General features: G+C 56.9%; 102 protein-coding genes and 3 tRNA genes (2 of these 105 cut by a window edge). 49 read left to right on the top strand and 56 right to left on the bottom strand.

What is annotated here, in order from left to right; genetic code table 11:
- A protein-coding gene (locus tag KHU29_RS02305) for a GGDEF domain-containing response regulator (RefSeq protein WP_211451054.1) crosses the window boundary here: on the top strand, positions 1-766 show its 3' portion. 245 nt of this gene lie to the left of the window's left edge; only the last 766 of its 1,011 coding nucleotides appear in the window; the start codon falls outside the window, past its left edge; the stop codon is at positions 764-766.
- Positions 767-805: 39 nt separating this feature from the next.
- On the opposite strand, the gene KHU29_RS02300 is transcribed toward KHU29_RS02305, so the two are convergent.
- The 3 genes from KHU29_RS02300 to KHU29_RS02290 form a co-directional block, all read right to left on the bottom strand.
- The gene (locus tag KHU29_RS02300; protein ID WP_246541354.1) at positions 806-2,080 is read right to left on the bottom strand and encodes a PepSY-associated TM helix domain-containing protein; all 1,275 of its coding nucleotides are present in this window, start codon (positions 2,078-2,080) and stop codon (positions 806-808) included.
- 8 nt (positions 2,081-2,088) lie between these two features.
- Positions 2,089-4,194, bottom strand: a complete 2,106-nt coding sequence (locus KHU29_RS02295) for a TonB-dependent siderophore receptor (RefSeq protein ID WP_246541352.1) — start codon at positions 4,192-4,194, stop codon at positions 2,089-2,091.
- Positions 4,195-4,558: 364 nt separating this feature from the next.
- Positions 4,559-5,488 (bottom strand): cation diffusion facilitator family transporter, encoded by a 930-nt coding sequence (locus KHU29_RS02290; RefSeq protein WP_211451052.1) that lies wholly within the window; start codon positions 5,486-5,488, stop codon positions 4,559-4,561.
- A gap of 192 nt (positions 5,489-5,680) precedes the next feature.
- On the opposite strand from KHU29_RS02290, the gene KHU29_RS02285 reads away from it, so the two are divergent.
- The 3 genes from KHU29_RS02285 to KHU29_RS02275 all read left to right on the top strand — a co-directional run bounded on the left by KHU29_RS02285 (position 5,681) and on the right by KHU29_RS02275 (position 7,977).
- Positions 5,681-6,124, top strand: coding sequence for a CHRD domain-containing protein (locus tag KHU29_RS02285; RefSeq protein WP_211451051.1), 444 nt, complete (start codon positions 5,681-5,683; stop codon positions 6,122-6,124).
- Positions 6,125-6,212: 88 nt separating this feature from the next.
- On the top strand, positions 6,213-6,845 hold the full coding sequence (locus KHU29_RS02280) for a hypothetical protein (protein ID WP_211451050.1): 633 nt from the start codon (positions 6,213-6,215) through the stop codon (positions 6,843-6,845).
- Positions 6,846-6,861: 16 nt separating this feature from the next.
- Positions 6,862-7,977 (top strand): patatin-like phospholipase family protein, encoded by a 1,116-nt coding sequence (locus KHU29_RS02275; protein ID WP_211451049.1) that lies wholly within the window; start codon positions 6,862-6,864, stop codon positions 7,975-7,977.
- Between the two features lie 11 nt (positions 7,978-7,988).
- On the opposite strand, the gene aroQ is transcribed toward KHU29_RS02275, so the two are convergent.
- A complete protein-coding gene (gene aroQ, locus KHU29_RS02270; RefSeq protein ID WP_211451048.1) occupies positions 7,989-8,582 on the bottom strand; it encodes a gamma subclass chorismate mutase AroQ in 594 nt (197 codons plus the stop codon).
- A gap of 106 nt (positions 8,583-8,688) precedes the next feature.
- Here aroQ and KHU29_RS02265 point away from each other — a divergent pair, with 106 nt between their 5' ends.
- Together KHU29_RS02265 and cls are read left to right on the top strand one after the other, a co-directional pair.
- A complete protein-coding gene (locus KHU29_RS02265) occupies positions 8,689-10,821 on the top strand; it encodes a site-specific recombinase (protein ID WP_211451047.1) in 2,133 nt (710 codons plus the stop codon).
- Positions 10,822-10,894: 73 nt separating this feature from the next.
- Positions 10,895-12,250: a cardiolipin synthase gene (gene cls, locus KHU29_RS02260; RefSeq protein ID WP_246541350.1), complete on the top strand. Its 1,356-nt coding sequence runs from the start codon at positions 10,895-10,897 to the stop codon at positions 12,248-12,250.
- Positions 12,251-12,285: 35 nt separating this feature from the next.
- Here cls and hutG read toward each other — a convergent pair whose 3' ends face one another.
- The 6 genes from hutG to hutU all read right to left on the bottom strand — a co-directional run bounded on the left by hutG (position 12,286) and on the right by hutU (position 19,842).
- Complete coding sequence (gene hutG / locus KHU29_RS02255; RefSeq protein WP_211451143.1) at positions 12,286-13,107, bottom strand: N-formylglutamate deformylase; 822 nt, start codon at positions 13,105-13,107, stop codon at positions 12,286-12,288.
- 36 nt (positions 13,108-13,143) lie between these two features.
- Complete coding sequence (locus tag KHU29_RS02250) at positions 13,144-14,547, bottom strand: formimidoylglutamate deiminase (RefSeq protein WP_211451045.1); 1,404 nt, start codon at positions 14,545-14,547, stop codon at positions 13,144-13,146.
- Position 14,548: 1 nt separating this feature from the next.
- Positions 14,549-15,811 (bottom strand): imidazolonepropionase, encoded by a 1,263-nt coding sequence (hutI, locus tag KHU29_RS02245; protein ID WP_211451142.1) that lies wholly within the window; start codon positions 15,809-15,811, stop codon positions 14,549-14,551.
- Positions 15,812-15,848: 37 nt separating this feature from the next.
- Positions 15,849-16,418: a HutD/Ves family protein gene (locus tag KHU29_RS02240; RefSeq protein WP_211451044.1), complete on the bottom strand. Its 570-nt coding sequence runs from the start codon at positions 16,416-16,418 to the stop codon at positions 15,849-15,851.
- 1 nt (position 16,419) lies between these two features.
- The gene (hutH, locus tag KHU29_RS02235) at positions 16,420-17,967 is read right to left on the bottom strand and encodes a histidine ammonia-lyase (RefSeq protein WP_211451043.1); all 1,548 of its coding nucleotides are present in this window, start codon (positions 17,965-17,967) and stop codon (positions 16,420-16,422) included.
- 168 nt (positions 17,968-18,135) lie between these two features.
- Positions 18,136-19,842, bottom strand: coding sequence for a urocanate hydratase (hutU, locus tag KHU29_RS02230; protein ID WP_211451042.1), 1,707 nt, complete (start codon positions 19,840-19,842; stop codon positions 18,136-18,138).
- A gap of 247 nt (positions 19,843-20,089) precedes the next feature.
- Between hutU and hutC the strand changes: the two genes are divergently transcribed.
- The 3 genes from hutC (at position 20,090) to KHU29_RS02215 (ending at position 23,238) form a co-directional block, all read left to right on the top strand.
- A complete protein-coding gene (hutC, locus tag KHU29_RS02225; RefSeq protein ID WP_211451041.1) occupies positions 20,090-20,800 on the top strand; it encodes a histidine utilization transcriptional repressor HutC in 711 nt (236 codons plus the stop codon).
- A gap of 147 nt (positions 20,801-20,947) precedes the next feature.
- Positions 20,948-22,438: an MFS transporter gene (locus tag KHU29_RS02220; RefSeq protein ID WP_211451040.1), complete on the top strand. Its 1,491-nt coding sequence runs from the start codon at positions 20,948-20,950 to the stop codon at positions 22,436-22,438.
- Positions 22,435-23,238, top strand: a complete 804-nt coding sequence (locus tag KHU29_RS02215; protein WP_211451039.1) for a ferredoxin--NADP reductase — start codon at positions 22,435-22,437, stop codon at positions 23,236-23,238. The genes KHU29_RS02220 and KHU29_RS02215 overlap by 4 nt, the downstream gene beginning before the upstream one ends.
- 6 nt (positions 23,239-23,244) lie before the next feature.
- Here the strand turns inward: KHU29_RS02215 and pstS are convergent, their stop codons facing one another.
- A complete protein-coding gene (pstS, locus tag KHU29_RS02210; RefSeq protein WP_211451038.1) occupies positions 23,245-24,288 on the bottom strand; it encodes a phosphate ABC transporter substrate-binding protein PstS in 1,044 nt (347 codons plus the stop codon).
- A gap of 284 nt (positions 24,289-24,572) precedes the next feature.
- Between pstS and KHU29_RS02205 the strand changes: the two genes are divergently transcribed.
- Together KHU29_RS02205 and KHU29_RS02200 are read left to right on the top strand one after the other, a co-directional pair.
- Positions 24,573-25,967 carry a nucleobase:cation symporter-2 family protein gene (locus tag KHU29_RS02205; protein WP_211451037.1) on the top strand — a complete coding sequence of 465 codons (1,395 nt, stop codon included), beginning with the start codon at positions 24,573-24,575 and terminating at the stop codon, positions 25,965-25,967.
- Positions 25,968-26,223: 256 nt separating this feature from the next.
- Positions 26,224-27,006: an outer envelope protein gene (locus KHU29_RS02200; protein WP_211451141.1), complete on the top strand. Its 783-nt coding sequence runs from the start codon at positions 26,224-26,226 to the stop codon at positions 27,004-27,006.
- A 238-nt stretch (positions 27,007-27,244) separates the two neighbouring features.
- Here KHU29_RS02200 and KHU29_RS02195 read toward each other — a convergent pair whose 3' ends face one another.
- Genes KHU29_RS02195 through KHU29_RS02180 form a run of 4 tightly spaced genes read right to left on the bottom strand, consistent with a single transcriptional unit; the run spans position 27,245 to position 30,772 of the window.
- Positions 27,245-27,937: an ABC transporter ATP-binding protein gene (locus tag KHU29_RS02195; protein ID WP_211451036.1), complete on the bottom strand. Its 693-nt coding sequence runs from the start codon at positions 27,935-27,937 to the stop codon at positions 27,245-27,247.
- A complete protein-coding gene (locus KHU29_RS02190; RefSeq protein WP_246541348.1) occupies positions 27,934-28,710 on the bottom strand; it encodes an ABC transporter ATP-binding protein in 777 nt (258 codons plus the stop codon). Before KHU29_RS02190 ends, KHU29_RS02195 begins: the two co-directional genes overlap by 4 nt.
- Positions 28,707-29,810 (bottom strand): branched-chain amino acid ABC transporter permease, encoded by a 1,104-nt coding sequence (locus KHU29_RS02185; protein WP_246541404.1) that lies wholly within the window; start codon positions 29,808-29,810, stop codon positions 28,707-28,709. Before KHU29_RS02185 ends, KHU29_RS02190 begins: the two co-directional genes overlap by 4 nt.
- Positions 29,811-29,827: 17 nt before the next feature.
- Positions 29,828-30,772 (bottom strand): branched-chain amino acid ABC transporter permease, encoded by a 945-nt coding sequence (locus tag KHU29_RS02180; protein ID WP_211451035.1) that lies wholly within the window; start codon positions 30,770-30,772, stop codon positions 29,828-29,830.
- A gap of 170 nt (positions 30,773-30,942) precedes the next feature.
- Here KHU29_RS02180 and KHU29_RS02175 point away from each other — a divergent pair, with 170 nt between their 5' ends.
- From KHU29_RS02175 to KHU29_RS02150, 6 genes are all read left to right on the top strand, one after another.
- Entirely contained in the window at positions 30,943-31,557 is a 615-nt protein-coding gene (locus KHU29_RS02175) for a DUF2239 family protein (RefSeq protein WP_211451034.1), read from the top strand.
- 114 nt (positions 31,558-31,671) lie between these two features.
- Positions 31,672-33,183 carry a protein adenylyltransferase SelO gene (locus KHU29_RS02170; RefSeq protein ID WP_211451033.1) on the top strand — a complete coding sequence of 504 codons (1,512 nt, stop codon included), beginning with the start codon at positions 31,672-31,674 and terminating at the stop codon, positions 33,181-33,183.
- Between the two features lie 15 nt (positions 33,184-33,198).
- Positions 33,199-33,600, top strand: a complete 402-nt coding sequence (msrB, locus tag KHU29_RS02165) for a peptide-methionine (R)-S-oxide reductase MsrB (RefSeq protein ID WP_211451032.1) — start codon at positions 33,199-33,201, stop codon at positions 33,598-33,600.
- Between the two features lie 94 nt (positions 33,601-33,694).
- Positions 33,695-34,315 (top strand): septation protein A, encoded by a 621-nt coding sequence (locus KHU29_RS02160; protein WP_211451031.1) that lies wholly within the window; start codon positions 33,695-33,697, stop codon positions 34,313-34,315.
- Positions 34,312-34,590, top strand: coding sequence for a BolA family protein (locus KHU29_RS02155; protein WP_211451030.1), 279 nt, complete (start codon positions 34,312-34,314; stop codon positions 34,588-34,590). The genes KHU29_RS02160 and KHU29_RS02155 overlap by 4 nt, the downstream gene beginning before the upstream one ends.
- A gap of 109 nt (positions 34,591-34,699) precedes the next feature.
- Complete coding sequence (locus KHU29_RS02150; RefSeq protein ID WP_211451029.1) at positions 34,700-35,479, top strand: peptidylprolyl isomerase; 780 nt, start codon at positions 34,700-34,702, stop codon at positions 35,477-35,479.
- Positions 35,480-35,663: 184 nt separating this feature from the next.
- Here KHU29_RS02150 and purL read toward each other — a convergent pair whose 3' ends face one another.
- Positions 35,664-39,677: a phosphoribosylformylglycinamidine synthase gene (gene purL / locus KHU29_RS02145; RefSeq protein ID WP_211451028.1), complete on the bottom strand. Its 4,014-nt coding sequence runs from the start codon at positions 39,675-39,677 to the stop codon at positions 35,664-35,666.
- Positions 39,678-39,863: 186 nt separating this feature from the next.
- Positions 39,864-40,889: a zinc-binding alcohol dehydrogenase family protein gene (locus tag KHU29_RS02140; RefSeq protein WP_211451027.1), complete on the bottom strand. Its 1,026-nt coding sequence runs from the start codon at positions 40,887-40,889 to the stop codon at positions 39,864-39,866.
- A gap of 125 nt (positions 40,890-41,014) precedes the next feature.
- Between KHU29_RS02140 and KHU29_RS02135 the strand changes: the two genes are divergently transcribed.
- Positions 41,015-41,914 (top strand): LysR family transcriptional regulator, encoded by a 900-nt coding sequence (locus KHU29_RS02135; protein WP_211451026.1) that lies wholly within the window; start codon positions 41,015-41,017, stop codon positions 41,912-41,914.
- On the opposite strand, the gene KHU29_RS02130 is transcribed toward KHU29_RS02135, so the two are convergent.
- A complete protein-coding gene (locus KHU29_RS02130) occupies positions 41,898-42,821 on the bottom strand; it encodes a LysR family transcriptional regulator (protein ID WP_211451025.1) in 924 nt (307 codons plus the stop codon). The two genes, KHU29_RS02135 and KHU29_RS02130, sit on opposite strands and share 17 nt — an antisense overlap.
- Positions 42,822-42,953: 132 nt before the next feature.
- Between KHU29_RS02130 and KHU29_RS02125 the strand changes: the two genes are divergently transcribed.
- From KHU29_RS02125 to KHU29_RS02110, 4 genes are all read left to right on the top strand, one after another.
- Positions 42,954-43,553 (top strand): short chain dehydrogenase, encoded by a 600-nt coding sequence (locus KHU29_RS02125; protein ID WP_211451024.1) that lies wholly within the window; start codon positions 42,954-42,956, stop codon positions 43,551-43,553.
- Between the two features lie 149 nt (positions 43,554-43,702).
- The gene (locus KHU29_RS02120; protein ID WP_211451023.1) at positions 43,703-44,905 is read left to right on the top strand and encodes a DUF2252 domain-containing protein; all 1,203 of its coding nucleotides are present in this window, start codon (positions 43,703-43,705) and stop codon (positions 44,903-44,905) included.
- Between the two features lie 126 nt (positions 44,906-45,031).
- A complete protein-coding gene (locus KHU29_RS02115; protein WP_211451022.1) occupies positions 45,032-46,309 on the top strand; it encodes a D-amino acid dehydrogenase in 1,278 nt (425 codons plus the stop codon).
- A gap of 135 nt (positions 46,310-46,444) precedes the next feature.
- Positions 46,445-47,968 carry an NAD(P)H-hydrate dehydratase gene (locus KHU29_RS02110; RefSeq protein WP_211451021.1) on the top strand — a complete coding sequence of 508 codons (1,524 nt, stop codon included), beginning with the start codon at positions 46,445-46,447 and terminating at the stop codon, positions 47,966-47,968.
- Here KHU29_RS02110 and KHU29_RS02105 read toward each other — a convergent pair.
- From KHU29_RS02105 to aceB, 5 genes are all read right to left on the bottom strand, one after another.
- Positions 47,965-48,531, bottom strand: a complete 567-nt coding sequence (locus KHU29_RS02105; RefSeq protein WP_211451020.1) for an NnrU family protein — start codon at positions 48,529-48,531, stop codon at positions 47,965-47,967. The two genes, KHU29_RS02110 and KHU29_RS02105, sit on opposite strands and share 4 nt — an antisense overlap.
- A 179-nt stretch (positions 48,532-48,710) precedes the next feature.
- On the bottom strand, positions 48,711-50,768 hold the full coding sequence (locus KHU29_RS02100; RefSeq protein WP_246541346.1) for a S46 family peptidase: 2,058 nt from the start codon (positions 50,766-50,768) through the stop codon (positions 48,711-48,713).
- Between the two features lie 112 nt (positions 50,769-50,880).
- A complete protein-coding gene (gene hmpA, locus KHU29_RS02095) occupies positions 50,881-52,116 on the bottom strand; it encodes an NO-inducible flavohemoprotein (protein WP_211451018.1) in 1,236 nt (411 codons plus the stop codon).
- A 94-nt stretch (positions 52,117-52,210) separates the two neighbouring features.
- Positions 52,211-52,657 (bottom strand): RrF2 family transcriptional regulator, encoded by a 447-nt coding sequence (locus KHU29_RS02090; protein ID WP_211451017.1) that lies wholly within the window; start codon positions 52,655-52,657, stop codon positions 52,211-52,213.
- Between the two features lie 167 nt (positions 52,658-52,824).
- Positions 52,825-54,411 (bottom strand): malate synthase A, encoded by a 1,587-nt coding sequence (aceB, locus tag KHU29_RS02085; RefSeq protein ID WP_211451016.1) that lies wholly within the window; start codon positions 54,409-54,411, stop codon positions 52,825-52,827.
- Positions 54,412-54,659: 248 nt separating this feature from the next.
- Between aceB and KHU29_RS02080 the strand changes: the two genes are divergently transcribed.
- From KHU29_RS02080 to KHU29_RS02060, 5 genes are all read left to right on the top strand, one after another.
- A complete protein-coding gene (locus KHU29_RS02080) occupies positions 54,660-55,565 on the top strand; it encodes a LysR family transcriptional regulator (protein ID WP_211451015.1) in 906 nt (301 codons plus the stop codon).
- Positions 55,566-55,917: 352 nt separating this feature from the next.
- Positions 55,918-56,646, top strand: a complete 729-nt coding sequence (locus tag KHU29_RS02075) for a TerC family protein (protein WP_425514436.1) — start codon at positions 55,918-55,920, stop codon at positions 56,644-56,646.
- Positions 56,647-56,840: 194 nt separating this feature from the next.
- Positions 56,841-57,164: an ArsR/SmtB family transcription factor gene (locus KHU29_RS02070; protein WP_211451014.1), complete on the top strand. Its 324-nt coding sequence runs from the start codon at positions 56,841-56,843 to the stop codon at positions 57,162-57,164.
- A complete protein-coding gene (locus KHU29_RS02065) occupies positions 57,161-57,571 on the top strand; it encodes an SRPBCC family protein (RefSeq protein ID WP_211451013.1) in 411 nt (136 codons plus the stop codon). The genes KHU29_RS02070 and KHU29_RS02065 overlap by 4 nt, the downstream gene beginning before the upstream one ends.
- 116 nt (positions 57,572-57,687) lie before the next feature.
- Positions 57,688-58,074: a DUF1801 domain-containing protein gene (locus tag KHU29_RS02060; RefSeq protein WP_211451012.1), complete on the top strand. Its 387-nt coding sequence runs from the start codon at positions 57,688-57,690 to the stop codon at positions 58,072-58,074.
- A gap of 50 nt (positions 58,075-58,124) precedes the next feature.
- On the opposite strand, the gene fghA is transcribed toward KHU29_RS02060, so the two are convergent.
- The 4 genes from fghA to alr form a co-directional block, all read right to left on the bottom strand.
- Positions 58,125-58,982 carry an S-formylglutathione hydrolase gene (gene fghA / locus KHU29_RS02055; protein ID WP_281416056.1) on the bottom strand — a complete coding sequence of 286 codons (858 nt, stop codon included), beginning with the start codon at positions 58,980-58,982 and terminating at the stop codon, positions 58,125-58,127.
- The gene (locus KHU29_RS02050) at positions 58,979-60,085 is read right to left on the bottom strand and encodes an S-(hydroxymethyl)glutathione dehydrogenase/class III alcohol dehydrogenase (protein WP_211451010.1); all 1,107 of its coding nucleotides are present in this window, start codon (positions 60,083-60,085) and stop codon (positions 58,979-58,981) included. The genes fghA and KHU29_RS02050 overlap by 4 nt, the downstream gene beginning before the upstream one ends.
- A gap of 70 nt (positions 60,086-60,155) precedes the next feature.
- Positions 60,156-61,526, bottom strand: coding sequence for a DNA repair protein RadA (gene radA, locus KHU29_RS02045; protein WP_211451009.1), 1,371 nt, complete (start codon positions 61,524-61,526; stop codon positions 60,156-60,158).
- 72 nt (positions 61,527-61,598) lie between these two features.
- Positions 61,599-62,675, bottom strand: coding sequence for an alanine racemase (alr, locus tag KHU29_RS02040; RefSeq protein WP_211451008.1), 1,077 nt, complete (start codon positions 62,673-62,675; stop codon positions 61,599-61,601).
- 203 nt (positions 62,676-62,878) lie between these two features.
- Between alr and lplT the strand changes: the two genes are divergently transcribed.
- Entirely contained in the window at positions 62,879-64,141 is a 1,263-nt protein-coding gene (lplT, locus tag KHU29_RS02035; RefSeq protein ID WP_211451007.1) for a lysophospholipid transporter LplT, read from the top strand.
- An 86-nt stretch (positions 64,142-64,227) separates the two neighbouring features.
- On the opposite strand, the gene KHU29_RS02030 is transcribed toward lplT, so the two are convergent.
- From KHU29_RS02030 to tsaB, 4 genes are read right to left on the bottom strand one after another with little or no spacing between them, the layout of a single operon-like run.
- The gene (locus KHU29_RS02030; RefSeq protein ID WP_246541344.1) at positions 64,228-65,208 is read right to left on the bottom strand and encodes a DUF1853 family protein; all 981 of its coding nucleotides are present in this window, start codon (positions 65,206-65,208) and stop codon (positions 64,228-64,230) included.
- Complete coding sequence (locus tag KHU29_RS02025) at positions 65,201-66,088, bottom strand: uracil-DNA glycosylase (protein WP_211451005.1); 888 nt, start codon at positions 66,086-66,088, stop codon at positions 65,201-65,203. Before KHU29_RS02025 ends, KHU29_RS02030 begins: the two co-directional genes overlap by 8 nt.
- Positions 66,085-66,570 carry a ribosomal protein S18-alanine N-acetyltransferase gene (gene rimI / locus KHU29_RS02020; protein ID WP_211451004.1) on the bottom strand — a complete coding sequence of 162 codons (486 nt, stop codon included), beginning with the start codon at positions 66,568-66,570 and terminating at the stop codon, positions 66,085-66,087. The genes KHU29_RS02025 and rimI overlap by 4 nt, the downstream gene beginning before the upstream one ends.
- A complete protein-coding gene (tsaB, locus tag KHU29_RS02015) occupies positions 66,567-67,271 on the bottom strand; it encodes a tRNA (adenosine(37)-N6)-threonylcarbamoyltransferase complex dimerization subunit type 1 TsaB (RefSeq protein WP_211451003.1) in 705 nt (234 codons plus the stop codon). Before tsaB ends, rimI begins: the two co-directional genes overlap by 4 nt.
- A 187-nt stretch (positions 67,272-67,458) precedes the next feature.
- Here tsaB and KHU29_RS02010 point away from each other — a divergent pair, with 187 nt between their 5' ends.
- Positions 67,459-67,881, top strand: coding sequence for a thioredoxin family protein (locus tag KHU29_RS02010; protein ID WP_211451002.1), 423 nt, complete (start codon positions 67,459-67,461; stop codon positions 67,879-67,881).
- Between the two features lie 95 nt (positions 67,882-67,976).
- Here KHU29_RS02010 and KHU29_RS02005 read toward each other — a convergent pair whose 3' ends face one another.
- From KHU29_RS02005 to KHU29_RS01995, 3 genes are read right to left on the bottom strand one after another with little or no spacing between them, the layout of a single operon-like run.
- Positions 67,977-68,891: a LysR family transcriptional regulator gene (locus tag KHU29_RS02005; protein ID WP_211451001.1), complete on the bottom strand. Its 915-nt coding sequence runs from the start codon at positions 68,889-68,891 to the stop codon at positions 67,977-67,979.
- A 24-nt stretch (positions 68,892-68,915) separates the two neighbouring features.
- Positions 68,916-69,254: a chemotaxis protein gene (locus KHU29_RS02000; RefSeq protein ID WP_211451000.1), complete on the bottom strand. Its 339-nt coding sequence runs from the start codon at positions 69,252-69,254 to the stop codon at positions 68,916-68,918.
- 29 nt (positions 69,255-69,283) lie between these two features.
- Positions 69,284-70,033: an ABC transporter ATP-binding protein gene (locus tag KHU29_RS01995; protein WP_211450999.1), complete on the bottom strand. Its 750-nt coding sequence runs from the start codon at positions 70,031-70,033 to the stop codon at positions 69,284-69,286.
- Between KHU29_RS01995 and KHU29_RS01990 the strand changes: the two genes are divergently transcribed.
- Together KHU29_RS01990 and KHU29_RS01985 are read left to right on the top strand one after the other, a co-directional pair.
- Positions 70,032-70,724, top strand: coding sequence for an arylesterase (locus KHU29_RS01990; protein ID WP_211450998.1), 693 nt, complete (start codon positions 70,032-70,034; stop codon positions 70,722-70,724). The genes KHU29_RS01995 and KHU29_RS01990 overlap by 2 nt on opposite strands.
- A gap of 208 nt (positions 70,725-70,932) precedes the next feature.
- Positions 70,933-71,355: a VOC family protein gene (locus tag KHU29_RS01985; protein WP_211450997.1), complete on the top strand. Its 423-nt coding sequence runs from the start codon at positions 70,933-70,935 to the stop codon at positions 71,353-71,355.
- A gap of 108 nt (positions 71,356-71,463) precedes the next feature.
- Here the strand turns inward: KHU29_RS01985 and KHU29_RS01980 are convergent, their stop codons facing one another.
- The 12 genes from KHU29_RS01980 to KHU29_RS01925 form a co-directional block, all read right to left on the bottom strand.
- Entirely contained in the window at positions 71,464-73,395 is a 1,932-nt protein-coding gene (locus KHU29_RS01980; RefSeq protein WP_211450996.1) for a SurA N-terminal domain-containing protein, read from the bottom strand.
- An 89-nt stretch (positions 73,396-73,484) separates the two neighbouring features.
- Positions 73,485-73,561 (bottom strand) — tRNA-Asp (locus tag KHU29_RS01975).
- Positions 73,562-73,615: 54 nt separating this feature from the next.
- A tRNA-Val gene (locus tag KHU29_RS01970) sits at positions 73,616-73,691 on the bottom strand.
- 101 nt (positions 73,692-73,792) lie between these two features.
- Positions 73,793-74,065 (bottom strand): HU family DNA-binding protein, encoded by a 273-nt coding sequence (locus KHU29_RS01965; protein ID WP_211450995.1) that lies wholly within the window; start codon positions 74,063-74,065, stop codon positions 73,793-73,795.
- Between the two features lie 330 nt (positions 74,066-74,395).
- Positions 74,396-76,807 carry an endopeptidase La gene (gene lon / locus KHU29_RS01960; protein ID WP_211450994.1) on the bottom strand — a complete coding sequence of 804 codons (2,412 nt, stop codon included), beginning with the start codon at positions 76,805-76,807 and terminating at the stop codon, positions 74,396-74,398.
- Between the two features lie 373 nt (positions 76,808-77,180).
- Positions 77,181-78,449, bottom strand: a complete 1,269-nt coding sequence (clpX, locus tag KHU29_RS01955) for an ATP-dependent Clp protease ATP-binding subunit ClpX (protein ID WP_092351637.1) — start codon at positions 78,447-78,449, stop codon at positions 77,181-77,183.
- 210 nt (positions 78,450-78,659) lie between these two features.
- Positions 78,660-79,286: an ATP-dependent Clp endopeptidase proteolytic subunit ClpP gene (clpP, locus tag KHU29_RS01950; protein ID WP_092412075.1), complete on the bottom strand. Its 627-nt coding sequence runs from the start codon at positions 79,284-79,286 to the stop codon at positions 78,660-78,662.
- A 110-nt stretch (positions 79,287-79,396) separates the two neighbouring features.
- Complete coding sequence (gene tig, locus KHU29_RS01945; protein ID WP_211450993.1) at positions 79,397-80,749, bottom strand: trigger factor; 1,353 nt, start codon at positions 80,747-80,749, stop codon at positions 79,397-79,399.
- 216 nt (positions 80,750-80,965) lie between these two features.
- Entirely contained in the window at positions 80,966-81,463 is a 498-nt protein-coding gene (locus KHU29_RS01940; protein ID WP_211450992.1) for a CreA family protein, read from the bottom strand.
- A 165-nt stretch (positions 81,464-81,628) separates the two neighbouring features.
- Positions 81,629-81,715, bottom strand: a tRNA-Leu gene (locus KHU29_RS01935).
- 125 nt (positions 81,716-81,840) lie between these two features.
- Entirely contained in the window at positions 81,841-84,936 is a 3,096-nt protein-coding gene (locus KHU29_RS01930) for an efflux RND transporter permease subunit (RefSeq protein ID WP_211450991.1), read from the bottom strand.
- Positions 84,933-86,117 (bottom strand): efflux RND transporter periplasmic adaptor subunit, encoded by a 1,185-nt coding sequence (locus KHU29_RS01925; protein ID WP_246541342.1) that lies wholly within the window; start codon positions 86,115-86,117, stop codon positions 84,933-84,935. The genes KHU29_RS01930 and KHU29_RS01925 overlap by 4 nt, the downstream gene beginning before the upstream one ends.
- Positions 86,118-86,372: 255 nt before the next feature.
- Here KHU29_RS01925 and hpnC point away from each other — a divergent pair, with 255 nt between their 5' ends.
- The 4 genes from hpnC (at position 86,373) to KHU29_RS01905 (ending at position 91,047) form a co-directional block, all read left to right on the top strand.
- Positions 86,373-87,185, top strand: a complete 813-nt coding sequence (gene hpnC / locus KHU29_RS01920) for a squalene synthase HpnC (RefSeq protein WP_211450989.1) — start codon at positions 86,373-86,375, stop codon at positions 87,183-87,185.
- Positions 87,186-87,383: 198 nt separating this feature from the next.
- The gene (gene hpnD, locus KHU29_RS01915) at positions 87,384-88,217 is read left to right on the top strand and encodes a presqualene diphosphate synthase HpnD (protein WP_211450988.1); all 834 of its coding nucleotides are present in this window, start codon (positions 87,384-87,386) and stop codon (positions 88,215-88,217) included.
- A gap of 204 nt (positions 88,218-88,421) precedes the next feature.
- A complete protein-coding gene (hpnE, locus tag KHU29_RS01910) occupies positions 88,422-89,780 on the top strand; it encodes a hydroxysqualene dehydroxylase HpnE (RefSeq protein ID WP_211450987.1) in 1,359 nt (452 codons plus the stop codon).
- Positions 89,781-89,916: 136 nt separating this feature from the next.
- Positions 89,917-91,047: an alpha-hydroxy acid oxidase gene (locus KHU29_RS01905; protein WP_211450986.1), complete on the top strand. Its 1,131-nt coding sequence runs from the start codon at positions 89,917-89,919 to the stop codon at positions 91,045-91,047.
- Between the two features lie 4 nt (positions 91,048-91,051).
- Here the strand turns inward: KHU29_RS01905 and KHU29_RS01900 are convergent, their stop codons facing one another.
- From KHU29_RS01900 to KHU29_RS01880, 5 genes are all read right to left on the bottom strand, one after another.
- Entirely contained in the window at positions 91,052-91,768 is a 717-nt protein-coding gene (locus tag KHU29_RS01900) for an ankyrin repeat domain-containing protein (protein WP_246541340.1), read from the bottom strand.
- The gene (locus KHU29_RS01895) at positions 91,761-92,555 is read right to left on the bottom strand and encodes a TatD family hydrolase (RefSeq protein ID WP_211450985.1); all 795 of its coding nucleotides are present in this window, start codon (positions 92,553-92,555) and stop codon (positions 91,761-91,763) included. Before KHU29_RS01895 ends, KHU29_RS01900 begins: the two co-directional genes overlap by 8 nt.
- Positions 92,556-92,635: 80 nt before the next feature.
- The gene (gene rph, locus KHU29_RS01890; protein ID WP_246541338.1) at positions 92,636-93,370 is read right to left on the bottom strand and encodes a ribonuclease PH; all 735 of its coding nucleotides are present in this window, start codon (positions 93,368-93,370) and stop codon (positions 92,636-92,638) included.
- Between the two features lie 9 nt (positions 93,371-93,379).
- A complete protein-coding gene (locus KHU29_RS01885) occupies positions 93,380-94,294 on the bottom strand; it encodes a PP2C family protein-serine/threonine phosphatase (protein WP_211450984.1) in 915 nt (304 codons plus the stop codon).
- A gap of 96 nt (positions 94,295-94,390) precedes the next feature.
- Complete coding sequence (locus KHU29_RS01880) at positions 94,391-95,407, bottom strand: serine/threonine protein kinase (protein WP_211450983.1); 1,017 nt, start codon at positions 95,405-95,407, stop codon at positions 94,391-94,393.
- A 95-nt stretch (positions 95,408-95,502) separates the two neighbouring features.
- Here KHU29_RS01880 and KHU29_RS01875 point away from each other — a divergent pair, with 95 nt between their 5' ends.
- Positions 95,503-96,411 carry a YicC/YloC family endoribonuclease gene (locus tag KHU29_RS01875; protein ID WP_246541336.1) on the top strand — a complete coding sequence of 303 codons (909 nt, stop codon included), beginning with the start codon at positions 95,503-95,505 and terminating at the stop codon, positions 96,409-96,411.
- Between the two features lie 164 nt (positions 96,412-96,575).
- Here the strand turns inward: KHU29_RS01875 and KHU29_RS01870 are convergent, their stop codons facing one another.
- Together KHU29_RS01870 and KHU29_RS01865 are read right to left on the bottom strand one after the other, a co-directional pair.
- Positions 96,576-97,886, bottom strand: coding sequence for a homoserine dehydrogenase (locus KHU29_RS01870; RefSeq protein WP_211450982.1), 1,311 nt, complete (start codon positions 97,884-97,886; stop codon positions 96,576-96,578).
- A 167-nt stretch (positions 97,887-98,053) separates the two neighbouring features.
- On the bottom strand, positions 98,054-99,283 hold the full coding sequence (locus tag KHU29_RS01865) for a pyridoxal phosphate-dependent aminotransferase (protein ID WP_211450981.1): 1,230 nt from the start codon (positions 99,281-99,283) through the stop codon (positions 98,054-98,056).
- 371 nt (positions 99,284-99,654) lie between these two features.
- Here KHU29_RS01865 and KHU29_RS01860 point away from each other — a divergent pair, with 371 nt between their 5' ends.
- The 11 genes from KHU29_RS01860 to KHU29_RS01810 all read left to right on the top strand — a co-directional run bounded on the left by KHU29_RS01860 (position 99,655) and on the right by KHU29_RS01810 (position 110,843).
- Positions 99,655-100,053, top strand: a complete 399-nt coding sequence (locus tag KHU29_RS01860) for an Mth938-like domain-containing protein (RefSeq protein ID WP_211450980.1) — start codon at positions 99,655-99,657, stop codon at positions 100,051-100,053.
- Positions 100,046-101,830: an ArnT family glycosyltransferase gene (locus KHU29_RS01855; protein ID WP_211450979.1), complete on the top strand. Its 1,785-nt coding sequence runs from the start codon at positions 100,046-100,048 to the stop codon at positions 101,828-101,830. The genes KHU29_RS01860 and KHU29_RS01855 overlap by 8 nt, the downstream gene beginning before the upstream one ends.
- Before the next feature lie 12 nt (positions 101,831-101,842).
- On the top strand, positions 101,843-102,214 hold the full coding sequence (locus KHU29_RS01850) for an EamA family transporter (RefSeq protein ID WP_211450978.1): 372 nt from the start codon (positions 101,843-101,845) through the stop codon (positions 102,212-102,214).
- Between the two features lie 98 nt (positions 102,215-102,312).
- Positions 102,313-103,458: a DegT/DnrJ/EryC1/StrS family aminotransferase gene (locus tag KHU29_RS01845; RefSeq protein WP_211450977.1), complete on the top strand. Its 1,146-nt coding sequence runs from the start codon at positions 102,313-102,315 to the stop codon at positions 103,456-103,458.
- 7 nt (positions 103,459-103,465) lie between these two features.
- Positions 103,466-104,422 carry a glycosyltransferase gene (locus KHU29_RS01840; protein ID WP_211450976.1) on the top strand — a complete coding sequence of 319 codons (957 nt, stop codon included), beginning with the start codon at positions 103,466-103,468 and terminating at the stop codon, positions 104,420-104,422.
- Positions 104,419-105,324: a formyltransferase gene (locus tag KHU29_RS01835; RefSeq protein ID WP_211450975.1), complete on the top strand. Its 906-nt coding sequence runs from the start codon at positions 104,419-104,421 to the stop codon at positions 105,322-105,324. Before KHU29_RS01840 ends, KHU29_RS01835 begins: the two co-directional genes overlap by 4 nt.
- A gap of 142 nt (positions 105,325-105,466) precedes the next feature.
- On the top strand, positions 105,467-106,522 hold the full coding sequence (locus KHU29_RS01830; RefSeq protein WP_092412124.1) for a bifunctional UDP-4-keto-pentose/UDP-xylose synthase: 1,056 nt from the start codon (positions 105,467-105,469) through the stop codon (positions 106,520-106,522).
- 6 nt (positions 106,523-106,528) lie between these two features.
- A complete protein-coding gene (locus KHU29_RS01825) occupies positions 106,529-107,482 on the top strand; it encodes a polysaccharide deacetylase family protein (RefSeq protein WP_211450974.1) in 954 nt (317 codons plus the stop codon).
- Between the two features lie 108 nt (positions 107,483-107,590).
- Positions 107,591-108,034, top strand: coding sequence for a peroxiredoxin (locus KHU29_RS01820; protein ID WP_211451134.1), 444 nt, complete (start codon positions 107,591-107,593; stop codon positions 108,032-108,034).
- Positions 108,035-108,253: 219 nt separating this feature from the next.
- The gene (locus KHU29_RS01815; RefSeq protein WP_211450973.1) at positions 108,254-109,942 is read left to right on the top strand and encodes a PhoH family protein; all 1,689 of its coding nucleotides are present in this window, start codon (positions 108,254-108,256) and stop codon (positions 109,940-109,942) included.
- 166 nt (positions 109,943-110,108) lie between these two features.
- A complete protein-coding gene (locus KHU29_RS01810; RefSeq protein WP_211451133.1) occupies positions 110,109-110,843 on the top strand; it encodes a metallophosphoesterase family protein in 735 nt (244 codons plus the stop codon).
- Positions 110,844-110,936: 93 nt separating this feature from the next.
- On the opposite strand, the gene KHU29_RS01805 is transcribed toward KHU29_RS01810, so the two are convergent.
- The 3 genes from KHU29_RS01805 to KHU29_RS01795 form a co-directional block, all read right to left on the bottom strand.
- Complete coding sequence (locus KHU29_RS01805; protein ID WP_211450972.1) at positions 110,937-111,791, bottom strand: ABC transporter permease; 855 nt, start codon at positions 111,789-111,791, stop codon at positions 110,937-110,939.
- 92 nt (positions 111,792-111,883) lie between these two features.
- Positions 111,884-112,720 carry an ABC transporter ATP-binding protein gene (locus tag KHU29_RS01800; protein ID WP_211450971.1) on the bottom strand — a complete coding sequence of 279 codons (837 nt, stop codon included), beginning with the start codon at positions 112,718-112,720 and terminating at the stop codon, positions 111,884-111,886.
- Between the two features lie 153 nt (positions 112,721-112,873).
- Positions 112,874-113,890 (bottom strand): ABC transporter substrate-binding protein, encoded by a 1,017-nt coding sequence (locus KHU29_RS01795; RefSeq protein WP_211450970.1) that lies wholly within the window; start codon positions 113,888-113,890, stop codon positions 112,874-112,876.
- A 182-nt stretch (positions 113,891-114,072) separates the two neighbouring features.
- Here KHU29_RS01795 and KHU29_RS01790 point away from each other — a divergent pair, with 182 nt between their 5' ends.
- Positions 114,073-114,747, top strand: coding sequence for a response regulator transcription factor (locus KHU29_RS01790; protein ID WP_211450969.1), 675 nt, complete (start codon positions 114,073-114,075; stop codon positions 114,745-114,747).
- Positions 114,744-115,343: the 5' portion of a sensor histidine kinase gene (locus KHU29_RS01785; protein WP_211450968.1), read on the top strand. 810 nt of this gene lie beyond the right edge of the window; only the first 600 of its 1,410 coding nucleotides appear in the window; the start codon lies at positions 114,744-114,746; the stop codon falls past the right edge of the window. Before KHU29_RS01790 ends, KHU29_RS01785 begins: the two co-directional genes overlap by 4 nt.

Genomic DNA, 115,343 nt, shown 5'->3' with positions numbered 1-115,343 from the left:
CCAGTACCGCGCCAACCCAGCCACCCGCAATGTCCCTATTATCGTGCTGTCTACCCGCGAAGATGCGGCGGTCAAGAGCGCTGCTTTTACCGCTGGCGCCAACGACTACCTGGTCAAGCTGCCCGATACGATAGAGCTGGTGGCGCGGATCCGCTATCACTCACGCTCTTATGTGAACCTGTTACAGCGTGACGAAGCCTATCGCGCACTGCGGCAAAGCCAGCAGCAACTGCTGGAAACCAATCTGGAACTGCAGCGCCTGACCAACTCGGATGGTTTGACAGGTCTCGCCAACCGCCGTTATTTCGACGAATATTTCAGCGTCGAATGGACGCGTGCAGAACGCGAGCAAAGTTCATTATCGCTGCTGATGATCGATGTCGACGATTTCAAGTTGTATAACGACACCTATGGTCACCTGGCCGGCGATACCGCGCTCAAGCAAGTGGCAGAAGGTATCGGTCATTTTGCACGGCGCCCGACCGATCTGGCGGCACGCATAGGCGGCGAGGAGTTTGTATTGGTGCTGCCATCCATGTCACGCGAACATATGGAAGTTCAGGCAGACAAGCTGCAGGCGGCAGTACATGCGCTGAACGTCGCCCACGCCTCTTCCAGCAACGACGCCAGGGTCACCGTCAGCATCGGCGGCGCCAGCATGGTGCCGCGGCGCGGCGGCTCCCAGGAAAAACTGATGGAATTGGCCGATCAGGCGCTGTATCGCGCCAAACGCGGTGGCAAGAACCGGGTCGAGATCGCGCAGTAAGCAGTCTTTCCCTGACCTGCATGGTGATTGGACCGGAAGCTATTTGGCGATCGCTGGCCGTGGGCCGTTCGCTTCAGCCAAATTCCTGGTCTTTGCCTGGCGCGCAGCCAGCAAGCGCGCGCGCCGCTTGCGGGCCCAGATGATCACGCCGGTAACGCTCAGCAACGCCACGGCAACGCCCATCAAGGAAATCAGGATGCGTCCGGTCAGGCCGAGAATGCGCCCTGAATGAAGAGGAAACTGCGCTTGCATGAAGATATCGCCGGCGCTGCCCGTGCCGGGAATTTTTGCGCCGGCGGCATGGCCGTCGCCAGCGTCGTAATACAGCCAGCTGTTGCCCAGGCCGACATCGCCATGGTCATTGCCGGCTTCGAAAAACCCGACGCCGTACAAACCGAAAGCGGAAGAATAGAATACCCCGCCGACCGGTGTCGTCCAACCGCGGCGTTGCCCGTCCTGGCTGGCTAGGTGCGCCACCTGTTCTCGGCTGACGCCGGGTTCGACCTTGGCGGCCAGCGCCGGGAGCATCGGTTTGCGGCCATCAAACGGGTCCGGCGTCAGCGTCGAGAAGGTTTGCACGACAGGCCGCATGACCGGGTTGTATAGATTCATGGACACCGAGGTTACCGCCAGGACCAGCAGCAGCATCCAAAGCCAGACGCCGCCAGAGCGATGCAGGTCGAAATTGAGTTTATGTCCGCCCTGGCGCCAGCGGAACGCGAACGATTTGCGCAAGCCGCGCCAGCTGCGCCAGTTCGGAAAAGACAGCCATAAGGCGATGAAACAGTCTAGTGCCCAGACGATGCCGATGACGCCCATCAGCCAGGTGCCAAGTTCAATCCCGCCGACCTCCGGCAGGTGCATGGTGTAATGCAGTTTGTATAAAAATGGCAGCAGATTCTCGCGGCTAAGGGAGATGGCACCCCACATGCGTTTGCCTTGTATTTCAGCGCTGACCGGGTCCACCGCGATTTGATTGAAGCCAAGATTGTAAGGCTGCCCGCTGGCTGGATCGATACGCCCTTCCACCATCATGGTGCTGGTATGTCCCGGCTCGTTTGCCGTCATCACATAGGTCACCCGCATACGCCGGTCCTGCGCTTCCACCCGGTTCGCCAGTTCCAGGCCCGGCAGCGTCTTGCCCGCTTCTGGCTGGCCGGCGCTGCGGGCATGGAACAGTTGCGGATTGAGCCAGGCGTCGAGTTCGTGATCCCAGGAAATGACGGCGCCGGTAGCGCCTGCGATGAACAGGAACACCGCCGCCGCCAGCCCGAACCAGCGGTGCAGGATCACCATGAAGGGACGTATCGTCATGATCGGTGTCAGTATTTCCAGTTAATTGCAACGCTGCCGTTGATCGGCGCGCCGTAATAGCCTTGCGAGGCGTAGAGACTGGAGATGTATTTCTTGTTGGTGACGTTGTTGAGATTGGCAATCACGCTGAGTTGCTTGCTGATGTCGTAACGCGCCATCAGGTTGAGCAATGCGTAGCCTTGCTGCACCGTAGTAACCGTCTGCGTACCTGTCAGCACGTCAGTGCGGCTGGTATTGCCCTGCCAGTTGACGCTGGCGCCAATCTTCAGCTGTTCCAGCTGCGGAACCTGGTAGTTCGCTGCCGCCCGCAAAGTTTGTTTCGGGACGTAATTCCTGACCGAATTGCCGTCCTGGTCCTTGATGGTCATCACGGTGTAGCCGAGGCTGCCCTGCAAACCCGTGGCCAGCTCGCCGGACAGCTCCAGCTCCAGTCCTTCCGGATGGGCTTCGATGCCGCGGTAATACGCCTTGGCGCCGATATAGCCAGCCTGCTCCGCCGAATTGCTTTGCTCCACCCTGAACACGGCAGCCGATGCATTCAGCTTGCGATTGAAAAACTCGGTCTTCAAGCCCAGCTCGTAGCTCTTGCCTTCGACTGGTTTGAGCGTCGCGCCGGTAATGTCAGTCTGGTACTGCGGATTAAAAATCTCGGTATAGCTGACGTAGGCCGATATGTTCCGGTTCAAATCGTAGACCAGGCCGGCATACGGCGTGGTGGAGCTGGCGCTGGTCTGGTGGCTGACGCCGTAGGCGATGCCGGTGGTGCTAGCGTCGGTATAGTTGGCGCCGAGCAGCAGCTTGAGGTTGTCAGCCAGGTTGAGACGGGTGGCGCCATACAAGGTCTTGCGCTTGTCGGTATAGGAACTGCCGTCGATCGAGGCATCGAAACCCGGCTCTGGATAACTACCGTCGAATGCACCGGCTGCAGTCAACGGAGTACCGATTCCCCGTCCGTAATGCGAGATATCGTCCAGCGTCGAACGCGACCAGCTGGCGCCGACGGTCAGGTCGTGCCGACGTCCACCCAGCGAATATTTGCCGTTGACATAGCTGTCGATGACGGTTTGCTTGTTGTCTGAACTGTAGAGCGACGGATAACTGAACAAACCGGCGCCGGTGACACGATCCGGCGTGCCGTAGACATAGAACAGCTTGCCGTCAGTACTCAATTTGTTCTGGCTGAGGGTAGTTTTCCATTGCCAGTCGTTGCCGAAACGATGGTTCAGTTCTGCGAAGGCGCGCTGTTCTTCCGAGTTCCAGGACGACCAGTTGGCCGAAGTGCTGGCGCCGACGCCATAACGGGTCGGCGAGCCATCGGTGTAATGCAGCGGCAAGGCGCCCCATATCGCACCCTTGCCGTCATTTTTTTGATAACTGTAGCCCAAGGTCAGCAACGTGTCGTTGCTCAGGTTGGCTTCGATCACGCCATAGAATATGTTCTTGGCGGGCTGGTAGCGATCCAGGTAGGAATCGCCGTCTTCGTGCGCCACCACTACGCGCGCCGCTACTGTCTTGGCGTCGTTGAGCGCACCGGAGACATCAGCATCGATGCGGCGCGTGTTCCAGGAACCGTAGCTGATGCCGGTGGATGCCTGGAAATCATAAGTCGGGCGTTTGCGCACGAAGTTCACGGTGGCCGAAGGATTGCCGGTGGAGGAAGTCAGGCCGTTGGCGCCGCGTACCACCTCGACACGGTCGTACATGGCGGTATCGAGGTCGCCATTCTGCAAACCGAAGGTGAGAGGAATGCCGACCCCGTCGAACTGGAAATTGGTGATGTCGAAGCCGCGCGCCGTGTAATACGTGCGATTGGTTTCGACTTTTTCGACGGTAACGCCGGTGGTGCCGGCCAGTACCTGATCGACATTATCGAGCTTGAAATCATCCATTTTGGCGCGCGTGACCACTGATACCGATTGTGGCGTTTCGCGCAACGACATGTCCATCCTGGTTGCGGCATTGCTCTTGCGTACGGTGTAGCTGCCGGTCTTTTCAGTCGGCGTTTGCTGATCGCTGCCCGCTGTGACAACTACCTCCGGTAACGCCGCATCATTGCCGGCCGCTGCCAACTGCTGTGCCAGCGCCTGCTGTGGCGCGGCTGCTGACAATGCCATTGCCACAGCCATGCTCATTACCCGTAATGACGGCGGAACTTGTGATGTACGTGGAACCGGATCTGCGGATAGGCGTATCGCAGCGCTAGGAGTTGTCATCTGTTATCCCTGAGTTGATTGATTGTTTTTATGTTTTGAATGGCGTTTAAAGCAGGCGTCATTTCTCTAAAACATTAATAATAATGCGAATGATTATGATTATCAATTGTATATTTTAGAATTTCACGAGGCAGCAATTGCAATCACACTCAAGAATTGCATCGATACAAGGGAGGAATTGAGGAATCGGGAGCCGTATCGGGAGCCGGTACCGGGAGCCGGATAGCCGAGCGGTATCCGGACTGTTGTTTAGATCGATGCCGTGTCAGACATGCACGTGCTGTTCCTCTGGTGCGCTGTAGTTACATCCGTCTTCCGTATGGGCGCAAGGGTTTATCTCAAACTGCAGCGTCGTGTGATACACCGCGAATTGCGTCGCCAGGATCTCTTTCAGCGTCGGCAGCAATTGCTCTGTCGAATAAGCCGGGTCGTACACCACATGCGCGGTCAGGCTGGCCTTGCCGCTGGTGACCGCCCACAGGTGGAAGTCATGTACACTCAGGATTCCCGGCACTGCCCGCAGCGCAGCTTGCACCTGTTCAATATCCATACCTTCCGGTACACCTTCCAGCAGAATATTGATGCTCTCTTTCAGCAATATCCAGGTACGCGGCAACACCCAGAACCCGATCAATACGGCAATCACCGAATCGACCCATTCCCAGCCGGTATAACGGATCACCAACGCACCGATAATCACGCCGACCGAACCCAGCATATCGCTCCAGACTTCCAGATACGCACCCTTGACGTTCAGGCTGGCATCCTTGCCGCCACTGAGCAGACGCATGCTGATCAAGTTAACGACCAGGCCGAAGACGGCAATGACCAACATCCCTGTCGACTGGATTTCGGCAGGGCTGCGGAAGCGCTGGTAAGCCTCGTACAAGATATACATCGCCACCATGAACAGCAATACGGCATTGAACGCGGCTGCCAGGATTTCAAAACGATGATAGCCATAGGTGCGCTTGGCGTCGGGCGCCTTCCTGGCGATACGAATCGCCACCAGTGCGATTGCCAGGGCCATGGTGTCGGTCAGCATGTGTGCCGCATCCGAGATCAGCGCCAGGCTGCCGGTGATCAGGCCGCCGATAACTTCGACCACCAGGAAGATCGTGGTAAGTCCTAATGCAATCCAGATATATTTCTCGTTCTGGCTGCCAGGTAAGGCATGCGAATGGCCTGCGCTCATGTTTGTCCTTGGAGTGTGCCGTGCAGATAATGTACCGCTTTATTGCGATTGCATGCTTCCATTAAAAACCCTATAGCTACTACAAGGTCAAGCAAATACATAAAAATTTCCGCAACGATGAAACCGGACTACACTAATGTTTGCTTTCCCCCGATACACCAATACCCCGATAACCAGCACAAAGGAAAACAAATGACTTCCCTGTTAAAAAACATAAGGCCATCGTTGTTCGCTTCTGTTGCACTGGCATTGCTGCTTGGAGCATGTTCGATGATGTCGACGAATCCGGGCCACACCAGCAAGGTGACCCTGGACGGAGGGCATGAAGTACCACCGACCGGCTCGGCTGCAACCGGCAGCGGCACTATCGTGATTGCAGCCGACAAATCGGTTAGCGGCAGTGTCACCACCATTGGCATACAGGGGAAAATGGCGCATATCCATGAAGCCGCGACGGGCAAGAACGGCCCGGTCCTGGTGCCTTTGACCAAGACGGACGACAACACGTGGTCGGTACCGGCCGGCACCAAGTTAACCGACGCCCAGTATGCCAGCTACATGGCCGGCAACCTGTATATCAACGTCCATAGCGAGGCCAAACCCGGCGGCGAAATCCGCGGCCAGCTGCTGCCCTGACCTGCACCCCCGAAGCCGCCATGCGTCCCTTGTCTATGACAAGCCAGCCGTGGCGGCCGATTGATGACACTGCCCTTTGAATAAACCTATGCCCGCTGCGATCCGGATTTTTGGCGCGTTCTTCCTGGCCATCGCGCTGGCCAGCGGCGCTCTGTATGCTATCGACCATTCACTCAATGGCGGTAACAGCCAGCATCCTGACAGTCCTGCAAAAACCGCCAACGCTGCGCCGTTCGCGGCAAATCCCGCATCGTCCACGTCCGCCACGCCCGTCACGCCGACATTGGCAGCGAGCGATCCGCCACAACCGGCGCCATCGACCGGGGCCAGCCGGCCATTGCTTGAGAACGTCGGCGTCATTGCCAAATGCACCATCGACGGCAAGATCGTCTATACCGACAAGGGCTGCCCTCAAGGCAGCAAAGCCAAACCTGTGCAGATTACCGACAACGCCATCATCCCCGGCGTCGACCAGGCGACGATCGAACGCACGCTACGCCAACCGCCGCCGCAGCTAGCCCAGGCTGCGCCATCAGGCACCGTTATCGAACCGGCCATCACCACCGTCACCACCGAGGCCGGCGTCGATTGCGTGGCACTTGGACGGCGCCTTGAATGGCTTAACTATATGGGCCACCGCCGGCAGCCACCGCATATCCGCGACCGCATGCAGCGCGAACGAGACGAGCTGCAAACCAGAAGGTTCTGGGCGCATTGCTAGTGGATCATTCCAGCCCATGATTCAAACCGAAACTCAAACCGAAACCCGGACCGGGAAGTATCGATGTTGCATGGTGATGGCGGGCGGTGGTTTTCGTTTTGGCTATTACCTGGGCATGTATGCAGCGGCAGTCGATACCAATAACAAGCCCGACCTGCTTCTGGCCAGTTGCGGCGGTTCCATCGCCGCCGCGGTGATCCAGGCATTGCCGGACGATACACAGCGCAAGGCATGGATCAGCTCACCAGCGATGTATCAATTTCTCTGCGGCTTGCAATCGACACCTAAAGCCGCTATCGGCCGCTCCTTTATCCATGCGGTCAAGCGCCGCCTTACGGTAAAGCGCGCCGCCAGGATTCCGGATCTGTTCAGCGATTATTTTTTCGACATCCCGGCAGAATTGCCCTTGCCGCAGCTCCAGCCGCAATCGGCAGATCCGGTTGCGGTCGCCATTATCGGCGGGAAGATATTGTTTTCGAAAGACGAGATCGGACAACGCCGGGCGGGCCGTAAATTATTTGCCGAGACCGTATTTTGCAATCCGCGCACAGCAGCGCTGCTTGACGGCATGCGATCTCCCATGAGCGATCCGATGTGGGGCGACAACGCGATCGCGCTGCAATTGCTGACTGACGTTGATATGCCCATCGGCGATGCTGTGCGGATTTCCATTTCGGACATGTTTTATTTTCGCTGCCATTCGCATCAGGCCAGGTACTACACCGGCGGCGTGGTCGATCTGTTCCCTATCGAGCTGGCAAATAAATTGGCGCAACGCGTAGTGATGGAGCTGAAGGCGCCTTTTAGCCAGGCAACCGCTATCCCTGCCTGGCGCGCGGTGCTGGGCGTCGATGGCAACCAGCGATTACGCCATGTCCACCGCCAGCATGCCGACATCTGGATAGATTCCTCGGATGTGGAAAGCGTATTCCACAAACGCGGCATGCAGCAGAAACTGTCCTGGCCGAAGAATCGTTTGCGCCTGCTCATGCCGGCGCGTTATGAAACCTATGTGGAGCATGTCGAAGCGCAGTGGCAATACGGCTATCAGCGCGGGCTGGAAGCCTTTGGCAAGCCGCACGCCAATTACAAACAGCACATGCGTTATGCCACCAGGCACAACAAACCTTGACCATGACAGGACTAATTCCCCATCCACCCCTGCAGCGCCACCCGGCGCGGCAAACCGTCCAGATCGCCGCGTACCAAAAGCCGCGAGCGCATGTCGATATAGGCCGGCATGCCAGGCTGGGCCAGCAACGGTTGAATCTTGCCTAGCACAGCGATCAATTGCGGCGTCAACCGGTCCAGCACCGGCCGCACATCTCGCCCCAGATCCGGAGCATCGCTGAAACTGCCGGCGCCCTGTCGACGCCATTGCGCATGCAAACCTAGCTGCAGGGCTTTACTGGCGTCGAACTGGGCCTGGAAGAAACGTCGTACAAAAGTCGCATCCAAGCCTTCAGCCTGAGCAGTGACAGCGTCCAGTATCAGTTGCTCACGTGGCGGATCGTTGATGGCGGCACCGGAGTTCCATTTCGCTTTGGCCACCATCGGCGCAACTGCCAGGCGCAGATCGATCAGCGTCAGCAACTGATCGATCTGCCCGGCGTCCGCAGCAGAGGGACCGCACTGGACACCAGGCGTTGACGGCATGCTTTGGCAAGCCGCCAGGATAAACAGCAGGAACCAGCAGGTCAGGAATCTGCCCAAGTACAGAGATTTTGAGAATTTCATGGATTCTTTCTATGACAACGCGAAACATAACATTCATTCGTTCATCCACAACCCGTTTCGCTCAACTAAACGTACACTATCTACTTTGCATTTTATAAAAATTTACATGCTGTCAACACTGAAACTCATCACTGCCGATCCGAACTCCGACAATATCGACCACTTGGTGGCCTTGATAAAGACCTTGCGCCCCGCCAAACCGGAGCAAGGCGAGCAGGCAGCCGAGAACGTGCGAGTGTTGGTGCAATTGCTGCATGGCGAGCCGGCCCAGGCCAGCGCCCTGCGTCATTACGTGCTGCGTCTGTTTTCGACGCGCCGCCAGATCAGTTTGTATACCGATACCGGCATCTTGCCGAACGCCGGCTTTTTCACCGAACTTTTTCAACGCCTGTCATTTCGCATCTTGCCGCCGGCGCTGGATGAAAATTATTTACGCGACTGCCTTGACCGCCTGTTGCCGGTTGAATCCGATTATCTGTGGATCAACGCAGTGCCGGCCGCAGACTGGCTGAGCCTGTATGACTTGCTAAGCCAGGCGGCTCCCTACGCCGACGCCGAGAACAACGCCGCCAACGCCGCCAGCGATGCCATCGATCGCCATAAAACAGTGGGCGAATTGCTGGAAGCGATCCAGACACTATCCTATCGCATCAGCGCGATGGGACTGGAGCCCGCGCTGCTTAGGCTTTACCCCAGCATCGACGAATTCGAATCGCCGTTCCTGATGCAAAACGTCGAGCTGCACCTGTACCTGAACAGCTATCGCCGCCACCTGGCAGCGAGCGAGTCGGCAGCCGGCCTGAGCCAGTTACCAGGCGAGTTACCGCCACTGGAAGATGCCCGTCACCTGGCGGTGATGCTGGACCAATGCGAGACCATTGTCCTCAAAATCCGTAAAAACGCCTTGCGTATGGGTAGCAGCGTTTCCCTGACCTATCTGTTGGTCAGGCTGGAGCAAAGCATCACGCGGCTGCGCAAGCTGCTGAGCCTTGTCGATGTCGGCGAAACCAGGGCCGAAGCTGCTGAAGATGCGCCGGATCAAAGCACGGCAGATGTCAGTCAACTCGTCAAACGCACTCAGGCGTTGGCGCTAGGCCAGGAACTGATCGAAGGGCATAACCGCAAATATGCCGTGCGCGAACTATTCGCCGACAATATCAATCTGCTGGCACGCAATGTCACCGAAAACGCCAGTCGTACCGGCGAACACTATATTGCTGAAGACCGCCAGGAATACGGCGCGATGTTCCGCTCCGCTTCCGGCGCCGGGCTGATCATCGGCTTCATGTCGTTGATAAAAATACTGGCGTCTTATCTGCGCGCCGCGCCGCTGGTGGAGGCGTTTTTATTCAGCATGAATTATTCGTTTGGCTTCATGCTGATCCATGTGCTGCATTTCACGGTCGCCACCAAGCAACCGGCGATGACCGCATCGCGCATCGCTTCCGGCCTGCAAAGCCGCGACGGCCGCAATATCGATCTCGACAGCCTGGTGGAACTGATCGTCAAAGTGATACGCACGCAATTTATCGCCGTGGCCGGCAATTTGCTGCTGGCGTTTCCGGTAGCCTACCTGATCGCCCTCGCTTATCACACCTTGTCCGGCCATCATCTGGTATCACCCGACAAGGCAGCGCACCTGTTGCACGATATCGATCCGTTCGCCAGCCTGGCGCTGTTCCATGCGGCGATTGCCGGCGTTTGCCTGTTCTTGGCCGGCCTGATCTCTGGCTACTACGACAACAAGGCGCTCTACACCCACATCGGGCAACGCGTGGCGCGCGCGCACTGGCTGCGCAAGCTGCTGGGCCAGGAACGGCTGAACCGGTTCGGCGAATACGTTGAACGCAACCTGGGCGGCCTGATGGGTAATTTCTACTTCGGCATATTGCTCGGTACGATAGGCACGATAGGTTTCATGCTCGGCTTGCCTATCGACATCCGCCACATTACGTTTTCGGCCACCAACTTTGCTACTGCCCTGGTCGGCCTGGACAATCAGATGGGCTGGCATACAGCGGTGGTCTCTGTCATTGGCGTGCTGGGGATCGGCACGATCAATCTTTGGGTCAGCTTTTCACTGGCCTTGTTCGTGGCCATGCGGGCGCGCCAGATCCGGTTCCGGCATGGACTGACGTTGGCCAGGGCGGTCTTCACACGTTTCAGGAGCGGCCCCAAGGATTTTTTCATCCCGCCCAAGAGAGTCGCTCCGCTGGAACAGGACAAGCCTACTGTTTAGGTGTTTGGGTGCTAAAAGACGTACTGCAAACAACGTACAAAACACTAAAGCCGATCGGCGCACGATGGAAAACATGTTGAACGCTCAGCTACGTGATTATTTTCTACGGTACGTCGTGGCGCTGCTGTGCATCTTGACAGCAGCCTGCTCGACTTTGCCCGACGTCAGCCATTTGAGCGAGTCGGTGTTGCAGGTAGCCGCAACCGGCAACGGCCAGAGCAATGGTCAGGACGGTGCCGCATCCAGGCTCGACAACATGGCGGCAATGGAAGCAGCGGCTACCGGCAGCCCGCTAGTCAAAGGCAACAAGGTGACCTTGCTGTTCGACGGGCCGGAGACCTTGACTGCAATGATTGCAGCCATCAGGCAAGCCAAAAGCACGATTAATTTTGAAACCTATATTTTCGACCAGGACCAGCTCGGCCTGCAGTTTGCGGATTTGCTGATAGAAAAGCAACGTAGCGGAGTGCAGGTCAACATCATTTACGACAGTGTCGGCAGCATCGGCACTCCCAGCGAATTTTTTGAGCGCATGCATGCGGCCGGGATCAGGCTGATCGAATTCAATCCGGTCAATCCGCTTAAACGCTTTGGCCGCTGGCAATGGAATCATCGCGATCATCGCAAAATCCTGGTGGTGGACGGCAAGATCGGCTTCACCGGCGGCGTCAACATCAGCGCAGCTTATGCCAACAGCTCGCTGTTTCGCGCCAGCCGCCGCCCCAATACCGGCGCCAGCGCCATAGGTTGGCGCGATACCCATGTGCAAATAGAAGGCCCTGCCGTCGCTTCCTTGCAATTACTGTTCATGCAAACCTGGGGTACGCAATTTACAGAAGATTTACCAGACCTGAATTATTTCCCGAAACTGGCAGAAGCCGGCAACAAGACGGTACATGTGCTGAGCAGCCAGCCCGACAGCGACTACAGCCTGTACAAAGCCTATATCCTGGCGATCCAGCAAGCCCGCAAAAGCATCCACATCACCACGCCCTACTTCACCCCCGACCGCCAGCTGGTGGACGCATTGGTCGCCGCCGCGAAGCGCGGGGTGGATGTCACCATCATCTTGCCCGGGGTGTCCGATGTCGGCCTGATGTACCATGCCGGGCAATCGTTTTATACGCAGCTGCTGAGCGCCGGGGTCCGCATTTACCAACTGCAGATCGCGGTGCTGCACGCCAAAACCGCGGTAATCGACGGCAGCTGGTCTACCGTCGGCTCCGCCAACATGGATATCCGCAGCTTTCTCCACAACTATGAAGCCAACGTGATTGTCATCGACGACCAGTTTGGCCATCAAATGGAAAGAGCCTTCCGCGAAGACATCCGCGGCTCCAAGCAAATCACGCTAGAGCAATGGCAGCACCGGCCATTTTCGGATCGTGTCAAGGAATGGGCCGCGCGCTCGCTCGGTTATTGGTTGTGACGGGTTGTGACGGGTTGTGATTGAGTTGTGATCGATCAGCGCAATGCGTGAGTTTGCGCCCAGGCCAGCATCACGTCCATGAAGCGTTGCAAAGTCGGCCGTACCCGCGCTGCCCGTTGCTCGTCGAAAGCAAACGGCAATTGTTCTTCCATATAAGTGATTTGCGTCTGCTCCAGCTGCACCGCGTGGATATTCTGCTCCGGCTTGCCGTAATGGCGCGTGATATGCCCCCCCTTGAAGCGGCCATTCACCGCATGGCTGTAGCCCGCTTCAGCCGCCTGGGCGGCAACTACCTGCAATTGCTGCGTCAGTTCCGGCGCGCATGAGCTGCCGGCGCCGGTGCCCAGATTCAAGTCGGGCAAACGGCCCTCGAAGAATCGCGGCACCACGGATGCGATGGAGTGTGCATCCCATAGCATCGCCACGCCATGCTCGGCGCGCAGGCGCTGTAATTCTTGCTCCAGCTGTTGGTGATAAGGTTGCCAGTATTCGGTGACGCGGCGCTGGATCTCGGCCTCATCAGGATTTTTACCGGCTTGATACAGGGCTTCCTTGTGAAAGGTATCCACCGGACACAGTCCGGTCGTATCCTGCCCCGGATAGAGATTCACGTTGTCTTCGGGGCGATTCAGATCGATCACATAGCGTGAATGAGTCGCGACCAGAATCGAAGCGCCGAGCTGTTCCAGGAAGTTATATAACTGCGGCATGTGCCAGTCGGTATCGGCAATATCCAGCGCCGCGGCGCTCATGCCGGCGCGGATATCCGGCGGAATGTACTCACCCGCATGCGGCATCGACACCAGCAACGGCAATTTGCCGCGATGAAATATAAATTTTTCTACAGGGAAACCCATCATCAATCCTCTTTTTGCAACCTCTTATGCGGTATTTTAGTCCAGCAATCTCTTCATGGTACGCGCATATGACAAGGCGCTCTGTTCCTGCTGGCTATGCCTGTGGTCCCGGACGACCCAATGGCCGCCGACCATGACATCGCGCACCGGTGTTTGCCCGTGGTGGCAAAACACAAAACTGTCGAGCAATTGCTCGCCGTGCTTACCGCTCAGGTCCGCGTGCTGCGGGTCCAACGCCAGCAAATCGGCGCGTTGCCCGACCTCCAGGCCAGCCACCTGGCGACCGCTGGCGATAGCGCCGCCGTGCAGAGCTTGCCGATACATGTAACCACCCACCGAAGCGCTATCGCTGCCGGCCACGCTGCCGGCCACGCTGTCGACCAGCATATTGCGCTGGCGATGCAGCAGGCGCTGGCTGTACTCATACAAACGCAATTCTTCGCTGACGCTGGTGCTGACATGACTGTCGGAGCCGATGCCCCACGCGCCTTGCGCGGCCGCATAGGTGACGCCATTGAAAATACCATCGCCCAGATTGGCTTCGGTAGTCGGACAAATGCCGGCGACAGCGCCGCTGCGCGCCAGTTTTTCTGTTTCAGCCGTAGTCATCTGGGTGGCGTGCACCAGGCACCAGTGGCGATCCACCTCGACATTGTCCAGCAGCCAGGCCACCGGCCGCGCACCTAAGGCTGCGACGCAGTCCTCCACTTCTTTGTTTTGTTCAGCGATGTGGATGTGCACCGGTGCTTGCGCATCCCATTGCCTGAGCTGTGTCAGCAGTTCTTGCAGCGATTGCGGTGACACTGCGCGCAATGAATGCGGTGCGACGCCGTAACGCAAGCCGGCATGCTGCGGATGCGACGCTTGCAAGGTTTGCAAGGCGTTCATGACCCATTCCGGCGAATTGATGAAACAGGCCTGCCCGGCATGCGGCGCTTGTGCGCCGAAACCATTGTATTGGTACATTACCGGCAGCAAAGTCAGGCCGATGCCTACTTCCTGCGCCGCTTCAATCAGGCAAACCATGTTTTCCACCGGATTGGCGTATGGTTTGCCATCGCTGCCGTGATGCAGATAGTGGAATTCGCAGACCGAGGTATAGCCGGCTTGCAGCATCTCGATATACAGTTGCACCGCAATCGCCTTCAGGTCGACAGGCGACAACTTGCCGGCAAACTTGTACATCAAGGTGCGCCAACTCCAGAAATTGTCGTTCAGATCTGAGCGATATTCAGAGAGCCCTGCCATAGCGCGTTGAAACGCATGCGAATGCAAATTTGCAATACCCGGTAGCACCGGACCGACAGCTCTGGGGGCCAGAGCGATTTCCGAGGCATCGGGACTGACGCGCGTCAGGATGCCTTTGTCGTCCCATTCCAACAGTACATTGTTGCGCCATCCTTCAGGCAACAGGGCGCGGTCAGCGATTAATTGTTTCATGCTAATTCCTTTCGCGATGTGGAGTGAAGCTGAACTGGCCGGCACGGACTATCGCATTGCAGGGATTGAGTCCCGACCAATAGGCCAGTTCCGCCAGCGATTCGACTGACCAGACCACAAAGTCGGCCGCACGCCCTATCTCCAGCAAACCATGGCAATCGGCTTTGCCGAGCGCCAGCGCAGCGTTGGCGGTGACTCCCATCAAGGCTTCAGCCGTGGTCATCCGGAATAGCGTGCAAGACATGTTCAGCATCAGCAGCAAAGAGGTGCTGGGCGAAGTGCCCGGATTGCTATCGGTAGAGATCGCGATCGGTATCCGGTAGCGCCGCAACAGCTCCAGCGGTGGTTGTTTTGTTTCGCGGATGAAGTAATACGCGCCCGGCAGCAACACGGCGACCGTGCCGCTTTTCCGCATCGCTATGACATCCACTTCGTTCAGGTGCTCCAGATGATCGACCGAAAGCGCCTTGAAACGCGTCGCCAATTGCGTGGCGCCGATATTCGAGAGTTGATCGGCATGCATTTTCACCGGCAGGCCAAGCTTGCCGGCGGCAATAAATACCTGCTCGCTCTGCGCCACCGAAAAACCGATGTTTTCGCAGAAGACATCGACCGCATCAATCAATCCTTCGGCATGCAAGGCTGGCAGCATTTCCTCGCAGACCAGCTTGATATAGTCGTCGGCGCGGCCCTGGTATTCCGGTGGCAACGCATGCGCGCCAAGAAAAGTGGTGTAGACGGTAACCGGGTAGGACCGGCCGAGACGCCGCGCCACCTGCAACATTTTGCGCTCGGTTGCCAGATCCAGGCCGTACCCGGATTTGATCTCAATCGTGGTCACGCCCTCGGCCAGCAAGGCTTCAAGGCGCCGTGCAGATTGTTGAAACAGAGTGTCTTCGTCGGCCAGGCGGGTGGCGCGCACGGTAGATACGATACCGCCGCCGCTGCGCGCAATTTCTTCGTAGCTGGCGCCGGCCAGGCGCATGGCAAACTCGTCTGCGCGATTGCCGCCATACACCAGATGCGTGTGGCAATCTATCAGGCCAGGCGTAATCCAGCGATTGCCGACATCGTACCGGACCAGTTCCGCATGGCTGAACTCGGCAGGCATGTCCGCTTCGCTGCCGATCCAGGCGATCAAACCGTCGCGTACGACGATGGTGCCGTCCGTGATGATTCGGGCTGGATTGCCGGCCGGCGCAATCCTGGCGTTGTGCCAGATGCCGTCGGCTGATCGAATTGGCTGGATTTGCCGGGTTGCCATCTGTTGAATATGTTGATCCTGCGACATGTCGGCTTCCCTATAAGAGATTGATGCTGACACTGATCACGATACTGCCAGCCTGTAATGAACGCAATGACATTCCGCCTGCCTTGTCCTCGTTGAGCAAGGTTTGACGTTGCTCCAGAGTTATCCGCTCACCGCTCTCTGTCAGTACATCCCAGCGTCCTTGTACGCAAAACAGCAGATCGCAACCACGCGGCAGATCCTGATCCGCGTGCCAGACTTCGACTGCGCCGATGGCCGCACCGCGCCGTAACATCAGGTTGAAATCCAGACAGGCGGCGCCGTCGAGCTGCGCGCTGACCTGCTCCTCGCCGCGAAAGCGATGCGGCTGCAATCGCATTAGCGAGACATGCTCGCCGCTGGCAGAAAGCAGTTGCATGCCGTCGCCTTCCAGCAAGGTAATCACCCGATCGACGCCGGGAAAACTGGAAAAGGCGCCGGATCGGGTAACGTCGGCAATACTCACCCGCCATAAAAAATCGTCGAATGAGGCTGCTGCGGGATAGCTGTACAGCTCGCGTGTAACCCCGCCGCCGTTTTTCCAGGGCACGGCCCGCAGATCTTCAAAGCTGATCAGCCGCATGCTATCGTCCGTACAAATCGGCAAACAAAGCCGCGCAGCTAGCGCTGACCGCGCCCTGCAATACCAGCTGTTTGGCAGCTTCGATATCCGGTGCGAAGAAACGATCCTTATCGTAGAACGCGACCTGCTCGCGCAAACGTTGCTGGACCTGGTTCAGCAGCGGCGAAGTGGTCAAGGGCAGATGGCAATCCACGCCCTGCGCCGCCGCCAGCAATTCAATCGCCACGATGGTGGCGGTATTGTGCGCCATTTCATGCAAGCGGCGACCGGCAAACGTCGCCATGCTGACGTGGTCTTCTTGGTTGGCCGAAGTCGGCAGGCTGTCGACGCTGGCCGGATGCGCCAGCGCTTTGTTTTCGGATGCCAGGGCTGCGGCAGTCACGTGGGCGATCATGAAGCCGGAATTGAGGCCGGACGACTGTACCAGGAACGGTGGCAAACCAGACAAGGAGGAATCGATCAGCAACGCAATCCGGCGTTCAGACAGCGCACCGATCTCGGCAATCGCCAGCGCCAGTGTGTCCGCCGCAAAAGCCACCGGTTCAGCATGGAAATTGCCGCCGGAAATGACTTCATCACGTTCTGCATAAATCAACGGATTGTCGGTCACCGCATTCGCTTCGATCAGCAAGGTGCGCGCAGCATTGCCGATCAGGTCGACGCAAGCGCCCATCACCTGTGGCTGGCAACGCAAGCTGTAGGGATCTTGCACGCGCTCGTCGTTGACCAGGTGCGATTGGCGAATCGCGCTGCCGCTCAGCAGCTGGCGATAAATTTTAGCAGTGGCGATTTGCCCCGGCTGTCCCCGCACTTCATGCACACGGGGATCGAATGGCGCATCGCTGCCGCGAGCGGCGTCGACTGCCAGTGCGCCGGTCACGGTTGCCGCTTCCAGCACGCGCTCCGCCAGGAACAGGCCGTTCAACGTCAATGCGGTAGACACCTGGGTGCCGTTGATCAACGCCAGCCCTTCCTTGGCCGCCAGCACGATAGGTGTGATGCCGGCCTTTGCCAGCGCTTCTTTGGCATCGATCAGCTTGTCGTCAACCCGTACCTGGCCGTCGCCTAGTATTGCCAGTGTCATGTGCGACAACGGCGCCAGATCGCCGGATGCGCCGACCGAGCCTTTGACCGGGATGCACGGCATGATGCCGGCGTTGTAGATCGCCAGCAAGGTGTCGATCACCTGCGCGCGGATACCTGAGAAGCCGCGCGCCAGGCTGCCGATTTTCATTGCCAGGATCAGGCGCACCGCGGCATCGTCGATCAGTTCGCCGGTACCGACCGAGTGCGACAGGATCAAGTTGCGTTGTAACAACTCCAATTGTTCGTCCGGAATCCGGGTCTTGGCCAGCTTGCCGAAACCGGTGTTGATGCCATAGGCGGCATCGCCACGCTCAACGATCCTGGCGACGGTGGCGGCTGACGCATTGATCGCGTCGTAGGCAGCTGGCGGCAACTGCAGCGGCACGGCTTCGGCCCAGATGCGGCGAATCTCTGCCAGAGACATTTTTCCTGGCTGCAGAGTCAACGGTGTGTTCATGGTCATTTCTTTCACAATGGTGCCCAACGTATTCAATTGGTATTCAATTCTATGGATAAATCGCGGTGATCGTTCTGGAGCCGGTATTTTTTCTCGCGCGTTGCCGGGATTAGCGTTGCGCGTTCCGGGAATTCCGCGTGGGCACAAATGCGTGCCCACCCTACCTTAATGCAATCAACGTTTTATCATCGGCAGATTCAGGTTGTGGCGCTTGGCGCATTCGATCGCCGCCTCGTAGCCGGCATCGGCATGGCGCATGACGCCGGAAGCGCAATCGTTGACCAGCACCCGCGCCAGGCGCTTGGCTGCGGCTTCGGTGCCATCGGCAACAATCACCATGCCGGCATGCTGCGAGTAGCCCATGCCGACGCCACCGCCATGATGCAACGAAACCCAGGTGGCGCCGCCGGCAGTATTCAGCAACGCATTCAGCAAGGGCCAGTCGGAAACTGCATCGGTGCCGTCTTTCATGCTTTCGGTTTCGCGATTCGGGCTGGCCACCGAGCCGGTATCGAGGTGATCGCGGCCGATCACCACCGGGGCCTTCAACTCGCCGGTGCGCACCATTTCATTGAATGCGAGGCCGGCAATATGGCGTTCGCCCAGGCCCAGCCAGCAAATCCGCGCCGGCAAACCCTGGAAGGAAATACGTTCGCGCGCCATGTCCAGCCAGCGGTGCACATGTTTGTTTTCCGGGAACAGTTCCTTGATCTTGGCATCGGTTTTGTAGATATCCTCGGGATCGCCAGACAAGGCGACCCAACGGAACGGGCCTTTGCCTTCGCAGAACAGCGGCCGGATATAAGCCGGCACAAAACCTGGAAAATCGAAAGCGTTCTTGACGCCATGGTCAAACGCCACCTGACGGATGTTGTTGCCGTAATCGACGGTCTTGATGCCCATTGCATGGAAATCCAGCATCGCTTGCACATGCAAAGCACAGGAATGCGCGGCATCGGCAGTCAATTTGGCCTGCATCGCCGGTTCGTTTTGCGCCTGCACCCATTGCTCGACGCTCCAACCTATCGGCAGATAGCCATTGATCAAGTCATGCGCGGAACTCTGGTCGGTCACCAGGTCCGGCTTGATGCCGCCGGCCTTGGCGCGCTTGACCAACTCCGGCAAGACTTCGGCGGCATTACCGAGCAGGCCGATGGAAATCGCTTCCTTGCGTTCAGCATGATATTTGATCAGTTCCAAGGCGTGGTCCAGATCCTTGGCCTGCTTGTCGAGGTAGCGCGTGCGCAGGCGAAAATCGATGCTCGACTGCTTGCACTCGATGGTCAGCGACGCCGCTCCGGCCAAGGTTGCTGCCAGCGGTTGCGCGCCGCCCATGCCGCCCAGGCCGGCGGTCAGGATCCAGCGTCCGGAAAGATCGCCGCCGAAATGCTGGCGCCCCGCTTCGGCAAAGGTTTCAAACGTGCCCTGCACGATGCCCTGGCTGCCGATGTAGATCCAGCTGCCGGCAGTCATCTGGCCGTACATGAACAGGCCCTTGCGGTCGAGTTCATTGAAGTGCTCCCAATCGGCCCATTTCGGCACCAGGTTGGAGTTGGCCAGCAGCACCCGCGGCGCATCGGCATGGGTCTGGAATACGCCGACCGGTTTGCCAGACTGGATCAGCAAGGTTTCATCTTCATTCAGATTGGTCAGTGCTTCGATGATTTTGTCGAAACAAGCCCAGTCGCGCGCGGCCCGGCCGATCCCGCCGTACACCACCAGGTCGTTCGGCCGCTCGGCCACTTCCGGGTCGAGATTGTTCATCAACATGCGCAGCGGCGCTTCGGTCAGCCAGCTCTTGGCGGTCAGGGTGGTACCGCGTGGCGCCCGGATGGTACGGCTTGGGTCGCGGCGCGGATCGGTATTGGTCGATGTGCTCATGTTGGCTAGTCTCCTGAAAAGTGCCTGCAAATAAACAACAAGTTGTATAGTCCAGTAAGATATAATGCCTATACAACTTAGTCAACCGAATTTATGCGAATCTTGTGAACATGTGGCGCGTTCCATAGAAACATGGAGAAATATTGAGAATTAGACATTGACTTCAAGTTCACTTGAGCCTGCATACTTAGCTTGCCAGCAACTGATGTAGTATCCGTAATGAATTTTCTTTAGTAGGAGCCAGCACATGCATGGCGCAACAAACAACAAAGCAGTACCAGCGTTTCAACAAGTAAAAGACCATGTCTTGCAACAAATCCGCAATGGCGACTGGAAACCCGGCGACCTGATACCATCGGAACGTGAGCTGATGCTGCAATTCAGTCTATCGCGAATGACGGTCAACCGCGCCCTGCGCGAACTGACCGACAACCAGTTGCTGGTCCGGATCCAGGGTTCCGGCACCTATGTCGCGCCCGGGAAATACCAGTCCACGCTGGTGGAGATCCACAGTATCGACGACGAGCTGATCGCCCGCGGCCACCGTTATCGCAGCCAGGTGCTGACCCTGGAAGCCAACTCCACGCCGGCCGCACTGGAAGCGCTGGGCCTGGCAAGCGGCCCGGTGTTTCACTCCGTGATTGTGCATTTTGCCGATGACATCCCGATCCAGCTGGAAGACCGCTACACCAATCCGCAGCTGTTTCCCGACTACCTGCAGCAGGACTTTCATCGGATCACGCCGAATCACTATATGGTGCAAATTGCGCCGCTGGACAAAGCTGAATACAGCATCGAATCCAAGATGCCGGACGCAGCAGTACGCAAGCGACTGCAGATGGAAGCTGGCGAACCCTGCCTGCTGCTTGCACGCCGGACCTGGGTGCGGCAGGCGGTGGCGACTTCGGTCATCTTATGGCATCCCGGCTCAAGGTATCAATTTACCGGCGGCTTCTGATCTGCCAGCTGAAACTGCGGCGAACCATTCGGTGCAGTAAAATTTCAACCTGCTGGCAGTAAGCAAGTAACAAGCAATACGCCAGTAATACGCAAGATCGAATACGCAGGATCGAATACGCAACATCGAAACAGGACTCAACCATTCATGTCAGCAACCACTCCCGCACTCGACACTCCCTCTGCCAGCTGGGCAGACCTGCTGTCAGGACGCAATGCCTTACGCTCCATCACGCTGGCCGGCGGCGTCGGCATGCACGCCACCAATGTGTATATCGTCACCACCATCCTGCCGTCGGTAGTCAAGGATATCGGCGGCCTGGAATACTATGCCTGGGCCACTTCATTGTTTGTGGTGGCCTCCATCATTGCCGCCGGCCTGGCTTCGCGGCTGGTCGAATGGATCGGCTATCGCCCGGCCTGCCTGCTGGCATTGCTGGTGTTTTCGCTGGGTTCCGCCGGCTGTGCGCTGGCGCCGCATATGGTGTGGCTGCTGGCGGCGCGCACCGTGCAGGGGTTTGGCGGCGGGGTTCTGGTGGCGCTGTCTTACGCCATGATCCGGGTCGTGTTTGCACCACCTTTATGGTCGCGGGCGATGGCGCTGATGTCAGGCATGTGGGGGATTTCAACACTATCCGGCCCCGCCATCGGCGGCATGTTTGCCCAGGCGGGCAGCTGGCGCGGCGCGTTCTGGGCGCTATTGCCGGCAGCTGTCGTGCTGGCGTTTCTGGTGCAATTCACACTGAAGGTGCCGGCAGAAACACGCTCTGACGAGAAACCGAACAGCGTTCCTATCGTGAAAATATTGCTGCTGGCTGCGGCGGTATTGTCGGTCTCGGCGGCCAGCCTGTTCAGCAGCGCCTTATTGAATATCGGCGGCATCGTGTTTGGCATTGCCTTGATCGGATTGATCGCCTGGCTGGAGCAACGCGCCAGCGTGGGGAATACGCGCTTGCTGCCGAGCGGCGCATTTTCCTTGCGCAGCCGCATCGGCGCTCTGTACGCCACCATGATCCTGATGATCCTGGGACTGACCACTGAAATCTACGTGCCGTATTTCTTGCAAGTGATCCAGGGACATTCGCCGCTGCTGGCCGGCTACCTGACCGGCATCATGTCTTGCGGCTGGACCTTGGCGGCCCTGCTGTTTTCCAGTTACAGCGGCGCCCGCGCCGAATTTGTCATGAAAGCCGGCCCGCTGGTAGTGATCGCGGCATTGCTGGCGCTGTCGTTCATGTTACCGTCAGCCGCAGTGCTGAACGATTACGGCCTGCTGCCCTTGTGCATCGCGCTGGTTCTGGTCGGTTTCGGCATAGGCATGGGCATGCCGCATTTGATGGCGAAGATACTAAGCAGCGCGCATCCGGACGAAGGCAACCTGGCGGCCTATTCACTCACTACCGTGCAACTGTTTGCCACTGCCATCGGCGCCGCCCTGGCCGGCATGGTGACATCGCTGGCCGGGCTGGCCGATCCGGGCGGTTTGCCCGGTGCGGCAAATGCGGCACAATGGTTATTCATCTGCTTCGCAGCGGCGCCGATACTCGCGTTCTTCACGGTGCGGCAAGCGTTGCGATTGAAAGCGCCGGTCGCACCAGGCGTCACGCATAGCAGGCAATTACAGGAACCTTTGTCATGAGCAGCACACCTCCAAAAGCAACGGTTTCCCATCTCAAGGCCAGTACCGAAACCGTGACCAGCGTGCATTACTGGACCGAGAAACTGCTGTCGTTCCGCACTACGCGACCGGCTGGTTACCAGTTCACACCGGGCCAGTTTGCCCGGCTGGGCGTGGTGGCTGGCGATGAAACACTGTGGCGCGCCTACTCGGTCACCTCGTCGGTTACCGAAGACGAACTGGAATACTTCCTGGTGCAAGTCCCCGGCGGCCTGTTCACCGAACAGCTGAAAGACCTGAAGCCAGGCTATCCGATCCTGGTAGAGAAATTCAGCTATGGTTTCATGACCGCGGACCGCTTTGTAGATGGCGAGGATTTGTGGATGCTAGCCACGGGAACCGGTCTTGGCCCGTTTATCTCGATCCTGCAAGACCCGGCGGTTTGGAAAAAATTCCGCAACCTGATTCTGGTGCACTGTGTAAGAAACGTCGATGAGCTTGCCTATCAGGAGTTGCTGTCCAAGCTGCACCTGCGGCCGGAACTGGCGGCCGGAGGCGCGCGCTTGCAGCTGCTGCGCTCCACCACTCGCGATATGCAATCACCCGCGGCAGGCAATCTGCAAGGCCGCATCACGACCCTGCTGACTAGCGGCGACATGGAAGCGGCGGCAGGCCTGGTTATCACGACAGAAGCCTCGCGCGTCATGATGTGCGGTAATCCGGAAATGATTACCGCAACCCGGGATATTCTCTATCAGCGTGGCTTGCGCCCTTGCCGGCGGGCGGTGCCGGGGCAATTCGTGACAGAAGATTATTGGTAGCCGATATTATTTGACAAAGATCGGCACCGACAGACGATTGCCCTTTGTATCGACGACGCTGGACATTTCGTGCACGACGCGGGCCTGCACGTTATCAGGCAGGCGAATGTAGTCCAGGCTGTTTGCCAATTCGTCGCCTTCCATGAAGGCCCAGGTGAAAAATTGTATGACCGCTGCGGTACGTTCCGGCTGGCTGGTGACACGCGGCACATAGATGTAAGTGGCGCCAGTGATCGGCCAGCTTCCGGAGCCGGCTTTATCGGTCAGCATTTCCTCGAAGTTCCCGGTTTTTTTCCAGCCGCTGTTTGACAATGCCGATTTGAATGACATTGCATTCGGGTGGACGTATTGACCGTCGCGGTTCTTGAGTTGCGCATAGTTCAAGTTGTTTTCGACTACGTACGCATATTCCGCATAGCCAATCGCACCCGGCGTTTTCTTTAACGTCGCCACCAGATCGTTCGTGCCTTTGATTGCTTTTACATCGGCATGCCAGGCGATAGTGAAATTGGTGCCGTACTGCGTTTTCCATTCCGGATTGACGCGGCTGAGGTAGTCAGTCAGCGTAAATGTTGTCCCGGATCCGTCGGCGCGCGCCAGTGGCTGAATACGCAAACCAGGCAACGCCAGTTTCGGATTTTCTTTGGTGATGGCGGCGTCGTTCCATTTTTCTATCTTGCCGGAGTAAATGCCGACAATGATATCTGCGCTCAGATGCAACTCACCTTCCCTGATGCCGGGCAAATTGACCACCGGCACCACCCCGGAAATCACGGTAGGGAAATCCAGCAAATTGAATTTCTTGAGATCGGCGGCCGACATGGGTGCGTCGCTGGCGCCGAAATCACTGGCATTTTCCTTAATCTTCTTGATGCCGCCGGATGAACCGATGGCTTCGTAGACCAGCTTGTTGCCGGTTTTCTTGGTGTAGGCTTGTTGCCATTTCGCATATAACGGCGCCGCTGCGGTAGAACCGGCGCCAGTGATATCGGCGGCTTGGGCGGCGCTAAAAGCGAGCGCGCAGGAAAAAAGAACGACGTATTTCAACATTTTCGGCCTATGGAGTTATTAATATGGCGGGCGAGCGGCGTTATTAGCCGTCATCACAGCCAATTGCCTGTTTTGGCAAAATTGACGGGTGCAATTGTGCCATCAACCGTGGCTTTGTAGGCAGATGTTGGCAGACAACATGTTTTTTTTCAAAAGCCCGCCAAGAGATTTTCCTATATTTGAAACCCGAATATATTTATCACGTTTTACGTATACATAACATTTATCCAAACCTATAGGCTTAAAAAAAAGCAACAATTAATTCCAAAAAAAGGGGAGACACAATGAATACCGCTACGCATCCGGTAGATAGGAAACTACCGGCGCCGATTCTATTTGCCTTGGGCTTGCAACATGTGCTGGTGATGTACGCCGGCGCCATCGCGGTGCCGCTGATCATCGGCGGCGCCCTCAAATTACCGAAAGACCAGATCGCCTTCCTGATCAACGCTGATTTGTTTTGTTGTGGCTTGGTCACGCTGATTCAATCGCTTGGCGTCTGGAAATTTGGCATACGGATGCCCGTCATGATGGGCGTCACCTTCGCCGCAGTTGGCCCGATGCTGGCGATGGCGAGCAACCCCGATTTGGGGATACTAGCCATATACGGCACTGTCATTGCAGCAGGTGTGTTCGGTATCGTGGTCGCACCGCTCATGAGTCGGCTGGTGCGCTACTTCCCGCCGATCGTGACCGGAAGCATCATCACCGTGATCGGGATCTCGTTGATGCGAGTTGGCATTAACTGGGCCGCGGGCGGAAATCCGACTGTCAAGCAAGTGGTCGATGGCGTGTTAAAAGACGTGCCGAATCCTTCCTATGGCGCGCCTGAAAATCTTGCGATCGCACTGCTGGTATTGATTGCGATCGTGCTGATCACCAAGCACCTGAAAGGCTTCCTCAGCAACATTGCGGTATTGCTGGGCTTGATCATTGGTTTCCTGGTCGCACTGGCGCTTGGTAAAGTCAACTTCGCCGGTTTGGCCGAGGCGCACTGGTTCGATGTCATCATACCGTTTCGCTACGGGATGCCGACTTTCGATATCGGCTCGATCATCGCGATGTGCATGGTCATGATCGTGGTGATGGTGGAATCGACCGGCATGTTTCTCGCCCTGTCCGACATTACCGGCAAGAAGATCAGCCGGGGAGATATCGCCAACGGTTTGCGTGTAGATGGCTTGGGCACGATCATCGGTGGTATTTTCAATACCTTCCCCTATACGTCTTTCTCGCAAAACGTCGGACTGGTCGGCGTGACTGGCATACGTAGCCGGTATGTCTGCGTCGCTGCCGGACTGATCTTGATGGCCTTCGGCTTCTTTCCGAAAATGGCTGTTGTCGCAGCATCAGTACCGCAATTCGTGCTGGGCGGCGCCGGTCTCGTGATGTTCGGGATGGTCGCCGCAACTGGCATCAAGATTCTGGGCCGCGTCGATTTTGAAACGAATCGCAGCAACCTGTTCATCGTCGCCATCAGTATCGGCGCCGGCATGATTTCACTGGTCTCGCCAACGTTCTTCCATCAGTTACCGAAATGGACAACAACGATCTTGCATAGCGACATCCTGATTGCTGCCGTGGTGTCGTTCACATTGAACCTGTATCTGAACGGACAGGGCTCCATTGAGGATGGTCGTAAAAACGCGCTCGCCGGTGTGCAAGACGCGATCCACTGAAACAAGCCGATGGCGACGCTGAGCGCCACCGTGAAAATTTGAGACTGTTGTAGCAGCAAGTTCCCGCTCGAAAGAGAGGAACTTGCTTAGCCTGCGACGCTCCGCGAAGCGTTTCGTAAAACCCCTAAGCATTCTTTCATCTTGCCGTGGTTCGCCCCTCGGCCTTGATCAACTCGCGTCAACAATCGGAGACATCATGCACTTCACTAGTTCAAAACGTATCAATATCCTGCGCTTGGCAACCTTGACTTGTACCATGACTGCCGCGCTGGCAGGCGTCCAGCAGGCCGGAGCAGCGGAATGGAGCGACACATCGATCGGCTATCGCTATGGCACCCGGTTTGCCGAGCCTTACGTTGGCAATGACATCACGAAGAACATTTTCAACCTGACCCACTCCAGCGGTTACAAATATGGCACGAATTTTTTCAATGTCGACCTGCTGGAATCCAATAGCAAGGACAGCAACGCCCAGGAAGCCTATATCACTTACCGCAACACCCTGGACCTTGGCAAAGTTTCCGGAAAAAACCTGTCTTTCGGTCCGGTCCGCAGCCTTGGCGTGACCGCCGGCTTCGACTGGAACACCAAGAACGATACCGGTTACGCGTCGAAAAAGCGCATGCTGGTATTAGGGCCAACGCTGATGATGGATGTACCTGGCTTTCTGAATATAAGTCTGCTGTTGCTGCAGGAAAGTAACCAGCCGAAAAGCATCAATAGCCGTTATACCTACGATCTGCACCCTATGCTCAATGCAGCATGGGGCATCCCGATCGCCTCCACCGGTCTGGCATTTGAAGGTTACATGAACTACATCGCCGCCAAGGGAAAGAACGAATTCGGCCGCGGTACCGCGCCGGAACTGAATATCGATGCCATGGTGATGTACGACCTTGGCACAGCTTTGGGTCTCGGCAAAAAAACACTGCGTGCCGGTCTTGAGTATCAATACTGGCGCAATAAGTTCGGCAATCGGTCGACCGTGCCGGGTTCCCTGGCCAAAACACCGATGGTACGCGTCGAATACCATTTCTGAGGCACAAGCAGGTCTCGTCGCACACGCTGGACGCGGACCTGCCAGATAGATTTTGGAAAGCCAGCCGGTCGTTGAAAAAAATTCCGTAAACGGCCGGTCTGCCCACCTAAGCCGCCGTTATTTCCAATAGGCCGATAGTCCAGGGTGGGCGGACGCCGCACGGTTGAGTCTGTGCTGATACACCTTCTCAATCCCTCACGCAAATCTTTCAGGTACAACCGATTACCTCTTCCCCCAATCAAACTTCCAGCCACTTCTGCCGCACTTCCGGATCCGCACGCAATTCATCCGGCGTACCGGCAAACACAATCCGGCCATGCCCCATCACCAGCACGCGGTCGGATATCTCCAGCGTGATACCGAGTTTCTGCTCGACCAGCAGCACGCCCAGCCCCTGCCCTCGCAACGCCAGCAAATGCTGCGCCACCGACTGCACCATATGCGGAGCCAAGCCTTCAGTCGGTTCATCCACCATGATCAGTTGCGGCTTTCCCATCAGACTACGGCACAGGCTGAGCATTTGCTGCTCGCCGCCGGATAGCAAACCGGCCGCGACATGCTTGCGTGCGGCTAGCTGCGGCATCAATTGCCACATATCCTCGATTGCCACTCGCTCGCGCTGCTGCCCCAGGAGTAAATTCTGTTGCACCGTCAGCGTTGGAAACACCGCCCGCTCTTCCGGTACGTAAGCCAAACCACGCCTGGCAATCTGAAAGGTTTTCAAACCGATCAGTTCAGCGCCGTTGAAGCGCACCGACCCGCTGCTGCGCATCATGCCCATGAGCGCTTTCAGCGTTGAGGAACGGCCAGCGCCATTGCGCCCCAGCAGGCTGACTATTTCGCCCGGCCTGACATCGAGATCGACGCCGTGCAAGACATGGCTTTGATCGTAGAAGGCGTGCAAGCCGCGCACTTCAAGCATGGCGCTCATGGTATCGGCTCCGCTTCGAGGTGGCCGAGATAAGCCGCCTGCACCGCCCGATTATTACGAATCGCGGCCGGCGTGTCGCAAGCAATGATCCGCCCTTCGACCAGCACCGCAATCCTGTCCACCAGGCCGAACACCACCTCCATATCGTGCTCGATCATCAACAAGGTTTTACCGACGCTGACACGGCGGATCAGCTCGGCGGCGACTGCGGATTCGTCCCGGCTCATGCCTGCGGTCGGCTCATCCAGCAGGATCAATCCGGCATCGCCGGCAATCGTGATGCCGATTTCCAAGGCGCGCTGGGCGGCATAACTGAGGTCACGGCCAGGTGTATCGCGCTGTGCCTCCAAACCGCATTGCTGCATTACTTCTTCAGTGCGCTGACTAACCGCGCGCAGAGTAGACAAACGACGCCAGAACACCTGACGATAGCCATGCGACGACAACACCGCAGCGCGCAGGTTTTCCTGGACGCTCAGTTGCGGAAATATATTGGTAATCTGGAAGCTGCGCGTCAAGCCGAGGCGATTGATCTGGAACGGGCTCAGGCCGGTTATCTGCTGCCCATGCAAAAGAATCTCGCCGCTGCTAGCGTCGGTATGGCCGGATATCAGATTGAACAAGGTCGATTTTCCAGCGCCGTTGGGGCCGATCAACGCTAGCCTCTCACCTTCTTTCAATTGCAAATCCGCGCCGCAGATAATCCGCGTGTCGCCAAATTGCTTGTGCAGATCGCGCAGCTCCAGAATATTCGGCATTGCGTTTTCGCTCATATGCCCGCCGCCCGCCGATACAGTATTTCGATCAACAGCACGGTACCACCCGCCAGCAGCAACAGGCCGGCCAAACGCAACAGAAACGGCAGCGCCAGTTGCCGCAACCGGAGCACGGTCAGGCGTCGCCAGGTGGTGGCTGCCGTCATCCAGACGCCGGCGATGCCGCCTGGCGCAAACAAGACGACGATGACAAACAACAGCCCGAGATACAACTGCCAGCCTCGCGTATAAGTCGACAGCAACGCAGAAAACAGTACGCCAACCAGTGCTCCTATCATCGGCCCGAAGAAATAGCCGATGCCGCCAATGAAGGTAAACAACAGGATCTGCGCCGAACGCAGCAAGCTCAGGTTTTCAGCGCTGACGATTTCAAAATTGATGGCGCTCAGCGCGCCACCGATGCCGGCGAAGAACGCCGACAGGATGAACATCAGGTAACGTACCCGGCGCGGATCGTGACCGATGAACGCCGCCCGCTCGGGGTTGTCGCGCACGGCGTTGGCGATACGCCCTAGCGGCGTAAGAGTCAGTCCATACATGGCGGCAGTGCTAACGAAAAGCCAGAACGCGATCAGGTAATACACCTGCAATTGCGAAGCGAAGTCGATGCCGAAAAACGGCGCGCCAAGCACGCGGTCGGTGCTGACCCCGCTCTCGCCGCCAAACCATCCCGGAAACATCAACGCCGCAGCCGCAACCAATTCAACCAGCGCCAGGCTGATCATCGACAGCGCCGTACCCGATTTACGGGTAGTGACAAAGCCGAAAACGACGCCGCACAACATGCCCGCGCAACCACCGGCCAGCGGCACCAACAGCAACATGGCAGGACTGCCGCCGGCCAGCCGGTTCATCACATGCACGGCGACAAAGGCAGCCAGACCCGAATACACGGCATGACCGAAGGACAGCATGCCGGTTTGCCCGAGCAGCATGTTGAAGGAAAGCGCGAGAATCATCATGCTGCCGCATTGCGACAAGATCGACAGCGCCGCGCTTTGCGGGAACACCCAAGGCGCGACCAGTAATAACAGCGCAAACGCCATCCAGATCCACTTGCGTCCCGTTCTCAGGTTCATGGTCAGGTTCATACTCATATTCATGCGCCTATCCATCAATCGCGCACGCCAAACAAGCCGCGCGGGCGCAGCAGCATGACCAGCACCAGCAGCAAATACGGCAATACGGGCGCAAGCTGGGCCAGCGTCAACTGCAGCACCGGATATATCGTTGCATCGGGATCGATCTGTACGCCCCAGTAAGTCAAACCGCTCGCTGCGGAGACATCCAGCGCGACGGCGAAAGTTTGCAAAATCCCGATCAGCAACGAGGCGATGAACGCCCCGCGTAAAGAACCGAGGCCGCCGACCACCACTACGACGAAAATAATGCTGCCAACGCCGGCCGCCATGCCCGGCTCAGTGACAAAGGCGTTGCCGCCCACTACCCCGGCCAATCCAGCCAAACCGCAGCCGACAGCAAACACCAGAGTAAAAATACGCGGCACGTTATGCCCCAAGGCTTCAACCATCTGCGGATGGGTCAGCGCCGCCTGGATCAGCAAACCGATACGCGAACGCTTCAGCAGCCAGGCCGCGGCCAGCAAAACCAGCAATGCCAGAAGCATCATGAAGCCGCGATAAATGGGAAAAGTAGTCGCATACAAAGTAAACAGCGGTCCATCGAGTTGCGCCGGGATCGCATACGGCAGCGCCGATTTGCCCCAGGTCAGTTGCACCAGTTCGACCACCACATAAGACAGGCCGAAAGTAAACAGCAGTTCCGCCACCTGCCCGTGACGACGCACGTGGCGCAGTCCAAAACGTTCAACCAGAGCGCCCAACATGCCGACCAGCAGCGGCGCCAGCAAAAGCGCCGGCCAGAAGCCGAGCTTGACGCTGATCGCATAGGCGAAATAGGCGCCCAGCATATAAAAACTCGCATGGGCAAAATTCAACACTCCCAGCATGCTGAAAATCAACGTCAGTCCCGACGACAGCAGAAACAGCAGCAGGCCGTAACCGAGACCGTTCAGCAAGGTGATAAGAGTGAATTCCATTGAGCGCTCATTAGCATTATTTAATGTTCTGGCAGGCGATGATGACAGGTAGTCCGGCATTTTACCGGTTCGCTCGGCAAGGATGTCGCATTTTTACCAAGGTAATATTGACGCACCAATTAAACCAGGGTAATATTACTCATCAACACAACTCATGAAAACCATCTGCCATGAATACCATCAATCCACACCCCGTCATCGCCTTTGCCGGCGCCAACCGTATCGCTTCCGGGCAGCTGGCGCTGGTGGCGTTGAAAGTAAAGGAACTGATCGACAGGAACGACTCCGCCACCGTCCTGATCTTCGACGACATCACCAGCGAACAGGTCGAAATCGACTTCCGCGGCAACGCTGAACAAGTATTGCAACGCTTGTCCGCAAGCGGGACCAGCGCGACTGCAACGGAACAAGCCGCCGACGACCAGCAAACGGCACGTGGCCCCGGCCGCCCGAAACTGGGCGTCATCGGCCGCGAAGTGACCCTGTTGCCGCGTCATTGGGAGTGGCTCAACCAGCAACCCGGCGGTGCCTCCGTGGCGCTGCGCAAGTTGGTTGAAGAGGCCAAGCGCCGTAACGAAGAACGCGACCAACTGCGCCTGGCACAAGAATCCGCGTATCGCTTCATGTCTGCAATGGCCGGCAATCAAGCCGGCTTTGAAGAAGCTACGCGTGCTTTTTTTGCCGGCGACCAGTTGCGCTTTACAGAGTTGAGCGAACCATGGCAGATCGACATACGTGATCATGCGCGTAACCTGGCGGCCAGGGCTTTCAGTGCGGCAGAGTAGAGCCGGCTGCAGCAAGCTTGCGCCAGCCCGGGCCGCCGCCATTGAAGGTAAGGATAGCGTAGCCGTGCGATACTTGAGGCTTCCCGTCATATTGCAATCAGGATCAACGCTGTCATGAACAACCGTTTGGCATTCCCCGAAGCGCCCGCGCTCGATCATCTGCGTTTCTCCAACGCGTTCGCCAGCTTGCCCGCTGCCTTTTACACCAAACTGATGCCGACGCCGATTCCAGCGCCGTACCTGGTTGCGGCCAGCGCGCAGGCGGCGCAACTGATCGGGCTGGCGCCAACGGCATTCGGCAACGATGATTTCATCCAGACGCTGGCCGGCAACCGCGGCGCCAACGACTCTCAACCCTTGGCAGCGGTGTATTCCGGCCACCAATTCGGCGTCTGGGCCGGGCAACTGGGCGATGGCCGCGCCATTTTGCTGGGCGATGTGGCGGCTGCCGATGGCGGCCGGCTCGAGTTGCAACTCAAGGGAGCCGGCGCCACGCCGTATTCGCGCATGGGCGACGGCCGTGCCGTGCTGCGCTCGTCGATCCGTGAATACCTGTGTTCGGAAGCGATGGCGGCACTCGGCATCCCTACTTCGCGTGCGCTGGCGGTGATCGGCTCCGATCAACTGGCGATGCGCGAGCGGCCGGAAACCACGGCGGTGGTGACGCGCATGGCGCCTAGTTTTGTGCGCTTCGGCTCGTTCGAACATTGGTATTACAACAATCAGCCGGAAGCGCTGAAAGCCTTGGCTGACCACGTTATCGCCGGTTTTTATCCGGAATTGCAGGCGGCAGAGAATCCTTATCAGGCGCTGCTGGCCGAAGTGACACGCCGCACCGCGCATCTGATGGCGCAATGGCAGGCAGTCGGTTTCATGCACGGCGTGATGAATACCGACAATATGTCTATTCTCGGAATAACCTTGGATTACGGCCCGTTCGGTTTCATGGAAGCTTACGATCAGCGCCATATCTGCAACCATACCGACCAGCAAGGCCGCTATGCCTACAATCAGCAGCCGCAGATCGGGCATTGGAACTGCTTTGCCCTGGGCCAGGCATTGCTGCCGCTGATCGGCAGCGTCGAGGCGACCGAAGCTGCGCTCAGCAATTACCAGTCCTTGTATGGCGCAAAACTGGATGAATTGCTGCATGCCAAGCTGGGCCTGGTAACGCATCAAGTGGACGACGACAAATTGCTGGACGCCATGTTTGCCCTGATGCAGGCTAGCCATGTCGATTTCACTCTGTTTTTCCGCCGGCTCGGCAACTTGCGCATGGATGAGATCAGCGGCGATGAATCTAACGGTAACAGCGCTCTGCGTGATCTGTTCATAGACCGCGCGGCATTTGACGCATGGGCGTTACAATACAGGGCTCGCCTGAAAATGGAAAACAGCCAGGATAGCAATCGTAAGCTTGCAATGGATGCAACTAACCCCAAATACGTATTGCGAAACTATTTGGCGCAAACAGCAATCGAACACGCTCAGAATAAAGACTTCTCAGAAGTCCGGAAATTGCAGCAAATTCTTGAAAACCCGTTTGATGAACAACCGCAACATGCCCAGTACGCCGAATTGCCTCCGGATTGGGCGCGCGGACTGGAAGTCAGTTGTTCGTCGTAGATTGGAATTAAAACCATGAGCAGCAGTAAAGTCGTTAAAACCGATGCCGAATGGCGTGCCGAACTGGAGCCGATGGAATATGAGGTGACCCGTCACGCCGCTACTGAACGGGCGTTTACCGGTCGTTTCTGGGATCATCACGAACACGGCATCTATACCTGCGTGTGCTGCAATACGCCCTTGTTCGAATCAGACGCCAAATTCGATTCCGGCTGCGGCTGGCCAAGTTATTTCAAGGCCATCAATCCCGACAATGTCGAAGAGCGCGTCGACCGTACTCATGGCATGATGCGCACTGAAATTCTATGCAAGGTATGCGACGCCCATCTGGGGCACGTATTCCCGGACGGACCGCCGCCAACCGGTTTGCGCTACTGCATCAATTCGGCATCGTTGCGTTTTGATCCGGCCGACTGAGGCACCGAGGCTACAGCACTGATTTTACGATTCGATCAATTCGATCAATTCGATCATTAATACTAGTTACTTTCACTGAAAGCACACCAAACACATGAAGTTCCTGTTCGACCTGTTCCCGGTAATCCTTTTCTTTGGCATCTTCAAATGGAGCGAAGGCAGCCCTGATGCGGCACAAGCGCTGGTCAACCAGTATTTGTCGGGCTTTGTGTCTGGCGGCGTGGTAACCGCTGCACAAACGCCGGTGCTGCTGGCGACTGCGGTGGCGATCGTCGCCACGGTAGCGCAAATCGGCTATCTGCTGCTGCGCCGGAAAAAAGTCGATGCGATGTTGTGGGTGTCCTTCATCATCATCTGCGTCTTCGGCGGCGCCACCATCTACTTCCATAACGAAACCTTCATCAAATGGAAACCCACGGTCCTGTACTGGGCGTTTGCGACGGCATTGCTGGTTAGCCAGCTGCTGCTCAAGAAAAACCTGATTCGCACCATGATGGAAAAGCAGATCGCCCTGCCCGACCCGATCTGGCCGCGCGTAGGTTTTGCCTGGATCGCGTTCTTTATCGTGATGGGCTGCCTGAACCTGTACATCGCGTTTAATTTTCCCACTGCCACATGGGTGAACTTCAAGCTGTTTGGCGGCATGGGGCTGATGTTTGCCTTCATCATCGGTCAAAGCATCCTGCTGTCGAAATACATCAAGGATCCGGAATGAACCAGCGTCTTGATACGATTCGTAACAAATTGACAGCTACGCTTTCACCATTGGAATGTATAGTTGAGGACGAATCGGCGCTGCATGTGGGACACGCCGGTGCCGCCTCCGGCGGCGGACACTATAAAGTACGCATAGTTTGCGCAGTTTTTGAGGGGCAAAACCGCTTAAACCGGCATAGGCTGGTGTATGATTGCCTGGCTGATATGATGCATACGGAAATTCATGCATTGGCGATCACTGCATTGGCCCCATCTGAAACTAAAGCTGCGTGATTCATAGTGACTGATAGAATAATTAATTGCCCGTCAAACACACTTCGGTTATTCTGCCTTTGCCTCGCATTAATTTATTAACAACCCCTCCCCAATCTAGGATTTGATAATGACATTTAAACCTTCACGTTTACTGGTGGTACTTTTTGCAGCTGCTACATTGCCTGTTATGGCCCAAAACCTTGCAGTCGTGAACGGTAAGGCAATCCCATCGTCGCGCGCTGACATGATGGTCAAGCAATTGTCGGCACAAGGCGGCCAGCCAGATACCCCTGAACTGCGTAGCATGGTCAAGGACGAACTGATCAACCGTGAAGTACTGATTCAGGAAGCCGACAAGCTGGGCCTGGGCAATAACGCTGACGTCAAGGCACAAGCCGACATCGCTCGCCAATCGATCCTGATCCGCGCCCTGGTTGCCGACTTCGTCAAGAAGAACCCGATCAAGGATGCCGACATCCAGGCTGAATACGACAAATTCAAGGCCCAGGCTGGCGACAAGGAATATCACGCACGTCATATCCTGGTCGAAAACGAAGCCGATGCCAAAGCCATCATCACCAAGCTGAAAGCTGGCGGCAAGTTTGACGATCTGGCCAAGCAATCGAAAGATCCAGGTTCGGCAGCCAACGGCGGCGATCTGGGCTGGGCAACGCCAGCTTCGTTCGTGAAGCCTTTCTCCGATGCGCTGGTAGCACTGAAAGCAGGTCAACTGACTGAAACACCGGTCAAGACCCAATTCGGTTACCACGTGATCAAGCTGGAAGAAGTACGCGCCGCCAAGATCCCTACCCTGGCTGAAGTCAAACCGCAAATCACCGAAGCACTGCAACAGAAGAAACTGCAAGCTTACCAACAAGAACTGCGCGCCAAAGCCAAGATCCAATAAGATCTTCGCTTAAAACCGCAGTCAATAAAAAAGCGCTCCTCGGAGCGCTTTTTTTATACCTCAAACGATACTGAATTTGTAGGGTGGGCACGTATGCCCACGCGGCACATCAACCATCTGAGAAGCAAATTCAGCGCGGGCAAAAAAACCTGCCCACCCTACCTGTTCGCTGACGGCAGAACGATTACCCTACCCACTTGCGCGCATTGCGGAACATGCGCATCCATGGCGAATCCTCGCCCCACGACTCAGGGTGCCACGATTGCTGCACCGTGCGGAACACACGTTCGGCATGCGGCATGCAGACCGTGAAACGGCCATCCGGCGTAGTCACCGAAGTGATGCCTTGCGGCGAGCCGTTTGGATTGTATGGATAGCCTTCAGTCACCTGCCCCTTGTTGTCGACGAAACGCATGGCGACCAGCGCTTCCTTGATATCGCCGGTTTGCGAGAAATCGGCAAAACCTTCACCATGCGCGATGGCGATGGCGCTTTGCGTGCCCGCCATGTCTTGCAGGAAAATCGACGGCGACGATTCGACCTGCACCATCGAGAAGCGCGCTTCGAATTTCTCCGACTTGTTGCGGGTGAATTTCGGCCATGCCTGGGCGCCAGGAATAATCGATTTCAGATTACTCATCATCTGGCAACCGTTGCAGACGCCGAGTGCAAAGGTGTCGCCGCGCTGGAAGAACAGCGAGAATTGCTCAGCCAGCTTGGCATTGAACAAGATCGTCTTGGCCCAGCCCTCGCCGGCGCCCAGCACGTCGCCGTACGAGAAACCGCCGACCGCGATGAAACCCTTGAAATCGTCCAGTCTGGCGCGGCCGGCAATCAGGTCGCTCATGTGGACGTCGACCGCGGTAAAGCCGGCCTGATGCATCACATAAGCGGTTTCGACATGCGAGTTAACGCCCTGCTCGCGCAAGATTGCCACGCGCGGCTTGGCTGCCAGGTTAAGGAACGGCGCGGCGATATTGTCTTGCTGGTCGAACGTGATGATCGGGCTGATGCCTGGATCGGCGGCATCCAGGATGCGGTCGTATTCGGCATCGGCGCTGGCAGGATTGTCGCGCAGACGGGCGATGCGCCAGCTGGTTTCACTCCACAAACGCTGCAGGTCGATACGGGTCTGGCTGTAGATGGTCTTGGCGTCGCGGCTGAATTCGATGACGTCGCGTGTATTCGGCTTGCCGATGATATGACTGCACGCGCCCAGGTTAAAGCTGCGCAGCACATTCATGACTTCCGATTTCTGTTCAGCGCGCACTTGCAGCACCGCGCCCAGCTCTTCGCTGAACAGGGCGCGCAAGGTCAGCTCATTGCGGCGCTCGGCCACCTGGCCGGTCCAGTTTTTCGAATCGCCCCAGTCGGCTGCATGTTCGCTTTCCATTGTCAGGATATCGAGATTGATCGATAACCCGCTGTGGCCGGCAAACGCCATCTCGCACAGGGAGGTGAACAAACCGCCGTCGGAACGGTCATGGTAGGCCAGCAGTTTTTGTTCGCGGTTGAGTTGTTGAATGGCGGCGAAAAATGCTTTCAAGTCTTCTGCACTGTCGACGTCTGGCGTCTCATTGCCGATTTGCTGCATCACCTGAGTCAGTGCCGAAGCACCCATGCGATTCTTGCCGCGGCCGAGGTCGACCAGGATAATTGCGGTATCGCCTAGATCGGTACGAATCTGCGGTGTCAGCGAACGGCGTACATCGCTCACCGGTGCGAATGCGGAAACGATCAGCGACACCGGCGAGGTCACAGCCTTGGCTTGACCCTCGTCTTTCCAGGTGGTGCGCATCGACAGCGAATCCTTGCCGACCGGGATGCTGATACCCAGCGCCGGGCACAACTCCATGCCGATCGCCTTGACGGTATCGAACAAGGCAGCGTCCTGGCCTGGCTGACCGCAAGCGGCCATCCAGTTGGCGGACAGCTTGACGTCGGAGATATCGGCAATCGCTGCGGCGGCAATGTTGGTCAAGGCTTCACCCACCGCCATGCGGCCGGATGCGGCGGCGTTGATGACGGCTAGCGGTGTGCGCTCGCCCATCGCCATCGCTTCGCCCAGATAGCCTTCGAAACTCATGCTGGTGACGGCACAATCGGCGACCGGGATTTGCCACGGGCCCACCATCTGGTCGCGCACCGAAGTGGCGCCAACGGTGCGGTCGCCGATGGTGATCAGGAAGGATTTGTCGGCCACTGTCGGCAGCTTCAGCACGCGCTGCGATACTTCCAGCAAATCCATGCCGGTCAGGTCGACAGCAGGCAACGCTGGATTCAGATGTGTGACGTCGCGCTGCATTTTCGGCGGTTTACCAAGCAATACATCCATCGGCATATCGACTGGATTATTGTCGTGCTGCGGATCGATCACCTTCAACTGGCGTTCTTCAGTTGCGGTACCGACCACCGCGAACAGGCAACGCTCACGCTGGCAGAAGTATTCGAACAGCGGCAGGCTTTCCGGTGCGATGGCCAGCACATAACGTTCTTGCGATTCGTTACTCCAGATTTCCTTCGGCGCCATGCCGCTTTCTTCCAGCGGCACTTTGCGCAAATCGAAAATCGCGCCGCGCTTGGCGTCGTTGGTGATTTCCGGGAAGGCGTTCGACAGACCGCCGGCGCCGACGTCATGGATCGACAAAATCGGATTCTTGTCATCCATCGCCCAGCAGGCGTTGATCACTTCCTGGGCGCGCCGTTCCATTTCCGGATTGCCGCGTTGGACCGAATCGAAATCGAGATCGGCGGTATTCGAACCGGTTGCCATCGACGACGCCGCGCTGCCGCCCATGCCGATGCGCATGCCAGGGCCGCCCAGCTGGATCAGCAGGCTGCCGACTGGCAGTTCGTTCTTCTTGGTGTGCTTGTCAGAGATACTGCCGATGCCGCCGGCGATCATGATCGGCTTGTGGTAACCCTGCACATTGCCGCCGACGTTTTGTTCGTAGGTACGGAAATAACCGCCCAGGTTAGGACGGCCGAATTCGTTGTTGAACGCGGCGCCGCCGAGCGGGCCGTCGATCATGATTTGCAGGGCTGAAGCAATCCGCTCCGGCTTGCCGTACTGGCCCGCATCCTGTTGGCCGATAGCGGTAAAGGAGGTTACGTCAGCGGCATTTTCCCAAGCCTGCAATGCATCTGGCAACTGCAGATTGGATACTGTGAAGCCGGTCAGCCCAGCCTTCGGCTTGGCGCCGCGGCCGGTTGCGCCTTCATCGCGGATCTCGCCGCCGGCGCCGGTGGAGGCGCCAGGGAAAGGCGAAATCGCAGTCGGGTGATTGTGCGTCTCGACCTTCATCAGGATGTGGGTAAGCTCGTCGGAAGCGCGATAGGTATTGCCTTCCGCCGCGCCGCGCGCATAGAAACGCGAGACGGTTGCGCCTTCGATAATCGATGAATTGTCGCTGTAGGCGACGATGGTGCCCTTCGGTTGCAACTGATGGGTATTCTTGATCATCGCGAACAAGGACTTGTCTTGCGCTTCGCCGTCGATGATCCAGTCGGCGTTAAAAATCTTGTGGCGGCAATGTTCGCTGTTTGCCTGCGCAAACATCATCAGCTCGACATCGGTCGGATTGCGCTTGGCGCTGGTGAAGGCAGCCAGCAGGTAATCGATTTCATCGTCCGACAAGGCCAGGCCCAGTTCGGTGTTGGCTTGCTCCAGGGCGCCTTTGCCGCCGGCCAGCAGATCGATGGAGGCTAACGGCTTGGCGTCCAGTTCACGGAATAAATCGGCAGCTTGCTCGGCGCTGCGCAAGACGGTTTCTGTCATGCGGTCATGCAGCACGTCGGCGATAGCGCGCACGCTGTCGTCGCTGAGTTTTTTAGCGCCGCCCAGCAAACCGCTCTTGAGTTTTACCTGATACGCAATCCCGCGCTCGATGCGCTTGATGTGCGCCATGCCGCAATTGCGGGCAATGTCGGTGGCCTTGCTGGCCCACGGGGAAATCGTGCCGAAGCGTGGAATCACGATGAATTCTTCGCCGCCTTCACCGGAAGTGAACGGATCGCCATAGGTCAACAAGGCGTTCAAACGACCGATATCGTCCTGGCTGAGCGAAGTCGACGCATCGACAAAATGGTCGAAACGCCCTGTCACTTCGACGACATTACTGTCGATCGCTTGTAACTGAGCTAGAAGACGTTGGGAACGGAAGGCAGGCAGAGCATTGGAACCGGGCAAAATCAACATGGCGAGGAGGGAGTTGATGCAGCGTGGCTGCGGGTTAAATCAGAAGCCGCCATTATACAGTGCCGACCCGCCCGCCGCCCCGCAAACTGATGACAAAACCACCTTGCCGGTCCGTGAAAAATGCATGATGGGCCGGGAAAGCGCAAGCTTTCTCGATCAGTCATTGCATTTTAGATAATTTATTCTTTAGAAATCCTTCAGGACGATCTTGCCGATTGCACGTCCGGTTTCCAGCGCGGCATGGGCTTGCCGCAGGTTGGCGGCGTTAATCGGCGACAAAACCTGATTCACCGTAGTGACGATGATCTTGTTGTCGATCAAACGCGCCACCTGGTCCAGCAGATTGCCCTGCTGCTGCATGTCGGCGGTCTGGAACATCGAGCGGGTAAACATGAATTCCCAGATAAAACCGGCGCTCTTGGCTTTCAACAGGCTGACGTCGAGCGGTGCATTGTTTTCGACGATGGTGCAAATCATGCCTTGCGGTGCTATCACTGCTGCCGCTGCGGGGAAATGGCGGTCGGTATCGTTCAGGATCAGCACGTAATCGACGTGGTCGAAGCCTTGTTGCCTGAGTTGGGCCGCCAGATCGCCGAAATGGTTGATCACGTGCTGCGCACCGAGGTCGCGCACCCATTTTTCCGATTCAGGACGCGATGCCGTGGCGATCACATTCAAGCCGGCGACCTTGGCCGCCAGCTGGATCGCAATCGAACCGACGCCGCCGGCGCCGCCTATGATCAGGATGGATTTAGCCGATGTCGCCGTTGCGGCCGGCGTCGGCGATATGTGCAGGCGGTCGAACAGCGCTTCCCAGGCGGTGATGGTAGTCAGTGGCAAGGCGGCGGCCTGTTCGAAGGACAGCGATTGCGGCATATTGCCGACGATGCGTTCATCGACCAGCTGGAACTCGCTATTGCTGCCGGGACGCGTGATGTCGCCTGCATAAAACACACGGTCCCCTACTTTGAAACGACTGACGTCAGGCCCCACTGCCTGCACCACCCCGGCGGCATCCCAGCCCAGTACGCGTGGCGTTTTTTCGACGGTGTCTTTCGGCGCCCGCACCTTGGCGTCGACCGGATTGACTGCGATGGCCTTGATCTCGACCAGCAGGTCGCTACCCAGCGGCAACGGCTTATCAAGCTGGATATCAAACAGCGACTCCGGGTTTTCTATAGGCAGGTATCGGGTTAATGCGATGGCTTTCATATGCCGGCTCCGTGGTGATGAGGACCGATTCAACATGAACCAGGTCGAATGACAACCATTATGATAATGTTGAATTATTCTATAAATAGCGCAATATTTGATTCACTTTCAATCAATATTTGATAATGTATTCAACCACCGACTTGCAGCTTTTCATTCATACGGCCGATCTCGGCAGCCTGTCGAACGCAGCGCGCCAGCTTGATCTGCTGCCAGCCACTGCCAGCGCCAGCCTGAAACGGCTGGAGCAACAGCTCAACGCCAGGCTGTTTGTACGCTCCACCCGCAGCATGCGCCTGACGCCGGAAGGAACTCTGTTTCTGGAATATGGCCGGCAGGCGCTGGCCCTGCTGCAGGAAGGCCAGGCTTTGCTGAATGCCGGCGGGCCGATAAGCGGCCATTTGCGGCTGTCGATGCCGTCCGATGTCGGCCGTAACGTGCTGCTGCCCTGGCTCGATGCATTCCAGGAGAATTACCCGCAAGTCACTTTATCGCTGCAATTTTCGGATCGTGTAGTCGACCTGTTTCGCGATCCGGTTGATGTCGCATTCCGTTACGGGCCGCTGGACGACTCGACCTTGGTATCGCAAATATTGGCGCCCAGCCGCCGGGTGGCGGTGGCAGCGCCGTCCTATCTGGCAAAGCATGGCAGGCCGAGCGTGCCGAAAGATCTGGCCCGCCATAACTGCCTGCTGTATTACCTGCAGCACGGCTTGTTCAACAATTGGCGCTTTTATTCGGGCAAGACTGCCATCGACGTCAAGGTGCGCGGCGACCGCATGACTGACGATGCGGCGATCGCACGGGCCTGGGCAGTGGCAGGCATCGGCATCGCCTATAAATCCTGGCTGGATGTGCGGCAAGACGTGGCCGACGGCCGCCTGGAAATCATCCTGGAGCAGTTTGCCGGTGAAGAGACTCCGCTTAGCATGGTGTACCCGCATCGCAGCAGCATGTCGCCATCGCTGCGTGCGTTGCTGGCATTTTTGCGCGCACAATTTGCTGCGCTCAATCCAGCCCTGTGAGCGCAACGCCGCCTGCTTCACTGTCCCTGCCGAAATGCGCGACCACGAATTCGATAAACGATTTCAACTTGGGCGTCATCTTGCGGTTCGATGCCACCACGATGTGCATCGGCCGGTGTTCCAGCTCATAGTCGACTAGCAAGCGCTGCAAACGCCCGGCGCTGACTTCATCGCGCAACAATGCCTCCGGCTGCATGATGATGCCGATGCCGTTGAGCGCTGCAGTCCGCAACGCCAGGCCGTTATTGGCGCGAAAATTACCGTGCACTTCAATTTCTTGCCGCACGCCTGCTTGCGAAAACTGCCACAGGTTATAACGATTGCCGTGCGCGAAACTGAGACAATTATGCTTGACCAGCTGTTGCGGCGTCTGCGGCGTACCGCAACGCGCCAGGTATTCCGGCGCGGCGCACACCATTGCCCGGTACGGCTGCAAAGGCCGCGCGATCAGGCTCGAATCGGGCAGCGCGCCGATCCGGATCGCCACTTCAAAACCTTCCTCCACCAGATCAACCACCCGGTCATTCAGAGACAGATCCAATTCGACGTCGGGATAGCGTTCCAGATAAGCGCGCACCACGGCGGTCAGCATCTGGCCGCCAAACGTGGCTGGCGCAGTCACCCGCAGTACCCCGCGCGGCAGCAATTGCATTTGCTTGACCGAAGCATCGGCCGCCTCGATCTCCAACAAGGCCTGCTTGCAACGCTCGAAATACAGCTGGCCGATCTCGGTCAGGCTTTGACGGCGCGTAGTACGATTCAATAAGCGTACGCCGAGCTGATCTTCCAGTTGGCGCACGTGCTTGCCCACCATGGTGGGTGAGATTCGCGCATCTTCCGCTGCGGCGGAAAATCCGCCTTTTTCGACCACGCGGACGAACATCTGCATGCTGGTTAGTCTATCCATAACTCCTATTACACCTCTATTGCGCACCACTGGTTTTAAGTTATAGGAATATTACGTCATTTATCCACCATGAAGAAGCAATCATAATGTAAACCGAATTCCATTCGCATTTAACTTTTGACGGAGCCCATCATGAAAATCGCAGTTATCGGCGCCACTGGCACCATCGGCAAGGCAGTTGTAGCGCAACTGGCAAGCCGCCATGAAATCATCGAAGTCGGCAACAGCAGCGGCCAGTACCAGGTTGACATGACCGACATCCGCAGCGTCGAAGCTTTGTTCGGGAAGATCGGCAAAGTCGACGCTATCGTATCGACCGCCGGCAAATTGCATTTCGGTCCGCTGCAAGAGCTGACGCCGGAGAAATTCGAGATCGGCTTGCGCGATAAACTAATGGGGCAAATCAACCTGGTGCTGGTGGCCCAGCATCACCTGAACGATGGCGGCTCGATCACACTGACCAGCGGCATTCTCAGTGACGAGCCGATCCTGCAAGGTGTCAACGCCTGCACGGTCAATGCGGCGCTGGAAGGCTTTGTGCGCGCTGCTGCGATCGAATTGAAGCGCGGCATTCGCATCAATGTCGTCAGTCCGACCGTGCTGGAAGAATCGCTGGCCAGCTACGGCCCGTTCTTTTACGGCTTCGAGGCTGCCCCGGCCAGCCGTGTCGCCCAAGCCTACAGCCGCAGTGTCGAGGGTGCGCAAACTGGCCGCGTGTATAAGGTCTGGTAATAAAAGCCAGGCGATAGCAATAAGGCGAAGGTAGCACCGGGCATAGTTTTTGAGGACGCCTGACAGTTTTGTCAGTATTTTGTCAAGACGATGGATTAAGATTGGTCGTTGATGCATTGCGACCAATCCCTTTCCTCAGGAGGCATGCCATGGTGAACGTAGTCAAGCGCATTCAGGAATACAACGCGGGCCGCGATCCGCAACGTTTGCAGATGAAATACAAGAACATCCGCAACGATCCCTTCACCTTCCTGCGCGGGACTTGCCACCTGTTCTATGAACGCCTGCCGCAAAGCGGCGTGATGCGCTCGGCGCCGCTGGCATGGATTTGCGGCGATCTGCATCTGGAAAATTTTGGCAGCTACAAGGGCGATAACCGCCTGGCTTATTTCGACCTGAACGATTTCGACGAAGCCGTGCTGGCACCGGTCAGCTGGGAACTGGTGCGCTTGCTGACCAGCGTGCTGATTGCCGTCCACGGCGCCCCCGACAGCGCTGCCAACGGCAGGCTCATCTGCCGCAATCTGATCGATGCTTACGGCGCCGCCCTGGCCAACGGCAAACCGCGTTGGGTCGAACGTGATCTCGCCACGGGCATGGTCGGCACCTTGCTGGATGGCTTGCGCGGCCGCCAGCGTGCCGCCTATCTGGATACGCGTACCGTGCGCAAAGGCAAACTGCGTACGCTGCGGGTGGATGGCAAGAAGGCGCTGCCGGTGTCCGACAAGCAGCGCGCCAAAGTCACCACATTCATGCAGCGCTTTGCCAGCGAACAGGCCAACCCCGATTTCTACAAAGTGCTGGACGTCGCGCGCCGCGTTGCCGGCACCGGCAGCCTTGGCGTCGAGCGCTATGTCATCCTGGTGCAAGGCAAGGGTTCGCCAGACGGCAACTACCTGCTTGACCTGAAGCAGGCGCTGCCATCTTCATTAGCGCCATACTTGAAGGCCGCGCAACCCAAGTGGAAGAGCCAGGCGCAGCGCGTAGTGACGCTGCAGCGGCGTTGCCAGGCTGTGTCCATGGCATTTTTGCAACCGGTCATGCTGGGCAAGGTATCGTATGTGCTGCGCGGCCTCCAGCCCAGCGAAGACCGGGTAACCGTCCTGCATGCAAAGCACACGGCCGAGGAGATCGGACAGGTGATGGCTGTCATGGGTAGTCTGTCGGCCTGGGCGCAACTGCGCAGCGCCGGTCGCCAGGGATCTGCGATTGCCGATGAACTGATCGCTTTCGGCGCAAGCAAGAAATGGAAAAAGCAGCTGCTGGATGCCGCTGTGAGCTGCGCGGCACAGGTGCACAAGGATTGGCAGACTTATAGCAAAGCTTACGATGCCGGCGTGTTTAAACAGTAGAACTACCGTAGCAACTATCGTAGCAACTATCGGCGACGAGGCAATTGTGCTCCTTGCTGTCCTATTATCAAGTAATTCAAGGTATGATTCTGATCGCCTGCAACGCGTGGTGCTACGCAGAACCCCTTGAGAACAATAGTGATACAGCAGCAGACACAGAAACAGATCGTGGTTATCGGCGGCGGCGTGATGGGAGTCTGCAGCGCTTATTTTCTAGCTGAAGCCGGACATCAGGTCGCCGTAGTAGAACAACGCAGCAACGTCGCGGAGCAGTCGACGCTGGGTAATTCCGGCATCTTGTCGGCCGGCGCGGCGCTGCCGTGGTCGGTCCCTGGCATGCGCCGGAAAATCCTGGCAGGCATGTTTAACCAGGAAGCGCCGAATGTGCTCAACGCCCGCTTCAATCCATCCCTTTGGCGCTGGATGCGGCGCTGGATGGCTGAATCCGAGATTCAGCGGTTTCGCTCGCACACCCATCAAATGCAAAGACTGGCCTCTTACAGCCAGGAGCTGCTAGAGCAGATACAACAGCACTTCCAGCTCGACTTTGAACAAAACCTCGGATTGCTACGCCTGTTGCGCAGCGAAGCCGAGCTGACGGCGCTGGCGCCTGTGCAGGAGCTGCTGACCGAATGCGGCGTGGTGCATCAACTGCTCGACGACGCTGCCGTGCGGCTGCAGGAACCGGCATTGGCCGGCGCCGGCAAGCTGGCGGGCGGTTTGTATTTTCCGGATCTGGGCTCGGGCAATTGCACCCTGTTTACCAAACAATTGAAAGCTATCCTGCAAGGGTTGGGGGTGCAGTTCCATTTCGACAGCCAGGTCACCGCCATCATCCCGCAAGGCGATCAGGTAGGCTTGCACATCGATGGCAATGTCTTGATGGCAGACGCCGTGGTGTGCGCCGCCGGCAGCGCCAGCGCGCAGTTGCTGCGGCCGCTGGGCCTGCGCCTGCCGCTGCACGCGATCAAGACATATGCCGCCACCGCAGCCGTAAAGAACTATGAAGTGGCGCCGCAGATGGCGGTTCTGGACGATACTTACCAGGTCACCATGGCGCGTATCGGCGCCCGCATGCGGCTGGCCGGCATCGCCGAATTCGGCGCGCAAGACATGTCATTCGACGACAAGGCCCTGCGCACCCTGCTGAAAGTAGCGCACGACTGGTTCCCGGACGCCGCCAATTTCAACAGCGCCAGCTTCTGGTGCGGCCACACTCCGATGCTGGCCGACGAAGTCCCGCTCATCGGCCACACAGGCGCCAGCAATGTTTTCGTCAACATCGGCCATGGCGGTTCCGGCTGGAGCATGGCGCTAGGCGCCGCCAAGGTCCTGGCAGACCAGATCTGCGGCAAGGCCCCGGAGGTCGACCTGGACGGCCTGACAGTAGCGCGCTATCGTTAACCAAATATCGGCAAGCGCAGTTAAGTGAGGTCAGAGTTTTAGGATCATGCTTTTTCGCGACAGCCTTATCGTCGTAAAATTACACTCCCGCGCGGTTCTGACCCCAGTTAACGGAACACGGAGTACACAATCCCAATGAACGTTATCTACCCGTCAACAGAAATCCGGAAAATCGAACAAGCCGCCCTCCGCGACCTGCCCCCCTACACCCTGATGCAACGCGCCGGCCACGCCGCAGCCCAAGCCGCCTTGCGCATATTACCCGGCCCCGCCCATTCAGCCACCATCCTGATACTGGCCGGCCCGGGCAACAACGGCGGTGACGCCCTCGAAGCCGCCGCCGGCTTGGCCAAAGCAGGCGCCGAAGTAGTAGCATTACTAAAAACCGCACCATCACAACTGCCAGCCGATGCAGCCAAAGCCCTGATACGCGCCCAGCAACACGGCGTACACCTGATGCCGCCCGAGCAATTCGCCGACATCGACAGCAATCAATGGACGCTGGTGATAGACGGCCTGTTCGGCATCGGCCTGAGCCGGGCGCTGGATGGCGACTGGCGCAACCTGGTGCAAACCGTCAATGCGATGACCTGCCCGGTGCTGGCACTCGACGTGCCAAGCGGCCTGAACGCTGATACCGGCGTGGTAGTAGGCGGCGTTGCGGGCATAGCCATCAAAGCCAGCCACACCATCACCTTCATCGCCGATAAAGCCGGCTTGCATACCGGCGACGGTCCCGACTACGCTGGCAAAGTCGAAGTGGCGACACTCGCGATTGCAGAAAACCATTTCCCCGCGCCGCACATGTGGCTCAGCCAGCCCGAGCTGTTCGCCGAATACCTGCGGCCACGTCGGCGCAATTCACACAAAGGCAGTTTTGGCGATGTCGCCGTGATCGGCGGCGCAGCAGGAATGGCCGGCGCGCCGATCCTGGCGGCCCGTGCCGCCGCCAAATGCGGTGCGGGCCGGGTGTTTGTGGGCTACGCGGATCAGCCGCCAGCCTACGATAGCGCCCAGCCGGAACTGATGTGCCGCCACGCTGCCGATCTCGATTTTTCCTCAGCCGTGCTGGTGGTCGGCCCCGGCATGGGCATGGCCGATAGCGCGCTGGCATTGCTGACGCGTGCGCTTGACGCCCTCAGCTGGCTGGTGCTGGACGCCGACGCCTTGAACCTGCTGGCGCGCCAACCGCAACTGCAGGTACAAGTTGCGCAACGTCAGCATGCCGTCCTGATGACACCGCATCCGCTGGAAGCCGCCCGCCTGCTGGGTGTCAGCACCAGCGACATCCAGGCCGATCGCGTCGCTGCCGCCCGCACCCTGGCAAGCCGTTTCAACGCGGTAGTTGTGCTGAAGGGCGCCGGCAGCATCATCGCCCGCGCCGATGGCGTGGTGGTTGTCAATTCAACCGGCAACCCTGCCTTGGCCACAGCAGGCAGCGGTGACGTCTTGTCGGGTATTTGCGGCGCTTTGCTGGCACAGGGGTGGCCGCAATGGGAAGCCGCGCTGGCGGCAGTATGGCTGCACGGCCGCGCCGCCGATCAGTTGGTGGCGCAAGGTATCGGGCCGATCGGGCTGACTGCGAGTGAGCTGATCCCGGAAGTGCGTTTATTGCTGAACCAGCTGCTATATCAGTTGCTGCAGGAACGCTTCAGCTAAACACCCCAAGGCACGACTGCCACACCCATCAGCTGACGATGAAATGTCATCACCAGCAAAGCCAGCAAGAGGCCGGCGACACAGGCAATCACGTCGAACTTAAGCACCGGAGTGAATGGTTTGTAACTCTTGCGGCTAATCACGGACAACAAGTCGATCACCGCATAAGCCAGAAAAGCGGAAAACAGCAGCGTGGCTTTGGCATGCCCGTTCGCCAGCAAATGAACCAGGGCCCAGAGCGCCAGCCCCAGCAACATCGGGTGTTTTACCCAGGCCCGGATATGGCCTTTCATATTGGCAGCGGCGAACAATATGAAACTGATGACCATGACCAATGGCGCGGCATGTCTGGCGCCGATGGATGACGTAAACAACCTCGGTTCGGCGGGCGCCCTGCCATACCCGACGATGATCAGGATCAGTCCCAGCGCCGCCAGCAAGGCGAACAGGCCCTTGTAGCGATTTTCACCAAAAGCGTTGACCAGCTGCGCTTTCAAAGGCGGCACAGTGGGAATCAGATGGAGGCCAAGAAAAAGGACCAGCCCCAGGATCAATATATCCAAAATCATTCTCCTTCCATGACAATTACGCGAAGACCGCAGCCATCCGGCACGTGAAATGAAAAAACCCCTTCCGGCGTCGCCACCGGAAGGGATTCATTATAGATACTAATTCAAGAACCTTGCTGCGCTTCTGCCAAGACCCTTGCCAAGATCCTTGCCAGGATGCTTGCCGGGATGCTTCAATGCGCCTGGATTTCCTTGACCAGATCGCCGCCGCCATAAACTTTGTCCAGGGCTTCCAGAATGGCGCCGCTATGTACTGCAATCGAGCGGTTGAAGCGTGGATCGAACCAGAATGCGCCGCCCAGCGAATGAATATTACCGTCGAAAATCAAGCCGACGATTTCACCGTTGCGATTGATCATGGGGCTACCCGAGTTACCGCCGATGATGTCGTTGGTAGTCGCCAGGTTATAGCGCTGCGACAGATCCAACTTGCTCTTGTCGGCATGCCAGGAAGCAGGCAAGGCAAACGGATCGGCGCCGGTATCACGCTCGAAAGCGCCGCCGAGCGTGGTGAACGGCGAGACTTTCTTATCCCCTTCTTGCCATCCTTTGACTTCGCCGTACGACAAGCGCAAGGTGAAAGTAGCATCCGGATAGGCGCTGGTGCCTTGCTGGGCATAACGCGCCTGGGCGATCAGTTCGGAATTCTTTTGCTGTACCGATTCCACTTCTTTTTCATAGCGCGAGCGAATGGCGCGCGCGGCCGGATCGAGCGCCAGTTCCTGCTTGATGAATGGATCGCTGGATTTCAGGATGGCCTCTTTGCCGCCCTGCCAGAGTGCCTTGCGCACCGCCGGATCGCCCAGCTTGGTGTTATCGATTAAAGCAGCGCTGAGCTGGTCAGGCGATTGCTTGCCGAGCACCTGCTTGACGAAAGGATCGTCAGTACCGAGGATTTCGCGCAGCTTGGTGAGCGAAAATGACAGCATGACTTTTTCGTATTCCGGATATACCGGGGCGGTGGAAAACAATTCTTGTTCCAGTTCCGGCAACTTGGCGTCGGCATATTCCGGCAGTCGTTCGCCGTTCGGTTTGGCGCGCTCTTCCGCACCGCGCACCAGGGCGCGCGCGTAACTGGAGTACTTGCTATAGAAGCCGCGGCCGCCCTCAATCATGCCGTAAGGCGCTTCAATCTGGCGATAGGCTTGCTGTGCCGCCGCAATCGCATCCCAGGCGCCACCGATTTTTGCTTGCAACGCAGGCTGTCTGGATACGAATTCACGCAAGGCGGTTTCGTCGTCCTGCTTTTGCTTCATCAGCACCGGGTCCTGCAAAGCGCTGAGGCGGCCCCTTAATGCCTTGTAGCCGTTTTCCACGCCGAACAAGGCATGCTCGGCGTTACGCGCCGCTTCCGGGCCGCTTTTGCTGTACTGCTCCAGCACGCCACGCATTTCGGCTAGCCGGATGACGCTGTTGACCAGCGTCAGGTCGCGCAAGGTAGTCAGCTGCGCGACGGTCAGTTGCCGCTGGGTCGAGCCGGGCTGGCCGGTGACGAATACCATTTCACCTGCCTCTGCGCCACTTTTACTGAACGGGAAATAATTCTCGATCTTGGCAGGTTTGCCGCCTTCATAGGCGCGCAACAAGGTGATATCCAGGTCGTAGCGCGGGAAGTTGAAGTTATCCGGATCGCCGCCAAAGAAGGCTGCGGCTTTTTCCGGCGCCCAGACCAGGCGCGTATCCTGGAAGCGATGGTATTTATAGACTTGGTATTGGCCGCCGTGATACAGGTCGACGATGTCGCAACGCACGGTTTCCTTATCCTTGCCGACACAGGCTGAAGTGAGTTTGGCCTTAACCGCATTTTGCGCGCTCTTGAATGCCGCGCCATCCAGGCCGGCGGTCGCGCTCTTGACCTCATTGGTCACATCGGTGATTTGTTCCAGCCGGTTCAATTCGATTTCCGGACAACTCAATTCCTGCTCGCGGCCCTTAGCCAGGAAACCGTCCTTGATCAGGTTCTTTTTTGCGGTCGACAACTGATCCAGGCACTCGGAAGCGCAGTGATGATTGGTCATCACCAAGCCGTCTTTTGAGACAAAGGATGCCGAGCATCCGCCGGCAATCCGCGCCGAACCCAGCATGGTGCGCTTGATCCAGCCTTCGCTCGGGGTAAACCCGTATTCGGCCTGCATCTTCGCCTTCGGTAAATTATCCAAAGTCCACATCCCCTCCGCTGCCATCGTCACGCCTGGAACCAGCAGTACCGCAAAAAGCCAATGAAATCGCATCGTCTTTCCTAACATTAATAAAATTTTAGGAGTGGGACATTACCACATAGAAACGCGATGCGTAATCAACATCAACGTCAGCAGCGGCCGGAGTATTCAAACCGCGCTATTGCTATTGCAGGTGCTGCAGCAAGGATGGGCCAAAAACTTCCTGCTGAATCTGATGCGTGGCCACGCCGCGCGCCAGCAAGGCATCACGCTGGATCTGCATGAATGGCGTAGGCCCGCACAAAAAGTAGGAACCGTCATGTGGCAGCAAGGCGTCGGGCAATTGCGCCAGTTGCAAATAGCCTTGTTGCTGATAATCCTTCTGCAGGCGATCATCGTCAGCCGGCTTTTCATAAGCGATGTGCGAGCGCATCTGGCCATGCCGGCGACGCAGGTTGCTCAGCTCGCCTTTGAGCGGATGGTGACGTCCGTTCAGGGTGGCATACAAAAAATTTACCGGCCGTTGCGGACTCTGTTGCAAGCTGCTCTGCAACATGCTCATCATCGGCGTGACGCCGACGCCGGCGCTGATCAGCACCAATGGCGTGCCGTCGTCTTGCGGCAAAACAAAATCGCCACAAGGTGGACTGACCCACAGCACATCGCCCTCCTGATACTGATCGTGCAACAGGTTCGATACCAGGCCGGCCGGGTAAGAACTGTCAGCACTGCCAGCAGTGGCGCTGCCCTGCTCGCGCTTGACGCTGATGCGCCAGTGGCCATTGTCCGGCGCATCCGACAAGCTGTACTGGCGCAGCTGGCGCAAAGCCGGTTGTTCGATATTCACCGCGACGCTGATGTACTGGCCCGGCTGGAAAGCCGGCAGCGCCTTGCCGTCCGTGGCTTCCAGATAGAACGAAGTAACGGTATCGCTTTCCTGCTGTTTGCGGACCACCGTGACCGACCGGTATTCGCCAGGCTCGACGCCACGGGCCTGATATTGCTTGCGCTCTTCTGCGATTAAAGCCGCGGCCAGCAAACCGTAAGCTTCGGCCCAGGCTGCCAGCAATTCCGGCGTTGCCGCTGCCCCGAGGATTTCTGCAATCGCATCCAGCAAGTGTTTGCCGACGATCGGATAGTGCTCTTCACGCACTCCCAGGCTGACATGCTTTTGCACAATGCGGCTGATCACCGGCGCCAATGCATCCGGATTATCGATATTGGCGGCATAGGCAAAGATGGCAGAAGCCAGTGCCTGTTGCTGCGTGCCGGATTCCTGGTTCGGCATGTTGAACATGTTCTTGAGTTCGGGATGGGCGGCAAACAGACGCTGGTAGAAGCAACGGGTAATGGCGAGGCCATGCTCGCGCAAGACGGGAACGGAAGCGACGATATAGGGACGGGAAGCAGCGGAAATCATATAAACACTCCTATTGTGACATTTAAAATACTACAATTAAATTAAAAAAATGCGCGCTATCGCGGCACTGGCGGCACGTTCGATTTCGACAAAATCAAGCCATTGCCGTCGGCTGAAAATGCATGCGGGTGATGACGCCAGAGGTTGGCGGCAAGATCAGTTGCGCCAGGTTGTGCCGGTTCATGCCGGCATAAAATTCTTGCTGGCCGATATCCAGGACGCGCTTCAGATGACAGCTCCCTCTTAAAACGCAAGGCGGCTTGTCGCAATCGACCAGGCCGCCATGCCCTTCCAGCGCGCTGAGAATATCGCCCAGGTGCAAGGTCGCCGGGTTTTGCGCCATCCGCAAACCCCCGTTGCGGCCCGGGGTTGCGCTGATCCAGCCCAGCTTGACCATCCGGTTGACTACCTTGTTCAGATGATTCTTCGGAATGCCGAACTGACTCGCCAACTCGCCGACGGTAATCACGCCCTGTTCCGGCGTTGCCGCCAGATACATCAAGACGCGCAAACCGAAATCGGTGAATTTGGTGAATTGCATGGATGCTTCCTGTCTAGAGCTAAATATCGCTATCGGATGACATCATTATATTAATGTGGCATTTAAAATGCAACAATAAAATGAGGTCCATAGATACGAACAAAAAAGCCGATCTCTCGATCGGCTCTTTTGCTTGGCATGCGGCTTAATCAACCGCAAACTTTAATTTAGATTTCTTCGTACAACGGCAATGTCAGGAATTCTGCAAACGAAGCCGAAGTCGACATTTCTTCAAAGATCTTCGCTGCGCGATCGTAAGTAGCGCCATTACCAACCAGCGCCTTGACCTTGACCAACTCCTCAGGAATCATCGCGACGACCATCTCGGCAGTCACCTTCTTGCCATCTTCCAGCACACCCTTGCTCGAACGGATCCATTGCCACACCTGCGCGCGGCTGATTTCCGCAGTAGCGGCATCTTCCATCAGGTTGTGAATCGGCACGCAACCGTTGCCAGCCAGCCAGGCGCCCAGGTAATGGATGCCGACGTTGATGTTGTAACGCAGGCCGGCTTCGGTGATCGGCGCTTCCGGCTTGAAATCGAGCAGATCGGCGGCGCTGACGTTGACGTCCTCGCGCTGCTTGCTGATCTGGTTCGGCTTGTCGCCCAGTACCTTCTTGAATTCGGTCATCGCCAGCTCGACCAGGCCTGGATGAGCAACCCAGCCGCCGTCGTAGCCGTCAGTCGCATCGCGCGCTTTGTCGACGCGGACGCCGCCCATGGCGATGTCGTTCTTTTCCGGATCGTTCTTGATCGGGATCAGCGCAGCCATGCCGCCGATGGCCGGTGCGTTGCGCTTGTGGCAGGTCTTCAGCAACAGCAATGCGTAAGAGCGCATGAATGGCGCTGTCATGGTTACCTTGGCGCGGTCGGCCAGGCAGAAGTCCTTGTCCAGCTTGAACTTCTTGATGCAAGAGAAAATGTAATCCCAACGGCCAGCGTTGAGGCCGGAGCTGTGTTCGCGCAGTTCGTACAGGATTTCGTCCATTTCGAAAGCGGCCAGGATGGTTTCGATCAGGACAGTAGCCTTGATCGTACCTTGCGGCAGGCCGAGTTCGTTCTGGGTCATCACGAAGATGTCGTTCCACAGCCGCGCTTCCAGGTGCGATTCCATCTTCGGCAAGTAGAAATACGGACCGGCGCCGCGTGCCAGCTGTTCCTTGGCATTGTGGAACATGAACAAGGCGAAATCGAAAATGCCGCCAGAGACACGCTTGCCGTCAACCAGCACATGCTTTTCATCCAGGTGCCAGCCGCGTGGACGGACCACCAGGGTTGCGACCTTGTCGTTCAATTTGTAGGACTTGCCGTTCTGTTCCAGCGAAATCGTTTTGCGAATCGCATCGCGCAGGTTGATCTGGCCGGTGATCTGGTTATCCCAGACTGGCGAATTCGAATCTTCGAAGTCGGTCATGTAGCTGTCCGCGCCGGAGTTGAAGGCGTTGATCACCATCTTGCGCTCGACCGGGCCGGTAATTTCGACGCGGCGGCATTCCAGCGCTGCCGGGATCGGCGCGATCTTCCAGTCGCCGTTACGGATATGCGCGGTTTCAGGCAGGAAATCCGGGCGCTCGCCGGCGTCCAGGCGTTTAGCGCGCTCGACCCGCACTGCCAGCAATTCCTGACGGCGCGCTTCGAAAGCGCGGCTCAGCTTGGCTACCAGAGCCAGCGCATCAGGTGTCAGAATTTCCGCGTATCCAGGTTCGATCGCGCCGTTGATTTCCATTCCTGCGGGCAGTGTCAGTTGCGTCATGCTTTACTCCTGTTTGTTCTAATAAGGATCAGTGTCGTCTGCAGCACATCTATTGTGCGCCGCCAAATTCTGTTTTTTACCATGTCGGGTATGCAAAATCCTGAATGGCATTATCTAATTTTTACGCTATATAGTATATTTAAACTAAATCATCATAGGTCGAACGATTTATCATTTGATCTATGCGTTTTAGTCACAAGTGAGCATATCACAGCGCTGACTTCCAACAAACTCAAAGCCGCGGCGTTATGGATCAATTCAAGCAGATTTCCACCTTTGTCGAGGTGGCAGCCAAAGGCAGCCTGTCCGCGGCAGCACGCGCCGAAGGGATCGCCCCGGCCATGATAGGGCGGCGGCTGGATGCATTAGAAGAACGCCTCGGCGTGAAACTTTTGCAACGCACCACGCGCAAAATCGCACTGACCAATGAGGGCGAAGCCTTCCTGGAGGATTGCCAGCGCATCTTGTCCGACCTGGACAATGCAGAATCGGCGGTCTCGGAGCGCAGCGCCCATGCCAGCGGTCACCTTCTGATTTCCGCTCCGGCCGGTTTCGGACGGCAGCATGTGGCGCCGCTGATGCCCTCCTTCCTTACCGAACATCGCGACGTCACCCTCACCCTGAACCTGAACGACCGCGTGGTCGATCTGATCGGCGAAGGGATCGACGTCGCGATCCGCATCGCATCGCTGTCTGACTCGTCGCTGATCGGCGCCAAGCTAGCGGATAACAAGCGGATCGTGGTGGCGTCGCCGGCCTATATCAAACGTCACGGCAAACCGCACACTGTCGACGATCTGCAAAAACATAATTGCCTGGCGATCAGCAGCGAAGGCAGCCAGCGCGGTTGGAGTTTCCGGCAAAACGGCAAGATCGTCACCGTCAAGGTCGCCGGCAACATGGTCTGCAACGACGGCCAGGTTCTGCATGACTGGGCGCTGGCCGGCAAAGGACTGGCGTGGCGCTCGATGTGGGAAGTCGGCAGCGAGATCGAATCCGGTAAATTGGTCACGGTGTTGGACGAATTTGCCGCGCCGGGCAACGATATCTACGCGGTTTTCGCGCAACGGCGTCATCTGCCGCTGCGGATCAGGGTATTTGTCGATTTCCTGCGGCGCGCCTATGCCCAGCCCGAATATTGGCGCCACGGCTAAACCTGTTTCTAAGTTGTTCCTTCTAAAGTTGTTCATCCACTTTTTTCCTTGCTGATGTACAATACCGCCCAGTTGTACGGCATTCTGCGTGCAGCACCCTCTCAAAGGGGAGTAGCTCCTGAACATTGGCCCGGCAAAGTAATCGCTGTCCGATGTTCTGCAAGGTAGTCGTCATCACGGAACAGGCACAACGCCTGCACCCGGTTACCTTGGCAGCAACGCTGTTGAGCAAGACCTTTGTCGGCATGGATTCCATGCGGGCAATGTGTCGCATAATTTTTCTAAATTAGCTCCTCACCAGTCCCGTTGTTATCCATGCATGAGGTTATTTGCTAACCCTGTTGGAGACTTTATGGATTTTTCTGGTGTACTTTCAATGCTGGGCATGGCCGACTGGAACGCCGGCGCATTCTTCGGCGCATTGCTGGCTATCATCGTCATCGACCTGGTGCTGGCCGGCGACAATGCTATCGTGATTGCGATGGCGGCCCGCAACCTGCCTGACCATCTGCGCCGCAAAGCAATTATCTGGGGCACCGCTGGCGCAGTCGTCATGCGGGTGCTGATGACTATCGGCGTCGTGTGGCTGCTGCAAATACCCGGCCTGTTGCTGGTTGGCGGCATCGCCCTGCTCTGGATCGCCTACCGTTTGCTGACGCAGTCGGATGACGGCGAAGCGCATGGGGTGCAAGCCACTACCATGGCGGCCGCACTGAAAACCATCATCATCGCCGATACCGTCATGGGCATCGACAATGTATTGGGCGTGGCCGGTGCTGCCAAAGGCAGCATGGCCCTGGTGATCATTGGATTGCTGATTTCGGTGCCGATCATGGTTTGGGGTTCGACCCTGGCGCTCAAACTGATCGAGCGGTTCCCGGCCACGATCTTTATCGGTGCGGCAATCCTGGTGTATACCGCAATGCACATGATCGTCACGGAACCGGTAGCAAAGCCATTGTGGGATAGCGTCCCCGGGTTGAGCTATGCGGTCTACGTAATTGGCTTTTTGGTGGTGCTGGGCGGTGGCTGGCTGGTTTCCAGACGACGTGGCGCAGAAAAAATCGCTGAATCAAACTAAAAATCCCGCCTGACCGCTAATCACCCCTTCATGTCAACAGCATGAGGGGGTGATTTAGTTTCCTTTGGCACAACTGCGAACTTCCGCTGTTTCCTTGCGCCCCAAGTAATGTCTCCGCCTCCTGTACGGTTTTCTGGATCGAAGGCACGAAGATTGGGGTTGACTACCCATAACCATCCGGTTATGCTTTTCAAATGCAAACCTTCGCGAACGACATTTTCAAGGCCCTTGCCGACCCGACACGTCGGGCGATCTTTGAGCGCCTGGCCCGCGACGGGGAGCAGACCGTACGCGCATTGACTGATCACGCCGGCGTGTCGCAGCCGGCAGTGTCCAAGCACTTGCGCGTTCTAAAGCAGGCGAAGTTGGTGAACGACAGGCACGAGGGACGGGAGACGCATTACAGCGCCCAACCGCAAGCTCTTGCGCCTATACACGATTGGATGAGCCTCTATGGCGCCTTCTGGAACGAACGGTTCGATCAACTCGAATCACTTTTGAAAAGGATGGACCAATGATCAATACTGCAACCGAAACGCTTTCCGTCGTTGTCGAACGGGAGATACCTTTTCCATCGGAAAAGATCTGGCGCGCGCTCACGCAACCACACCTGATCGAGGAATGGCTGATGAAGAGCGATTTCAAGCCTGCCGCAGACCACCGTTTCAATTTTCGCGCGGACTGGGGCGTTGTCGACTGCCAGGTCCTGGCAATCGAGCCGGATAAAACGCTGTCTTACACATGGGCTGCCTATGGTCTCGAGAGTGTCGTTACCTGGACCCTCACCCCTACGAGTACGGGGACCCACCTGCGCATGGAGCAGTCGGGCTTCCGGCCGGATCAGCAGCAGGCCTATCAGGGCGCCAAGGTCGGGTGGCCGCAGTTCTTTGCCGCGCTGGAGAAGGTGTTGGTGCGGACTGACTGAAGTCGCCGTCACAATAACGGACGCCGGCCTCATGCAGGCTGGCGCGGACAATTGGCGATTGCTACCTTCCGGTACCTTCGCAAGATAGAAAAACCGTCGAATGAGGTGCAAACAATATGAAAAAGAGCGCAACGACCAATGACGAATCCCCTTCCCGGCTGATCGACGCCAGGATCAAGGAGCTGGACGACTGGCGAGGCAAGACACTCTCCCGCGTCCGGGCTCTCATCAAACAAGCCGCCCCTGAGGTGGTCGAAGAGTGGAAGTGGAGAGGCGTTCCGGTTTGGTATCACGATGGCATGATCTGCACCGGAGAGACGTACAAGAGCGTGGTGAAGGTGACTTTTGCCAAGGGCGCTTCGCTCAAGGATCCTTCGGGACTATTCAACTCCAGCCTGGAAGGCAACACCAGGCGCGCTATCGATTTCCATGAGGACGATGACATAGACGAGGATGCCTTCAAGGCGCTCATACACGCCGCTGCAGTCCTGAACGCTTCATAGGCCCAATATCGATAGTCGAAAGTCGATAATCAGGCGCAGATTGTTTTGACTCAAGACATCTGGTTTGCCATCAATATCCGTTGGTGAAAAGCCAGATGGTCTTCCATCAAAGTCGAAATGAAGTAATAGCCGTGGTCATAGGCTGCGTGACGACGCAGCGTCAGTTTCTGCCCTGCCTGCAGACACGCCGTTTCAAACTGCTCCGGCAATAATTGCTCGGCCAGGAATTTATCCCCCAAGCCCTGATCGATCAGGATCTCTTGCGGGAACGGCTGTTGCAGCCGCAGCATCAGCTGCGTCGCATCATAATCGTGCCAACTGGCCTGATCAGCTCCCAGGTAATTGCTAAACGCCTTTTGTCCCCACGGACAATTGCTTGGCGCCGCAATCGGCGCAAACGCCGACACCGAACGAAACACATCCGGATTGCGCAGCGCCAGCACCAGTGCGCCATGACCGCCCATCGAATGACCAAAGATACCGATGTTGCCGGGTTGCGCCGGAAACTCTTGCACGATGGTTTGCCGTAACTCATGCAATATGTAAGAGTACATCCGGAAATGCGTGGCCCACGGCGCTTGCGTCGCATCCAGGTAAAAGCCGGCGCCATTGCCGAAATCCCAGCTGGCGTCAACACCGGCGATCCCGGTATCGCGCGGACTGGTATCGGGCGTCACCAGCATGATGCCGTGCTGCGCCGCGTAACGCTGGGCGCCGGCCTTGATCATGAAAGTCTCTTCGGTGCTTGTCAGGCCGGCCAGGAAAAACAGCACCGGCACCGGCGCCAACCTGGCTTGCGGCGGCTGGAACACGGAAAACCGCATTGGCAAACCGATCTCGGCCGATGCATGCCGGTAAAATCCCTGCGTGCCGCCGAAGCAGGCATGTTCGCTGATCAGTTCCATCAGTAGATCACCACCGAACGTATCGATTCACCGCTCTTCATCAAATCGAAACCTTCATTGATGCGTTCCAGCGGCAGGCGATGGGTAATCAAGTCATCGATATTCAGCTTGCCGTCCATGTACCAGTCGACAATTTTTGGAACGTCGGTGCGGCCACGGGCGCCGCCGAATGCCGAGCCTTTCCAGACGCGGCCGGTCACCAGCTGAAACGGCCGGGTGCTGATTTCCTGGCCTGCGGCAGCAACGCCGATCACGATCGATTGTCCCCAGCCTTTGTGGCAGCATTCCAGCGCCTGGCGCATGGTGGTGACGTTGCCGATGCATTCGAAACTGTAATCGGCGCCGCCATCGGTCAGTTGCACGATGGCGTCGACCACGTTCTCTACTTGCGTCGGATTGATGAAATGCGTCATGCCGAATTTGCGCGCCATCTCCTGACGGGCCGGATTGATATCAACCCCGATGATCTTGTTGGCGCCGACCATGCGCGCCGCCTGGATCACGTTCAAGCCGATGCCGCCCAGCCCGAACACCACCACGTTGGCGCCCGCTTCCACCTTGGCGGTAAACAGTACCGCGCCGACGCCGGTAGTGACGCCGCAACCGATATAACAAACCTTGTCGAATGGCGCATCTTCACGGATCTTGGCCAGGGCGATTTCCGGCACCACGATGTAGTTGGAAAAAGTCGAGGTTCCCATGTAATGGAAAATCGGCTTGCCGTCGATCGAAAAGCGGCTGGTGGCGTCCGGCATCAAGCCGCGCCCCTGGGTCGAACGGATCGACTGGCACAGATTGGTTTTTTGCGACAGGCAGAATTTGCATTCGCGGCATTCGGGCGTGTAGAGCGGAATGACGTGATCGTCCTTCTTCAGGCTTTTGACGCCCGGGCCGACATCCACCACGATGCCGGCGCCCTCATGGCCCAGGATCGATGGAAAAATGCCTTCCGGATCGGCGCCGGACAGTGTGTAGTAATCGGTATGGCAGATGCCGGTAGCCTTGATCTCGACCAGCACCTCACCGGCGCGCGGGCCGCCCAGTTCGACTTCTTCGATCGTCAGTGGCTGACCGGCTTTCCATGCGATAGCTGCTTTGGTTTTCATGTTGATGACCTTTATCTGGCTGTATTTAGCTTAATGTATGTACACGAATGCATTGAGACAAATTTACTGATTATTCAGCGTCGCGTATCTTGCTCAAAGCGTCATCGATGCGCTCGACGCCAATCACTTTCAAACCTTCGATCTCTTGTTTCGGCATATTCGCCTTGGGAATCATTGCGATCGAGAAGCCCAGCTTGGCGGCCTCACGCAAACGTTCCTGGCCGCGCGGCGCCGGCCGGATTTCACCCGCCAGGCCAACCTCGCCGAACACCACAAGCCCACGCGGCAACGGCCGGTTGCGCATCGACGAATTGATCGCCAGCAGCACCGCCAGGTCGGCGGCCGGCTCGGTAATCTTGACGCCGCCAACCGCGTTGATGAATACATCCTGGTCAAACGCCGCAATGCCGGCATGACGATGCAACACGGCCAGCAACATCGCCAGCCGATTCTGCTCCAGGCCAACCGACAGCCGGCGCGCATTCGGCACGTGCGAGGCATCGACCAGCGCCTGGATTTCCACCAGCAGCGGCCGCGTGCCTTCCTGCGTCACCATCACGCAGGAACCCGGCACCTGGTTGTCATGCTGCGACAAGAACAGCGCCGACGGATTGGAGACTCCCTTCAGGCCTTTTTCCGTCATTGCAAAAACGCCAAGCTCGTTGACCGCGCCGAAGCGATTCTTGAATGCCCGCACCAGGCGGAAGCTGGAATGGGTATCGCCTTCGAAGTACAACACCGTATCGACAATATGCTCCAGCACGCGCGGCCCTGCCAAAGCGCCTTCCTTGGTCACGTGGCCGACCATGATGATGGTGATGCCCGATTGTTTTGCAACCCGCGTCAGCTGCGCCGCGCATTCGCGCACCTGCGCCACCGAGCCGGGAGCCGAGCTGAGGGCATCGGAATAAACGGTCTGGATCGAATCGATGACCGCCACTTCGGGTTTATGCTCCACCAACGTGTTAAGAATTTTTTCCAGCTGGATTTCAGCCTGCAGCTTGAGATCCTTGGCATCCACCGCCAGCCGCTTGGCGCGCAAGGCGATTTGCGCGCCGGATTCTTCGCCGCTGACGTACAGCACACTCTTTATTTTGGACAGATTGGCCAACGCCTGCAACAGCAATGTCGATTTGCCGATGCCCGGATCACCGCCGATCAGCACTACCCCGCCGGCCACCAATCCACCGCCGAGCACCCTGTCGAATTCCTCGATGCCGGTGCCGAAGCGCGGCACGTCGATGGCTTCGATGTCGGCCAGGGTCATCACCGGCGCCGTCTGCGCCAGGCCTTGGTGCTGATTTGAAAAACGGTTGCCGACCGCTTCCACAATGGTTTCCACCAGTGTGTTCCATTGTCCGCACGACGGGCACTGGCCGGTCCATTTGTTGGCAACGCCGCCGCATTCGGTGCAGGTGTAATTGGTTTTAGGTTTGGCCATTCGTTTCTATAGTCGTATTTATAGTCATATTGTTGGTGGGATTATTATTGATGTCTGCGACTTGCCGCAGCGTCACAAGTCCACCACTGTAACCCGTGTAGCCAATGCGCACATCAACTCATACCCGATCGTCCCGGCCGCGTGCGCCACCTCATCGATCGGCAAGCCCTTGCCCCACAAGGTCACCGCGCTGCCGACCGCGGCGCCCGGCACATTGGTCAGGTCGACCGAAAACATGTCCATCGACACTCGTCCCACCGTAGCAGTGCGCATACCGTCAACCAATACCGGGGTGCCGTTCGGCGCATGCCGTGGGTAGCCGTCGGCATAACCGCAGGCGACTACACCTATGACCATCGGTGCGGCCGCAACAAAACGGCTACCGTAACCGATAGCCTCTCCGGCGCCGATGCGCTGGATGCCGATAATCTTGCTGGTAAGCGTCATCGCCGGCTTCAGGCCGAACTGTTCGGCGCTGGCGCCGCCCGGCGTGGCGCCATATAACATGATGCCAGGCCGCACCCAATCGGATTTCAGCTCGGGATGCATCAGGTCTGCGGCAGAGTTGGCGACGCTGCGTTCTTCGCTCAGCCCCGAGATACCTTGCTCGAATTGCTGCGCTTGTTGCTGCAATGGCAAACCTGGATTCAACGGCTCGTCGGCATTCGCGAAATGCGTCATCAATGTAATCTTGCCCACTGCCGGGTTCGCTCGCAAACGCTGGTAGGCGGAACGATAGGCTTCCGGTTTGAAACCGAGCCGGTTCATGCCGCTGTTCATTTTCAGATGGATATCGAACGGTCCGTTCAGTCCGGCCCGTTCTAGCCAGACAATCTGTTCGATGCAATGGACGGCGAAGTCGAGCCGGGCCCGGACCACGGTCTCAAGATCGGCGGCGTCGAAGATGCCTTCCAGCAGCAGGATCGGTTTTTGCCACCCCAACTCACGTAGACGCAGTGCATTTTCCGGCTCAATCAACGCCAACCCGTCCGCTTCCGCAAAACCGCGCATGCCGCGCTCCAAGCCATGGCCGTAGGCATTGGCCTTGACCACTGCCCAGATCTTCGCGTCGGGAGCATGCGATTTGGCAATAAGCAGGTTATGCTGCAGCGCGGAAATATCTATAGTGGCAACTAGGGGTCTTGGCATGGGTGGGAAATAGGCAGAATTTGCGCGGTGCGTTGAAGCGTCCATTTTACCGGATGCGCCGTCGATGATGAATTGGCAATCACTATAATTCCGTCGAAATTTCACAGAACGTTTTGTCTTTGGCATGTCTCATAATCACGAATCGGTCATATTTTCATGGTATAAAGCAGGCCGGGGACACATTGTTACATTCTGGGATGCGGATGAATCGCGGTTTTTACACCATCATGGCGGCGCAGTTTTTTTCTTCGCTGGCCGATAACGCACTGTTCATAGCGGCTATCGCCGTACTGGCAGAAATGTCCTCGCCGGACTGGATGACACCGCTTCTGAAATTGTTTTTTGTCTTGTCTTATGTGCTGTTGGCAGCTTTTGTCGGCGCTTTCGCCGATTCACTGCCAAAAGGCCGGGTGATGCTCATCACCAACATGATCAAGATTTTCGGTTGCATGTTGATGTTCTTCGATGTCCATCCGTTGATCGCCTATGCAATTGTCGGGTTCGGTGCGGCGGCTTATTCGCCCGCCAAATATGGCATCCTGACCGAATTGTTGCCACCGGAAAAGCTGGTAGCGGCGAATGGCTGGATTGAAGGTTTGACCATGGCCTCGATCATCTTCGGCACGGTTCTGGGCGGCGCTTTGGTCAGCCCTCATATCACTGCAATCTTGCTGCAATGGCACATCCCGATTCTTAACCTGAATCTGAATACGCCCACCCATGCAGCGCTCACTGTGATCGGCATGCTGTACATCGTCGCCACGCTTTTCAATCTGAAGATTCCTGACACCGGCGCCCGCTACCCGCACCAGCAACACAGGCCCAGCAAGCTCATCGTTGATTTTGCCAATTGCTGTTCAATCCTGTGGAAAGACAAGCTCGGCCAGATTTCGCTGGCAGTCACCACCCTGTTCTGGGGCGCCGGCGCAACGCTGCAATTCATCGTGCTGAAATGGGCTGAAAAATCGCTCGGCATGCCGCTCGACAAAGCGGCCATACTGCAAGGCGTGGTGGCATTCGGCGTGGCCATCGGCGCTGGCGTTGCAGCGCGCATGATTCCCTTGAAAAAATCACTGACAGTGATGCCCATGGGGGTTGTGATGGGGCTGGTCGTCATGGCGATGACGGTAGTGCACTCGGTCTGGCTTGCCTATCCATTGCTGATTATTATTGGCGCATTGTCCGGCTACTTCGTCGTGCCGATGAATGCTCTTCTGCAACATCGCGGTCACGTGCTGATGAGCGCGGGCCATTCGATCGCCGTGCAAAACTTCAATGAAAACCTGTCGATACTGACCATGCTGGTGCTATACGCGTTGATGATCAAAATGGATCTTGACGTGAATATCGTGATCTTCCTGTTTGGCTCGTTTGTCGCCGGCATCATGATTTTGATCATGCGCAAGCATGCCGCGAATCAACGTGAGCACGATTCGCTGGCGTTGATTGGTGAAGTTAAGCACTGACTCAAACGCTGAGTCAAACACTGAGTCAAACATTAAGCGGACATTAGAACGGCCGGATAAATCTATCCGGCGTTCGGTTCAGGCCGTTACTCCGCCTTACCTATAGTCAGATGACGTTGGGCTGCAGCCCTTCCCGCCCAGTCATCCGGCACCACAAAACCTCTGTCGATTTCCAGGCCGTAGCCGCCTTCGGGGCGTAAGGTCGCCAGCAATACCGGCGCAGCGTCGCCGGCGAAATGCGCCGACAAGGCCAACCGTGCATCCGCCGGGCTTAGCGCATGCTCAAGCACCATTTTTGCCGGCGCCAGCCAGCGCTGGCGCGGCAATATCTGATACATGGCTGACGGATCCAGCGGCAAGGCTGACAGGCCGCACCAGTAGCCACGGCAAGCGTTGGCGGATACCCCAAGCACTGCAGGTAGGTGCAAATGCGCATCGGGATAAAACAACCAGCCTTTTATCAACGCCTGAGCTGAAGTGACCGGCTCGCTCAGATGGATCTGGGCGGCAGGATGTTGCGATAAAACCAGTTGGCGCTGCAAAATCTTTTGCATTTTCGCGCCCAGCGAGTCGGCCAGGTTCGGACCCAGAAAATCGTCCGGCTGCAGGCTCCTGCCACTGGTTTCCAGCAAATAAAACTTGGTCGCGAACTCCCAGTGGACCAGGCCGCCATTGAGCTGCAACAAAAAATCGAATTCGCCTATGGTGTCGTTCTTGCTGGCCCGGACTTGCACGCTATGCGCCACCAGCATCTGCCGTTGTTCAAAGTAGAACGCCAGCAGTTTTTCTGCGTATAGTCCCAGACGGGTCGACGGCAGGCTGCCTATGTAGAGATGCAATGCTTGCAGCTTTTCCGGGATCTGCTCCAGTTCGGTCAGCCACGCGGCCAGATCGGCGTCAGCGTAACTGGCGATCTTTCCTTGCCACTGCGCAGCCCGGGGATCGAGCAAATCAGGCGCATCCAGCAACCAGGCCAACGCCCGGACATGCGGATCTGACAGATGATTCCAGCGCTGGTGAAACTGTTCCTGGCATGCGCCGACATGCGCTGCAGAAAGGTCACTCATCGACGTTGGCATAGGTACTCATGGCCAGGCACAAATCGCTCCAGACTTTACCTTTGTCGGCGAGCTGGCGCAGCAGATAAGCCGGATGGTAAGTCACCACTAAAGGACGATCGGCGTAACGATGCACGGTGCCGCGCAGTTTCGAGACCGGTGTCGCCGGATCGAGTCCGAGTAAAGACAAGGCCGCCGTCTTGCCCAAGGCGACCAGGATGGTTGGCTGGATCAGTTCGATCTGGCGTTGCAGATACGGCAGGCAAGCCGCCACCTCATCGGCTGCAGGCGGGCGGTCGCGGCCGGTGCCATCGGTTGGGCGGCATTTGACGATATTGGCGATGTAAGCATTTTCGCCGCGCTTCAAGCCCATCGCCAGCAGGATATTATCGAGCAATTTACCGGCCGGACCGACGAACGGCTCACCCTGGATATCCTCGTTGCGTCCCGGGCCTTCGCCGATAAACAGCCACTTCGCCTTGTTGTCCCCAACCCCGAACACGGTATTTTTACGCCCGTGGCAAAGCCCGCAAGCAGTGCATCCGGCTACGGCCTTTTGCAATTGCTGCCAATCCATTGCGGCGGGTGAAATGGTGGTGGCTACGGCCGCCACGGTCACTACCGGTGACGACACCGGCGCATCGTCATCGCCCCAGGCCGAGGTAACGACGCTATTCAGCGGCTCCGGCACGGTCGGCGCCTGGACTATCTCTTCAGTCTCGACCTGCGATTCTGCAACAGGAATTTCAACTGCCGGCGCGAACGCCTGCTGTGGCGTCACATCCACATCGATCAGCTCTGCGTCGGGCAAACCGTCATCGCGCCGGAGCCAAAGCGGGCCGAGGCCGATCTCGTCGAGAAAAACGCTGCGCCTGCTCACCTCGCTCATAATGCCAACCTCATCACTATGGCTTCTTCGCGCTTGTCGCCAGCCGCCGGATAATAGTCCCGGCGACGGCCGATCTCGACAAAACCATAGCGCTGATAGATAACAATCGCGCGCGTATTCGAGGGCCGCACTTCCAGTAATATCGATTGCATCTTCTGCTGATGCGCCAGGAGACAGACTTTATCAAGCAGCAACTTGCCGATGCCGCGCCCATGCATATCGCCATGCACGCTGATATTCAGCAGATGCGCCTCATCCAGCGCCTGCATCACGAAAAAATAACCCAACAGGACCTGGGCGGCGTCCCGCAAGACCCAGCATTGATAACCGCTCTGGATCGAATCGATAAAATTGCCGCGGGTCCAGGGATGGGAATACACGGTCTTTTCGATCGCCACCACCTCATCCAGATCTTCGACGCGCATCGCGGCAAATGACAGCGGCCGCAGCAAATCGGGCGTTGACTGTACATTCGCACTCATGGATTCACCTTGGCGGCGCGTTCGGCAGTGGTAAGCGCCACTTTGTTACGCAAATACAAGGGTTGCGCTTCGACCGCGCTTAAACCTTGCCCCTGAGCCAGTGCAGCGCTGCCCAGCTGAGCGATCTGGCGTGCATTCGGCATCACGGCCGGCAAGCCGCCGGCGGCGAACGGCGCCGTCGCAAATGCTTCCGCATAGGCCGCCAAGCCATTACCGCAAGCTTGCACCACGCCATTTTCTGTGGCCAAGGGCGACACCTGCTCCGGCGCCGATAAAGTCGGCTCGACGATCACTTGCCAGAGATTATCGGTAAAACGGTATTGCGCCCAATAGACCTCGCCCATGCGCGCGTCCAGTATCGCCAGTACTTCGCCGGCGCCGTTGAGGTCGCGGCAAGCTTGCGCCATGGCGGCCAGCGTCACCACTGGCAACACTGGCAAATCGGCGCCGAACGCCAGCCCTTGCACGATGCCGCAGGCAGTACGCACGCCGGTGAACGAGCCTGGGCCGACGCCGAATGCCAGCGCATCGCATTGCGCCAGGCTGATGCCAGCCTCGGCCAGCAAGCTTTGCACCATTGGGAGAATGGCAAGAGAATGGGTTTGCACGCCCGCCGATTCGCGGGTGATCACCTGGCCGTCGCGCAATAAGGCGGCGGAGGCCAGTTCGGTAGATGTTTCGATGGCAAGAATGGTCTGCATGGGCCGTATTTTACCGCGCCGGACGCAGCTTCGGCTGTACTCTGCGTGATTGGCAGAGGCCAAATCGGCGCTTAATCGGTACAAACGCGCTACAAACGCAGCCCCCAACGCATCACAAACGCCCGGACAGGCTCCAAACCACGGGTATTCGAGCAGAATTTCGCGCTCTCGCTGTAAAATATCGCGAATGCTGATCCTGACTCTCAACAACGACAACCACCAAGAACTTGCCGCCACCCTGTGCAACGACGGCTGGGTAGTTGCTTGTCTGTGCGCGGCCTGGTGCGGCAGCTGCCGGGAGTATTTCGCGAACTTCACGGCGCTGGCGCAACGCCACCCGCAAGCACAATTCACCTGGATAGATATAGAGGACCAGGCCGACCTGATCGGCGACCTTGATGTCGACAATTTCCCCACCCTGCTGATACAGCGCGGTGACGTTGTGGCTTTTCTGGCGCCGGTGGAAATGGATTTGCGCCTGGCAGAAAGAATCCTGCTGGCGCAAATGGAAAAAAGCGCGGCAGAGCTGGAGGCCGAAGCTCAAAGCACTCCGGAGCGCCGCCATTGGCAGCAAGAAGGTAATTTATTGCGGCGGCTGACCGGCGTCTAGCCAGACCGAGATAATCGGAATGCGGGCTCGCGCAGCACCAGCACCGCATGTAGGTGTTGGAAGTTCACGCGTGGGCACGGGATGCCCACCCTATTTTAAGACGCCAGCCAGGGATCGCAATCCGGATGCGGAAATTGCGCCATCATGAAGTCGACAAAACTACGTACCTTGGCCGACAACAACCGTCGACTCGGATACACCAGATGCACCGCCACCTTGTTGATCTGATAGTCCGGCAGCACCCGCACCACGCGCCCCGCCACCATGTCATCGCCCAGCGTATAGGAACTGCGCATGGCGATTCCCATCCCCGCCAGCAGGCAGTGCCGCAGCAGGTCGGTATTGTTCGACATCACCTTGCTGGTGATAGGAACCACCGAGGTGCCTTGGGCGGACTGGAAAGTCCAGTGATGGCGCAAATGCTCCAGGGAGAAATTGAGGCAGGAATGCTGCGCCAGGTCCTCCGGTGTCTGCGGCACGCCATGCTCCGCAATATAGGCCGGCGAGGCGCATAACAATACCTCCGCAATGCCGAGTTGCCGCGCCACCATGCTGGCGTCGAATTTCTGGCTTACCGAAAAAACACCGACGTCAAAACCCTCTTCGATCAGATCGACGGTACGATCCGACAGCGTCACATCCAGCTGGACAGCGGGATACAGTTTGGAATAAAGGGGCAGCAAACGCGCCAGCTGGGTCTGGCCAAAGCCGATCTGCGAATAGATGTGCAGCGTACCCGCCGGATTGGTCGACAGCACCGAAGCCGCGGCTTCCGCTTCGTCGATTTCGTCCAGGATCTGCCGCACCCGTTCCAGGTAGGCCTGGCCCGGCTCGGTCAATGCCATGCGGCGCGTCGACCGATGCAGCAAGCGGATCCCGAGGTGGTTTTCCAGATCGGCAACCAGGCGCGTCACCACCGCATTCGACATATCCAGCACCTGGGCTGCAGCGACAAAACTGCCCTGCTCGACCACCTTCGCAAAAACCCGCATTGACTGCAAACGATCCATATTCTTCGTCCTATCTTATGCGCTTCACTTGCTCAACAAAGCCACCAAAGCAATCACCAGGGCCAGCACGCCGACGCCGAGCGCAAGCCCGCACAGGAGATTGGTGCGCCGTAGTTTGGCATCGACCCGTTGGGTTTCCTGTTCCAGCAGTGGCAGCGCGGTTTTCAACTGCTCGGCGAGCGCCTTGATGTCGCCGACATTCTGCAGCGATGCAACCTGCAGCTCGCTCACCTGTTGTTGCAGAATCTGAATCTGGCTCTCTTCCGTATTTCCTTTGCGACGGGTAAACACCGGCACCGCGACCGAAATAATATCGCTCACATACGGAAGCACCGCCTTTGTTACCGAAAGCCAAGCCGACATGTACTCCCCTCCAATTTTGTCTCTGGAACTTACTGAAATATCTGCGCATCCGCAGCGCTGGTATCGCCTGGCCGCAGCAGGCGGCCGGCGGCAATCGTGATGGTCTGGCGGCACTGCATGGCAATCGATGTGTCGTGCGTCACCAGAACCAAGGTTGAACCGCGTTCCTGGTTCAGATCGAACATCAGCTGAATCACCGCATCGCCGGTAGCGGCATCAAGGCTGCCGGTAGGCTCGTCGGCAAACAATAACGGTGGTTCGGTCACAAACGCGCGGGCCAATGCGACCCGCTGCTGCTCGCCGCCGGACAAATATTTCGGGTAATGTTGCAAGCGTGTCGCCAGGCCAACCCGCTCCAGCTTGGCTTGCGCTTTTTCCCTGGCGTCTCTGTCGCCCCGCAGTTCGAGCGGCAACATGACGTTTTCCAGTGCGCTCAAATGGCTCAGCAGCTGGAAAGACTGGAATACGAAGCCGAGCTTCTCTTTACGCAAACCTGCCCGCCCATCTTCATCCAGGGCAAAAATATCACTGCCGTCGATATGCACGGTGCCGGAGGAAGGCGTATCCAGCCCCGCCAGCAAGCCTAGCAAAGTCGACTTGCCGGAACCGGAGGCGCCGACAATTGCCAAGGTGGTGCCGCCCTGGACGTTAAAGTTGATATCATCGAGGATCAACAGCTCGCCGCTAGCGTCAGCAACACGTTTGGTCAAACGTTGCACGTCGATGGCCGGGGCTTTGGAAATTACCGTTGCAGAATTAACAGAAGAGGATTGATGCATGCAGATTATCGACTCCGGAATGGGGACAGGTTTACAGAATATGATCGGAGGCTCACGCAGCAAGGTCATTCGCTGCTTGCGGCTGGCGACCTTGTTGTTTGGCCTGCTCGCTCTAGTATGGGCGAACAATGCCTATTCTGCATCAAAATCGATACTCGTGTTAGGCGATAGCCTTTCGGCAGAGTATGGACTGGCACGCGGCAGCGGCTGGGTTGCCCTGTTGCAGCAACGCCTGAAAGCGGAAAAATTCGACAGCACCATCACCAACGCCAGCATCAGCGGCGAAACCAGCAGCGGTGGCAAGACGCGTTTGCCGGCACTCCTGCAGCAGCGGCCGGATATCGTCATCATCGAGCTCGGCGCTAACGACGCCTTGCGCGGTTTGCAACTGAGCGCAACCGAAAGCAATCTGCGGGCAATGATCAGCGCCGCGCAACAAGCCAAGGCAAAAGTCCTGCTGGTGGGTATGCGGATTCCACCGAATTATGGCAGAGACTACACCGAGAAATTCTTTTCGCTGTACGGGACACTGGCAAAACAAACCAAGGTGCCGCTGGTGCCGTTCCTGCTGGACGGCGTCGCCGATAAACCGGAGTTGTTTCAAGCAGATCGCATTCACCCTGTTGCCCAGGCACACCCGGTCATGTTGAACAACGTCTGGTCGGGATTAAAGCCGCTGCTGGCGAAATAGCGTTGTCCGGGTTCGCAGGAGTTCTCAGTCACTGTTGTCATACACTTGTTGCGCGTAATTTAATCGCCATTCTCAAAATTGGCTGTCATCCAGAAAAACCGTGATTACAGATGGGATTCCTCCTACATATTTACGGGACTGATTTTCTTAGAATGGGAATTCCGCAGCTATGCCATCGCACTGCCCACGATTTCAGAAAGGAATTACGATGAATCCACGTATCAAGGTAATCACACTAGCCGTTGGCGATTTGGACAAATCGCTCGCCTTTTATCGGGATGGTTTGGGTCTGCCGACGCAAGGGATCATCGGAACGGAGTTTGAGGACGGCGCCGTAGCCTTCTTCAATATGAATGACGATTTGATACTGGCTCTCTACCCAAGGATCTCGCTGGCCAAGGATGCAAAGATTCCGGTGAGTCCGTCCAGCCCATCAGAGTTTTCCATCGGACATATCGTCGGGTCCAAAAAGGAAGTTGACACTATCATGCAGCAGGCGGAGAGAGCCGGAGCACATATCACGGACCCCGCACACGACCGTTTTTGGGGAGGGTACGCTGGATACTTTCAGGACTTAGACGGTCACCTGTGGGAAATTGCCTGGAACCCCGCCTGGGAAGTCAAGGAATAGGGGGCAGTGACCCGGTACAAATAAATACAGAAAAAGCCCATCCAACTTGCGTTGAACGGGCTTTTTTCAATCCGACTTAATCAAATCGCTTTAGTCAATTTGGCCAAATCAGTTTTGCTTATCACCGCCATCAACCGGTGTAACTGCCTGTGGTTTCAAGATCTTGACCTTGGCTTTCCCTTTCAGCACATCCACATAAGCCTGCATTTCCTGTTGCGCCAGGACGCCAGTGATTTGCTGCTGCTCAGCGACGCGACGCGCCTGATCCTGGGCTGCCGGCTGACCGACCTTCGCGATGCGGTACAGCACATAACCCTGCTGCGGCAGCGTCACGCCGACATAGGCTGGCAATTTATTGACATTGGCCTTCATCAGCGCCTCGAACGCCACCGGATCGATACCTTGGCTCTTGGCGCGCGATACGGTTTGCGTTGCACCGAAACCGCTTGTGTTGTCTTGCGTCTTCAAAGCTGCCAGCTTTTCTTCGCCGGCTTTCTTGGCCAGCGCAGCTTCTTCGGTGCGGGTAACCTTGTCGCGGATAATCGCCTGGACTTCTTCAAACGAACGCTTCGTGACCGGCTTGTATTCAACCACATGGCCGGCGATAAACGTATTCGGCGCAACTTCGATCGCTTCGGTATTGTGCTTGTTCTTCAGGGACTCGTCCGCATACAGCGCCGTCAGGAATTTCTGGTTGTTGTATGGAACGTTAGCAGCAACGGCTGGATTCGGCTGACGGCCCAGATTCGCCGCCGACTGAATTTGCAGATGCAGCTTGTCAGCAACCGCCTTCAGGCTATCACCCTGTTCATACACTGTATTGCTGAAGGCTTCTGCCATTTCAGTAAATTTGCGCGCTGCCAGTTGTTTCTTGATGTCCGCGCCGATTTCCGCCTTGACCTCATCCAACGGCTTCACATGGGCCGCCTTGATGCCGGTCAGTTCGATAATGTGATAACCGAAATCGGATTGCACCAGATCGCTGATCTCGCCTTGCTTCAGCTTGCTGGCAGCATCGTCGAAAGGCTTGACCATCATGCCGCTGCCAAAATAACCGAGATCGCCGCCCATTTCAGCAGATGCGGTATCTTGCGAATTGGCCTTGGCTACCTTGGCGAAATCCGCCGGATTCTTGCGCACTTCCGCCAGCAAACTCTCAGCCTTGGCTTTGGCCGCAGCCCGTTCGGCAGCCGGCGCATCCTTTTTCACCGAGATCAGGATATGGCTGGCGCGACGCTCTTCCGGCGTTGTGTAACGGCTCAGGTTCTGATCGTAATAGGATTTGATATCGGCATCGCTAACCGTCACTTGCGCGGCAATCGCGGCACTGTCGAGCAGCACATAGTCGGCCTTGATTTGCTCCGGAAGCTCGAATTCCTTGGCGTTCCTGGTGTAATAGTCCTGCAGCATGGCGTCAGTGACTTTTACCTGCGCGGCATAGTCGGCAGTCTTGAACAGCAGTTCCTGCACATCACGTTCCTGATCATTGATATCAGACAAACGCGTGGCGACGGATTTAGGTGTAAACGCGGTTGTTTGCACCGCGCCGTTCAATTGCTGCATGGCCATGTCCTGACGCAGACGGGCTTCGTACATGGTCGGCGCCATCCCTTGTGCGGCCAGCAAAGCCTTGTATCGCTCATTATCGAACTTTCCATCCGCGCCCTGCAATGCCGGCACACTGAGAATAGCTTGTTGCAGACTTTGATCGGATACCGACAGGTGCTCACTGTTGACGGTCGCAGCCAACACACGTTGCGAGATCAGATTATCCAGTACGCCTTGCTTGGCTTCCGGCGTCTCAAGCATCTTCGGGTCGAAACGCTCGCCGAACGCCTGGCGCATGCTATCCATTTGCTGGCGCAAGGCAGCGTCCAGATCCTGCTGGCTGATCGGCTGGCCGGCGACTTTCGCCACCGTGTTGGCGCCCTCGCCAAAGCTGCTATAGCTTTGCAGCCCGACTAAAGCAAAAGAAGGGATGATCAACAGCAGCAACAGGAATTGCATCAAGCGCTGGTGGGTACGGACAAATTCAAACATGGTCGGCCAATCGAGATCAAGTAAGGCTGCAATACAAACCAGATGGACATAAGAAAAAAGGCGAACTCTCGTTCGCCTTTTTTGTATTTTGGCGGAGTGGACGGGACTCGAACCCGCGACCCCCGGCGTGACAGGCCGGTATTCTAACCAGCTGAACTACCACTCCTAAACTGCTTGCAAATCATATACAACAAATTCGCTTTTTTTGCCTGACTGTTGTTGGTGGGTGCTGAGAGGCTCGAACTCCCGACCTACGCCTTGTAAGGGCGCCGCTCTACCAACTGAGCTAAGCACCCTCGTTTGCCGGATTTATCAGGATCAATACAAAACCACCTGAAATAAAACACGGCAGATTAGCCAGTCAAGCATTTGGCGTTTGTCACCACGCCAAAAGACGCTAGTTTACAGCATCTTTCAACGCTTTGCCAGGCTTAAATTTAGGAACTTTAGCTGCCTTGATTTTAATTGCCTCTCCGGTACGTGGATTACGACCGGTTCGCGCTACACGTTTGCTCACCGAAAACGTGCCAAAGCCAACCAACGTCACTGAGCCACTCTTCTTCAGAGTGGTTTTAACTGCTGCAACCACAGCATCCAATGCGCGTGCCGACGCGGCCTTGGAGATATCTGCTGATTTGGCTATGTGATCGATTAATTCGGTTTTATTCACTTAAGTCCCCTCACATGGATTGAAATTCGAGATGGTGGATGTTCCATCATTTTTTAGGAAAATCATCGCAGACGGAGTCCGGAAAAAAATCTGCAAGGACGTATTAAACAAGCCGCAAAGCCTTGTGTCAAGCGGTTTGCAGGCGATATGGCAGGGGTTTAACTTGATTTTACAAACTTGATATATCCAACATTAAATGCATGCATGTGCGCATAAAAAAAGCGCCCTTGCGAGCGCTTTTTAAAGAACGAACATTAAGCCTGTGAATTCAACAGCTTATTCCAACCAGCTGGCAACTTGGTGTCAACTTAGTGCCAGCTTGGTGTCAACTTAATGCTTGACTACACTGGGATCGGCCTTCTCACTGGCCTTGGCCACCGTTGCATCCAGTATGGCCTCCTCTTCAGTCAGCGGCACCGGCTGCCGCTCCAGAGCGACCTCCAGCACTTTGTCGATCCAGCGCACCGGTACGATTTCCAGCTTGTTCTTGACGTTGTCCGGAATCTCGGCCAGGTCCTTCACATTCTGCTCCGGAATCAATACCGTCTTGATGCCGCCGCGATGTGCTGCCAACAGCTTCTCTTTCAAGCCACCGATTGGCAAGACCTCGCCGCGCAAAGTGATTTCGCCAGTCATGGCGACATCGGCACGCACCGGAATCCCGGTAAAGATCGAGACCAGGGCGGTAGTCATTCCCACACCAGCCGACGGACCGTCTTTTGGCGTAGCGCCTTCGGGCACGTGGATGTGGATATCGCTCTTTTCGAATGCCTCACCCTTGATGCCCAGCTTCGCGGCGCGGCTACGCATGACGGTGCGCGCAGCCTCGATCGATTCCTTCATCACATCGCCCAAGGTGCCGGTACGAATGATCGCACCCTTGCCCGGCATCTTGACGGCTTCGATGGTCAGCAATTCACCGCCCACTTCAGTCCACGCCAGGCCGACCACCTGGCCGATTTGATTTTCTTTCTCGGCAACGCCGTAGTCGAAGCGCCGCACACCGAGGAATTTATCGATGTTCTTGGAAGTGACAGCCACTTTCTTCTCTTGCTTCTTCAACAGCAGCAGCTTCACCACCTTGCGGCAGATTTTCGAGATTTCCCGCTCAAGCGAACGCACCCCGGCTTCACGCGTGTAATAACGAATGATGTCGCGGATTGCACCTTCAGCAAGGCTGATTTCCTCAACCTTCAAACCATTGTTCTTGATTTGTTTAGGCAGCAGGTAACGCAGCGCGATATTGGTCTTCTCGTCTTCGGTATAGCCGGACAAACGAATCACTTCCATCCGGTCCAGCAGCGCTGGCGGAATGTTGAAAGAGTTCGACGTCGCCACGAACATCACATCCGACAAATCGAAATCGACTTCGATGTAATGATCCGAGAATGTGTGGTTTTGCTCAGGATCCAACACTTCCAGCAGAGCCGACGATGGATCGCCACGGAAATCCATGCCGAGCTTGTCGATCTCGTCCAGCAGGAACAGTGGATTGCGCACCCCGACCTTGGACAGGCTTTGCAAAATCTTGCCCGGCATGGAGCCGATGTAGGTACGGCGATGACCGCGGATCTCGGCTTCATCGCGCACGCCACCCAAGGCCATCCGCACGAATTTGCGGTTGGTGGCACGGGCGATCGATTGACCCAGCGAGGTTTTACCCACGCCTGGAGGACCGACGAAACACAGGATCGGCGCTTTCAGCTTGTCGACGCGCTGTTGCACGGCAAGATATTCCAGGATGCGTTCTTTAACCTTATCAAGGCCGTAGTGATCGCCTTCCAGGACTTTTTCCGCATTGCCCAACTCATTGTTGACCTTGGACTTTTTCTTCCATGGCAAAGCCACCAGCGTATCGATGTAGTTGCGCACCACAGTCGCTTCGGCTGACATCGGCGACATCAGTTTCAGCTTCTTCAGTTCGCTTTGCGCCTTTTCCAGCGCTTCCTTAGGCATCTTGGCAGACAGGATCTTCTTTTCCAGCTCTTCCAGATCCGCGCCTTCTTCACCTTCGCCCAGCTCTTTCTGGATCGCCTTGACCTGCTCGTTCAGATAGTATTCGCGCTGCGATTTTTCCATCTGGCGTTTGACGCGGCCGCGGATACGCTTTTCAACTTGCAGGATATCCAGCTCGCCTTCGAGCTGGCCCAGCAGGTGTTCGTAACGCTTGGCGATATTGAAAATCTCCAGGATCACCTGTTTTTGCTCAAGCTTCAGCGGCAAGTGCGCGGCAATGGTATCGGCCAGGCGGCCGGCGTCATCGATGCCGGACAGCGAAGTCAGTATCTCTGGCGGGATTTTCTTGTTCAGTTTGACGTACTGGTCGAATTGCTGAACGATGGCGCGACGCATCGCTTCCACCTCAGCCTCATCGCCCAACTCGGATTCTACCGGCGTCAGATCGGCGACAAAATGCGTGTCGAGTTCGCTGATGTGATGAATACGGGCACGTTGCGCCCCTTCCACCAGCACCTTGACCGTGCCATCAGGTAATTTCAACATTTGCAAGATGTTGGCAACGCAGCCGATTTCATAAATATCGTCCGGCGACGGTTCGTCCTTGGCTGCTGCTTTCTGAGCCGCGAGCATGATGCTCTTGCCCTGTTCCATCGCAGCTTCAAGAGCCTTGATCGATTTCGGGCGGCCGACGAACAATGGAATCACCATATGCGGGAATACCACGACATCCCGTAAAGGCAACAGAGGTAACTGAGTTTGTTCAGTAAATGTAGAAGTCGTCATGGTGAGCCCTATCAAAAAAACTTATTAATGATGTTGGCACGAGTGGCCGAAACACAAGCCCCGGTTTCAACAATAAATCACCACTTCTATTGGTAATACATTTGCGATGGCCAATAAAAAAGCCACACGCGAAGTTAACTTCGGGTGGCTTTGCGATTGAAGCCAAATCGTATATTTTGGTAAATTGTACTACTTTTAGGTCAAAAACCCGCTTAAACCCCTGTTTTTTACATGGTTTTACAAATTTGCAGGATTGGCCTTGCCGGCGGGGATCCGTGGCACGGCGTGGGCATTCGTGTCCACCCTACAAGCTCAAACCATGACTGTAGGGTGGGCAAGTTTTTTTGCCCACGCGGCTGTCTTCGCGACTTTCTTATTTCGCGCCGGACACCTTAGGTTGATCATGGTATATCAACAATGGTTTAGCACCGTTGTTGACGGTATTTTCATCGACCACGACCTTGGCGACATTTTGCTGACTTGGCAAGTCGTACATTACGTCGAGCAATACATGCTCCAGAATCGAACGCAAGCCACGGGCGCCGGTTTTACGCGCCAACGCACGTTTGGCGATGGCTTGTAGCGCGGCAGGCCGGATTTCCAGCTCAGCGCCTTCCATTTGCAGCAATTTCGAGTATTGCTTGACCAGGGCGTTTTTCGGTGCGATCAGGATCTCGATCAGCGCTTCCTCGTTCAACTCGGCCAGCGTCGCAATCACCGGCAGACGGCCGACCAGTTCCGGAATCAAGCCGAAGCGCGTCAAATCCTCTGGCTCGGCATCCAGCAACACTTCGCTGGAGGTCCGCTGGCTCTGGCTCTTCACATTTGCCGAAAAACCAATCCCGCTCTTTTCCGAACGCTCGGAAATGATCTTGGCCAGGCCATCAAAAGCGCCGCCGCAAATGAACAGGATATTGGTGGTGTCGATTTGCACGAAATCCTGGTTAGGATGCTTGCGCCCGCCTTGTGGCGGCACCGAAGCCATGGTGCCTTCGATCAGCTTCAGCAAAGCCTGTTGCACACCCTCGCCCGACACATCGCGGGTAATCGACGGGTTATCGGACTTGCGGGAAATCTTGTCGATTTCATCGATATAGACGATGCCTCGTTGCGCCTTTTCAACTTCATAATTGCAATTCTGCAGCAATTTCTGAATGATGTTTTCAACGTCCTCACCAACATAACCAGCTTCGGTCAAGGTAGTGGCGTCGGCGATCACGAACGGCACGTTCAGCATGCGTGCCAAAGTCTGCGCCAGCAAGGTTTTACCGGAACCGGTTGGGCCCACCAGCAAAATATTGCTTTTTGCCAGTTCGATATCGTCCTTCTTGCCGAGATGCTTGAGGCGTTTGTAGTGGTTGTACACCGCCACCGACAAAATCCGTTTGGCTGGCTCCTGGCCGATCACGTATTGATCGAGCAGCTCGCAAATCTCTTGCGGGATCGGCAGTTCCGATTTTTGACCATCCAGCGTCTCGACGTTCGAAGCTTCATCGGTAATGATGTCATTACAGAGATCGATACATTCATCACAAATGAATACTGACGGCCCGGCGATGAGTTTTTTCACTTCATGCTGGCTTTTGCCGCAGAAGGAACAATAAAGCAGTTTTTCGCCGCTGGAAGATTTTTTATCAGACATAAAAGGCAGAGTTTAAGTAAAACTTTAGAGGGTGGACCGCAGCATTGATTTGTTGCACGGATATCCAGTATTGAAATCCGGCATGGGATCGCAGTAACGATTTTATATTACCCGCGAAATCCGAATCCGTCACGCTCTGGTAATTTTTGAAAAGCAAAACGCCCGTACCTTTGGGGCCGGGCGCCTGGCATTTCGTCAATTACTCAGCAATCAAGCGCGTGTCGCCAAGACTTTATCAATCAGGCCATATTCCACAGCTGCATCTGCAGACATGAAATTATCCCGATCTGTATCCTTGCTGATCTGCTCAATGGTCCTGCCGGTCTTGTCGGCCAGAATACCGTTAAGACGCTCGCGCAAATACAGGATTTCGCGTGCCTGGATTTCGATATCCGAAGCCTGCCCTTGAGCGCCGCCCAAAGGCTGGTGAATCATGATGCGCGAGTTAGGCAGCGAGAAACGCTTGCCCTTGGCGCCAGCCGCCAACAGGAAAGCTCCCATGGAAGCCGCCATACCGGTACACAAAGTCGAAACGTCCGGCTTGATGAACTGCATGGTATCGAAAATCGCCATGCCGGCAGATACTGAACCGCCAGGAGAATTGATGTACAAGGAAATATCCTTGTCAGGATTTTCACTTTCCAGGAACAGCAATTGCGCCACGATCAGGTTAGCGGTCTGGTCGTTGACCGGACCCACCAGGAAAATCACACGCTCACGCAGCAAACGCGAATAAATATCATAGGATCGCTCGCCGCGGCCACTCTGCTCAATCACGATAGGCACCATGCCAAGCATGTCAGTATCCAGTGCCGAATTACGATTAAAGCCTGTCATATTTTTCCTTATGGAGAGCGCTCAAAACTTAATCAATCCACTGAACAGATCCAGGCATATATATGCCTGGATCTGGAGTGCAGCTGGGTTGCAGCTGAACTTCAGCTAAATTAAGCCTGTTGCCCGTTGTTGCTCATCAATTCATCGAACGCGACCGATTTTTCAGTCACTTTCGATTTGCCCAACACGTAGTTAACGACGTTTTCTTCCAAAACAAGGGCTTCGACCTCTGCCAGGCGGCGGCGATCGCTGAAATAATATTTCAGGACTTGCTGTGGATCTTCGTAGCTTTGGGCGAAATCTTCAACTTGCGCCTTAACCTGCTCAGGAGTTGCCTGCAGTTTGTTTTCCTTGACCACTTCGGCCAGGATCAGACCCAGACGAACGCGACGCTCAGCCTGGGCTGTGAACAGCTCTGGCGGGAACGGCATGTCGTTGACCTTCATGCCACGCTGCGCCATATCCTGGCGTGTCATTTCGACCAGACGCTCGACGTCTTGCTCGACCAGTGCTTTCGGCACTTCCAGATCGCTGACCTTGATCAGTGCATCCATGACGCTGTCTTTGTTCTTGGCCTTGACGCGGGAACCGACTTCGCGCTCCAGGTTCAGCTTGATGTCAGCGCGCATTTTTGTCAGGTCGCCGTCGTCGATGCCCAGGGTTTTTGCAAACTCGGCATCAACTTCCGGCAGGTGCGCCCATTCCAGCTTCTTCAGCGTGATGGTGAATTCTGCGGTCTTGCCGGCGACGTCCTTGCCGTGGTAGTCCGCAGGGAAAGCCAGTTCAAAGGTCTTGGCTTCGCCGACTTTCAAACCGATAGTCGCGTTCTCGAACTCAGGCAACATGCGGCCTTCGCCCAGTACGTAAGCGTAATCGTCAGCTTTGCCGCCTTGGAATTCAACGCCGTCGATCTTGCCGACGAAGTCGACAGTCACGCGGTCGCCGTTCTTGGCTGTCAGGTCGCTGCCGCCGTCGCCGTGCGCGCCTTGCTCGCCCTTGACATGGTAGTGCACGCGTTGCTTGCGCAGGATATCGATGGTTTTATCGATTTCAGCGTCGCTGACTTCAGCCTTGGTCTTCTCGACTTCAACGCTGGTCAGATCACCGATCTTGACTTCAGGATAGATTTCGAAAGTAGCGTCGAATGCCAGCGTGCCTTCGGCTACGCCTTCGCTATTCTTTGGCTCGATCTTCGGGTAACCGGCAACGCGCAGGTTGTTTTCGTTGGCTGCGGTGTTGAAAGCATTGCCGACCTTGTCGTTCAGCACTTCGGTTTCGACCTGATAGCCATATTGTGCAGCGACCATCTTCATCGGCACTTTACCTGGGCGGAAGCCAGGCGCTTTTGCTGTGCGAGCGCGAACTTTCAGGCGCTTTTCGACTTCGGTTTGCACTTCGCTCAGAGCGATAGTGAGGGTAAGGCGGCGTTCAAGTTTATCCAGAGTTTCGACTGCAGTTGCCATGTGGATCGTCCAAAAATTAAAAATTCCGTGGTGCGGCTAAGGTAAATACGGAGTAAAGCCATGAAATGTTGTCATTTCAACCCCAACCCAGCCGCGCTAAAGTCCGATATTCTATACGTAAAACAGCCTGTTGCGCCAAAACGCGTCACTCAGCTACCGCAATAACGTTATAAATGACGCTATATCAAGCAAGCGTCAAGTTCACTTCAAGCCCGCCTATTTGAGCGGAATCGGGCTGCTGGCCGGCACCGGCACCGCCGTGACACTGTTTTGCGGGCTGCCATCGACCAATTTATCCGAATAGGTCAGATACACCAGTGTATTACGCTTGGGGTCGACCAGGCGCACAATATGCAGGCGCTTGAACAGCACCGACATGCGTTCGGTAAACACATCCTCCTGCAGCGGCAGCTTGGCGCTGAACTGCACCGTGGCGGCGACCTGGCGACAAGCAATCGACGCCTCAGCCCGATCCTCGGCCAACCCTACCGTACCCTTGACGCCACCGGTACGAGCCCGCGACACATAGCAGGTAATCCCTTGCACCTTGGGATCATCGTAAGCCTCGACCACCACCCGGTCATTGCGCCCGACCCAGCGAAATGCGGTACTCACCTCTCCCACCTGTTCCGACGCCGCCTGTACCGAGCCCGTCGTAATTGCTGCCAGACCCAAACCAAGCGATACGATCAACACCAAGTATTTTGTACGCATATTTATTCCAGGAAAGAAATTACGATTGTATGCCGGGAGTTCGTTTGCCGCCGGCCATTCCAAGGCAAATTCGAGCGAATACTCAAAGGAAAAATTGCAGGCGTAAAAAAACCCTCATCAGAGGGTTCTTCCATGCTCAGCTAGCCGCCAAAATATTGGCAGAGCTGGTGCGACCGAGAGGACTCGAACCTCCACAAGATTGCTCTCGACAGGACCTAAACCTGTTGCGTCTACCAATTTCGCCACGGTCGCATTTCCTACAAATACAGTGCAATCCTGCTCAGCAAGATTGGACAGCCCGCTATTCTACTGCAAGCTCCCCGATATGGCGATAGGCGAGAGCAATTTTCGCCCCATTTACTCAAGCTACGGGGTTTTTACTGCGGCTTTTTAACCCTGAACCAGGCCGCATACAAAGCCGGCAAAAACAGCAGGGTCAGGCCTGTCGCAACAATCAGGCCGCCCATGATCGCCACCGCCATCGGCCCCCAGAACACTGAATGCGACAACGGAATCATGGCCAGCACCGCCGCCGCCGCAGTCAGCATGATCGGCCGGCAACGGCGCACCGCCGCTTCGACAATCGCATTCCACGGCGCCACGCCATTGGCGATATCGTGTTCGATCTGGTCGATCAGGATCACCGAGTTGCGGATGATCATGCCAAACAGTGCGATCACTCCCAACTGGGCGACAAACCCGAACGGCCGCTGCAGCAGCAACAACGCCGCCGCCGCACCGGCGATACCCAGCGGCCCGGTCAGGAATACCAGCAAGGACCGCGAAAAGCTATGCAATTGCAACATCAGCAAGGTGAAGATGATGAAGATCACCAGCGGCACATTGGCGGCAATCGAAGCCTGCGCCTTGCCGCTGTCATGGGCCGCGCCGGCGACGTCGATCACGTACCCCGGCGGTAATTGCGCTCTTATCTTGTCGAGCTGCGGATTGATCTGGTCGGTGACGGTCGGCCCTTGCACGCCATCGATCACATCGGCTTGCACCGTGATGGCCCAGTTACGCCATTCGCGCCAGACAACGCCAGGTTCCCACACCAGCTTGACGGTGGCGATTTGCGCCAGCGGCACCGACTTGCCGCTGGCGGTCGGCACGTTGGCCTGGTTCAAGGCGTCGATGGTGGCCCGTTCATCCAGTGGTTGCCGCACCACGATGTCGATCAAGCGATCATGCTCGCGATATTGGCCGATGGTGGTGCCGGTCAACAAGGTGTTCACGGTCTGCATCACGGTCTGCGAACCGATGCCGAGGGCACGCAGCTTATCTTGATCCAGGTCGACCCGCAGTACCTTGACCGACTCGTTCCAGTTGTCATTCAGGCCGATGATATTCGGATTGCCGTTCATGACATTCTTTACCTGGTCGGCAATCGTCCTGACTTTGGCGGCGTCGGTGCCGCTGACGCGGAATTGCACCGCATACGGCACCGGCGGGCCGCTAGGCAGCAATTTGACGCGGCCTCTTACTTCCGGGAAGCCATGCTTGAATGCCTCGGTAATTCTCAGGCGCAGGGCATCGCGCGCTGCCAGGTTCTTGGTCAGCAACACCACTTGCGCTACGTTGGTTTGCGGCAGGATCTGGTCCAGCGGCAGATAAAATCGCGGACTGCCGCTGCCGACATAGGTGGTCATGCTTTCCAGTTCGGGCGCGGCATGAATGAATGCTTCGAATTTCTTTGCCTGGGCTTCGGTAGCGGCAAAAGACGAACCTTCCGGCAACCACAGCTCGATCATCAGCTCGGGCCGGCTGGAATCGGGAAAAAACTGTTCTTCGATAAATTTAAAACCGAACACACCCAGTGCAAATACCATCAGCGTCAAGGCGATGGTGGTCTTGCGCCACTCGACACACCAGTTAACGGCATTCCTGACACGCGTATAGAACGGTGTATTGAACAACTCGTGATGGCCGTCGGCGCCGGCTGCCGGTTTCACTTTCAACAGCAGATAGCCGATATACGGCGTAAACAACACCGCCACCAGCCAGGAGATCAGCAACGCCAGCGCATTCACTGAAAACATGGAAAAGGTATATTCACCCGCCGCCGATTTGGCCAGGCCGATCGGCAGGAAACCGGCCGCAGTAATCAGCGTTCCGGTCAGCATCGGCATCGCGGTTGAGGTATAGGCAAAGGTCGCCGCTTCCAGGCGCGACAAACCCTCCTCCATCTTGCGCACCATCATTTCCACCGCGATGATAGCGTCGTCGACCAGCAAACCCAGCGCGATGATCAGCGCGCCCAGCGAGATCTTGTGCAAATCGATGCTGAAGATATTCATGAACAGGAAAGTGATCGCCAGCACCAGGGGAATCGTCAAGGCCACCACCAGTCCGGGTCGCACGTCGATGCGGAACGGCTTGGAATGAAAGCCCAGCGACAGGAAACTCACCGCCAGCACGATCAAGACCGCTTCCATCAGGGTCTTCAAGAATTCGTTGACAGATTCGGCGACGATTTTCGGCTGGTTCGAAACCCGCTCCAGATCGATGCCGACCGGCAGCTTGGCCTTGATCTGGGCCGTGATCTTTTCCATATCCTTGCCGAGCTCGATAATGTCGCCGCCCTTCTCCATAGACACGCCGAGTCCGATTACTTCCTTGCTGTTGTAGCGCATCTTGGTCTGCGGCGGATCCTGGTATTCGCGCTTGACGATCGCAAAATCGCCTAACCTGAAGGTCGTGTTATTGGCCCGCAATTGCAGGTTTTCCAGATCCTTGGGAGAGGCCAGCGCGCCACTCACGCGGATTTGCAGATTGTCGGTGGCGGTCGCCAGCACGCCGGTCGACTGCAAGGCATTTTGCGCGCTCAGCTGGTTGACGATGTCTTGCACGGTAATCCCAAGCTGCGAGAATTTTTTCTGCGAAAATTCGATGAATATTTTTTCATCCTGGACGCCAAACAAATCCACCTTGGCAACCGACGGCAAGGTCAGCAATTGCTGACGGACGAAATCGGCGTAGTCCTTGACGTCGGCATAGTTGAAACCATCGCCCGAGACGGCGAAAATCGAGCCGTAGGTTTCACCGAATTCATCATTGAAGAAAGGTCCGAGCACGCCTTGCGGCAGGGTGAGCTTGATGTCGCCGATCTTCTTGCGCACCTGATACCAGGCATCGATCGTTTCCTTGGGCGTGGCCGATTCCTGCAGCTGCAGGATGATCAGCGTTTCGCCTGGCTTCGAGTAACTGCGTATGGTATCGACGTGAGGTGTTTCCTGCAGTTTCTTTTCCAGCTTGTCCGTCACCTGGTCAGCCATTTGCAAGGCGGTGGCGCCCGGCCATTGGGCCGACACCACCATGGCGCGGAAGGTAAACGGCGGATCCTCATCCTGCCCCAGGCGGCCATAACTGAGGATGCCGCCGATTACCAGCACCACCATCAGGTAACGCGTCAGCGGTATGTGTTCCAGCGCCCAGCGCGACAGATTGAAACCGGTCTTTTTGCCATCGCTCATCGGGCCGCTCCGCCCGCTGGTGTGGAAACCGCATCGACATTCGAGGCCAATGGCTGACTCGATGGCTGCGATGGCTGCGATGGTTGATTAAGCGCGCTCTTAGGCGCAGCCAGATTGCCTTCCGGCGCATTCAGGATAGTGACTTTTTGTCCCTGCTTCAGTTGGTTGACGCCGGCAGTAACTACCTGCTGGCCACCGCGCAGCGCACCTTGAATCCACACCTCGTTGCCATGCTGCCCGGTAATCTGCACCGGCACCTGGCGCACCGCACCGCCGTCGACCACCCATACCGCGCTCTGGTCCTGCACTCGCAAGAGTGCGGTCAGCGGAACCTTGATCGCATCGTCGCTGGTCTTGCTGATGAAACTCGCAGAAGCCGTCATCCCCAGCTTCACGTTAGGCGTATCGTCCGGAATCGCGATCTTGATGGCGTAAGTGCGGGTTGCCGGATCTGCAATCGGCGACACCTCGCGTACCGTGCCATGAATCACTTGCTTAGGATCGGCCCACAGGCGCACTTGCACATCGTGGCTGCCGCGCAGCTTGTCGACCTGGTTTTCGGGAGCGCCCACTACCACTTCCTTCGCTCCCTGACGCGCCACGCTGACCACCGGCGTGCCTGCCGCAACTACCTGCCCCGCCTCAGCGTTGATGGCGGTGACCACGCCATCCACGTCCGACTCCAACGTGGCGTAAGCGGTCTGGTTCGATTGCGTCCTTAATGCGGCCTCAGCCTGATCGTAAGTAGCTTGCGCCGACTTGAACTGCGACTCTTTCGCATCCAATGCGGCCTGGCTGACGAAATTCCTGCCACGCAAATCCTGGTAGCGCTTCAAGTCCGCCCTGGCAGTATCGCGATTACTGGTAGCCGCGGTAACCGCAGCTACCGCCTGCGCTTGCGCCAGCTGCAGATCTTTCGGATCCAGCCGCATCAGTACCTGGCCACGCTTGACGACGGTACCGACATCGACCTGGCGCAGAATAATCTTGCCCGCCACCCGGAACCCGAGTTGCGATTCATAACGGGCCTGTACGGTGCCGGGAAACTCTGAGGTGACGTCGGCATTGGCCGGATTCAGCACCACCACGCGTACCGGGCGGATATCTTCAACCTTTTCGACCGGCTTGGAACAAGCCGCCAACAGTAATGTGCAAATAAGCAACAAACCAGGAGCGCGCATGAGCGCTCGGGCCGTTGTAACCGGACGCGGATTTATCTGGGTCAACACGGTTTTTCCTTTACTATTCTGGGCTGCATTGTTGCTGCAGGTCGCACGTTAATAACTTTTAAGTCAGTTATTATAATTGCGCCCGATCAAGTTTGCCCAAAGCTTTTTTGCATCTGGCACCAAGAGGGAAAAATGTTCTTTTGATAAACAAATTTCCTTTTGCACGCTGTCTCTATGTCTCGATGTTTCTTATTAACTAATGTCTTAATGTCTATCAATCATTACGAAAATTTCCCGGTTGCTTCCTTGCTCTTGCCAGCCAATTTGCGTCCCGCAGTCAGGGCCATCTACGCATTTGCCCGCAGCGCAGACGATATCGCCGACGAGGGCGACGCCGGCGCCGACCAACGCTTGCGCGAACTGCACGCCTATGAAGCAGCATTAGACAGAATAGAACATAAGCAAGCTGCAGAAAGCCCGTTGTTTCAAACCCTGGAACAAGTGATTGTCGAATACCGGCTGCCGCTGGCGCCATTCCGTGATTTGCTGTCCGCCTTCAAGCAGGACGTGGTCACAACTCGCTACAGCCAGTTCCCCGATTTGCTCGATTACTGCCGGCGCTCCGCCAATCCGGTCGGCACCTTGATGTTGCATTTGTATGGCGCGGCCACCGCACAAAACCTGCGCGATTCGGATGCCATCTGCTCGGCATTACAATTGATCAATTTTTGGCAAGACGTCGCGATCGACTGGGACAAGGCGCGGATTTATCTGCCGCTGGAAGACCTGCAACGCTTCGGCGTGTCGCAGGCACAGCTTGCCGCCGGCACGGTGGATCACGCCTGGCGCCGGCTGATGCAGTTCGAGGTGCAACGCGCGCGCGGCATGATGACCGGCGCCCAGGCGCTGGCGCGGAGGCTGCCTGGCAGGATCGGCTGGGAATTGCGGCTGGTGATACAGGGCGGCTTGCGTATCCTGGAAATGCTGGAGGCCTCAGATTACGACATGTTCCGTCAACGCCCGAAACTGGGTAAAGGCGACTGGTTCCTGCTACTCTGGCGAGCTTGGCGTATGAACTGAGTTGGGTCTCCAATTTCTTGTGGCGTCATTCCCGCGCACGCGGGAATCCATTTTTACTCCGCAACTTGGATTCTCCGCCTTGGCGCCCGCGTTCGCGAGGATGACGGGGTATATCGATGAAAATACTAAAAATCAGCAAACAATCGACGTTCTTACGTATACTTCGGGCAAATTGTTTTTAAGCCGCTCCCCATATCCATGTCCCCAGACGATTACTGCCAGCAAAAGGCCGCTCAGAGCGGATCCAGTTTTTACTACAGCTTCCTGTTCCTGCCGGTGGAGCGGCGGCGCGCCATCACGGCGCTGTATGCCTTCTGCCGCGAGGTAGACGATACGGTCGACGACTGCACCGACGAGAGCGTGGCGCGCACCAAATTGATGTGGTGGCGCAAAGAAATCGCAGCCATGTTGGCCGGCAATCCATCCCATCCGGTGACCCAGGCTTTGCAACCGCATCTGCAAACTTACGACTTGGACGGCAAACACCTGCAAGCCATCATCGACGGCATGGAGATGGATCTGAACCAGACCCGCTATCTGGACTATCCGGGCTTGAAGCAATACTGTTGGCATGTGGCCGGCGTGGTCGGCATCCTGTCGGCCAGCATCTTTGGCGTGAGCCAGCCGCAGACGCTGCAGTTCGCCGAAAAGCTCGGCCTCGCATTCCAGTTGACCAACATCATCCGCGACGTCGGCGAAGATGGCCGCAAGGGCCGTATCTACCTGCCGGTCAATGAATTGCAGCAGTTCGGCGTCACCGCTGCCGATATCCTGAACGCGCGCTATAGCGAGAATTTTGTCAATTTGATGCGTTTCCAGGTAGCACGCGCACAGCAAGCCTACGACGACGCTTTTGCCTTGCTGCCAAAGCAAGACCGGCGCGCGCAGCGGCCCGGCTTGATGATGGCGGCCATCTATCGCGCCTTGCTGAACGAGATCGAGCGCGACGGTTTCCATGTATTGAATCAACGCATCTCGCTCACCCCTATCCGCAAATTGTGGCTGGCATGGAAAACCTATGTGCGCGGTTAACACAACGTCCTTTAGAACAACTCTAAAACCCCCGTCATCCCCGCGCACGCGGGGATCCACATTAGTGATTAAAATGGATTCCCGCGTGCGCGGGAATGACGGGGTCGCCATAGACGGGGTCGCCATAGACGGGGTCGCCATAGACGGGGTCGCCAATGACGGGGTCGCCATAGACGCAGCGGAAGTTATTCTGGCTCAGCGTAAATGACCGTTAACGCGCAACATATCGCCGTCATCGGCGCCGGCTGGGCCGGTTGCACAGCGGCCGTCGAGCTGACGCAGGCTGACCACCAGGTAACCCTGTTTGAAGCCAGCCGACAACTCGGCGGCCGCGCCCGGCGGGTCGATATCAATGAGATCACGCTGGACAACGGCCAGCACATCCTGCTCGGCGCGTATAGCCAAACCCTGCAAATGATGCGCAAGGTCGGCATAGATCCGGCCAGCGCCATGCTGCGCCTGCCCCTGCAAATGTGCTACCCCGCCGATAGCGGCGGCATGACCTTTACCGCGCCGCGTCTGCCGGCGCCGTTGCACCTGCTGGTTGCGCTCTGGCGCGCGCACGGCCTGGCGCGTGAGGACAAACTGGCGCTTGCGCGATTTTCTTCGGCCGCGCGCTGGATGGGTTGGCAGTTGCACGACGATTGCAGCGTCAGCACGCTGCTGGAACGTTTCGACCAGACCGACCGTTTGATCCGGTTGATGTGGCGGCCGCTATGCATCGCGGCACTGAATACCAGGCCTGAGCATGCCTCGGCGCAGGTGTTCCTGGCGGTGTTGCGCGACAGCCTTGGCGCCCGCAGAAGCGCATCGGACATGTTGTTGCCTCGGTTGGACTTGAGCAGCTTGTTTCCACAAAGGGCCGCGGCATTTATCGAGGAACGCGGTGGCAATGTTGAATCCGGCTGCAGCATCAGGCAATTGCGCCGCCACGGCGAACAATGGCAATTGCAAGGCAACGACGCCAACCTGGATTTCGATGCAGTCGTGATCGCCACACCGCCCGAAGCCGCGGCCACGCTGCTGGATGGCAGCGCCGATGCCGGGCTTCTTGCGACTTTGCGCAGTTTTGAGTATGAACCGATTACCACCTGCTTTCTGCAATATGCCAGCAGCACGCGCCTGCCGAGGCCTTTCTTCGCCTTGCTGGATGATCCGGAAAATGCTGGCAAAAATGTTGGTGACACAGCGGCCTGGGGCCAGTTCGTGTTCGATCGCGGCCAGCTCGATCCGGCTCAGGCAGGCTTGCTGGCGGTAGTCATCAGCGCCTCGTCTGGCGCCATACAAGCGGGCCATGACACGTTAGCAAAAGCCGTCGCTGCACAATTAGCCGTTGCCTTCAAGCAACCAAAACTGGCATCGCCATCCTGGACCAAGGTGATTTCAGAAAAGCGCGCCACCTTCGCCTGCACCCCGGGGCTGGCTCGGCCCGCCAACGATAGCGGACTGGACAAGCTCGTGCTGGCCGGCGACTATACCGTCAGCGACTATCCGGCGACGCTGGAATCGGCGGTACGCAGCGGCAGGCAAGCGGCACAAGAACTGCTGGCCCGACTCCGCTGATCGTCTGGCTTGAAAATGGGTTGAAAACAGGTTGAAAATAGGTTGAAAATGATTCATGCCAGACATCAATCGATTTCCACTATGGCAGCATTCTTTTCATCTAATATAGCGCCATACAAGTCACCAAGAGAACCCTATGCCTGTGATCACCTGCGTTGAAGACCTGCGTCTGCTGGCCAAGAAGCGCGTACCTAAAGCATTTTACGATTACGCCGACAGCGGCTCGTATACCGAATCGACCTACCGCGCCAACAGCAGCGACCTCGCCGCGCTGCATTTGCGTCAGCGGGTTGCCATCAACGTCGATCAACGCTCAACCCGCAGCACCATGATCGGCCAGGACGTGACGATGCCGGTGGCAATCGCCCCTACCGGCCTGACCGGCATGCAATGGGCCAACGGTGAAATGCTGGGCGCCATCGCCGCCGAAAAATTCGGCATCCCGTTCACACTGTCGACCATGAGCATCTGCTCCATCGAAGATGTCGCCAGCGTCACCACCAAGCCGTTCTGGTTTCAACTGTACGTGATGCGCGACCGTGGCTTTATCAAATCGCTGATCGAGCGCGCCAAGGCCGCCAAATGCTCGGCGCTGGTGCTGACGCTGGACCTGCAAATCCTCGGCCAGCGCCATAAGGATCTGAAGAACGGCATGTCGGTGCCGCCAAAAATGACCCTGGCCAACCTGATCGACCTCGCCAGCAAACCCGGTTGGGCCCTGCGCGCACTGGGCGGCCGTAAATCGTTTGGCAACCTGGCCGGCCACGTCTCGGGCGCCGACGGCATCTTGACTCTGAGCAAATGGACTGCCAGCCAGTTCGACCCGAGCCTGAACTGGGACGACATCGCCTGGATCAAGGAACAATGGGCCGGCAAGCTGATACTGAAAGGGATTCTGGATGTCGAAGACGCCAAGATCGCCGCCACTACCGGTGCCGACGCCATCGTCGTCAGCAATCACGGCGGGCGGCAACTGGATGGCGCGGTGTCGTCGATCTCGGCGCTGCCGGCGATTGTCGATGCGGTAGGCGATCAGATTGAAGTCTGGTTCGACGGCGGCATCCGCAGCGGCCAGGACGTGCTGAAAGCGGTCGCCCTGGGCGCCAAGGGCACCATGATCGGCCGTGCCTTCCTGTACAGCCTGGGTGCGATGGGAGAAGCCGGCGTCACCAAGATGCTGCAGATCCTGCAGCAGGAGCTCGATGTCAGCATGGCGCTGACCGGTACTAAAGATATCAAGGATGTGGGTCCGCACATCCTGACTTGAGTGATTACAGCTTGCCGGCTTGCTTGAGGCGATGCGTCAAGCCGTCGGCGATGTCGTTGTGATCGAATTTCCTGGCAAGGTCGATCGCCGTCATGCCGACATCGTTTTTCAAGGTGACATCGGCGCCGCTGTCGAGCAGCAGCTTGACTGTCATGATCTTGCCGGCGCGCGCAGCCATCATGATCGGCGTCGTGTTGTTGGGTGAGCCGGCATCGATGTAGGCCGAGGCATCCAGCAGCATCTGCACGATTTCATCATTACCGATCGCGGCTGCATAGTGCAGCGCCGTCCAGCCAGTGTTGTTGGGCTCGGCTTCCTTGTCCAGTAAAGCTTTGACTGCCGCCACGTCGCCCTTGTAGGACGCAATCATCAAAGCGGTGTCGCCGTTGCGCGAGCGCAGGTTGAGATCAATGCCGTGCGCATTGAGCAAGACGTTGAACACTTTCTTCGAGTCTTCATGCACGGCCAGCATCAAGCCGGTTTCGCCACGTTGCTTTTGCGCCACCAGGTTCGGATCAACGCCGGCCGCCAGAAGTTTCTTCATGCCGCGCTCGTCATCCAACTGGACAGCCTTGGCAAAGGCGTCGGCATTTTTGCTTTCATTACTAGCTGCATGACTCACGGACGGCAGACAAGCCAGCGCCAACAGCAACAACAAAAATGCTGAAAAATGCGAACGCATGCTCATGCGATTGATCATGCGATTAAATAAGTTAGGCATGCGCCTGATCCTTTGCCAGTTTGAACAAATTGAAGAAATTATCGGTGGTTTGCTGCGCCACCTGCGTCGCCGGCACACCCTTCAGGTTAGCCAGGAATTCACCGACATGCATGACCCAGCCCGGCTCGTTCATTTTGCCGCGATGCGGTACCGGCGCCAGATAGGGTGAATCGGTTTCAATCAAGGTGCTGCTCAAAGGCACCGCCAAAGCGACGGCTTGCAACTCCTTGGCGCTCTTGAACGTGACGATGCCGGAAAACGAAATATAAAAACCCATCGCCATCGACGCCTCGGCCACCTCCAGCGATTCGGTAAAACAGTGCATCACGCCGCCGGCGCCGCCGGCATCGGTGCCGGCGCCCTCTTCCTGCATGATGCGGATGGTGTCTGCCGAGGCAGCACGGGTATGAATGATCAAAGGCTTGCCGGTCGCCCGCGAAGCCCGGATGTGGCGGCGAAAGCGCTCGCGCTGCCATTCCAGGTCGCCTTGCAAACGGTAATAATCAAGGCCGGTTTCACCGATGGCGATGATCTTCGGGTGATCGGAAAGACGAATCAGATCGTCGACGCTAGGCTCTGGCGTATCTTCATAATCAGGGTGAACTCCGACTGAAGCATAGATATGCGGATAGGTCTTGGCCAGTTCCAGCACTTGCGGGAAATCAGGCAGGTCGACCGATACGCACAACGCATGGGTAACCTGGTTTTGCGCCATCTTGGCGAGTACTTCCGGCATCCTGGCGGACAGCTCCGGAAAATTGATATGGCAGTGGGAATCGATATACATAGACAGGATTATATCGCTTACGCACAAACCATCGATAACGCCAGCGTATCGTGGGCACGTTTTTGTGCCCACGCGGAATGTTATTCAGCCAAACCCAACGCTTGTTTTTGCAACTGGATCAACTCGCCGATCCCGCCTTGCGCCAGATCCAGCAAGCTATTCAACGTAGGCCGGTCGAAAGCAACACCTTCTGCCGTACCCTGCACTTCGATGAAATGGCCGGCATCGGTCATCACCACATTCATATCGGTATCGCAACCGGAATCCTCGACATAGTCCAGGTCCAGCACCGGCGTGCCTTGATAGACACCGACCGAAATCGCCGCGACAAAGTGCTTCAAGGGAATCGCTGCGATCGCCTTGCTTTCCAACAACCGGGAAAATGCATCGTAAGCCGCCACCATGGCGCCGGTAATCGATGCGGTGCGGGTGCCGCCGTCAGCCTGGATCACGTCGCAATCCAGATGCAAGGTGCGCTCGCCGAATGCCTCCAGGTCGAATGCCGCCCGTAATGAACGCCCGATCAAACGCTGGATTTCCTGGGTGCGGCCGGATTGCTTGCCCCGTGCCGCTTCGCGGTCCATGCGGGTATTGGTAGAACGCGGCAACATGCCGTATTCAGCCGTCAGCCAGCCCTGCCCTTTGCCCTTCAGGAAGCCCGGGACTTTTTCTTCCAGGCTGGCGGTACAGATAACCTTGGTGTCGCCGAATTCGACCAGTACCGAACCTTCGGCGTGCTTGGTGTAATTGCGGGTCAGGCGGACGGTGCGCAAAGCATCGGCGGCACGTCCGCTGGGACGGGTAATAGGCAGCATGTAAATTCCTTAAATATTCTTTTCAATGGCGCCGCGGATTTCCGCAATCGCCTGTTCGATATCGGCATCGCTGAAACCCTCCGGAGCATCTGTCGCCCCGAGTCGCGGTGCCTGGATGGTGGTGGTCAGGCTGCCAATCGGCAGCGTATGGGTAACGATCGAACTGGAGGGATCGTCGATATTCGGGTCGCTGCCCCAGGCCATTGCCAAAGCAGTAACATTATCGCTGGTTTTGCCGGCAATCCCAAGCGCATTGTTCACCAGCTCCGGTACTGCCCGCACAATGGTGCTGGTTTGCAGCCGTTGCGCCAATACGTGATCGGGCAACATCGACCATAAGCCGTCGGAGCACAACAGCACGACATCGCCTGCCTGCAGGCTGACGCGACGCGACAGTTCTACGATCGGCATATTGGTCGCGCCGAGGCAGTTGAACAGCTTGTTGCGGTCTGGATGGGTAGCGCGCTCGGATGGATCGGCCTTGCCTTGCGCAATCAGGCTTTCGATGCGCGAGTGATCGCGGGTGCGCGCCAGGATCTGGCCATTACGCATCCAGTACAGGCGCGAATCGCCGCAGTGCGCCCAGAATGCGCTGTTGTGCTGGATCAGGCAGGCCACCACCGTGGTGCGCGGGGTTTCCGACAGCTTGTGCACTTCCCGGTAACGATGGATTTCCATGTGCGCGGCGTAGAAAGCGTCCTCCAGAAAGCGCTCCGGCTTCTTGATATAAGGCTGCGCATTCTTCTGGAACAACGAACCGATGGTCTGCATCGCAATGTTGGCGGCGATCTCGCCGTGCAGGTGACCGCCCATGCCGTCGGTCAGCAACAGCAACAAGGCGTCACGCGTGAAGCTGTAGCCCATCCGGTCCTGGTTGACCTTGCGGCCGCCGATATGGCTTTCTTGATAAACAGAAAATCGCATGACTATGTACAATTCTTGCTAAAAATGCAGCTAAAAAACCGGGAACAATAACGCGGCTCATCGCCGCACGCGTATTGCCTGTCTATTGTGTGTTTTTTACTGCGTGTTTTCCTGGATCGTTGTATCCGGATTGCTCTCAGGCTTCCGGCGGAACTGGATATGCGTGAAAAAGACACTGCGTATCTTGCGCGTCACCATATCGCGCACGCTAACCTCTTCTTCCTGCACCGGCTCCATCAAAGCGCGCTGCACCGCGAACACGCTTTGCGGCCGTTGCAGCGGATCGATCATCAGGCACCAGCGCACCACCTGGATCAATTCGGGCGAATACAGGCCTTCAAGCTTGCGGAAATGCCCTTCCATCTTGTCGTTGACCTTGCGCTGATCCACCGGTTGCGGCGGCGCGCCGACCATGCAGGCAAAAATCGAGGCGCCGATACTGTAGATGTCGGTCCACGGCCCCAGGTTGCCATTGCGTTCATATAGTTCGGCCGGGGCGAAACCCGGCGTATACATGGGATACAGCTTAGGCGAATCGGAGCGCAGGGTCTGGCGGGCGGCGCCGAAGTCCAGCAAGATCGGCGTGCCGTCGGCGCGCAAATAGATATTTGCCGGCTTCAAGTCCAGATGCAGCAGCTTATGCGTATGCACCTCGCGCAAGCCGTTCATCACGTGACGGAACATCTTGCGGATGAATTTTTCGGATACCAGCGGCTTCTCCCCTTTGTCACGGCGGCGCAGGATATGCTCCTGCAGCGAACGCCCGGACTCGTAAGCCATCACCATGTACACCGTTTCATTGGCGCGGAAGAAATTGATAACGCTCACCACGTTCGGATGCGCGATGCGCGCCAACGCGCGGCCTTCCTCGAAAAAGCATTTAAGGCCGATCCTGAAGGTCGGCAGGTTTTCCGGCGAAATTGCCGGTGCCAGTTCGCCCCACTGTCGTAACGCCAGCGAACTTGGCAGATATTCTTTGATGGCGACTGCGTTGCCATCCTCATCGTATGCCAGATAGACAATACTGAACCCGCCAGAAGCAATCTTCTTTACAATGCGGTATCCAGCAATTTTTAGCCCGTCAGGCAATGGTGCATTGTTTTGCGCGGCCATGCGATCCTACCCTAGTAATTGGTGTAAGGATTGTCTTGATAAATCGCTGACTTGTAAAGAAAAACCCTTGCAAACCAGAAACAAAGGACAGCATTTTGACTATCTGTAGCATGACAGGTTACGCCGTCAACAATCGCGAGACGGCCGCAGGCACGATTACCATCGAAATCAAGAGCGTCAATTCGCGCTTTCTCGACCTGCAATTCCGCATCAATGACGATCTGCGCTCGCTCGAACCGGCGTTGCGCGAGGCCATCATCGGCCGCATTGCACGCGGCAAAGTCGAATGCCGGCTGAGTTTCGGGCGCAAGACTGCCTCCGGGGCATCGCAAGCCCTGAACACGACGCTGCTGGCTTCCCTTGCCGATTTGCAAAGCGCGGTACGCCAGCAATTCATCGAAGCGGCGCCGCTCACCGTCAATGAATTGCTGCGCTGGCCTGGCGTTATCGAAGAAGCGGTGATCAGCCAGGATACATTGCAAGCTGATATCCAGGCCACCATGAGAGCAACGCTAGAGGCATTCGTCGAGTCGCGCGCACGTGAGGGGGCGGCGTTGCAGGCCACCCTGATCGCCCGTATCGAAGCCATGGAAGCCATCGTACAGCGCATCACGCCGCTGGTACCGCAGGTGGTGGCGCAGTTCCAGCAAAAAGCCATTGAGCGCATGCAGGAGGCGCTTGGCCTGGCGCAACAGGATGCCAACAATTCAAGTCTGTCGCGTGAAGAAGCGCTGGACCGGATCCGCCAGGAAGTCACCCTGTATGGCATCCGCATCGACATTGCCGAAGAATTATCACGACTGGCGGCACACCTGGGCGAAACCCGCCACATCCTGAAAAAAGGCGGTCAGGTTGGCAAGCGCCTGGATTTCATGATGCAGGAATTGAATCGTGAAGCGAACACGGTTGGCTCGAAAGCTGCGATCAAGGAGCTGGCGGATGCGTCGATGGAATTGAAGTTGCTGATCGATCAGATGCGCGAACAGGTGCAAAACCTCGAATAGCAAGCCGTTGTATCGCCGTAAACTGAAAAGCCGCTGCAGATATGACATCTGCAACGGCTTTTTTGCACGCTTTTTTGCATGACGCGGGCAATTTCTCCCGGCCCTTACCTCGCGACGATGAAGTTCTTCAGTTCCTTGGTGCGCTGTACGGTGTGGCCAATCGCTTAACCCAACTCTTCCAACCGGATCTTGGTCACTGAGCCAACCACGGTCGCCAGGGCTTCGATCTTTGCGATCGCCGCTTCGACATTTTTTTCCTGCGTCTGATGCGTCAGCATGATGATATCCGTCTGGGTCTCGTTCGCTGCCGGTTCTTTTTGCAGCATGGCGTCGATCGAAATCGACGAGTCCGCCAGGATCCGCGTGACATCGGCCAGCACTCCAGGCTGATCGGCGACGTGCATGCGCAGATAATAGCTGGTGGTGATTTCCGCCATCGGCAGGATCGGCGTATCAGCCATGGCATTCGGCTGGAACGCCAGATGCGGCACGCGATGCTCAGGATCGGCAGTCGCCAGGCGAGTGATGTCGACCAGGTCGGCGATCACTGCCGAAGCGGTAGGCTCGGCGCCGGCGCCTTTGCCGTAATACAGCGTATCGCCCACAGCGTCGCCGCGCACCAGCACCGCATTCATCGCGCCTTCGACATTGGCGATCAGGCGCGCACTTGGAATCAGCGTCGGATGCACGCGCAACTCGATGCCGCCCGCAGTGCGCTTGGTGATGCCGAGCAGCTTGATGCGATAGCCGAGTTGCTCGGCGTAGCGGATATCGGTTGCCTGCAGCTTGGTAATACCTTCCACATGCGCTTTGTTGAACTGCACCGGGATGCCGAACGCAATCGAGGCCATGATGGTCAGCTTGTGGGCAGCGTCCACGCCCTCGATATCGAAGGTCGGATCGGCTTCGGCATATCCCAGGCGTTGCGCTTCCTTCAGCACGACATCGAAGTCGAGTCCCTTGTCGCGCATTTCTGACAGGATGAAATTGGTGGTGCCGTTGATGATGCCGGCGATCCATTGGATGCTGTTGGCCGTCAAGCCTTCGCGCAGTGCTTTGATGATAGGAATGCCGCCGGCAACCGCGGCCTCAAAGGCAACGATCACGCCCTTCTCTTGCGCCGCCTTGAAAATCTCGTTGCCATGCGTTGCAATCAACGCCTTGTTGGCAGTGACCACGTGCTTGCCGTTGGCAATCGCCTGCAGCACCAGATCCTTGGCGATGCCGTAGCCGCCGATCAATTCGATGACGATGTCGATATCGGGATCGTTGACGACCAGTTTGGCGTCGTTCACCACAGTGACTTCACCGTTGGTCAGTTGCCTGGCGCGCTCGACGTCGAGATCGGCCACCATCGTAATCTCAATAGCTCTCCCTGCGCGCGCTGCAATTTCTTGCTGATTACGCTTCAATACGTTGAACGTGCCGGAACCGACCGTACCTATGCCAAGCAAACCTACCTTGATGGATTTCATGATCTCTGTTGTTTGTAAAAAAAATTGAATAAAAAAGCCTGCCACCTAATATATCGCCTACCGCAGCCCTAAAACTCCGCCGTCCCCGCGTTCGCGGGAATGTCGGGGACACCTAGTCGGGGACGCCTAGTCGGGGTCACCAATGACGGCCAATGCTTTTGCGTCCGTCAAGCCGTGCCGTGGTGCCGCCGATAACCTTCGAGGAAATTCGCAATGCGCCCCATCGATTCCTCCAGATCGTCGGTGTTGGGCAAAAACACCACGCGGAAATGGTCCGGCGTCGGGCAGTTGAAACCGGTGCCTTGCACAATCAGCACGCGCTGCTCGGCCAGTAATTCGTAGGCGAAATCCTGATCGTCTGCAATCGGATATATCTTCGGATCCAGGCGCGGAAACATGTACAGCGCTGCCTTCGGCTTGACGCAGGTGACACCCGGGATATCGGTCAGCAACTTGTAGGCCAGGTCGCGCTGACGCGTCAAACGCCCGTGCGGGCCGACCAGGTCATTGATGCTCTGGTAGCCGCCCAGCGCCGTCTGGATCGCGTATTGGCCCGGCGCATTGGCGCACAGACGCATGGACGCCAGCATATTCAAGCCTTCGATATAACTCTTGGCATGTTTTTTCTCACCCGACACCACCATCCAGCCGGCACGATAGCCGCAAGAACGATAGTTTTTCGACAAACCGTTGAAGGTAATGAACAGCACGTCGTCGGCCAGCGAGGCCAGCGAGGTATGGGTCGCGCCGTCATACAGCACCTTGTCGTAGATTTCGTCGGCAAAAATGATCAGTTGATGCTGGCGCGCCAGATCGACGATCTCTTGCAGCAGCTCCACCGGGTACAAGGCGCCGGTAGGGTTGTTCGGGTTGATGACGACAATCGCCCGGGTATTCGAATTGATTTTCTTTTTGATATCTTCGATATCGGGAAACCAGCCGGCTTGCTCGTCGCAAACATAATGACGCGGGGTGCCGCCGGACAAGCTGACCGCTGCAGTCCAAAGCGGATAATCCGGCGCCGGCACCAGTACCTCATCGCCAGTGTTGAGCAAGGCGTTCATGCTCATCACGATCAGCTCCGAAGCGCCGTTACCCAGGTAGATATCGTCAATCGTGACGCCCTGGATATTTTTTTGCTGGCAATAATGCATCACCGACTTGCGTGGCGCGAACATGCCTTTGGAATCGGTATAGCCCGAAGCGTTGCCCATGTTGAGAATCATGTCCTGCACGATTTCATCAGGCGGCTCGAAACCGAACACGGCCAGGTTGCCGATGTTCAGCTTGATGATCTTGTGACCTTCTTCTTCCATTTGCCGCGCCTTTTCCAGCACCGGGCCGCGAATGTCATAACAAACGTCATCTAGTTTTTTCGATTTTTGAATCGGTCGCACAGCACAATTCCTTGTATTTTACGCAACATTATCGAGCTTTAAAAAGCCGTCTGGAAAATTGAGGTATCGTCACACTTGATTACGTGCGCCGCAGCAAATGCAAGCAACAGCCCCTTGTAAGGGCGCTCCAGGCTATTTCACGACTTTTCAGACAGCTTTCTGGCAGTGCACAAATCACTGCCCGAACCACCCATTCTGCCGAAAGCGTGAGGTTTTATCAATCAATAACGCAAGTTCCGCGACGGAAAACGCTACAATGCAGCACTTTATTTTCCATTTTCCGGAAATTTGCACATCGTCTGCGGTCTATCCTGTGGTTTTGCTAATTATTGGCGGGTAGGATTTTTCCCTCAACGAGTAAAAATAATGCAATGAAGCTACATACCACATCGACCCAACAGTATCAGACAGTCACAGCCTACGACGACAAGGGCGTGGAAATCAACGCCGTCCGCTACGAGTACAGCCTGCTGGTGCTGCCTGAAGCGGCGCCGGTGGCCTGGCCGGTCAGCAATTTCGACGCCCTCCACGCCGAGCATTTTGCGCATATAGACAGCACCCGGCCCGATGTCGTGATCCTCGGCACCGGCTCGCGCCAACGATTCGTGCATCCGAAACTGACCACCGTGCTGACCTCGCGCCGCATCGGCGTCGAGTGCATGGATAACCAGGCGGCTTGCCGGACTTACAACATTTTAATGGCCGAGGGACGTAAAGTCGCTCTGGCTCTGATTTTCGATACCGACAAGGAAACCGCCCAAGATGCGTGAACTGCACAAATCAAAAACTTTCGTCTGGCTGCTGTTCCTGTTGTTCTGCATCATCTGGTTTTACATGCTTGGCGCCCGTACGCTGGTGCCGACCGATGAAGGCCGCTACGCCGAAATGGCGCGTGAAATGGTTGCCACCGGCGACTGGATCACCTTACGGCTGAACGGGCTCAAATACTTTGAAAAGCCACCGCTGCAAACCTGGATGAATGCGCTCACCTTCGAGCTGTTCGGCCTGGGTGAGTGGCAGGCACGCTTATGGACTGGTTTGTGCGGCTTGCTGGGCGTGGTGCTGGTGGCATTCACCGGCACCCGCATGTTCTCCGCGCGCATCGGCTTCTATGCAGCGCTGGTGCTGGGCTCCAGCTTCCTGTGGGCCGGACTTGGCCATATCAACACGCTGGACATGGGCTTGTCCGGCATGATGACGATTTCCTTGTGCGCCCTGTTGCTGGCGCAGCGCAGCGACATAAGCCACAGCGAACAGCGCAACTGGATGCTGTTGTGCTGGGCCGGCATGGCGCTGGCGGTGCTGTCGAAAGGCTTGATCGGCCTGCTCTTGCCCGGTGCGGTATTGGTGTTGTACACCCTGTTTTCGCGCGACTGGTCGATCTGGAAGCGCTTGCATCTGGTATTGGGCCTGATTCTGTTCTTTCTCATCACGACACCGTGGTTCGTGCTGATCTCGCTGAAAAACCCTGAATTCCCGCAATTCTTTTTTATCCACGAACAATTCCAGCGTTTCACCAGCAAGATCCACAACCGCTATGGCCCGCCCTATTACTTCGTCCCCATCCTGATATTGGGCATCGTGCCGTGGCTTGGCGTCTTGTTCCAAAGCTTGTGGAACGGCGCGCACGAACGTAGCGCGGCATCCGGCTTCCAGCCGAAAAAATTGCTGTTGATCTGGAGCATATTCATTTTCGTTTTCTTCAGCATTTCCGATTCCAAGCTGCCGTCGTATATCCTGCCGATCTTCCCGGCGCTGGCGCTGTTGATTGCCTGCCATCTGGACAACGCCAGCAACAAGTCGGTACAAGCCTCGGCGTGGCTGTTGCTGGTGCCGGGTGTCGCCGGCCTGGCTTTGGCGTCAAAAATCCCGACGCTGGCCAAGGACGCTTACTCGCTGCCATTAATGCAAGCCCACGTGCCTTGGGTTTTCGCCGCTTCCGCAGTCGCCTTCATCGGCGCCATCGCCGCACTGCTGCTGGTACGCCGGCAACGGGAATGGGCCATCGTCGCCCTCGCTGCCAGCGGTTTCATCGGTGGCCAACTGTTGATGTACGGCCATGATCCACAAGGACGTTATTCCGCCGGGATCGATCTGGTACCTGCCATCAATGCTGAAATGACACCGCAAACCACACTTTACGTAGTAGGCAAATACGAGCAGGCGCTGCCGTTCTACCTGCGCCGCACCATGACAATGGTGCAGCATATGGATGAACTGGAGTTCGGCATCGGCCAGCAACCGGATTTGTGGATTCCGACTATTGACGCCTTCGCCACCAAATGGACCGCCGATCATGTAGCCGGCAAGAAGGATATCGCCATCATCCGCCCGGAAAACTATCGTGAACTGGAACAACGCGGCGTACCGATGCGTGTCATCGGCCAGGATCCGCGCCGGGTGGTGGTGACCAATCAGGGGATTCCTGTTGCGGCAGCTCCGGCGGCGGCCGCTTCTGCTCCCACCTCTGCTCCCACCTCTGCTCCCGCGACTGAGCCGGCGCCAACGGAGTCCCCGGCCGCTTCCGCACCTGCCTCGCCTTACTAACCAGCGACAGACATGAATCTAACCACATTTGCCTTTATCTTCGCCGGCGTCTGCCTCAACGCGGCGGCGCAACTCTTGCTGAAAGCCGGCACCAACGCTGTCGGCGTCATCAGCCTGACGCCGCAAAACTGGTTTGCCACCGGCATCAAGCTGGCAACCCAGTTGCCGATTCTCGCCGGCCTGACCTGCTACGTCATCTCGGTGGTGGTCTGGATCATCGGCCTGTCGCGGGTTGACGTCACCATCGCCTATCCCATGCTGTCGCTGGGCTATATCATCAGCGCCATAGGCGCCTGGTATTTCCTGGGCGAAGTGGTATCGGCGCAGCGGCTGATGGCAATCGGCGTCATTATTGTCGGCGTGGTTATGCTGACCCGCAGTTAAACTTATATAGATACATAAGCTGTCGATTGTTTCGTCGCTGATTTCGGCACTATTTCGGCACTATTTCCGCCAAACCCACATCGGATTTCACAACCAATATGAGCCAACAACCATTCCTGCCGTTTGCCAAACCCACCATCGACGAAGCCACGATCGCAGCGGTCGGCGATGTCTTGCGTTCCGGCTGGATAACCAGCGGCCCCAAGGTGCAGGCATTCGAAGCGCAGCTGTCCGAGTATTTTGGCGGCCGTCCGGTGCGCACCTTCAATTCCGGCACCTGCACCATGGAAATCGCCTTGCGCATCGCCGGCATCGGTGCTGGCGATGAAGTCATCACCACACCGATTTCCTGGGTTGCCACGGCCAACGTGATCATTGAAACCGGCGCCACGCCGGTGTTCGCCGACATCGACCCGGTCACCCGCAATATCGACCTGGCCCAGGTCGAAGCCGCCATCACCCCGCGCACCAAGGCCATCATTCCAGTCTACCTGTCGGGTCTGCCGGTCGATATGGATCGTCTGTACGCGCTGGCAAAAAAACATAATCTGCGTGTGGTGGAAGATGCCGCGCAAGCGTTGGGTTCGACCTGGAACGGCAAGCGCATCGGCGCTCTCGGTGATTTTGTCTCGTTCAGTTTCCAGGCCAACAAGAACATCACCTCATCCGAAGGCGGCTGCCTGGTGCTGAACAATGCCGAAGAAGCACGCCTCGCAGAAAAATATCGCTTGCAAGGCGTCACCCGTAGCGGCTTCGACGGTCTCGATGTCGATGTCCTGGGCGGCAAATTCAACATGACCGACGTTGCGGCAGCCATCGGCCTCGGCCAGTTTGCCCATATCGAAGCAATTACTGCCCATCGGCGCGAACTGGCACAGTACTATTTCACCTGTTTCGGCAGCGATTTTGAAGCGAAGCACGGTGCTCAGCTGCCGGTCGCCGATTTCGACAACAGCAACTGGCACATGTTTCAGCTGGTGCTGCCGGAGCGCAAGGACGGCAAGCCGGCGCGCGCCACCTTCATGGAGCAGATGCAGGAGCGCGGCATCGGCATCGGCTACCACTATCCCGCGATCCACCTGCTTAGCATGTATCGCGCCCGCGGCTTCAAGGATGGCATGTTCCCGGTCGCGGAAAAGGTCGGTCGCCTGATCGTCTCGCTGCCAATGTTTAATGTGATGACGAAGAACGATGTCGAACGTGCAGTTTCGGCGGTAAAATCCGTGCTTCAACAGAACAAATAAAAGCTTGATGAAACCAGAACTTTCCGTCGTCATCCCGGTATACAACGAGGAATCGGGCCTCGCCAAACTGTTCGAGCGTCTCTACCCGGCGCTTGACGCACTTGGCATCAGCTATGAAATCCTGTACGTCAACGACGGCAGCCGCGACAAATCGGCGGCAATACTGGCCGAGCAATTCCGCTTGCGCCCGGACGTTACCAGGGTGGTCCTGTTCAACGGCAATTTCGGCCAGCACATGGCGATACTGGCTGGCTTTGAGGCCACGCGAGGCGACATTGTCGTGACGCTCGACGCCGACCTGCAAAATCCGCCGGAAGAAATCGGCAACCTGGTTGCCAAAATGCGGGAAGGCTACGATTACGTCGGCTCGATCCGCCGCAAACGCCAGGATTCAGCCTGGCGCACGATTGCCTCCAAGGCCATGAACGTGCTGCGCGAAAATATCACCGGCATCAAGATGACGGATCAGGGCAACATGCTGCGCGCCTATGGCCGCAACGTGGTCGACCTGATCAATCAATGCAAGGAAGTCAACACCTTCGTACCGGCGCTGGCTTACACCTTCGCTCGCAAGGAGACCGAAATCGTGGTCGAGCACGAGGAGCGCTCGGCCGGCGAATCGAAGTACTCGCTGTATAGCCTGATCCGCCTGAATTTCGATCTGGTGACAGGTTTTTCGATTGTGCCATTGCAGCTGTTTTCGCTGATCGGGATTATCCTGTCGTTTGCTTCCGGGGCGCTGTTTGCCATTCTGGTGGCGCGTCGTTTCCTGTTCGGCGCCGAGGTGCAAGGGGTGTTCACGCTGTTTGCGTTTGCCTTCTTCCTGATGGGCATGATCCTGTTCGGCATCGGCCTGGTCGGCGAGTATGTCGGCCGTATTTATCAGCAAGTGCGGGCGCGGCCGCGTTATGTGGTGCAGGCCATGCTGGAACAATCCTCAGCCGAGGATAAAGAGACATCATGAGAGCAGTCGTTTTCGCCTATCACAATGTCGGTGTGCGCTGCCTGAAAGTCTTGCTGGCGCGCGGCGTCGACATCGCGCTGGTGGTTACCCACGAGGACAATCCGCAGGAAACCATCTGGTTCGAGTCAGTCTCCGCTTTGTGCAAGCAACACGGCATTCCAGCGATCGCCCCGAGCAATCCTGCCGCGCCTGAGTTGCTGGCCCAGGTTGCCGCCTTGCAGCCGGATTTCATCTTCAGCTTCTATTACCGCCATATGCTGCCGGTCGCCTTGCTGGCGCTGGCCAAGCACGGTGCTTACAATATGCATGGCTCCCTGCTGCCGAAATATCGCGGCCGGGTGCCCATCAATTGGGCGGTCTTGCATGGCGAAACCGAAACCGGCGCCACGTTGCATGAAATGGCCGCCAAGCCCGACGCCGGCGCTATCGTAGCGCAAACCTCGGTGCCGATTCTGCCCGACGACACCGCCTACGAAGTATTCGGCAAAGTCGTGGTTGCGGCCGAACAGACGTTGTGGAATGTGCTGCCGGCCATGCTGGCAGGGAAAATCCCCAGGTTGCCGAACGACCTGTCGCAAGGCAGTTATTTCGGCGGACGCAAGCCGGAAGATGGCAAAATCGACTGGAATCTGCCTGCGCATGAAGTCTACAACCTGTATCGCGCAGTCGCGCCGCCCTATCCCGGCGCATGGACTATTGTCAAAGAGCGCACTTTTATTATCAGAAAAGCACAACTATCGGCCAAACTGATCGAAAATCTGCCCGCAAATTTGCCTCGGGGCTTGGCGGTAGTGGATAATCGCGTTGTTGGCGTTTGCGGCGATGGCCGGGCGCTGTTGATTAACGAATTGCTGGCGGATGGTCAGACCGTTACGCCGGAAGCATTACAAAACCTTTTATGAAACCGGCTGCATGATTCTGCGGGCAAGGCTGAGGTTACCAAAAGTACCTTATTGTGTACCTTACTGATTCCCCTGCCCGCCAAGAGCTGCAGCGTTTGAAATTCCGCCCCGCGGAATGCCAATCCAACAAAAATAGATCACTATGAAAAAAGTCCTCATCCTCGGCGTCAATGGTTTCATCGGCCACCACCTGTCCAAGCGTATCCTGGAAACCACCGACTGGCACGTCTACGGCATGGACATGATGACCGATCGCATCCGCGATCTGCTGGACAACGATGCCTATAAGTCGCGCATGCATTTCTTCGAGGGCGACATCACCATCAACAAGGAATGGGTTGAGTACCACGTCAAGAAGTGCGATGTGATCCTGCCGCTGGTGGCGATCGCCACGCCGTCGACTTACGTCAAGCAGCCGCTGCGCGTATTCGAACTGGACTTTGAAGCCAACCTGCCTATCGTGCGTTCGGCTGCCAAGTACGGCAAGCATCTGGTATTCCCGTCGACTTCGGAAGTGTATGGCATGTGCCACGACGAAGAATTCGATCCGGAACAATCCGAACTGATCTGCGGCCCGATCAACAAGCCGCGCTGGATCTACTCCTGCGCCAAGCAATTGATGGATCGCGTGATCTGGGGCTACGGCATGGAAGAAGGCTTGAACTTCACGCTGTTCCGTCCGTTCAACTGGATCGGCGCCGGCCTCGATTCGATCCATACACCGAAGGAGGGCAGCTCACGCGTAGTGACCCAGTTCTTCGGCCATATCGTGCGCGGCGAGAATATCTCCCTGGTCGATGGCGGCCAGCAAAAACGTGCCTTCACTTACATCGATGACGGCATCGACGCCCTGATCAAGATCATCGCCAACAAGGACGGCATTGCCAGCGGCAAGATCTACAACATCGGCAATCCGGTCAACAACTATTCGATCCGCGACCTGGCCGACATGATGTTGAAACTGGCTACCGAATATCCTGAATACGCCGACTCGGCGAAGAAGGTCAAGCTGATCGAGACCACGTCCGCTGCGTATTACGGCAAAGGTTATCAAGACGTGCAAAATCGCGTGCCGAAAATCACCAACACATGCGACGAACTGAACTGGCAGCCGACTACTACCATGGCTGACACCTTGCGTAATATTTTCGATGCGTACCGCGGCCAGGTGGCCGAAGCTCGCGCCTTGATGGACTAAACAAACTTGCCCCTTCTCACCTTAAAAATCGACGCCGACACCTATCGCGGCACACGTGAAGGGGTACCGAATCTGGTGCGCCTGTTGAGCAAATACCAGGCTCGCGCCACTTTTCTGTTTTCGCTCGGGTACGACCATACCGGCTGGGCATTGAAACAAGTGTTTCGCCCCGGCTTTTTCCAAAAGGTGTCGCGCACTTCGGTGGTTGAACATTACGGCCTCAAGACCCTGATGTACGGCGTGCTGCTTCCGGCTCCGGATATCGGAAAGACTTGTGCAAGCCATATGCAGGCGGTACGCGACGCCGGTTTCGAGTGCGGCGTCCACACTTGGGATCACCGCGTGTGGCAAGACCATGTGCGGCAGCGCGGCGCCGACTGGACCAGCCAGCAAATGCAACGTTCGTTCGATCGCTTCACGCAGATTTTCAGCCAGCCGCCGAAAACCCATGGCGCCGCCGGCTGGCAAATGAATCCCTACGCTTTCGAGCAGCTGGAAAAATTCGACATTGCCTATTCCTCCGATGGCCGCGCCATGCTGAACGATGATGGCGCCTTGGCCGACGCCGCGGCCGGACCGCATCGCTTGCAGGTGAATGGCAAGATGCTGGCATGCATACAACTGCCAACTACCTTGCCGACGCTGGATGAATTATTGGGCCGGAGTTTCAACGGCGTTGAGCTGACGCCGGCAAATATCGCAGCCCATATCCTGGCCCTGACCGCAACGCCGCGCGATCATGTATTTACTCTGCATGCAGAGCTTGAAGGCCAAAAACTCGCCCCCATATTTGAACAATTGCTGCAGGGCTGGCAGGCGCAGGGCTATGATCTGGTCGCGATGGAAGATTATTATCGACACGTCAAAGACCTGGAATTGCCCACTGTCCCGCTGACATGGGCGGAGTTGCCGGGACGATCGGGTGAGATGATCATGCAGGCACAGGCAAGCAATAGCTGATCAGTACAAGGCGCACAAGGCCCAAGACCCTGATTGGCGACCGATTCATCATAATCTAGTGAACAGGACAATACAGTGGCCGACAATTCCTATCCATCCATCATCAACATGACGGTGCCCGACTTCTCTGCGGCCATGACCGGCGGGCAGACATTCCAGTTGTCGAACTACCACGGTCAAAAAATAGTGTTGTATTTTTATCCCAAGGATAATACGCCCGGCTGCACCACCGAGGCCATCCAGTTCCGCGAACTGTACGCAGAATTTCAGCGCAACAACACCCTGATCTTCGGCGTCAGCCGCGACAGCATTCGCTCTCACGAAGGTTTCAAGGGTAAATTGGGACTGCCGTTCGACCTGATTACCGATCCCGACGAAACCCTGTGCGCCATGTTCAATGTCATGAAAATGAAAAATATGTACGGCAAGCAAGTGCGCGGCATCGAGCGCAGCACGTTTGTGATTGACGCCGCCGGCACATTGGTGAAAGAATGGCGTGGAGTGAAGGTGCCATCGCATGTTGATGAAGTATTGGAGTTTGTAAGTCATTGAATTCAAAAAAATTATTTCTGGAAGCCGTTTGCGGACAAGGCCTGAGGGCCTTCCCAAACGGCTTTTTTACTTTTTAATTTGTAGATTCCTATCCAAGCCCGTTATTCATTGATGTTTTCTACCTATATTTTTGTAGTTGGTGCCGTTGCTTCACCCGTTTGGTCCGGTTCGTGTTATCACCAAAGCGAACACTTTTTTCATCTTTAAAGCGAGGTTCTGATGCCCTTACCAAAATTACCGACCAAACCCGCTGCTTTACTGTCCGTTCAAGATTATCCGAAAGCGGAAGCCGGCAAAGCCGTCAAACCACGTATCGCCGTTGTTGAACCGATTACCCGTAACAAAGAAGTTGCTCCGCAAGCCCGTGGCAAAACTGTAGAAAACCGTAAAACCGGCAAGGCCCCCGCGGAAAATTCGCGTGCTGTTGCCGACAAACCCACGAAACCGGCTGAAGGCCACCTCCGCCCGAAGTCGATGACCAGCCGCGCTGCCGACAAAACCGGCGTGACCAAATTGTTCGTGCTGGACACCAACGTCCTGATGCACGATCCAACGTCCCTGTTCCGTTTTGAAGAACATGACATCTACCTGCCGATGGTGACGCTGGAGGAACTCGACAACCATAAGAAAGGCATGTCGGAAGTTGCACGTAACGCGCGCCAGGTATCCCGTTCGCTGGATGCGCTGGTGGGCGATGTGGTCGACGATCAGATCGACCATGGTATCCCTTTGTCGAAGCTCGGCAACAAGGATGCCAAGGGCCGCCTGTTCTTCCAGACCAAGCTGCAAAATGCCGACCTGCCTGAAGGTTTGCCGGTTGGTAAAGCCGATAACCAGATTCTCGGCGTAGTGCGTGGACTGGAAGCCGAGTCGCCTGGCCGTGCAGTGGTGCTGGTGTCGAAAGACATCAACATGCGCATCAAGGCACGGGCGATGGGGTTGCCGGCGGAAGATTATTTCAACGACCATGTGCTGGAAGATACCGATCTGCTGTATTCGGGCATTCAGCAACTGCCGGACGATTTCTGGATCAAGCACGGCAAGGGCATCGAATCCTGGCAGGAAAACAAGCATGGCACCGGCTATACCTACTATCGCCTGAGCGGACCGCTGGTGCCGTCATTGCTGGTCAATCAGTTCGTCTTCATTGAACCGAAAAACGGCGAACCTGCGTTCTACGGACAAGTCACCCAGATCAACGGCAAGACGGCAGTACTGCAAACCTTGCGCGATTACGGCCATGCCAAGAACAGTGTGTGGGGCGTCACCGCGCGCAACCGTGAGCAGAATTTTGCGTTGAACCTGCTGATGAATCCGGATTGCGATTTCGTCACCTTGCTCGGCCAGGCCGGCACCGGCAAAACCTTGCTGGCGCTGGCAGCGGGGCTGGCCCAGGTGCTGGAAACCAAGACTTACAACGAAATCATCGTGACCCGCGTCACGGTGCCGGTCGGTGAGGATATCGGTTTCCTGCCAGGTACCGAAGAAGAGAAGATGGGGCCGTGGATGGGCGCCTTCGACGACAATCTGGAGGTGCTCAACAAATCCGATTCTGATGCCGGCGAATGGGGTCGTGCCGCCACCCAGGATCTGATTCGTTCACGCATCAAGATCAAGTCGCTCAACTTCATGCGCGGCCGTACTTTCGTCAACAAGTTCCTGATCATCGACGAAGCGCAAAACCTGACGCCGAAGCAAATCAAAACGCTGGTCACACGTGCCGGTCCAGGCACCAAGATCATCTGCCTCGGCAATATAGCCCAGATCGATACGCCTTACCTGACTGAGGGCTCGAGCGGCCTGACGTACGTTGTCGATCGCTTCAAGGGCTGGTCGCATAGCGGCCATGTGACGCTGGCGCGCGGTGAACGCTCGCGTCTGGCGGATCATGCCAGCGATGTGTTGTAAGAAATGTTGTAAGAGCAACTAACAGCTAGCGCAGCGATGCGCTGGCCGGATGGCTGAACGGGTGCAATTCAATTTCGGTTGAATTGCACCCGTTTTTATTTGATGATGTGATATTCCGTCATCTTCCGTGACGAAGCCAGCCAATGAGCACGCCATGAAACTCGCCATGAAGTTCGCCATTCTGTCCGATATCCATGCCAACATCTGGGCGCTGGAAGCCGTTCTGGCCGACATCAAGAAGCAAGGGGTGGACTTGATCGTCAACGCCGGCGACATCCTGTCCGGGCCGCTGGAACCGGCGGCGACCGCGGACTTATTGATGCCGTTGCAATTGCCAACCATCCGCGGCAACCACGAGCGTCAGTTGCTTGCCTGCGAACAGCAAACCGGCCATCCCAGCGATCAGTTCGCATTTGAACACACGACGCAGGCGCAGCGCGACTGGATCAAAGGATTGCCAGGCACACTGGTTATCTCCGACGACGTTTTCATGTGCCACGGCACGCCGGCCAGCGATTTGATCTACTTCCTTGAACAGGTCGACCAGCATGGCTGCCGCATGGCCGCCGCTGCCGATATCGAGGCCCGCGCTGCCGGCATCACGCATAACCTGATCATTTGCGGACATACGCACAAGCCACGCGCCTACGCGATCTCCGGCGAACGCCTGGTGGTCAATCCCGGCAGTGTCGGCTTGCAAGCTTATGACGACGACCAGCCCTACTTCCACGCCATCGAGAACGGCAGCCCGCATGCCCGTTATGCCATTTGCGAAAAAAACGCTCATGGCTGGCATGTCAGGCATTTGAATATCAGCTACGACCATCACAAGGCCGCCGCCACGGCGCTAAAGAATGGCAGGAGCGACTGGGCGACATGGCTGTCGACAGGACGAATCTAAACCGGAATACAAGCCGGAATCTGAGCAAAAATCCAAGCAAAAAAAACGGCGCATCGAACTCGATGCGCCGCAACCTTAAGACACTGCTAGAACTCAGAATGCCACAGGACGCCACTTAAGCAAACGTTTTTCCAGCGTCGTCAGCAAGTAATCCGCGGCCAAAGCCACCACTGCCAACACAATCATCGCTGCAAACACGCCGCTGGCGTTGAAAGCGCCTTGTGCTGTTGATATCAACAAACCGATACCTTGCTTGGAGCCGAGGAATTCACCCACCACCGCGCCCACCAGAGCAAAACCGAAACTGACGTGCAGACTCGCCAGGATCCAGCTCAATGCGGAAGGAATCACCACCGACATCGTGACCTGGCGCGGCGATGCGCCGAGGATCTGAGCATTGGCAATCATGTAACGGTCTGCTTCACGCACACCTTGGAAAGCATTGCCGAACACCACGAAGAACACCATCACCACCGCCAGCGCAACTTTGGAGGCCATCCCCAGACCCAGCGCGATGACGAAAATCGAGCCCAGCACCACCCGTGGAATCGAATTGGCAACCTGGATATAGATACTGAAGACATCGGATAACAATTTATTACGGCCCAGCAAAATGCCGCAAATAACGCCGGCCACAGAACCGATCAGGAAGCCCAGCACGGTTTCTTCCAGGGTTACCAGCACCTGGGTCCACAACGGACCTTGCGAGGTACCTTCCATGATCCAGTCATGGATTTGCACCACGATCAGCGACGGTTGCGAAAAGAAGAATGGATCGATCCAGTGCAATCTTGCCGCCAGCTCCCAGCCGCCTAGCGTAAAAATCAGGATGCCGAGACGCAGTGACATCACCAGCCAATGACGTTGCTTGATTTTTCGTTGCGCCTCTTGTTCGACGGTGGCCAGGCTGGCAGCGCTGAGCTTGTCGATTGCTTGTACTTGAGTCATGATAATTGCCTTTTTGCTTCTGCCCGGGTTGATATTAATATTGATATCGATATCTACCCAGGCAACGGTATGTAAATGGATAAAGCCAAGGATCAGCTGATGTGCACTTCTTCGCGCAGATCGGCCCAGATCTTGCGCGAGATATCGATGAAGCGCTGTTCATAGCGCACTTCCGACATCACCCGTGGGCGCGGCAGATCGATCTCGTAAACACTCTTCAAGGTCGCAGGACGCGCGGTCAAGACATAAACCTTGTCCGCCAGCGCAATCGCCTCTTCCAGATCATGAGTGACGAATACCACCGAGCCGGCTTGCGATGACCACAACTGCAGCAACTCGTCTTGCATCAGGGTGCGGGTCTGCATGTCCAGCGCGCTGAAAGGTTCGTCCATCAACAAGATCTCAGGGCTGTTGATAAACGTCTGCGCCAGGGCCACGCGCTTACGCATGCCGCCGGACAATTGATGCGGGTAGTGATTAGCGAACTTGTCGAGACCGACACGGCGTATCCATTCTTCGGCCAAGGCATAAGCGGCGTCTTTCGGCTTGCCGCGGAACAGCGGTCCGGCTGCTACGTTGTGCAGCACGCTGCGCCAAGGGAACACCGCATCGTTCTGGAATACAAAACCAATCCGCGGATCGATACCGCTGACCGGTTCGCCCATGATGCGCACTTCGCCCACGGTCGGCTTGAGCAACCCGGTGATCATGCTCAGCGTCGTCGATTTGCCGCAGCCGGTCGGCCCCACGATAGCGACGAACTCGCCGCGCGCCACGCTCATGGTGAAATCACGCAGCGCTATCGTAGCCTTGCCGTCAGGGGAGATGAAGCGGCACGAAACGTTACGTAATTCGATCGCGGGGGTATCCCGCAAAACTTGAGGCGCCGGCGACGACGCCGCAGTTTCCGCGTATGTTGCTTGGTTCATTTGGAGTTCCTGGTTATGCGTTGTTTTGCCTATCGTAGCCACACCGAAGTATCCGGTTGGCGCGAGTTTCGTCACCAGAGCCGCTACGCGACTCCGGTCCACTCACTTGATTGTTACTAAGCTCTTGGTTGTTAAGCTTGTGCAGTACCGGTCTTACTTGGCCTGGCTGACAAACTCGTTGGTATAGGTTTTAGCAAGATCGATATGCTTGCCTTTGACGTTCGGATTGAAACCAGACAGAACCGACAATACTGTTTCCGGGCCGCCGGCCGGCATTTTGCCGTCCGGTGAAAACATCGGCAGGGAATTCTGCAGGGCCTGCACATACATGGCCTTGTCATTGCCGTAGTAATCCTTCGGCATCTTGTCCGCGATTTCGGCAGCGCTATGGGTATTGATGAATTTGAGCGTCTTGACGAAGGCGCGCGCCAGCTTGGCGGCTTCGACCTTATGCGTATTCAGCCATGGCCGTTGAACGTACAGGCTGGATGCAGGATACAAACCGCCCAGCGCCTTGACCGTGCCTTCGACCGAACGCATGTCGACCAGAACCTTTGCTTCGCCGGTCTTCAACAACTGCGAAATGGTCGGCTCGGTAGTCATCCCGGCGTCGATACGCCCCTGTTTGACCGCTACGATGAAAGTATTGTCGGCGCCCACAGGCAATACCGAGTATTGGCTGGAAGTAATGCCATGTTTCGCAGCCAGATACTGTGTCAGGAAGTTGGTCGATGAACCGAGTCCGGTCACGCCCAACGTCTTTCCTTTGACGTCTGCCATGCTCTTGATGGTATCGGCGGATTTAGTCGCCACCATTTCGGCTTCGCCAGGAACCTGGCCGAAAACCACGATCGCGGTGACTTCCTTGCCCTTGCTTTGCAAGTCGATGGAATGGTCGTAAAAGCCGACTACTGCCTGAACTGCGCCAGCCAGCAACTCATTCTCGGCATCCACGCCAGCCGGTTGCGATTGCAGCTCGACGTCCAGTCCCTCTTCTTTGAAATACCCCAGTTGCTCAGTGAGCTTGGCCGGCAGGTAGATCATCTTGGTGATGCCGCCGACCATGATAGTGATTTTTCCCGAATCGGCTGCCATTGCCTGGCTTGCGCCAACCACACCGGCAGCGACGAGCAAAGCGGAAATCAGTGATCCACGGATGAGGGTATGCATTGTGTTGTCTCCATTTATTTTTGGGATAATGACCGGATACATCTGGCGGGATGCCTTTGTTCCAATCTTGAGCGTATTCTAGAGTGCGCTAACTTTCATCCAGCTTTCCAAATTCGCGTTATTTCATTTAAATTTCATGTAATTTAGCTTGCAGTGCAACATAACCAATTTACCCTGTTTCCATGAAATTACTCCTGATCGAAGACAATCCGCCGCTTGCGCTGTGGCTCAGCAAGATACTCAAGGAAGACAAGTTTACCCTTGATGTCGCCACCGATGGCGAAGCCGCCGACCGCCTGCTGCAAAGCGAAAACTACGATGTGGTCTTGCTTGACCTGCAGCTGCCGAAAATGAGCGGCAAGAGCGTCTTGCGCCGCCTGCGCGAGCGGCATAACAACGTGCCGGTCATGATTCTCACCGCCAGCGGCTCGATAGACGAGAAAGTCGACTGCCTCGGGGCCGGTGCCGACGACTACCTGGTCAAGCCGTTCGAGGTACGCGAACTGGTGGCCCGGATCAAGGCTCTGATCCGCCGTCAAACGCCCGGCAAGACAGCGGAAATGCATTGCGCCGACCTGCACTATGACAGCAACACGCGGCAGTTTTCGATTGCCGGCCAGGTGCTGGCGCTACCCGGACGCGAACACGACGTACTCGAAATCCTGATGCTGAAACAAGGCAAGACCGTCTCCAAGACCGCCTTGATGGACGGCGTATTCGGACTCGATGACGAACCCAGCGCCGACGCGATTGAAATCTATATCCACCGTCTACGCAAGAAACTGGAACACTGCCAGGCCGCCATCATGACCTTGCGCGGACTCGGTTATTTACTGAAGCAGAAAGACATCACTTGATTATCAGCCTGCGCCTGCGCTTACTGTTGTGGTTGCTGATTCCGCTGACCTTGTTTGTCGCCATCAGTGCCGCGCTGTCGTATCGCAGCGCGCGTCAGACCGCGGATCTGGTTCAAGACCATGCGTTGCTGGCGTCGGCACAGGTGATTGCCGGCGAGATCCAATGGCTGGACGGCGTGCCGCATGCCAGCATACCGCCGGCGGCACTGGAATTGCTGGTCTCGCCGGAACAGGACCAGGTGTATTACCAGGTGATTACCGACCAGGACAGCTTGCTGGCCGGCCGCCCCGATTTTCCGCAGGCGCTGCGCTTTCCGCTGAGCGCGCCGACATTCAGCACGATCGACTACCATGGCCAGATGCTGCGCGTGGTCAGCCAGGTACGCACACTGTACAACGCAGGCCAGCTGCACAAGATTGCGGTCCTGGTGGGCCAGACGACCCGCGCCCATGACCAGATGCTGGCGGACCTGTGGCGCCCTTCCCTGCACCGTCAGATCGCCATGTTGTTATTGGCAGCGATACTGGTGGTGCTTGGCCTGAGCATGGAGCTGCGGCCGTTGATGCACCTGAAAGATCAACTGGCTTCGCGCGAC

Origin of the sequence: Collimonas antrihumi (assembly GCF_018304965.1) — a bacterium.
GTDB classification, from domain to species: domain Bacteria; phylum Pseudomonadota; class Gammaproteobacteria; order Burkholderiales; family Burkholderiaceae_D; genus Collimonas; species Collimonas antrihumi.
The sequence above is the reverse complement of the archived record's forward strand: the minus strand, read 5'-3'. Positions and strand labels throughout refer to the sequence as shown.

Excerpts from the sequence above, each read along its gene's own strand:
- KHU29_RS02300 (WP_246541354.1), bottom strand. The coding sequence starts at position 2,080 with ATGACGATACGTCCCTTCATGGTGATCCTGCACCGCTGGTTCGGGCTG.
- KHU29_RS02295 (WP_246541352.1), bottom strand. The coding sequence starts at position 4,194 with ATGGCATTGTCAGCAGCCGCGCCACAGCAGGCGCTGGCACAGCAGTTG.
- KHU29_RS02290 (WP_211451052.1), bottom strand. The coding sequence starts at position 5,488 with ATGAGCGCAGGCCATTCGCATGCCTTACCTGGCAGCCAGAACGAGAAA.
- KHU29_RS02285 (WP_211451051.1), top strand. The coding sequence starts at position 5,681 with ATGACTTCCCTGTTAAAAAACATAAGGCCATCGTTGTTCGCTTCTGTT.
- KHU29_RS02280 (WP_211451050.1), top strand. The coding sequence starts at position 6,213 with ATGCCCGCTGCGATCCGGATTTTTGGCGCGTTCTTCCTGGCCATCGCG.
- KHU29_RS02275 (WP_211451049.1), top strand. The coding sequence starts at position 6,862 with ATGATTCAAACCGAAACTCAAACCGAAACCCGGACCGGGAAGTATCGA.
- aroQ (WP_211451048.1), bottom strand. The coding sequence starts at position 8,582 with ATGAAATTCTCAAAATCTCTGTACTTGGGCAGATTCCTGACCTGCTGG.
- KHU29_RS02265 (WP_211451047.1), top strand. The coding sequence starts at position 8,689 with ATGCTGTCAACACTGAAACTCATCACTGCCGATCCGAACTCCGACAAT.
- cls (WP_246541350.1), top strand. The coding sequence starts at position 10,895 with ATGTTGAACGCTCAGCTACGTGATTATTTTCTACGGTACGTCGTGGCG.
- hutG (WP_211451143.1), bottom strand. The coding sequence starts at position 13,107 with ATGGGTTTCCCTGTAGAAAAATTTATATTTCATCGCGGCAAATTGCCG.
- KHU29_RS02250 (WP_211451045.1), bottom strand. The coding sequence starts at position 14,547 with ATGAAACAATTAATCGCTGACCGCGCCCTGTTGCCTGAAGGATGGCGC.
- hutI (WP_211451142.1), bottom strand. The coding sequence starts at position 15,811 with ATGGCAACCCGGCAAATCCAGCCAATTCGATCAGCCGACGGCATCTGG.
- KHU29_RS02240 (WP_211451044.1), bottom strand. The coding sequence starts at position 16,418 with ATGCGGCTGATCAGCTTTGAAGATCTGCGGGCCGTGCCCTGGAAAAAC.
- hutH (WP_211451043.1), bottom strand. The coding sequence starts at position 17,967 with ATGACCATGAACACACCGTTGACTCTGCAGCCAGGAAAAATGTCTCTG.
- hutU (WP_211451042.1), bottom strand. The coding sequence starts at position 19,842 with ATGAGCACATCGACCAATACCGATCCGCGCCGCGACCCAAGCCGTACC.
- hutC (WP_211451041.1), top strand. The coding sequence starts at position 20,090 with ATGCATGGCGCAACAAACAACAAAGCAGTACCAGCGTTTCAACAAGTA.
- KHU29_RS02220 (WP_211451040.1), top strand. The coding sequence starts at position 20,948 with ATGTCAGCAACCACTCCCGCACTCGACACTCCCTCTGCCAGCTGGGCA.
- KHU29_RS02215 (WP_211451039.1), top strand. The coding sequence starts at position 22,435 with ATGAGCAGCACACCTCCAAAAGCAACGGTTTCCCATCTCAAGGCCAGT.
- pstS (WP_211451038.1), bottom strand. The coding sequence starts at position 24,288 with ATGTTGAAATACGTCGTTCTTTTTTCCTGCGCGCTCGCTTTTAGCGCC.
- KHU29_RS02205 (WP_211451037.1), top strand. The coding sequence starts at position 24,573 with ATGAATACCGCTACGCATCCGGTAGATAGGAAACTACCGGCGCCGATT.
- KHU29_RS02200 (WP_211451141.1), top strand. The coding sequence starts at position 26,224 with ATGACTGCCGCGCTGGCAGGCGTCCAGCAGGCCGGAGCAGCGGAATGG.
- KHU29_RS02195 (WP_211451036.1), bottom strand. The coding sequence starts at position 27,937 with ATGAGCGCCATGCTTGAAGTGCGCGGCTTGCACGCCTTCTACGATCAA.
- KHU29_RS02190 (WP_246541348.1), bottom strand. The coding sequence starts at position 28,710 with ATGAGCGAAAACGCAATGCCGAATATTCTGGAGCTGCGCGATCTGCAC.
- KHU29_RS02185 (WP_246541404.1), bottom strand. The coding sequence starts at position 29,810 with ATGAGTATGAACCTGACCATGAACCTGAGAACGGGACGCAAGTGGATC.
- KHU29_RS02180 (WP_211451035.1), bottom strand. The coding sequence starts at position 30,772 with ATGGAATTCACTCTTATCACCTTGCTGAACGGTCTCGGTTACGGCCTG.
- KHU29_RS02175 (WP_211451034.1), top strand. The coding sequence starts at position 30,943 with ATGAATACCATCAATCCACACCCCGTCATCGCCTTTGCCGGCGCCAAC.
- KHU29_RS02170 (WP_211451033.1), top strand. The coding sequence starts at position 31,672 with ATGAACAACCGTTTGGCATTCCCCGAAGCGCCCGCGCTCGATCATCTG.
- msrB (WP_211451032.1), top strand. The coding sequence starts at position 33,199 with ATGAGCAGCAGTAAAGTCGTTAAAACCGATGCCGAATGGCGTGCCGAA.
- KHU29_RS02160 (WP_211451031.1), top strand. The coding sequence starts at position 33,695 with ATGAAGTTCCTGTTCGACCTGTTCCCGGTAATCCTTTTCTTTGGCATC.
- KHU29_RS02155 (WP_211451030.1), top strand. The coding sequence starts at position 34,312 with ATGAACCAGCGTCTTGATACGATTCGTAACAAATTGACAGCTACGCTT.
- KHU29_RS02150 (WP_211451029.1), top strand. The coding sequence starts at position 34,700 with ATGACATTTAAACCTTCACGTTTACTGGTGGTACTTTTTGCAGCTGCT.
- purL (WP_211451028.1), bottom strand. The coding sequence starts at position 39,677 with ATGTTGATTTTGCCCGGTTCCAATGCTCTGCCTGCCTTCCGTTCCCAA.
- KHU29_RS02140 (WP_211451027.1), bottom strand. The coding sequence starts at position 40,889 with ATGAAAGCCATCGCATTAACCCGATACCTGCCTATAGAAAACCCGGAG.
- KHU29_RS02135 (WP_211451026.1), top strand. The coding sequence starts at position 41,015 with ATGTATTCAACCACCGACTTGCAGCTTTTCATTCATACGGCCGATCTC.
- KHU29_RS02130 (WP_211451025.1), bottom strand. The coding sequence starts at position 42,821 with ATGGATAGACTAACCAGCATGCAGATGTTCGTCCGCGTGGTCGAAAAA.
- KHU29_RS02125 (WP_211451024.1), top strand. The coding sequence starts at position 42,954 with ATGAAAATCGCAGTTATCGGCGCCACTGGCACCATCGGCAAGGCAGTT.
- KHU29_RS02120 (WP_211451023.1), top strand. The coding sequence starts at position 43,703 with ATGGTGAACGTAGTCAAGCGCATTCAGGAATACAACGCGGGCCGCGAT.
- KHU29_RS02110 (WP_211451021.1), top strand. The coding sequence starts at position 46,445 with ATGAACGTTATCTACCCGTCAACAGAAATCCGGAAAATCGAACAAGCC.
- KHU29_RS02100 (WP_246541346.1), bottom strand. The coding sequence starts at position 50,768 with ATGCGATTTCATTGGCTTTTTGCGGTACTGCTGGTTCCAGGCGTGACG.
- hmpA (WP_211451018.1), bottom strand. The coding sequence starts at position 52,116 with ATGATTTCCGCTGCTTCCCGTCCCTATATCGTCGCTTCCGTTCCCGTC.
- KHU29_RS02090 (WP_211451017.1), bottom strand. The coding sequence starts at position 52,657 with ATGCAATTCACCAAATTCACCGATTTCGGTTTGCGCGTCTTGATGTAT.
- aceB (WP_211451016.1), bottom strand. The coding sequence starts at position 54,411 with ATGACGCAACTGACACTGCCCGCAGGAATGGAAATCAACGGCGCGATC.
- KHU29_RS02080 (WP_211451015.1), top strand. The coding sequence starts at position 54,660 with ATGGATCAATTCAAGCAGATTTCCACCTTTGTCGAGGTGGCAGCCAAA.
- KHU29_RS02075 (WP_425514436.1), top strand. The coding sequence starts at position 55,918 with ATGGATTTTTCTGGTGTACTTTCAATGCTGGGCATGGCCGACTGGAAC.
- KHU29_RS02070 (WP_211451014.1), top strand. The coding sequence starts at position 56,841 with ATGCAAACCTTCGCGAACGACATTTTCAAGGCCCTTGCCGACCCGACA.
- KHU29_RS02065 (WP_211451013.1), top strand. The coding sequence starts at position 57,161 with ATGATCAATACTGCAACCGAAACGCTTTCCGTCGTTGTCGAACGGGAG.
- KHU29_RS02060 (WP_211451012.1), top strand. The coding sequence starts at position 57,688 with ATGAAAAAGAGCGCAACGACCAATGACGAATCCCCTTCCCGGCTGATC.
- KHU29_RS02050 (WP_211451010.1), bottom strand. The coding sequence starts at position 60,085 with ATGAAAACCAAAGCAGCTATCGCATGGAAAGCCGGTCAGCCACTGACG.
- radA (WP_211451009.1), bottom strand. The coding sequence starts at position 61,526 with ATGGCCAAACCTAAAACCAATTACACCTGCACCGAATGCGGCGGCGTT.
- alr (WP_211451008.1), bottom strand. The coding sequence starts at position 62,675 with ATGCCAAGACCCCTAGTTGCCACTATAGATATTTCCGCGCTGCAGCAT.
- lplT (WP_211451007.1), top strand. The coding sequence starts at position 62,879 with ATGAATCGCGGTTTTTACACCATCATGGCGGCGCAGTTTTTTTCTTCG.
- KHU29_RS02030 (WP_246541344.1), bottom strand. The coding sequence starts at position 65,208 with ATGAGTGACCTTTCTGCAGCGCATGTCGGCGCATGCCAGGAACAGTTT.
- KHU29_RS02025 (WP_211451005.1), bottom strand. The coding sequence starts at position 66,088 with ATGAGCGAGGTGAGCAGGCGCAGCGTTTTTCTCGACGAGATCGGCCTC.
- rimI (WP_211451004.1), bottom strand. The coding sequence starts at position 66,570 with ATGAGTGCGAATGTACAGTCAACGCCCGATTTGCTGCGGCCGCTGTCA.
- tsaB (WP_211451003.1), bottom strand. The coding sequence starts at position 67,271 with ATGCAGACCATTCTTGCCATCGAAACATCTACCGAACTGGCCTCCGCC.
- KHU29_RS02010 (WP_211451002.1), top strand. The coding sequence starts at position 67,459 with ATGCTGATCCTGACTCTCAACAACGACAACCACCAAGAACTTGCCGCC.
- KHU29_RS02005 (WP_211451001.1), bottom strand. The coding sequence starts at position 68,891 with ATGGATCGTTTGCAGTCAATGCGGGTTTTTGCGAAGGTGGTCGAGCAG.
- KHU29_RS02000 (WP_211451000.1), bottom strand. The coding sequence starts at position 69,254 with ATGTCGGCTTGGCTTTCGGTAACAAAGGCGGTGCTTCCGTATGTGAGC.
- KHU29_RS01990 (WP_211450998.1), top strand. The coding sequence starts at position 70,032 with ATGCAGATTATCGACTCCGGAATGGGGACAGGTTTACAGAATATGATC.
- KHU29_RS01995 (WP_211450999.1), bottom strand. The coding sequence starts at position 70,033 with ATGCATCAATCCTCTTCTGTTAATTCTGCAACGGTAATTTCCAAAGCC.
- KHU29_RS01985 (WP_211450997.1), top strand. The coding sequence starts at position 70,933 with ATGAATCCACGTATCAAGGTAATCACACTAGCCGTTGGCGATTTGGAC.
- KHU29_RS01980 (WP_211450996.1), bottom strand. The coding sequence starts at position 73,395 with ATGTTTGAATTTGTCCGTACCCACCAGCGCTTGATGCAATTCCTGTTG.
- lon (WP_211450994.1), bottom strand. The coding sequence starts at position 76,807 with ATGACGACTTCTACATTTACTGAACAAACTCAGTTACCTCTGTTGCCT.
- clpX (WP_092351637.1), bottom strand. The coding sequence starts at position 78,449 with ATGTCTGATAAAAAATCTTCCAGCGGCGAAAAACTGCTTTATTGTTCC.
- clpP (WP_092412075.1), bottom strand. The coding sequence starts at position 79,286 with ATGACAGGCTTTAATCGTAATTCGGCACTGGATACTGACATGCTTGGC.
- tig (WP_211450993.1), bottom strand. The coding sequence starts at position 80,749 with ATGGCAACTGCAGTCGAAACTCTGGATAAACTTGAACGCCGCCTTACC.
- KHU29_RS01940 (WP_211450992.1), bottom strand. The coding sequence starts at position 81,463 with ATGCGTACAAAATACTTGGTGTTGATCGTATCGCTTGGTTTGGGTCTG.
- KHU29_RS01930 (WP_211450991.1), bottom strand. The coding sequence starts at position 84,936 with ATGAGCGATGGCAAAAAGACCGGTTTCAATCTGTCGCGCTGGGCGCTG.
- KHU29_RS01925 (WP_246541342.1), bottom strand. The coding sequence starts at position 86,117 with ATGCGCGCTCCTGGTTTGTTGCTTATTTGCACATTACTGTTGGCGGCT.
- hpnC (WP_211450989.1), top strand. The coding sequence starts at position 86,373 with ATGTCTATCAATCATTACGAAAATTTCCCGGTTGCTTCCTTGCTCTTG.
- hpnD (WP_211450988.1), top strand. The coding sequence starts at position 87,384 with ATGTCCCCAGACGATTACTGCCAGCAAAAGGCCGCTCAGAGCGGATCC.
- hpnE (WP_211450987.1), top strand. The coding sequence starts at position 88,422 with ATGACCGTTAACGCGCAACATATCGCCGTCATCGGCGCCGGCTGGGCC.
- KHU29_RS01905 (WP_211450986.1), top strand. The coding sequence starts at position 89,917 with ATGCCTGTGATCACCTGCGTTGAAGACCTGCGTCTGCTGGCCAAGAAG.
- KHU29_RS01900 (WP_246541340.1), bottom strand. The coding sequence starts at position 91,768 with ATGCCTAACTTATTTAATCGCATGATCAATCGCATGAGCATGCGTTCG.
- KHU29_RS01895 (WP_211450985.1), bottom strand. The coding sequence starts at position 92,555 with ATGTATATCGATTCCCACTGCCATATCAATTTTCCGGAGCTGTCCGCC.
- rph (WP_246541338.1), bottom strand. The coding sequence starts at position 93,370 with ATGCTGCCTATTACCCGTCCCAGCGGACGTGCCGCCGATGCTTTGCGC.
- KHU29_RS01885 (WP_211450984.1), bottom strand. The coding sequence starts at position 94,294 with ATGCGATTTTCTGTTTATCAAGAAAGCCATATCGGCGGCCGCAAGGTC.
- KHU29_RS01880 (WP_211450983.1), bottom strand. The coding sequence starts at position 95,407 with ATGGCCGCGCAAAACAATGCACCATTGCCTGACGGGCTAAAAATTGCT.
- KHU29_RS01870 (WP_211450982.1), bottom strand. The coding sequence starts at position 97,886 with ATGAAATCCATCAAGGTAGGTTTGCTTGGCATAGGTACGGTCGGTTCC.
- KHU29_RS01860 (WP_211450980.1), top strand. The coding sequence starts at position 99,655 with ATGAAGCTACATACCACATCGACCCAACAGTATCAGACAGTCACAGCC.
- KHU29_RS01855 (WP_211450979.1), top strand. The coding sequence starts at position 100,046 with ATGCGTGAACTGCACAAATCAAAAACTTTCGTCTGGCTGCTGTTCCTG.
- KHU29_RS01850 (WP_211450978.1), top strand. The coding sequence starts at position 101,843 with ATGAATCTAACCACATTTGCCTTTATCTTCGCCGGCGTCTGCCTCAAC.
- KHU29_RS01845 (WP_211450977.1), top strand. The coding sequence starts at position 102,313 with ATGAGCCAACAACCATTCCTGCCGTTTGCCAAACCCACCATCGACGAA.
- KHU29_RS01840 (WP_211450976.1), top strand. The coding sequence starts at position 103,466 with ATGAAACCAGAACTTTCCGTCGTCATCCCGGTATACAACGAGGAATCG.
- KHU29_RS01835 (WP_211450975.1), top strand. The coding sequence starts at position 104,419 with ATGAGAGCAGTCGTTTTCGCCTATCACAATGTCGGTGTGCGCTGCCTG.
- KHU29_RS01830 (WP_092412124.1), top strand. The coding sequence starts at position 105,467 with ATGAAAAAAGTCCTCATCCTCGGCGTCAATGGTTTCATCGGCCACCAC.
- KHU29_RS01820 (WP_211451134.1), top strand. The coding sequence starts at position 107,591 with ATGACGGTGCCCGACTTCTCTGCGGCCATGACCGGCGGGCAGACATTC.
- KHU29_RS01815 (WP_211450973.1), top strand. The coding sequence starts at position 108,254 with ATGCCCTTACCAAAATTACCGACCAAACCCGCTGCTTTACTGTCCGTT.
- KHU29_RS01810 (WP_211451133.1), top strand. The coding sequence starts at position 110,109 with ATGAAGTTCGCCATTCTGTCCGATATCCATGCCAACATCTGGGCGCTG.
- KHU29_RS01805 (WP_211450972.1), bottom strand. The coding sequence starts at position 111,791 with ATGACTCAAGTACAAGCAATCGACAAGCTCAGCGCTGCCAGCCTGGCC.
- KHU29_RS01800 (WP_211450971.1), bottom strand. The coding sequence starts at position 112,720 with ATGAACCAAGCAACATACGCGGAAACTGCGGCGTCGTCGCCGGCGCCT.
- KHU29_RS01795 (WP_211450970.1), bottom strand. The coding sequence starts at position 113,890 with ATGCATACCCTCATCCGTGGATCACTGATTTCCGCTTTGCTCGTCGCT.
- KHU29_RS01790 (WP_211450969.1), top strand. The coding sequence starts at position 114,073 with ATGAAATTACTCCTGATCGAAGACAATCCGCCGCTTGCGCTGTGGCTC.